Below are 88149 nucleotides of genomic sequence, written 5' to 3' on the forward strand. Positions count from 1 at the left end.
TCATCAGTTCTAACCACTTCCCATTTTTCTCTTCTTATGGGACTGTCCTTAAGAATCTGGTTGCAGGTGGAGAGTGTCTCTGAAATGTAGTCCAATGCCATCTGTAATGCTTCATTTCGCACTCTGCTTACAAACCCTGCAAAGTCCTTTGGATTCTCCGAGAAATCTTTTGATGCTTTCTGAAGATTTGGTACTCCATTCTCAATAAAATGCTGTATACTATTTAACACAAGGGGACTCCTCCATCTAGTTGTATTAGGTTTGCACACCCGAATATCAACTATACCATGAAGGAAATCCCCTTTTTCAATTAATCCTACAAAAACTTTACGCTAGCAATAACGATAACAAATTGATAACCTTTTCATCATTTTACAATCTGCCCGTAGAAAAGTGTCTTCGGATCATCGTTATCTGTGACAATATAGTATTTGAAGGGCTCATCGGCTATAAATTCCTTTGTTTCGATCTTTTCACCGGGAGGCGCCGCCCCAAGCACTGCTATCATGCTCGCTGCAGTAGCTTCAATTCCTTCTTCATCCACTTTGATCTTTGTCTTCTGAATAATGTCGGAAATAAAAACTTCCGAATCGCTTATCATAGCTGAAAAATCTGCCTCTGGTGAAAAAGCAATCCCTGCTCCCCTGCTTTTCATGAATTCAGTCAACTCGCCATTGTCAAAAGATGCCTCTGTTTCAAATTTCGGAAGCTTGACATGGACATTTTCCGATTTGCAATCATCTATCTTGTCGCAAACATCCTCAATGTCTCCCAGCATAACGATAACATCGACATCTCCCTGCATAGGCAGGATTACAAATTTCCCATCAGCATCCTCATAATATCGGAAGTGATCGGTCTGCTCCATAAAATCCTTCTTAACGGTATCTCCGTCTATGCTCTTAAAGTCGCCTTCCTTCGTATTCATTTTTTCAAAATTTTCTACCCAGCTACTCTTCAAATAGATTGTATTTGCAAGGACCATATCTACCTGAGAAAGATCATCACTCATCTTGGGAACCAGGCCTTCAGTTCCTTCATTAACCCAGTCGTTAACAGCATCTGTGATCTTATCGGGTGCAACATCCTCCGCATCAGCATGATACAGCTGCCTGATGTTCTGTTTATATGCTTTGTTTATGCTGCCCTTTGATGCGGTATTATGCCATGCAGAGTTCAGCATTTTGAAGGTTATAAATCCACTTGCCGTATCCGGCGCAAACAATACATTGTTATACCATTCGTTCATCTCCTCCTCTTTTTCAAATCCCATAGCTTTTATTAGACTCGTCTTTGTGTCTGAGTCTGCGCCTGCCACAGCCAGAGCAAGAACCGCTCTGAAGGATGCCGGTGACACCATATAGTTTTTATCGCTGTATCCGGATTTTTCGAGAAAAGAAATGAGTTCTTCGTCAAAGTTAGTGGATATTTCTGTCATATCATCGTCTCCTTCGGGGGTAGTATCTGCAGTTTCAGCGGAATCATTTGTGTCTTCTTCGATATCTGTATTTTCTGATTTTTCGTCCGAAGCTACAGCCCTCCTGCCTCCTATGCTTTTTATAGCTGAAAGGCTGGCTATAAAAAACAGTATGCCGGCCACTATTACCGCCAGTCCCTTTAAAACATTCCTCATATATGTCCTCCTCAAGTAATAATTATTTTTGTCCGAGCGCTCTTAATGCCATAAGCCATGCCATCACATGCACCGCCTGCTGAAACTCTCCGCTTTTTATAAGCTCATCAATTTCTTCCGGTTTAATACTGTAAACGTTCAGGAATTCAGTGTCATCAAGCTGCTGCCCGGAGACCTTTTTGCATCCTTTTGCCATGAAAACATATGCATAGTTATCAGCAATTGTTGCATTTGAAGGAATTGTTATGAGATGTGTCCAATCGTCCGACTCATACCCTGTCTCCTCGGTCAGTTCACGCCTTGCAGCTTCAAGTGCCTCCTCCGCTTTGCTACAATTGATGTTATCAGCATTTTGTGAAAAATCTCTGTACTCTTTTCCGTCACTTCTTTCTATTCCACCAGCCGGGAACTCTGTGGTCACTTGTCTAATCCCCTGCCTGTATTGCCTTACGCAGATCAGATTCCCATCCTCATCAAAGGGTACAATTACCACATAATCTCTTCTGCTGTAGCTGTAGTAGGGCTCAAATTCAGTTCCGTCAGGGAACCTGAAGGCAGACTGTCTGAAATCAATCCACTCATTCTTAATTATGTGCTCGGTCTTAACCTCTTCCCAAATCAAATTTTTGTCGTTTTCTTTGTTGAACGGAAATTTATTCATAGTTGTTCCATCTCCTTTATTACTTTACTAATAATAGTTCAGCCATATTTTTTTGTCCATGAAGAAGCGGTTGGAGATAAATCCAACCGCTAAGACTTTCCCTTAAGTTTTACATAATCCCATGTCATGACTCGGCCAATTGCTTCCCCTTAATCCGCCACAGCGATGAACACGCCTTCATTGCATGCAGGAAGATAAACTGAATTATACATCCTCTTGTGATTGTAATTATCACGGTCGGAGAGATTGAAGAAATCGTAGACCGTAGGATCCTGGTCATCCCAGGTTACATCCACATTGTAGTAGTTATCGCCGAGCTTTATTATGTTCCAGGCATGCATCTGTCCGGCGTAGCCCGCACAGAGATAAGTCGGAACGCCAAGTCTCTGCATCAGATACTGGAACGCTTTGGCATAGCCCGCGCACACTGTATCATTTCCGACAATAGCACTATAAGCGCTCTGATCGAGGGGATTATGCTTATAATTCAGCTTTTCCGCAAGCAAATTATGGATATAAACCTCTTTCGAAAGATCATCCGGGAGCCCGCTTGCACCTGCCACAATCTGATCAGCCGCAGCCAGGAACTGACTGTTCGCTGAAGGAATGTCCTTTATCTTATCGTAGTATCGAAGGCGAAGCTTCACAGCCACTCCCTGATAGTCATATTCCTGATAAAAAGTTGTATCAAGCCAGAAGAGCTCGGGATGATCAAACACAACACTCATGATTATCATCTGCATCGTGTCCATTGTTACCTGCTGAACCGGTCTGAAGGCGGGATTCAAAGCTCTTGTATTCGCATATATCTGCCTGTAAAGAGATTTTCCCTCTTCACTTAGCATATTGTAATAGGGATAAAACTGCGAATCAAAGGTCAGACCCTCTCCCAGATCTCCGTAGTCCACACTGTTTATGGCCTGTCTTGCAAGACCTTCATCATCAAGCTCAATTATCTCAGGATCAAAAGCTGCATAGCCGCTCTTTCCAACGGGAACTCCGGGAGCATAAGCCACAGCTTCCGCATTGTCTGAACCATCCGAAGAGACTGTATCTTCTGCTTTGGTCTTATTATCATCAGACTCAACAACGACATGAATTCCTTTTCCTGTGAGTACGTCAACCATAGCATCGGCAGCGTTTGCAACGTCCTCAACGGTAACGTCGTTGTCTGCAGGATTATCAACCTCGGTTGCTTCAAGCTCCGCAATGGCATCAGAAATACCGGTGACTGCATTTGTAATCATGTCACCTAAACCGGAGGAAGAATTTTCTTCACTTTCAACATCGTGGGAATCAGTTTCTTCAGAATTGCCGTAGATATAGTCCCAGTCCGGGACCTCGACATAATACTTATTAGAAGTGTCCACCTGAACCTCTTCTTCATCCGCAGGCTGCAGGAGGGCACCAACCCATACACCAATATCGGGATTTACCACGCATGCAAGAATAAAAGCAAGGCATGCAAATACCAATCCCATTAATCCGTAAGCAATGTTCTCTAATATCCTCATATCATCACATCCTTGTGAAAAATCGTTAATCCGTTAACCGAAAACGAAAGGGAGCCATAAGCCCCCTTTCACTATTATTATAGTAATTCACGCAAGATATTGATATTAAAAAAACATAAATATTCCTTTAAATATTAAAACAGTGCCGATTTTTTTAATCTGCTTATTTATACCTGAATTTCTTCACCTTAGACCATTTTCCGTACTTTGTTCCGTCATCATTCTCATTAAAAGCACGGACCCTTACATAATAGACCTTCTTCTTGGTGAGACCGGATACCTTCACATAGGTCTTCCCTTTTCCTTCATTTGTGAATTCCTGAATCTCCTCATATTCAATATCTTCATCGCTCTCGTCGTCCTCTTCCGGCATCTCGAAGTTCTTATAAGGAGAAACCTGTATCTCGTATCCCTTACAGTTTTTAGCTATACGATTCCAGGTAATCTTATAGGTCTTCTTAATCTTTGTAGCCTTAACGCCCTTTACCTTGGCAGGAGCTTTTATTTTCAGCTCTTCATCGACATCTTCGTCCTCTTCGGCATTTACCTTATCCGGACCGATAAATGTAGAAACCGGAACAGCCGTAAAGAGCATAGCTGTCGCAAGCATTGCACCAAGAACCTTAAATAGTCTCTTCCTCATAGTGTTACCTCCTCGTAAGAAATAGTAATCTACTATATATTTTGTCATTTGTATTATTGTTCTTCAACATGCAGACACTATTTGTCAATGACTATGGTTCTGGCACAAAACGTGCCTGTGTTTTTTATAAAAATATTATCTTATCTTTTTATATAAATAATAATTAAACTCTGCTCCGTCCCATCCGTAAGTCTCCTTGTCGATAAGGTCATAATGGTCACCAATGGAATCCGGTATATGATCGCGCACAAGGACGTAGTCTATAAGCCCCTCCCTGACATATCTCTCCTGTTCGAGGTAGGGATTATTTTCAGGTTCGTCAACATTAAGAGTCTGAGTCTGAAACCATCTGCAGCTTGGAACAATATCGCACAAAGTGTAAAGTCCGGCATCAAGGCACCCCACATTTAAGAGTGTCGGATTCTCTGATTCAAGAACTTCATCGCGGAATCTGTACATAAAATAGCTGTCCCTATCCACTTTCATGAAAGGAATGTTCATGGAATTATTCGCAATAAAAAGCATTGCAAGTGCTGTGCAAATAGCGGGAATAAATATCTTTCCGGAAAATCCCGCCTTTGAAACAAAATTTCCCACAAATGAAAAGCCAAGTACCGCAAAGATAGCGAGCGGCAGCGAATAATAGGGAAGGTCTCTTCCTCCTCCGAAAAATCCCAAAAACATAAAAGCAAAAAGCACCGGCACATTAAGCCTTGCAAGCATATTTATCTTGTTTTTCGAGTACTTAACTCCAAATACACTCCAGATCATTCCAACTATAAGCGGCACAAAATACTGCCAGTCATCTCTAATCAGCCAGTACAGTGTCTTCGCCATATAGAGAAGGCGCCCCATAACTCCCGGAACTTCGCTCTCCACCTTGGTGTACACAAAAACATTTACATACGCATATCCCCAGTACCACTCATAGAGACCACCCTGAATTCCAAAGTAAATTATCCACGGAACAAACGGCAGAAACATTCCAAATAAAAATACGAAACAGGCTTTTATCCCCTTCAAAAATTCACCATGTGCAAGGAATGAAAAGAACACCAGCATCATCCATGCAAAGAAAAATCCAAGTCCGGTGAACTTAATATTCGCGATGAAGCCCGCAAGAATCCCCCCATAAAACACGCTCTTAAAAGGCATGGTACCCTTGCTGTAATCATTTTTAAAATATGCAAGTGAAAGGTATAAGCCCGCGGCATAGAACGGAAGGCATATCTCCTCAGCCGCTCCGCCCCACCAGAAGCTCCTGGAGCAAACAATAACCGCAAAGGTCAGTACGGCCAGGATTGCAGAAAGAACTTTTCCTTCCAAAGAGTCAGGCTTCTTCCCTGCGTCAAACAGTCTGATTATCCCGTAAAAAGCAATCACGTCCGCAAATCCGAGCACACATTCAAGTACAAATACCCCTATAAAAGTTGTATGTGAAATCAGGTAAGAAAGCCCGTAAAGAAAATACAGATACATCCCCTTCTGATCAAAGACGTCCCTATAGGGCATTTTCCCGTTGAAAATGGCCTTACCCATGGAAAAATAGCTGTTTGCATCGTCCCAGTTATTCAGAGGATACAAAAAAGACGATCTAGTTGCCAGCATAAGACATAAAACTACTGAAACTCCAAGATATATGTATATAAAAAGATTATTCTTCTTTCGCATTTTATCACTGTCTCCCATCTATGCAATTTTAGCATAATTTAAATAATCTTTTCATTTTATATTTATAAATAGCCTATTCTTCTGAATTATAATATAAACGTAATATCATTAACGAGCGCACGTGACTGAGTTATGGAAAAGATGAAGAGAATTCACAAGACCATCCTGATTGCACTTATGGTCTCATATGGATGTTTTGTGGTAAGCACCTTTGCGGGGGCTTCTCTTTTATTGACGCTTTTTTCCCCGATCACAGCCTGTCTTGCCGCTGCTGTAATTTATATCAGCGCGTATATATCTGAAGCCTACAGAAAGCATATGACGCTTCTGGGACTTGGCATACTGTCATGGGTTGCAGGGGATCTTATGACTTTCATTTTCGAGTATGTAAATCCCTCTCCCACTATCGATACCATCAGCTCGATATTTTTCATATTCCCAAATTATTTCTTCGGATTAGCCCTTGTGTTATATCTGTTCAAAAAACTGAACAGGTCATCACTTAACAGGATTGCGTACAGCTCCTTTGCAATTACCATTATAGGTTTTGTTCTCCTTCGTAAATTCCTTGACGTTCTGCTTGGAGGAGTTTATCCAAGTCCAATACAGTACGCACGCGCTCTTATCTATATTTTTCTTAATTTCTTCATCATGATGATTCTGTTTTTCCTGCTCACCATGGTGACGGGACTATCCCTAAAAAAGGGAACCTGCTTGGTCCCTCTGGGGATTTTCCTCTATATTCTCATTGACTTTGATTACACATACAAAGAAGCGATGGGCAGGGATCCTGAGAACGTATATATGAATCTTCTTTATATGCTTTTCATGATCATGATTGCTCACGGCACATATTCACAGGCGGAATTCGGGTATTCCTTCGATATAGTCAATTATCAGCGGGGCAAAAAAAGTACAACTTTTCTCAAGGTACTGGTTTCAACCCTGGTGCTCCTTGACGGTTTCTTCTATTTTATTGGATTTTTGTCGGAAAATGAGTTTTTCTACATTCTCATTGCAGTCATGGGATACTGGATAATGTCTGCGACGCATGATAATTCCATGCTTGATGAGCAGCTTTTAAAGCAGCAGAGAGAACAGAACCAGATTCTGGAAAAGCAGGTCGAAGAAAAAACAAAGGACCTTCAGTTTGCCTATGAAAACCTTCAAAAGCTTTCATCAACCGATATTCTGACCGGAATCTATAACAGACGTTACAATGCGATGTATCTCAGACAGCTCTCCGGGGAATACGCGACGAGCGGTCAGCGCTTTGCGATTTTCGCTATAGATTTAAATCACTTCAAGCCTATCAATGACACCTATGGACATGATATGGGAGACCGCGTACTTGCAGAATTCGGCCAGAGAATGCTAAACCTTCCGAAAAAGCTTATTCCTTTCAGAACCGGCGGAGACGAATTCATGATCGTAATGGAGGATGTTATCGGCAGAAAGGATGTGCTTGAGGCAGCTGAGAAGCTTCAAAAGCTTTTCAATACCCCTGTCACACTTGATACTTACAGTTTCAATCTTTCGGGAAGTATCGGAATAGCTATCTACCCCGAGGACTCCGATGATGTCAATCTCGTCGTCTCCTACGCGGATGCCGCGATGTATTCCGTAAAAAGAAGCACCATAAGGGATGATTACAAATTCTTTGACAAAGCACTGGTAGCCTCTATTGAAAAACACAGACTGCTTGAATCCATAATTAAAAAGGCTGACCCCGAGAAGGATTTCGTCCTTCACTATCAGCCTATAGTTAACATGTCCACAGGTAAGCTGCTTGGCGCTGAGGTATATCCCAGGCTTAAGCAGAATACAGATTTTGAGTATTCAATAGGCGAGCTGATTCCCATTGCGGAAGAATGTGGTCTCATGGACTCTCTCGGAAAATGGATTGTTACCGAAGCCGTAAGCCGTATGAACGCATGGAACAGCAACAGGGATGAGGCTCTCAATATATCTATCAATTTGTCTGCACTTCAGCTGCTGGATACAACCTTTATAAATCATTTGAAAAAAGTCACAAAGGATATGAACTTTCCTGTTGGTAACCTTGGGCTTGATATCAGTACAAGTGTTATGCTGAGCGCCGAAGAAACCTCCAAGGAAGCCCTTCTTGATCTTTACAATTTCGGCTTTCCTCTCTGCCTCAACGACTTTGGCGGCGGAGAACTTCGTCTGTCCAACTTTTTGGACTGCACTTTCAAGGTAATAAAAATATCCCACTCTCTAGTATCGCGAGCCGACAGAGATGATAATTCGCTTTTACTTTTAAAATCCATTCATGCCCTGGCCCGGTCACTGGATATAATCAGCTGTGCAGTAGGCGTTGAGACCAAGGAACAAGCTGACAAGATTCGTGAAATCGGTATCAACTACGCTGAGGGATATTATTACGGTAAGCCCTGCTCAGCTGAGGAATTTGAGAAAAATTATATCTAAAAAAGTCATGTTAGCTTTAATATCTGATAATTGTGTTTATTCTGTTTCCTACAATAAATTAATTTGTTAATATCACATTAAATTTCTCATATCCATTCTAAAGCTTCCCTAAATATAGTTTCTATCGTCTCCTTTTCTCTCAATTCATGTTATTAGAATCTTCTAATTTTTCCGGCTTCTACATAACATTTCGTATAACTACCATCTTTATAGTTTTACGAAAGGAGAATACGCCTATGAAAAATTACAATCAAATAAAAGATGTTCTTTTCAAACGTGGAAACCTTGGAAAAGCTGTGATTATGGCCATGCACACAACCGAGACCTACAAATTCATTAAAGATGAGCTTGATTACCTTCAACACGCGCGCAATCTTTTGCGAGATGAGTTGCTCTCAGCCTATGAATTTCTGGACCGATATGATTTGTTTGAAATATTTCTTGATGATAAGGAGGGATTGATTTAATGGCAATTGAATATTCAATATTCAATGTTGTAGTACTGTTAAGAATAAGATTACTTTAATAAAATCAAGAGTTGGTGCTATTTGTACCAGCTCTTGATTTTATGTTTTTCAAATATTCAATTTTGAATCTTTCGAACATTATAATTGCAGCGGCAATAGTTCCCCTGATTCGCGACTATACCTATAAACCGTTAAACTTAGCATTTCATCTGGATATTCCCGGTTGCACAGATCAAGCGAATGTTTTATCGTTTCAGGCTCCATTGCCGAACATCTATGAACATGGTATTCTGCAGCTGCAGTAAAAGCCACATAATAATCTGATCCACCATATAAATCGGAAATTCTTTTCATAATACCCGGATAAAATAAGCTCACAGAACCATTCGGACCATTATTGCATGTACAAACTAAAGTATCATCATCATCGATCCTGGTTACGGATTCTTCAATATCCATATACCCTGCAGACATTCCAAACTCTATGTCGTTAACTATTGTTCTTATCATGCGGATAGGATATCTTATGCTGGAATTAGATAGAGCTTTGTCAAAAATATCATCTATTCTATCTTCCATCCCCCACTTCTCAACGCAAGAAAAAGGCACCTTCACAGATGTTATTTTATCCTTCGTTTCACTGACAAGGACATACAATACAAGGACAAAATCTCCAACCATTCTGTATACCTTATCTTCAAGAAATACTTTATTTTTTTCATAGTTCAGAGGTCTTATTATCAGCTCATCCTTTACCTTCTCAAAATTTTCCAAATTGTCTATAGGATTTACTGCCTTTTTAGAAAAAGATATATTTGAATCAACAATTTCATATATCCAGTCCCACCCCTTATTTTCAAATTCATCAAACAGATACTTTCCTTCTAATCTGCAAACAAGAGCTTTATCACCTTTAACAGACTTGGTTAGCCTGAAAAAATCTCCAATAATAGTATTATCTTTACAACCATTGTATTTCAAATTTGTATCATGTATAAAGCTAATGTCTGCTTGATTATCAGCACTGTCGCCATCCTCAAACAGCTTAACCTGCCAGCCATCAATCTCATATTTTTCTATAAGCTTTTTCGTGCATTCCTTCAAAAAATCAATATATATCATGCAGTTTCACCTCCAAAATCTTCACCTGTTAAAAAATATAATTCCTTGGTTCGTTGCTTTGCAGGAAGTTTCATAATTCGCTCAGCCTGGTTCATCCTTGCCTTTTCAAACATATTTCTCACGATGCGTCCATTCCCCTTGCGTGAATCATAATTTTCAAGATTTTTAATAAAGTATTTATAGACATCTTCCTTCAGCGAATAATTTTTCTCTCTAGCCATCAATTTCAAAATCTCGAATAACTCATCTCCTGAATAATCCGGAAAATCGATGTGAAACGAAACCCTGCTCCTCAATCCACTGTTAGACTCAATAAATTTTCTCATCTCTTTTTTATATCCTGCAAATATCACTACAACCTCATCTCTGTGGTTTTCCATTTCCTGAACAATTGTATTAATAGCTTCAATTCCAAAACTATCTTTATCTTCAGACGATAACGAATATGCCTCATCAATAAAAAGTACGCTTCCCTTAGCCCTAATAAAATAATCTTTTACCGTTTTTGCTGTCCACCCCACATATTGTCCAACAAGGTCCGCGCGTCCGACTTCAATAAGTTCGCCTTTTGACAAGATCCCTCTTTGTTTTAGAATCCTCGCCATAAGTCTGGCAACAGTAGTTTTTGCTGTTCCAGGGTTACCTGTAAACACCATATGCATTCCAATTTCATTATGATTGTCTTTATCCTTGCTCATAAGCTTCTGAAGCGCATAAAAATCTATAATTCTTTTGCATAAGTGTTTAACATCATTTAACCCGACCAGGGATTGAAGTTCCAACAAAGCATCCTTTTCAACAATTTCGTCTTTAAAGTATTCATCTATCTTATTTCTGTATTGAGGATAATACTCATCCACCACGTATTTAGTCAGATACCACTTTCTGAATGTTGTATTTATTTCATCAAACGTAAATGAATTCCCGTTGGGTAAAATCTGCATGCACTCCATATCGTTAAGTACCAGATTATTCTCTTCTGCAATTTCCCTTAGTCTGGCCACTGCCTTTTTTCTGCTAAGTTCCTTGTTACTGATCTGCACAAAAGGCCATAGCGAACATATCTTGTGGATGCTATCTATAATATTCCTGTCGTTCTCGCTTACATGAAAGATCACTATATAATTACCGGAATAGTGGTTGTATTCGCTATAAACCGATTTAACTAGAGCATTTGCATCTTCAGTTGTTTTACAGTTTAGCTCAACAATAGCAAATCCGCCGTCAAGGTTATTTAAATTCTGAATCTTATAATTATTCCTGCTTAGTGATCCCATAATATCCCCAGACACTTTAATATATCGCCTGCTAGTTATTCTTCCGGCTTTTCTAAGCTCATAGATCAATTCATCATCAATTTCAGCCCTCACATTGTCATCAGCCTCAGCAACAATATAATGCATCGGCTGAGGCACCATAGCATTATATTTTTCTCTTTTCTCACGGATTCTTAATAATTCATCTCGAGGAATATATCTTCTTCTAAAAGTCTTCTTCTCAAAGCAAGCATCCAGAAGATTCTCTTTACATATAAACTGCAAATAATCCACTGAAATTATCTTGTACATCTCAGCTTTATCATCATATAGTTTTTCGAACCACTCTTCCCTGAAAAGGTCATCAAAAACATTTAAAGTTATTTCAGAAACTGTTAATCTGTCTGATGCATCAAAGTCATCACTAATATTTGAAGCAGCCATTATTCTATTTGAAAAATCTACACATTTATCAAAAATAGCCCCACATTCACACCCATTCCCTTCATACATAACCAGAATAGTGACTTTGCTCATAGTAACGTTTGACATCAATATATGAATCCCTAACTCTTTATCTCCCAACCAATATTTGGTATTAATCTGCCTTGCAACACCTAGCAATCTTTTTGTATCAGAATAAAGTGTAAAATTATACTTTAGCTCTCCCTCAAAAAACTGCATAAGCACCCTCCTCGCTTATATATGACATTTTCGCATATTTGAATAAATTTCCATCTGCATACGCCATTGGTATATACCGTTGCCATATATACTAAATCTCCTTTTTGTATATGTCAATGCCATTTTTTGAACATTTTATTTTGAGCACCACTTTGTGGTAATATATCTATAATTGATTATCCATATAAGAGGTGACAAACAATTGAAACAGAAGATTAACACAGATAGATTAAAAGAAATGCGTGAACAAAAAGGGTGGAATAAGTTAATTGCTTCTCAGGAAATGGGGCTCCTTCAAAGCGTATATTCCAGATATGAAAAAGGCACACGCACTCCCACATATCAAGTCATTCGGACTATGGCTCAATACCTCGGAACTTCTGCTGAATATCTTACTGACCAGACCGATGATCCCTCTCCTGTTGAGTATTTAATTACCGGCGATGATCCCAAGCTCTCGTTTATTATTGAAAACTATTCCCGTCTTCCAGAAGAACCCAGAAATAACATTTATAAATACGTTAAAGACATATCTTCAAAGTACAAAAAATAAGAGCCGGCGCATAACGCGCTGGCTCATTTCATCAGACCACATTCATCTCAAGTTATCATCACACGAATTGCCCTGATATTCAGTTAACATTTTTTCAAAATAACCTGGATTGCTTATTGCTTTGGTAATATCCTCACTTCTTCCACATTTTGCAAGCCAAGCATATAATTCATTAACCAATTGTACTCCTTGCCTCCTACCCTCGCTATATGAGATATCTTTCTCATTCTTAATATGGAGTTCTTCATCATATTCAGTAAGCAACATATCTGTAGCCTCCCTTCTATGTTTTTTCAAAAACTCGGCAAGAATGCCTTCTCTGATGCATCTGTCGATTGCAACTTTTATAGACTCTCTACGTGTTTTCTTTTCAGAAAGCTAAGTTTCATTTCCATTTGGTCCGGCTCGTTTGCCATTCCATTGTAAAAGACTATAAACTGAGGAGTAGGAACCATTACCAGATTACTACTGTAAATGTCCTTTCGCCCCTCAAACAGTTTCCTATACAGCGCAGCAAAATACAAAAAACCCCTAAATGGCATATTGGGATTTACTGTGCTTTGGTGTTCGTATAAGTTTAGAACATCCGTAATCAAAAAAGAAATATCATTCTTCATCCCCATATATATGAAATCCTCAATGGTATTTAATTCGATATCATCTGGATTGTCATAGTCTGTTCCATTAACAGCGTTATACAGGTCAAGAAGCTCTTTCTTATCTGAAAACAGCCTTACAAACAGCCTCGACTTATACTCACGATTCACTTTTTCATTGCTCAATTTCTTACCTCCATTATATTTTCTAGTAATTATGGTTGCAAGTAACATATTGTTGGAGACAAAAAATCAAAGAAAAACCTAACACCTAAAGATCAAACAAATAGAAAAATAATCGATTATCTGTAAAAAATAAATGGAAAAAATGGATGATATATCCGGATGTCTCCGCAAATTTGAAACATGCTCGTGTAATATATCACCCTGTCCCCTTTTTGTAAAGTATGAAATCATTAGTATGGCATCCATTGTATATATAGTTCAATAATTGGCACAATCGTAATTTGAGCCGTTTTTTATGAATCTCTAGTATAAATTTTAGAAAAATAGGTAGTGTTAGTATGCATTTTTATAAGCTGCATACGACATACTATTTTAAAGGAGAACTTGAATGAATATTACCGAAGAGATTGGAAACCGTGTTCGATTTTACAGAAAAGAGAAGAACCTTAGCCAGGAGGAGCTTGCTTTGCAAAGCGATCTTCATCCTTCATATATCGGTCAGCTTGAGAGGGGTGTAAAAACTCCCTCCGTCAACACTATTTATAAAATCACAAAAACTCTTGATATTTCAATGTCTGATTTCATGAAGAATATAGAGACAATTGATACAGCAGAGGATTCCTACGCTATGAAATCCTATTTGCTTATCGAGCAGGAAACTGCTCACGATCAGAGAGCGATTTTTGAGATTGTTGAAAAAATATTGTCCATGAGACCAAAGAAACCAAATCAGTAACAAAATAAACTGCGTATGCAGCTGAAAAAACTCCTGCCACTTATGAATATCGGCAGGAGCTTTTTTGTTCCCTCATCCGTCTGCTGCGCAGACACCTGTCTACGCTCCGCTTCGGTCCGCGCTAAGCCGACGTCCCCCGGACGTCGAGCGCCCCCTAGGGGGAAGGCATTGTAATAATTGTCTTCCCCTAGGGGGAGGGCTTTAGTCATTCATTCTGATACTTATCAATAATCTTATTAAGCTCGTGATAAGGATTATCAATGAGTTTTATCTCATCATTAAATTCCAGGAGTTTATCTTCCTCTGAATTCCACTTCGGCCATTCGGGTATGTTTATTGTTTCAGAAGAATCACTTCCCTTATTAGGGTCTCCTGTCTTGGCAAAATTGGTCCAGTAGGTCTGCATAATTTCTGAAAGCTCGTAGTCACTATCATTATACATCCCCGGATGGTAGAACAGGTTTCCATAAGCGTAGGGCATCTCGCCCGCATGGTTATTACTAAGGTAGGGATTTGTCTTAGTGAAGAAATACTGGTATACATCCCTGCCCTGTGCTTCCATGTATCTGCTCCATACATTGTGACTGTAGGAAAACCATGCATCACTGTATATGAAATTAAGGCTGCCCTTCGCATCCCCTTTGGGATCAATGATGAAATACTTATCTCTTTCTACGGCTCCGGGCGGAATAAGCTCTGCTGCCTCTCCTGCGTAGTCTCCAAGTATATCCATCAGAATCTCCTCGTAATTTTCAGAGGTTGCCTTTGTCGAAAGCAAAAATGCGTCCGCCTCTTTTAGATTCGATCCGTTTAAAAGCGCCTGCTCGTGGTTTTCTCCCTTTTCATAAGTAAGGTAGGGCTGCTCCGCTATCGCATATCCGTCCACACACATATCACTGTTCTGAGTCTTTGTCGTAATAAGTTTTTCCGCATCTATTTTCCTGAGTTCTGCAACATTTTTCGCGCCGAACTCCTTCAAGATTTCATCTCCTGTTACCAGAGCCTCGGACATATCTCTGAAGGTGTGGTAGGGCTTCTTAGCTGCTATTCCGCTGCTCTCAGCAATAGCTCTTACAAATAATCCTTTTGTAAGCGGTGATACGCACAGCGCCTGAACTGAAGAAGATCCAGCAGACTCACCTGCAATGGTTATATTATCAGGGTCACCCCCAAAGGCTCCGATATTTTCATGGACCCACTCCAGTGCCTTTATCTGATCAAGGAGTCCGTAATCGCCTGTCGTATGGTTCACGGATTCCGCAGCCAACTCATCATTTGCCATGTAGCCCAATATCCCCAGGCGGTAAGCGAAGTTTACAAGGATAACATCTTTCTTTGCAAAGCTCTCTCCGCGGTATTCAGTGTAGTAGGACTGACCTGTTGTGAGTGAACCGCCATGAATAAAGAAAACTACCGGCAGCGGCTCACCGCTATAATCCGCAGGTCTGAATACATTCAAGTACAGACAGTCCTCACTCATAGCATCCCTGTACTGATCTGTTAATGAAAATCTGTAATCGTTAGTTCCAAGTATCTGCGACAAAGATGAGTAGAGTTCAGAAGATCTCGGCTGCATCGCCATTGGACCGTAGGTGTCACAAATCCTCACCCCTGCCCAGCTATCCGGATCCTGTGGCTCCTTCCACCTTAGATCTCCCACAGGAGGCTTTGCATAAGGGACTCCGGCAAAAATCTCTGCACTGTGATCCTCATTATAAACACCTGAAATATCTCCCTGAGCCACATGAATCACCGCTGTCTGCTCGGGATTTTTGTAGGTAACTGCGGAAATTCTTTTTACAGGGGGTGAAGTAAGTTTATAGTTTACTGCAAAAAGCATAAGAAGTATTACTACTGCTCCTATCGCAGTGCGAACATCCCACTTGCCACTCTTTTTCATGAACATTCTGATGCAGAACAATGCCGCTGCCAGTATTATTCCAACAGCCCAGCCAAGAAGGGTGTTCTTTGAGAGCTCAAGCAGAAGTATATAAAGTATTGTGATTATTACTATTAGTATGCTGTATGCCATATTTCAATTGCCTTTCAATAATATTTAAATGAACCTGGCCAATTATTGCCATATCCCTATTATCCTGATTGTAAATTAGTTCTTTTTACTATTTTGCATTTAGATTGCGCACAATCTATTTCTATACCTTACATGAATTTCCCCTATTTGTCAATTTCATATACTTCTTTTCGCAATTATACTCTTTATATCATTTTGTTACTCTTTTTAGCCTGTTTTCAAGAAATTCTTAAGGATATTCTTCGCAATCAAGACATTTTTATTATTTTGTTACTCCTATTTTCCAAGATAAAGAGTAACAAACTGTTGGATTTAAATATTTTGCGAAATATCCATCCTTAAGAAGGCCATATTCAAAGCAAAAAGGGTAACAAATCATGGAAAACGAAGCATTTTGCGAAAAGGACTTTTTAAATCAAAGATATAATCTTGTATAATAAGATAAAAACTGAAATCCACAGGTACTTAGTAATGAAAAGAAATGTTGATATAAAAGAAATCTCAGACGGAAAAATCTATGACGCCGGTGATATGGCTAAGCTTGATGTCGGTGACTGCAAAGGATGCCATGCCTGCTGCACCGGAATGGGTGATTCCATAACGCTGGATCCTTATGATGCGTATAGATTGGAAAAAGGGCTTGGGAAGTCTTTTGAACAACTGCTTGCAGAAAATCTCGAGCTTCGAGTGGCTGATGGCATAATACTCCCCTGCCTTAAAATGGGAGAAAATGATGCGTGCTCTTTCCTGAATGCGGAAGGACGATGCAGTATACATCCGCACCGTCCCGGAATATGCAGACTTTTCCCACTTGGAAGAATATATGAAAATGAAACTCACAGGTATTTTCTTCAGGTGAATGAATGTAAAAAAGAGCGCCAGTCTAAAATCAAGATAAAAAAATGGATAGATACTCCGGAATTTTCAAAGTATGAAGCCTATATTGATAAGTGGCATTTCTTCATAAAAGGGATTGGCGACAGAGCTCCCGAAATGCCGGAAGAACAGTTAAAGGCTGTTAATATGGGACTTCTTAAAGTTTTCTACCTGACCGATTATGATACAGCTTCGGATTTCTATGAACAATTTGAGAAAAGACTGTCTGCATTAACCTGATAAAAGAGTAATATTTCAAAAAAGCATCTGTCTTTAGCAAAAAGCTAAGAACAGATGCTTTAATTTTACATTCAAACGAACAACTTCACATTTACGTAGCATCGCCCTTTTCTGGTGGTGCCACTCTGCCCCAGGTAAATAAACTTTCCGTGGCCGCTGACTGAAACTCTTGAGCCTGCCTTGAGGTCATAGCCACCACTGTAGGCTGTTCGCCCGTCTATGAAAACCGACTCACTTTCTATCAGCTTCTGCGCCTCGGCTCTTGAGAGATGATATACAAAAGCTACGATAGCGTCTGTTCTCTCCGAAGCCACGCTTCCGCTTATCTCCTCAAAAGCCGGTCTGATCTCACATTCGGAAGGATTGACCATCGTACATTTCACTGAGGTGTGTCTGATTCTGATCAGTTCCTTACAAATAAGCTCGCCGATTTCAGGTGTTGAAAAAACGTAGGCCTCTTTTTCTCCCGTAAGAATATCTCCTATCTGGTCCCTCTCGATACCAAGATTCATCAGTGATCCGAGATAATCCCTATGAGTAAGGTCGTCCGAAAACCTGTTATTTACCGGTGTTATGTGAATGCATTTCAGAACAGAGGGCTCTGCCTTTTCTGCGGCCAGAAAGCTTTCTTCATCGAGATAGTCCGGAAGAAAGCAAACCATCGCCCTCTCGGCATCCTCGAAACCGCCGTATACCACATATTTTGATCCGCAATATTCATGCACATTTGCGGGCACGCCCTCCGAAGCAAATATACGGTAGACGCTGGCCAGCTCGGAAACCGATAAAAAATCGGTGTGAGTAAGAAAACTGTTCTGATATGCTTTTGTCGCGAGATCTTTAAGACGTCCTGCGAGGAAGTCTTTTGATTTTTCTTCCATACGGTTCCCCTCATCCGGCACTTCGTGCCACCTGTCTCCGCTCCGCTCCGGTCCGCGCAGAACCGACATCCCCCGGATGTCGTGCGCCCCAAAGGGGAAGGCTTAATTACATATAAATACTCATCTTCCCAAGGGGGAAGGCTTAATTACATATAAATATTCATCTTCCCAAGGGGGAAGGCATTATTGTTTACATCTGAATAATTCCAAATACGTTTAAGATGGCGCTAATGAGGATAACGATTACAAAAACAGGGCAGAGGAACTTGATCATAAAGGAGAAGGTCTTCTTTCTCTTGAAAGGATGTCCGTCCTGCTCTACTTCCTCCTCGATGCGCTCGATGCCTGCAAACTTTGTGATAAGGATGCAGGTTGCAAATGCAGCTATCGGCATCATTACGGAATTGGTAATGAAGTCGAAGAAATCAAGGAACTGCATTTTTAATATTGTGACACCTGCAAGAGGGCCGTTACCGAGTGATGAAAGGCTTCCGAGAACAAGCATGATAAATGCCATAATTACGGTGCCCTTTTTACGGCTCCATTTAAACTCATCAGAGAAGGTTGAAACCGCACTCTCTGTAAGAGCAATTGCACTTGTTACAGCTGCAAAAAGAACGAGTGCAAAGAACAAGATTCCGATGAGACGACCTACTCCCATGCTCGCAAAAATCTTAGGCATGGTGATAAACATAAGCGAAGGTCCCTTATTAAGGTGTTCCGGATCTCCGCCTGAAAAAGCAAAGACAGCGGGGATGATCATCAGGCTGGCAAGGATTGCGATAGCGGTGTCAAAGAACTCAACCTGTCTTGTGGACTCGTCGATGCTGACTTCCTTTTTAACATAGGATCCGAAAGTGATGAGGATACCCATAGCAATTGAAAGTGAGTAGAACATCTGTCCCATTGCTGTAACCACAGTCATAAGTGAAAACTGCGCAAAATTGGGAATGAACAGATATTTAACACCCTCTATTGCTCCCGGTCTTGTAACAGAATATGCGCAGATAATTACAGCAAGCACAACAAGAATAGGCATCACTATTTTGGATACTCTCTCTATTCCGTTACGAACTCCCATAAAAATTACGCCAAGTACCAGCACCGAGAAAACTATGAACCAGAATTCTGCCGATACTCCGTTGGAAATGAAATTAACAAAAAAATCATCACCTGCGATTTCAGCAGGACTTTTCACAAAGTATTCAAACAGATACTTGCATACCCAGCCACCGATAACCGAATAATAGGGAACGATCAGCATCGGAATGATAGCGTTGATCCAGCCACCGATATCCATCAGCTTGTTATGTCCCAAGGCTTCAAATGCACCAACGGGGCTCTTCTTCGTAGCTCTTCCTATGGCAGTCTCTGCCATGATCATGGTGTAACCAAAGGTCAGCGCCAGAATTACATATACGAGAAGGAAAATACCTCCACCAAATTTTGCACAAAGATATGGGAACCTCCATATATTTCCGAGTCCTACTGATGCGCCCGCAGCGGACAAAACAAAACCAACTTTACCTGAAAATGAACTCCTTTTCTTCAAAACAACCTCCAAAATAACAAAAAATCCCCTCATCCGTCAGCTACGCTGACACCTTCCCCCCAAGGGGAAGGCATATTATTTATACATCCCCCAAGGGGAAGGCTTATTAATTTCCGGATATCGTCACGTTCTCGACGAGAATGCTCGGCATAACCATATTTCCGTCGCAGAGCTGCTCTTTCGAAATCGCACGAATATTTTTAAGCATTTCAAAGAGATTAGCACTTATCATGGTCTCAATGACAGCTCCTTTTATTTCACCGTTTTCTACATAGAAAGCGTTCTTGGCAACACCGGACATTTCTCCATTTGCCCCCGGTGATCCGGCAGAAACAGAGCCCACAATAAGGCCTCTCTTAATGCTCTTCACCATATCTTCATAGGGTGTATCACCGGCATCAACCACCGTATTAAAGGATGAATTCGGTGCGCGTTTTACGCCACACTTGTTTGCAGCATACAAACTAGCCGCAAAGCTTTTGAGAACACCTTTTTCAATAAGGTTATAGTCCTCTGACCTGAAACCATCAGATGTATGAACCTCTGTGGCAAGAATTCTTTCATCCCACGGATTGAAGCGAACTGTTAGAAGCGGCGAAGCAACCTGCTCTCCGAGCTTATCAAGCCATACACTTGTCTTTGTAATAAGAGTATGGTCAACAACCGTATTGCCGATTATAGCACCAAGCATCTGAGATGCGCATCCGGGTGTGAGTATTACATCGCCTTCAAACTTATCGCTGATTTTCATAGGATTAAGTGAATTCTCTGCATCCTGCAGATCCTTCTCTATGCTTCCGAGAGTGATAAGTTTGCTGTCCAGATTATCGAACACTGCATATGAAACAGCAACACCTGTGGTGTTCTCACCATCATTTCCTGCGAACTCGGTAGCAATCATATAGTAACCGAAATCCACATCATCTTTTGTTCCGTTCGTATTTATGAAAATAGATTTCCCTCTGATATACTTTGCAAACATCTCGATAAGCATAATGTTCTTATGCTCTCTGGCAATATCATCGGAAAGCTCCTTTGTTCTCTCCATCAGTTTCTCAATGTCCGGAGTAAGTGCGCCTTTTGTAAACGAAGCAGGTTCAAGTCCAGGAGCAATGTCGAATGCCTCATCGGGGCTTCCGGCTTCAGCTGATGCGATTACTTCATCAATCGCCTTTTCAATGCTCTCCTTATCACACTTGTTGATACTTGTGGATGCCTTCTTATGGTCCTTGATTACCTTGATAGACACATTGTTATCAAACATGGTTCTGAAAAGTGTGAACTTTCCGTCTTTCATTGTGATCTCATTTGTCTCTGTCTCATAGATAGTGAAATCTGCTTTAAGGTCACCTTTAGTCTTTATGTAATCGGCAATTATATCCGACACTTCGTATAAGTTAGCCATTATCTACCTCCGATCGTTATTTTGCACTTAATTGCCGGTCCGCCGGTTGAAACAGGCATAGCCTGCTTTTTGCCGCAGGTTCCGCTCCACCAGATTACGGAGTCGGATACCATATCAACGGTTTTCAGCATATCAAAAGCAACACCGGAAACAGTAGTATCAAGGATAGCTCTTCCAAGCTTTCCGTTTTTAATCTCATAGCCGCAGGTTATTCCGAACATGAACTCACCTGTAAGGTCAGCCTGTCCGTTACCGGTTCCCAAGAGATAATAACCATCATCTACAGACGCAATCATGTCTTCAAGCTTATCTTTTCCGGGAAGAACAGTCGTATTTCTCATGCGGATAAGCGGCTCATCAGAAAAGGTGTAACCCCTTGAATTACCGCAGGGCTCAACTCCATATTTAAGAGCACTCTCACGATCATGCATATAGCCTGTAAGTATTCCGTCCTTAACAAGTACCGCATCCTTTGCAGGTACGCCTTCGTCATCAAGATAAACCGGGAAGGGCGCGTCCACTCCAAAAGCTGTATGAGCGTAGTCAACAATGCTGACAAGCTCTGATGCCACCTGTTTTCCAAAATTCGGTCCGGCTACCGAACCGCCGTCAACAAGGTCTGCCTCAACAGTATGTCCCACAGCTTCATGTGCGATCATTCCTGCAACATCAGGATGAAGAATTACGGTTTTAACTCCGGCCTCGGCATAGACACCGTCAGCCTTTGCTTTAATATTCTTATATAAATCCTCAAGTCCTTCATATATAGGATTAAGATCTGCAAAATGCTCACCTGCATGGCCGCAGCCAAAGAACATTCTGAAAAGTTCAACCGGTTTTCCTTCTCTTGAATTCATGCTGAACTCGACCATTATCCTACATCTGGGATAAGCCACATGTCCGTCCGATGCATCGGAAGTAACGATTATCTTCTCCATCGTATCTTCCGTATAAATTACACTTCTGCTAAGCAGATCCGTGTAGGTCTTCTCGATGTATGCATCGATTTCCTTGCAGATGTCCACCAGTTTTTTCTGCTCATAATCAATTATCATTCTGGGTGATGTTATATGAGAACTGATAACTTCGGGATAAGCTTTCTTCTTTTCGGAATTAAACTTATCAAGATATTTTGCATTTTCAGTTGCAGCCTTAATGGTCTTTGCCGCAGCGTCCTTAGAATACTCCGCAGTAGATGCAAAGCCGTAAGCCCCGTTACAATATACTCTGGCACAGATTCCGCTCTCCTCTGAGCGTTCATTTGCCACAAGATTACCGTTTTGTATAACGATTTTTCTGTACCTGTTTTCCTGTCCTCTCAGAACAGTCTGAACCCCGGTCTCAAAGAGACTTTTTTGTCCCAATAAGATGTCTTCTAGCATATACTCTCCTCCGTTTTTTTGTTTTTCCCCCCAATTTGTGCCGCGCTTTTTACAGATTAAAAAATGCTAAACACAGCATTACTATTTTACTATTATAAAAGTAATCTGCATAGGAAAAAATGAACAAGACTCAAAGACTAATAACACCTTCATAAAAAAGTGCCATGCACAGTGGGTAAAATCCACCATGCATGGCTATTACAAGTAACAACAAATAATAAAATAATCCGGTCTTTGGTCATATCACCATAGTTTTATCTTGTACTGTGCAACGCTCTCTACTGCATCAATTCTGCAGGCACACTTCTTACCTTCTGCTTCTTCAGATAGCTGCGGCCATTCCTGAAGATAAATCTCCTGATCTTCGAAAAGCGGATGAATTACCACTTCGCCTTCAAAGCTCTCCTCCATCTCAGTTTTTCCTTCAGAACCGATAAAGCGCTTTAAGCCTATCTCCCAGTCCTGTCCGGTGTAAAAACTGTCGGCGATCAGCTCTCCCTCGTGGAAAATATCGATGTCACTTTTTGCAAAGAGTTCTCCTCGATCTCCGGCATATTTTATATGAAGATAAACTTCATCAATCTCTTCGTCTATGCTGGTAACATTCAGCTGGTATGCCTTTTCGTCTTCTTTTATCTCAGCCTTTACCGGATTAAGCAGCGAATCCACATATCTGTAATCCGCAAAATCCATGCTGTCCACCATGTAGGTGTCTGACACGTTCTCTGCATCGGCATGAATAAATCCCGAAGGTGTCTCATCGAGATCCGGCCACACTCTGAAAGAAACAGTGTGCTCTTTTCCATCAGACGGAATCTCAGCATAAATCTCATAACCGTTCGGATTGCCGTTTTCAAGCACTCCGCTTCTTCTCTGGTTGCTTCCGATAATCCTGTCGACAACATCGTACTCGCAGATTACCAGGTGCTCAGCGCCCCTCTCGTCGGTTATCTTAACGGTATGCTCAGCTTCGAAGCTACTTAAGGTAACGATTTTGATGCTTCCAAGGTCACCCTCTATCTCAGCTGCAGCCGAGTCTCTTTCATCCGCATAGAAAACGTATGCATTTTCTCTTCCTCTCTCATCATGAAGAATGCAAAGAGGAATCATGTTGGCCTTCTTCAGAACCGCATCAAAGCCAATCGGCATGTTAAAGGGATAGAAGAAATAGTCACCGTTTTTCACATCCCGCTCTTCAAACTCGGCTATCACATTTCCGTTTTCATCATGAGCCTTCAGGGTAATGGCGTCATGAGCTTCGAGCTCATATCTTCTCTGATAGTTGTTCACAAATAAAAATCCGCTCATCAGCTCTTCGCCGTTTATATCCTTTTTCACAGCCCTTACAGCAGTTCTAAGGTCAGATGAGTTATCCGGCTTATCCGGGTTTCCGGGCTGCGGGATATATGGCATGTCGCAAAGTGTCTCTCCAAAATCCGCGGTAAACATGGAAAGTCTTCTGACCCTTCTGTAGGTCTCGGACATCTGCCCGTACTCTTTAATAGGAGCGTTAAAATCATAGGACAAAACCGGAAGATCGTTGGGATATCCTGTCTCCCTGCTCTCCTGAAGAGTAGTAAGTTTTCCCTCAGGATTCGTTCCGCCGTGATACATATAATAACCAAGAAGATTAGCACCACTGCCCATCTTCACCATGCTCATGGCCTCGGTATCAGTTCCGGTCGCTATGCATCTTCTGTGGTGAGTAACCTGAAGTCCGCCTCCGAGCTCAGCTGTAAGATAGGGGAATTTATCCATATCAAAAGTGATCCCGACACCAAGTCCGTGATCCGATCCGATATTGTGGTCATTTCTTTCCTTGGTAAAAATGTAGTTGCCGCTGGGTTCGATTTCAGTGGTTCTCTGATCCCAGGGTGCTTCACAGTAGCCGCCCATAACAGGAAGCATGCCCCCTGTAACAGCGCCGCCCCAACCGGTTGCCGTATAGATTGGGACATCAAATCCAATTTCCACAGCCATGTCGCGAAGGGTTCGCATGTGCTTTTCACCCTCCTCGCCGCCAAAACCACCACAGTGTCCGTACTCGTTTTCAATCTGCACTCCGATGATAGGACCGCCATCCTTCAGGAAAAATCCCTTTGCCTGCTCATAGATGTGCTCATAAAAATTTCTCGCATGCTCAAGATATTCAGGCGCATTGCTTCTAAGTTCGTATCCTTTTTCTTTAGCATCCTCAAGAAGCCAGTCCGGGAAACCACCATTTCTTGCTTCGCCGTGTGCCCAGGGTCCTATTCTAAGGATGCAGTTAAGTCCTACGTTTTTAACAGTGCCAAGGAATTTTCGGAGATTCCTGTCACCGCTAAAGTCGAACTCACCGCGAATTTCCTCGTGATGAATCCATATTGTGTAGAGCGATACGATAGAGACACCGCCGCTCTTCATTTTGCAGAGTTCTTCCTCCCAATATCTGTTCCTGTATCTGGAAAAGTGCATTTCACCCATTACGGGATAGAAACCCTTTCCGTCAAGGGTAAGTGACATGGTATTAAATGATAATTGTGAATCTTTTGATAGCATAATATTCTCCTAGGGTAAGGTAAAGAGAGCACTACTTCGTGCTCTCTTTCATTGTTACTTCGTAGGTCTTGAGTTTCTGGTTCTCGACCTTCTCGCCGTCGATAAGTCGCAGTAGCATTCTTGTTGCAACAGCGCCCAGGTTTCTGTCGTCAAAATTTAGTGACGTAACTGGAACCACAGAGTTTTCAAGCGTTGTACTGTTGTAGAAAGATGCAAGTCTAAGATCCTCGGGTATTTTGATGTTTGCTGTTCTGCAGATCCTTATCACATAAGCCGCAAGCAAATCATCCATACAGATCACACCGTCGACCTTCTCGGCTGCCAGTCGCTTTACTATCTCAGTCATCTTCTGTTCGTTTCCCTGATCAAGGAAAACCAGCGAATCATCGAGCTTTTTCCCTGTCTGTGCAAAGGCTGCTGCAAACCCTTCATATCTCTTCTTTGTGATCACAAGATTTCTTGATCCTCCGAGAAGGGCAAGTTTAGTGTGCCCTTTTCCTATCATAATCGAGGTGAGCTCCTTGCATGCATCAAAGTGATCGTTATCAACCGTGATGATTCTCTCATCCGGTGATTCACCTATTGCAACGAAAGGAACGCCGCTTTTTAGCAGGTATTCTGCAGGCTTGTCATAGATCAGAGTTCTTGTCAGAACAACACCGTCAACCTTGCGATTTTCAATAATTCTCTTAAGGCTGCTCATGTCATCTCCGCTGACCACAGACACGATAATATCATATCCGTGTCCGCTGGTCACTTCACTCATTCCGACAAGACACTTCTGAAAAAACGAAAGATCCACAAGAGAATAATCCCCCGGCCAGACTACAGCAATACTGAAGGTTCGGCTCTCAGCAAGGCTCTTTGCTACGACATTCGGTCTGAAATTATTTTGATCAATGTATTCAAGAATGCGGGTCCTTGTAGTTTCACCTATACGCCCCTTTCCCGAAATAGCCCTGGAAACGGTGGTTTTGGAAACTCCAAGGGCAGCCGCTACATCCTCAAGTGTAGTTTTTTTTGCATTATTCATAGTCATATGTTCTTGCCATTTTTCATAAGAAAGTTCTGCTTAACCTTTAACAGCACCACCGGTTACACCTTCAACATAGTATTTCTGAAGGAACATAAACAGAAGTAATACAGGGATTGCAATAAGTACTCCGCCTGCGCAGAATCTTGTGAAATATCCCTGATAGTCGTTGGTCCAAACCCATCTTGTCATAGCTACCGCAACGTTATAGCTGGTGTCATGACCAAAAGCAACATAGGATGCAAATACGTAATCACACCAGGGTGCCATGAATGCAACCAGCGCGGTGTAGATAATGATTGGCTTTGACATAGGAATAATCATTGTAAAGAATATTCTTGCTCTTGTAGCACCGTCAATTCTTGCAGCCTCATCAAGGGCCTTCGGAATTGTGTCAAAGTAACCTTTACATACGTAGTAACCCATACCTGAGCTGGCAACAGAAACAAGGATAAGTCCGGGTACCGCACCTGCCTGAGTAAGTCCGAACTGCTTCAAAAGGAAGTACAGACAGATCATTGTGAGGAATCCCGGGAACATTCCCAGAATCAGCCAAAAACGCATGAGCAGTGTTCTGCCCTTAAATCTCATTCTTGAGAGCGCATAACTTACACAGAGGATGATTATCGTCTGAAAGATTGTGACACAAACAGCTATGATAAGCGTGTTTGCATACCATTTTACAAAGTTAGTCTCCCCTGAGAACAGGAATCTGTAGTTATCCAGTGAAAAAGTATGAGGCACCAGATAATCAACCATTCCGCCGTACTCGTTCGAATAGGATCTGAAGCTCTGAAGCACAAGTCCCACAAAAGGGAACAGCCAGATAATACTTATTAAAATAAGAACGATATATCCGATAACGTTACTTACGGTTCTTTTTGTTTTATATGATTTCATCACTGGAAGCCCTCCTCATCTCTTACTGACGGAAGCATGTTGTAAACCACAAGGGAAACAACTGCAGTAACAATAAATACTACGATTCCGAGAACAGCTGCCATCTTATAGTTGGTATCCGTAACCGTCATCTTATAGAGCCAGGTTACCAGAAGGTCTGTATTACCTGCTCTCTCAGCAAGATTCATGGACTGCGGTTTTCCCTGAGTAAGAAGGTAGATGACGTTGAAGTTATTGAGGTTACCTGTGTACTGTGTAAGAAGGAAAGGTCCTGTTACAAACAGCATGTAGGGAAGTGTGATACTTCTGAACATCTGCCATCCGTTGGCACCGTCGATCTTCGCACTCTCATACAGATCCTCAGGAATATTCATCAAAAGTCCCGTAGCGATAAGCATCATGTACGGAATACCTATCCAGATATTAACCACAATAATTGTAATTCTGGCGAGCATGGGATCCGTCCAGAACGGGATGTAGGATTGTATAAATCCCCACTTCTTCAGATAACCGTTGATAAGACCATCGTTCGCGAACATTTTCATGACATACAAAAGTGATACAAACTGAGGTACCGCAATTGTCATGACAAGAATTGTTCTCCAGAGCTTTTTAAATTTTATGCCCTTTTTATTAATCAAAATTGCAACAGCAAGGCCAAGGAAGTAATCAATGAACGTTGCAAGAAAAGCCCATATAAGTGTCCAAAGAAGAACCTGTACAAATGTGGGGCCAAGTCCGTTCTTTGAAAATGAAACAAGGTTTTTAAAGTTCTCCAGTCCCACCCAGGTGAAAAGATTGGTAGGCGACTGGTGATTTTTATCATAGTTGGTGAAGGCTACCAGAATCATGAAAACAATAGGCAGCACAGTGAATACAAACACACCCGTTACCGGAAGTGCCAGAAGTGTTTTATCAAAATTCTTATCAAGTAAGGAACGAAGGGCATCGCCGTTGGTGGGAAGTTTTTTCCCTGACTTAAGTGCCAGCTCTTCCTTACGATTTTCCTTAATATTGATGTACCAGATTGTAATCAGAGCGATTATAGCGAAAACACAGAGTATTCCAAACAGCAGAATAAGAAAGCTGTTGTCGCCATAAACCGTCTTTCTCTTAACTTTTTTGGTGGCGATTGTACCAAGAGTTGTTATCTTGGACAGATATTGCCATCCGAATCCAAACATAAACCAGAAGAAAAGCACTTCACACAGAAGAAGCGCAATTCCTATAACGAATTGTCCTCTTAAAATAGGACCAAGTCCGAGAATTATAAATGAGAGCTTTGTCTTTATATCTCCCTGTGCAAATGTTACTCCGATTTCCTTAAAGCCATTCCCGATAGCCTCAAAGAACAAAGACGCTCCGCTCTTTTTCTTATTATTCGCGTCTCCTCCCATACCTTCGGCCTCCTTATCTATAGAACAAACTAGTCTTCCCAAATCCTAAGACAGGCTCGGAAACAATAGTGATTCCGAGCCTGAAGTTAGGATCTTATATCAGTTTTATGAAAAATTACTGAGCATAGCCTTCACATGTTGTTTGGAAGTCCTCAAGAGCCTTCTTGAAGTCATCGTCAGAAGAATCCTTTGTGATCTCACCGGAGATAACTGAATCACCGAGTGATGTAGCAAGTGACCAATACTCGCCGGGATACTGTCCCTGAGGAATTGTGTACTGAAGCTGTTCTGCAAGAGCTGAAAGTGCTTCGTCTGCCTTAACCTCATCAGACTGCTGAGCATTGAGGTTTGAAGGGCCCCAACCTACTGCATTGTATCTTGCAAGCTGAACGTCTTCGCTTGAAAGAAATGCTGCAAGAGCATCACATACTGCAAGCTTGTTGTCGTCCTGCTGAGGCTTAACACCAAGGAGCTTGAAGCCACCGAAACCGCTCATCTGATAGGACTTGCCATCAGCGCCTTCAAATGTAGGAAGCTTAGCGCATGCATAGTTGTCGCCGAAAAGATCCTTAACTGTTCCTGCATCCCATGTACCATCGATGATAGCACCAACGTTTGTAGCCTCACCTGCTGCTGATCCATTCTGGAAGGACTTGGAAGAAGCAAGCTCTGCGATCTCCTTAAGTGCAACAACACCTGCATCGGAAGCGTATGTAGAATTACATTTTGTAAAGTTACCTTCATCATCTGTATCGTATGTAAGCTCAGCACCTGCACCGAAGAAGAATGCTGTCTGATACCATCCGGAGTTGATCTCGCAGTAGAAGTTCTTGCCAGCTGCTTCACAATCAGCAACGATGCCTTCAAGTGTGGAAGGATCACTTACAACGCTCTTATCATAGTAAAGGAAATAACCATTGTCAGATGTAATAGGATATGCATAAAGTGTGCCACCTACTGTAGCTGCTGAAACAGCACCGGCATCGTTCTCAGCCTTTACTGCCTCTGCATTGCTCTCCTCAACCTCTTCAAGAGCACCTGCAGTAACAAGTCTTGCGATCTGATCCTGAGCAAATGCATAAACATCGGCACCTGCCTCAACGTCTGTGATCATGTTACCTGCTGCATCGCCTTCACCTACAGGCTCAACTGTAAATGTGTAGCCTGAGAATTCAGGATGCTCGCTCTGGAAAGTTGCGATCTGCTCATTTGTGAAATCAACTACGTTATCAGCAACCCATACCTTGATCTCGCCTGTGCCGTAGTCTGTGTCGTCTGCTGCTTCCTCGGCTGCATCCGCAACGTCCTCTGCAACGTCCTCTGCAACGTCCTCTGCTGCATCTGCAACATCTCCTGCAGCTTCCTCAACCGCATCTGCTGTTTCAGTGGCTTCATCTGCAACACTCTGTGCTGTGTCTGCTGCTGAATCCGCACCGCTGCCGCCGCATCCTGCAAGCATTGTAGCAGCAACTGCTGTAGACAACATAACTGATACCAATTTCTTTTTCATTTCTTCTCCTCCATTTACCGAAACTATGGTTTTGGTTTCGATTGCGCAACAATATGCGCAATCGGTTGTTCTGAAAGTAATTGTAGTCCTGTATATTGTTGTGGTCAATGGGGATTTTTTAACAAACGTAAAACGTTTTCCTTATACAATTTGCACAATCGATTATTAAGTCGTGGTTTTAGAGTGCGCGCTTTGCGCAACCGCTAAACCAATGATAAATACTTGCTTTATGTCGCCTTTCAGTTTACATATAAAGCTTGTGCAAAAGTGCCATTTTACCCGTAAAATCCTGGCTTTTCGTTCCCTCTGTTTTGCAAAAGCCGCATAAAATAAGGGCGAAAACGCTTTCTAAAAGTGTTTTCGTCCGTATTTTACCTAAACAAATTATCTTTATATCAAATATTTTGATCTTATCTCAAAATCTTATTCTGCATAACTTCGGGATCCTGAGCGTACTGAATCGCCTTGTCTCTTGAAATCTTTCCGGCTCTGCACAGATCAATGATAGCTTCATCCATAGTGACCATGCCAAGCTTTCTGTTTGTCTGCATAATAGTGATGAGCTGGTGGGTTTTTCCTTCTCGAATCATGTTTCTTACCGCGGAATTGACGTGCATGACTTCGAAGGCTGCTACTCTTGCCTCCTCATCAATTGTCGGTATAAGCTGCTGCGAGATAACAGCTTCAAGAACGTTCGCCAGCTGAATTCTGATCTGTTGTTGCTGATGCGGAGGGAATACATCAATTATTCTGTCCACTGTGCTTGCGGCACCGATCGTGTGAAGCGTTGATAAAACAAGATGGCCTGTCTCCGCTGCGGTTATCGCAGTGCTTATGGTCTCAAGATCACGCATCTCTCCTACAAGGATAACATCGGGGTCCTCACGCAGGGCTGCGCGCAGCGCATTCGCATAATTGTCACTGTCCAGTCCAACCTCGCGCTGGTTTACAATGGATTTATCATGGTGATACAGGAACTCTATGGGATCCTCCAGAGTGATGATATGCGCTTCCCTGTTGCTGTTTATCATATCGATTATGGAGGCAAGCGTTGTGGATTTTCCTGATCCCGTGGGACCTGTTACAAGCACAAGGCCTCTCTGTCTCTGATACAGATTAATAACAGATGAGGGGATACCCAAAGTTTCCGCATCCGGAATTGTCGTCTCAACAAGGCGGATTGCCATGGCAATTGAGCCTCTTTGTTTAAAAACGTTTAGCCTGAAACGCCCCAGCCCCATAATTGAAAAGGACATATCGTGCTGTCCGTTTGCCTCCAGCAGCTCCTTTTGCTTTACGCTCATGATGGTATCGGCTATTTCCCTGGTATCGTCCGGCAGCATTTTGTTATAGCCCTCGAGCGCGATGAGCTTGCCGTTCACACGCATCTTGGGAGGAATACCAACCGTAATATGCACATCAGATGCACCATGTTCCTTTGCTGTTTTCAGAATATCATCAATCCTTGACATGACATTTCCTCCTATCTTTATCTTGTAGATGTGAGAAGTAAAAGTCAACGAACATAGAATGAAATAAAGCTAAAATTTAGATGAATTTTTGTAACTTTAGGATTTTCCTCTTGCAAAAAGGTCTCGTTTGTATATAATTGTTTTTGCGCGTAAACGCGCTTATTTTTTCCACACGGAGTTTCTCCGTATTTTCCTGTATTTGATTTCGAAGAGATCCTTTGATGCGCTATTTTTGCGCCCGAAAGGAGTATTTTTAATGTTCAGTACAGTAATTTCAGGTGCGGTAAAAGGTATTATGCCGTATCTGATGCAGGTAGAGGTTGACACCTCTGACGGCATACCAATGTTCAACATGGTGGGTTTTATGAGCAGCGATGTCCGGGAGGCGGCAGAGAGAGTTAAGGTCGCTTTGAAAAACGCAGGCTATCCGCTTCCTCCCATGAGGATTACGGTTAACCTCTCTCCCGCTGATATCAGGAAGTCGGGCATCGCCGTGGATTTGCCGGTGGCAGTGGGTATCCTTTCAGCAGTCGGCGAGATTCAGGCAGATGCACTCGAAGATACAATTGTCATCGGCGAGCTCGGACTAAACGGCGAGGTAAAGGCGGTCAGCGGAATTCTTCCGATGGTGACTCACGCCTATTCCTGCGGTTTTAAAACATGTATCCTGCCTGCGGACAATGCCCGTGAGGGAGCGGTTGTTCAGGGAATGAAGGTAATTGGTGTAAGCTCCCTTTCCGAAGTTGTGGCATATCTCAAAACCGATAAAGAAGAACGAAATTCGCTGATCATGCCAACATTAGTCGATGTCGATGCGCTTTTCAAAAATGCAGAATGCCGTGATGACTATCTAAAGGGCATGGATTTTGCAGAGATCAACGGTCAATCCGCGGTTAAGAGAGCTGTGGAAATTGCGACTGCAGGATATCACCATATTCTTCTGATAGGCCCTCCGGGTTCGGGAAAAAGCATGGTGGCAAAGAGAATTCCTTCCATCATGCCTCCTCTTTCGAGGGACGAAGCGCTGGAAGTATCATCAATTTACAGTGTTGCAGGGATGCTGAAAAAGGGCGAAACTCTTATAACCCGACGCCCCTTCATGAGTCCGCATCACTCGATAACCGAATCAGCCCTTGCCGGAGGTGGATTATATCCTCATCCCGGCGTTATTTCTCTCTCCCACAGAGGTGTAATGTTTCTTGATGAAATGGCAGAATTTAAACGCAATACCTTGAATCTCTTAAGGCAGCCTCTCGAGGACCGCGAGGTTCATATAGCACGAAGCGGTGGCAACTTTTCCTATCCTGCCGATCTGCTTCTGGTTGGTGCGATGAATCCCTGCCCCTGCGGTTATTACCCGGATCTCAACAAATGTAAATGCTCGGAGTCAGAGATACGCAAGTATCTGGGCAGAATATCGGGTCCTATACTGGATCGAATCGACATCAGCATAGAAGCCGCCAAAGTGGATGTCAGCGAGCTAAGTCACGGAACCTCCTGCAACGAAACAAGCGCTGAGATAAGAAAGCGTGTGATGAGAACTGTAGAAATTCAAAGAAAGAGATTTGTAAGCGAAGGCATACGTTTCAATTCTGAGATGAGCCCCAAACAGATTCAAAAATACTGCAAGCTGGGTATCAAGGAGCAACGCCTCATGGAGCAGATTTTCAACACTATGGATCTCTCCGCCCGCGCATATCACAAGGTTCTGCGAGTAGCGCGTACAATTGCGGATCTTGAGTGCTCTGAAAATATCGAGGCCCGGCATCTGACAGAAGCTGCCTGCTACAGAATGATGGATTCAAAATATTTCAGCAAAAGAGTTTCAGAAAGGAGCGTGTCATGATAACAGATAATGCTTACGCATATATGCTCCATAATGTTCCGGGGCTTGGAAATAAGACTCTTATGAAACTCCTTCAGGAATTTGGAAGTTGTAAGAATATCTTTGAAGCCGATGAAAGTCTGCTAAAGAAAATCATGACTGTGAAGCAGTCCAAGGCCTTCGCCTTGAAAAGGAAGCAGTGGGATCTCGAGGCTGAATATGAGCATCTATACAATACCGGAATCGACTTTTATCACTATGGATCAGCAGGCTATCCGATACGGCTTCTTGATATCCCGGATCCGCCCTTTGCCCTATACTGCGCCGGCAAACTTCCTGATGAGAGGAGGCCTTCCGTGTCGATTATAGGTGCGAGAAACAGTTCCGAATACGGAAAATTTGCCGCCAAACTTTTCGGCGAAAAGCTGGCGTCCATGGGAGTCCAGATAATAAGCGGCATGGCTCGTGGCATCGACGGCATATCTCAGCAGGCAGCTGTATATGCCGGAGGAGACTCCTACGGAGTTCTGGGCTGCGGCGTAGATATCTGTTATCCCGAGGAAAACCGGAGTCTCTATGATGAGCTGATATCCTCCGGAGGGGTGATATCGGAATATCTTCCGGGAACGCAGCCAAAGCCGCAGTTTTTCCCGCCAAGAAACAGGATAATAAGCGGATTGTCAGATGTCGTCCTTGTGATAGAGGCAAGAGAAAAAAGCGGCACACTTATCACTGTTGATATGGCCCTTGAACAGGGCCGTGAGGTATTCGCACTCCCCGGAAGGATCTGCGACAGCCTTAGCTATGGATGTAATTCACTGATCAGACAAGGTGCAAATATCGCATCAAGTCCGGAAGATATCGTGGATTATCTGAAAAGAAATCTTGGGAAGAATGTTTGCAAAAAGTCTGCTGCACTTGGCGGTAATTCTTCATCCGATAAAAATGATTTCATAAATGACTCATCCACATTTGGGCTCAATAAAACACAGGAATGCATTTTTAATTCACTGGATTTTTATCCCCAGACCACATCCGTTATTTTTGAAAAACTGTTGTCAAGTGGAATTGAAATATCGGTCGCTCAAGTCATGAACTGCCTGGTGGAATTATGCATTATGGGTATCGTATCCCAGACCGGGACCGGGTTTTATAGGCGGGGTTAATCTCTGCCTACCTCCTCCCTTACCACTTCAGTTCTTACATCATGAGGATAGTGAATGATTTTTGAATCAAGACATATAAAATTTCCCCCTCTCCAGCAAAATTATAGCTGAAAAGGGGGACGTAAAATCTACACATTATGCCATAAGCATACGGAACATTTCGATTACCTGCTCCTTGGTTGCCTCACGAGGATTGCCGGGATAGCAAGCATCGTTAAGAGCATCTGTTGCAAGTGTATCGAGATCTTCTTCCTTGATCTTATCAAGAGTCTTCGGAATACCAACATCCTCAGAAAGCTTCTTAACTGCGGCAATTGCAGCATCTCTGTACTCTTCCTGGCTCATGTTATCTACGCCCTCAACACCCATTGCTCTTGCAACCTCGCGAAGTCTCTCGCCGGTGTGCTCGCGGTTGAACTCCATGGAGATAGGAAGGAACATAGCGCAGGCAACACCATGAGGAGTATCATAGTGAGCTGAAAGTGTATGAGCCATAGCGTGGTCAATTCCAAGGCCTACGTTGGAGAAGCCCATTCCTGCGATGTACTGACCAAGTGCCATTCCCTCACGGCCTTCCTTGGTATTTTCAACAGCGCCGCGAAGATTCTTGGAGATAAGTCTGATAGCCTCGAGATGGAACATGTCTGTCATCTCCCAGGCTGCTCTTGTTGTATAACCTTCGATTGCATGTGTAAGCGCATCCATACCTGTTGCTGCTGTAAGTCCCTTGGGCATCGAGCTCATCATCTCGGGATCAACGATAGCAACGATGGGCATATCGTGTGTATCAACACATACGAACTTTCTCTCTTTTTCAACATCCGTGATAACGTAGTTGATAGTTACCTCTGCAGCTGTTCCTGCTGTTGTGGGAATTGCAATGATCGGAACGCAAGGGTTCTTTGTGGGCGCAACACCTTCAAGTGAACGAACATCAGCAAACTCAGGGTTTGTGATGATTATACCGATGGCCTTGGAGGTATCCATTGAAGATCCGCCACCAACAGCAACAATGCAGTCAGCACCTGACTTTTTGAAGGCTTCAACGCCGTTCTTTACGTTCTCAATTGTGGGATTGGGTTTGATATCGGAATATATCTCGTAAGGAATCTTAGCTCCGTCGAGAAGATCTGTAACCTTTGATGTTACCCCGAACTTGATAAGATCGGGATCAGAAGCCACGAATGCTTTTTTGAATCCGTTGTTGTTAATCTCGTTAACTACTTCTGCGATGGCACCTGCTCCATGATAGGATGTGCCGTTTAATGAAATTCTGTTTGCCATTATAAATGCCTCCCATAAAAAATTATTATTTTGCCTGCGTTACACAGACATTACCTACCACTTAAAACCTTAGCATTTATGGGATACAAATATAAGTTACACTTTTGATATTTTGTTCCATGATATTCCAAGCTCGGAAAAGAGTTTTGCAATCGGAGCCGGCATGGCGTCTATCATCAGATCAGCAAGTTCTGACTCTGATTCCTTCATGCCTTTAAGCACCCACTGAACTGTCATATAAATTGAGGCCTGACAGTACATTTCCAGAAGCTTTCGTGTTTTCTTATCCGGAAGCTTCCCTGTCTTTTCCCTTATGAGTCTGCAGTAAAACTCATAAATCATGATAAAGTCATGTTCCTTGAGGTTGTTTTGCTCATCAAAGCGAAAGGCTGCAGAAAAGAATACTCTCTCAGCCTTTATGTACTTGAATTTCTTTATAAGTCCCTCTTTCAGATTTTCCTTACTGCCCATTTCTTTAAAGGACTGCTCAAGGAGTCTGTCGAAGTACCAGTTTATGAGGTCGTACTTATCTATAAAATTGCGGTAGAACGTCTGCCTTGAAACACCACAGATATCCACAATTTGTTTTACCGTAATATTCTCAACAGAGGTTGTTTTCATGCACTCCTTAATTGCCTCTGCAAGCCTGTATTTACTGTCGTTGTTCATGATAATTTGCGCTCCTTATATTTTTCTTATTTCCTATCAGCAATCTTTCTAAACTCTTTGTTCCTCACAATAAAATACACACTTAAAGTTACTGTCCCTGTTATAACCCAGGAAATCGGATATACGCGGAAAAGTGCCTCAAAAGTATGATGGCTCGGAATATAGGTAAATACATAAATCAGCCTGAAGACGCAGGTTCCAAAAATAGATATAACCGCAGGCGCCAGAGAATGGTTCATTCCTCTTAGTGCGCCACCGCTGATTTCATAAGATCCTATAAGGAAATGCAGTACGAACGCTGTCATTATTCTTTTCATGGCAAACTCTGTTACCGCCTGATCGGTTGTAAATAGCTGAATCGCCTGATATCTGAAGGTCACCAGCAAAAATACTACCGTAGCAGACACCCCGATTCCACACAGCATGCAAATCCTGAATACTTTTTTGCAGCGATCGAAATTGCAGGCGCCGTAGTTCTGACTGGTGAAAGTTACTGCAGACTGTGCAAAAGCACTCATTGCACAATACGAAATGAAATCAAAATTGGTTGCGGCAGTTGAACCTGCAATCGCATCTGCTCCAAAGCTGTTTACAGCAGACTGAATCACAACATTGGAAAGAGAAAAAACTGCGCCTTGAAGCCCCGCCGGAAGGCCTATCTTCATCATACGGATGAGGTACTTCTTTTTGATGGAAAGCTTTTTAAACTCCAATCTGAACGGTTCTTCCTCCGTCATCAGAAAGCTCAGAACAAGCCCCGCACTGAACATATTTGAAAGCACCGTCGCCAAAGCAACTCCGATTACATGCAGATGGAACACCACAACAAAAAGAAGATTCAAAAGAATGTTTATTACTCCTGCAATCATCATGGCATACAGAGGGCGCTTCGAATCTCCCTTACTCCTAAGGATCGCCGAGCCATAGTTGTATATCATTACTGCAGGCATTCCAAGGAAATAAATGCGAAGATAAACGATTGCGAGAGACATAACATTCTGCGGCGCACCCATAAGTATCAGAATCGGTTTTGATATAAAAAAGCCAATAAAAACGAGTGCAATACCCGCGATGAGAGAAACCGCAATTACCGTGTGCACAGTCTCCTTTATCTGGTCATTTCTTCCTCTTCCGATTTCCATGGCGATAAGAGCATTTGCACCAACGGACAAGCCGATAAAAAAGCTGATAAGAAGTCCGATTACCGATGAGTTGCTTCCTACCGCTGCCATTGCCTCCGAAGAAGCGAATCTTCCGACCACAGCAAGGTCAGCAGCATTAAAAAGCTGCTGTAATATACTGGAAATAGCAAGCGGAAGTGCAAAGATAACAATTTTATCCAGCAAACTCCCGCTTAGCATGTCATATTGTTTTTTAGTTTTATCAGATAATCTATTATTCATATATATTATTATCGCAGAATCTTATTCGGTCTGCAAAAGCAAAATCCGAACTGCGATATTTAATCAATCTCGATAATCACCACTTCCGGATGATTGAAAAACCTTGGAAGCGGTATTCTCTCCCTTGAAAGGCCTCTGCTTACAATCATTTTGGTTTTATCAGATAAAGTATGAAGCCCATCGACATATTTAGGGAAAAGGCCCTGATCCGGCGCTTCTACTCCGTACTTTGTAAAGGGAATTCTCCACTGTCCGCCGTGAGCATGTCCTGCTACAACAAGGTCAAAATTATAATCCTTATACACATCTACCTTTTCAGGTCTGTGTGACAAAAGAATCTTGTAATTATCCGATATGGTCATGGCGCTTTCAAGCTGCTTTCTCCACTCATCCATGGACATATAGGTGGGATCATCAACTCCGCAGATGTCTATTGTATTCCCACGAACTTCAAGTTCAGTGTTGCCACCTTCAAGCACTATCACTCCGACAGTTTTAAGATATTCCTTCATCTCCTGTACTCTGCCGCTCCAAAACTCGTGGTTCCCGGCAACATAATAGCAGGGATATTCGGTAGCAAGTTTTTCAATAATCATTTTCGAATTGGAATCATCAAATCTATCATCGAAAATATCTCCTGATAAAAGTACTGCATCCACCTCTTCCTTATCGATCATATTTTTAAGTTTTTCCTGGTCTTTTCCGTAATAACAAGAATGGAGGTCCGTGATAAGTGCAAAACGCATGTGACCGGTAATTTTGCCGCCACTTTCAAGCTTAAAATGCTCTGTTACAGGGATTTCAAACCATGCGGTAAGCGCAAGGATAATAAATAAAAGAATGATTATTATCCATAAAAGCTTTTTGTTACTTCGTGTTTCTTTTTTCATCTAACTATATTTTCCTTGTCTTATATATTTTTGTCTTTTGTCTTCCCCCCATCAAAATATGCTTCATTGCATAAGCTCATAGCAAAAACTTCGCCATGCAGTAATTGCTGATATCAAGTCCCTTATCGGTGAGTCGAATACTATCCCCTTCACGAATCATGAGTCCGTCAGATACAAGCTCATTTATTACATCGCCGTAAACTTCGTCAATCTCACGGTCAAATCTTTTTTTGAATTCCTCCACTGAAACACCGCATATCATGCGAAGTCCAAGGAACATGAACTCCTCCATCCTGGCTGTGGTATCAAGTTTTTCTATATCCTCACGAATGCTTTCCGGTCTGAAATCATCACTCACACTTTCATCTGAGGTCAGGCACTTCAGGTATTTTTGAAAATCCACGGTATTGTGAAAACGCTCGCCTCTCATGAGCGACGCTGCTCCAAGGCCGAATCCGATGTAGTCACCCCCCTGCCAGTAGCGCTTATTGTGAAGGCACTCAAATCCTTCCGTCGCGTAGTTTGATATCTCATATCTGTGGTAACCGTTTTCAGCGAGAATCGCCTTAGTTAGCCGATACATTACGCGCTCTGTTTCTTCATCGGGAAGCGGAAGATACACATTTTCGCTTGCAACATTAGTCGCATCACCACTTTTTTCAAGCTGCTCCGCCTCGTCTCCATATATCTGATAGAAAGGGGTCCCCTCCTCGATTATGAGACTATACGCAGAGATATGTTCAGGCTTTGGATCAAGTTTGCAGACAAACTCCAGATTACTTTTCCAGTCCTCGAGGCTCTGCCCCGGAAGGGCACTCATCATATCCACATTTATATTATCAAAACCTGCTGCCCGGGCATTTTTATAGCATTCCTCAAACTGTGACAGATTATGGATTCTTCCAAGACGCCGCAGTTCTTCGTCCTTTGCGGACTGCAGTCCTATGCTCAGTCTGTTTATTCCTGATTCATGGTAGAGATTAATGGCATTAAAATCAGCGGTTCCGGGATTACATTCGATAGTTATTTCAGCATCCGCAGAGAGGTTGTACTTCTCCTTCAATATGTCCATTATTTCCGCGATAAACTGCGGTTCCACGGAAGTAGGCGTTCCGCCACCGAAGAAAACAGATACAACTTCATAATCTCCGCATTCATCCGCCGCTGATTGCATTTCCTTTTTCAGGGCATCAAAATAAAGTGCCTGCTGCTGTCTCCCCTCCGGAAAGGAGAGAAAGTCGCAGTACAGACACTTCTGGATACAAAAAGGTATGTGGATGTAGATACCAAGTGAAGTCATCAATTTCCCTCATCCAGTTTTAATACGCTGAGGAAGGCCTGCTGAGGTATCTCTACGCTGCCGATCTGGCGCATCTTCTTTTTACCTTCCTTTTGTTTCTCAAGAAGCTTCCTCTTACGGCTGATATCACCACCGTAGCACTTCGCAAGCACGTCCTTACGCATAGCCTTGACGGTCTCTCTGGCGATAACCTTTCCGCCGATTGCCGCCTGAATCGGAATCTCAAAGAGGTGTCTCGGGATCTCGCCCTTTAACTTCTCACACATCTTACGGCCGCGATCGTACGCTCCGTCCTTGTGTACGATGAATGAAAGTGCATCAACCTGCTCATGATTTATCAAAATATCAAGCTTAACAAGTGTAGACTGCTCGTAGCCTTTTATCTCATAATCAAAGGATGCATAGCCTCTTGAACGTGATTTTAAAGCATCGAAGAAGTCATAAATAATCTCATTAAGCGGAAGCTCGTACTTAAGAACCGCTCTGGTAGCCTCGATGTATTCGGTACTGATGTATCTGCCTCGTCTCTCCTGACAAAGCTGCATGATGGATCCGACATAGTCCGTAGTAACCATGATCTCACCGTTTACAATGGGCTCCTCCATAAATTCAATCTCCGCAGGATCAGGGAGATTTGCAGGGTTTGTCAAATCAAACACTGTGCCGTCGGTCTTGTGCACCTTATAAACAACGCCCGGTGCTGTGGTTACAAGGTCGAGATTGTACTCTCTCTCAAGTCTCTCCTGAATTACCTCAAGATGTAACAGTCCAAGGAAACCTGCACGGAATCCAAAGCCCAGAGCCTGTGAAGTCTCAGGTTCATAGAAAAGCGAAGCATCGTTAAGCTGCAGCTTTTCAAGCGCATCTCGAAGCTCAGGATATCTTGCTGTATCAGCCGGGTAAAGTCCGCAGTAAACCATGGGCATTACCTTTTTATAACCAGGGAGTACTTCCTCGCAAGGATTTAACGCATCCGTAACTGTATCACCGACACGCGCATCCTGGATATTCTTAATTGAAGCGGTAAAGTATCCTACGCTTCCTGCTGACAATTCATCGCAGGGGATAAACTGTCCCGGACCGAAATAACCTACTTCAACAACTTCCCATGAAGCTCCTGAAGCCATGCACTTAGCGGTCATTCCTTTTTTCAGGACACCGTCCCTTACTCTTACAAAAACGATAACTCCGCGGTATGAATCATATACCGAATCAAAAATGAGCGCCTTAAGAGGCTTATTCGCATCACCTGTAGGTGCGGGAATTCTGTGCACAACAGCCTCAAGCACATCCTCGATTCCCGTTCCAAGTTTTGCGGAAACAAGAGGTGCATCATGGGCCTCAATACCGATGACATCCTCGATTTCTTCCTTTACTTCGTCCGGTCTGGCACTGGGAAGATCTATTTTATTTATCACAGGAAAGACATCCAGGTCATGGTCAAGGGCCAGATAAACGTTTGCAAGAGTCTGCGCCTCTACGCCCTGAGTTGCATCAACAACAAGGATTGCGCCGTCGCAGGCCGCAAGGCTTCTTGAAACCTCATATCCGAAATCCACGTGACCGGGAGTATCAATCATATTGAAAACATACTCCTCGCCGTCCTTAGCCTTATATACCATTCGCACAGCCTGAGATTTGATGGTTATACCTCTCTCTCGCTCGATGTCCATGTTATCCAGCACCTGGTTCTGCATCTCTCTGCTGGTGAGAACACCTGTGGTCTCAATCATACGATCCGCAAGTGTTGACTTACCGTGATCAATATGAGCCACTATGCAAAAATTCCTGATTTTACTCTGATCAAATTCTGACATTTAAAAATCCATTCCTTACTAATTTGTTTCAATGATGCCTATACATCCTGAAACATGATACCATAACATGCAGCTCACTTCAAAGTCCTTCGAGAGCTGCCGATTAGCCTTGCTTTGAGCTTCTTTTCATCCAGATTTTTCCCGATGAAAACGCACTGGCAGTTATCATCCGGAGAGTCTGTTACAGCATACATTCTATCCGCCAGGTCAAATCGCAGTATTTCACTGCCTACCCAAAGCGTACCCTTAGCCCTGCTCACAAGTCCGAACTCACCTCTAAGGCAGTCCTCCAGGAGCTGAACGAGCTGTGTGGGATTATGTACTCCTGCCTTCTGTATGCTTACTTGTGAGAATACTTCCGAACTGCCGCTTTCAGTTTCATCTGAGACTGTCATCGCTTTAGTACCGTCACCATTGTCATGCGTTAATCCCACAGCCCCATCGCCTGTCAGTTCTGTCTGAAAAAGGCTGTCCCACCATTTATCATCCATCTTTGAGTAATGCTCACTGATAATTTCTGCCTTGGGATTTATTTGCCTGATTTCTTCCGTAACCTTCTTTATTTCATCCGGATCCGCATTTTCGCATTTTGAAAAGACAACTCTGCCCGCATTTGCAATCTGATCTGTATAAAGCTCCGGCCACTCCTTCATATTCTGCCTGAAGGAAAGAGGTGAAATCACCACCGTCGGCTGAAGCAGGAATATCACTTTGTTCAGAACCGGCTTCAGGTTCTCAATAATGCTGCTAAGCTTTCCTACACCTGTAGGCTCTATTATCAAGTACTCGGGATCAAGGGATGAAAAGATCGCAAGCACCGAATTGACGAAGCTGTCCTTCATGGTGCAGCACACGCATCCCTCCATAAACTCCAATACCTTTATATCTGATTCTTTTGATGATGCATTCTGAAGTTCAAGTGAATCAAGGTTATTTGCACCGTATTCATTTTCCATTATGACAGGACGCTTGTCCGTCCTTTTAATCAGTTCCTTTATAAACGTGGTTTTACCTGCTCCGAGAAAGCCGGATATAAGTAAAATCTGCATATCTTTAATGCTCCTAACAAATTTAAGTCTACTTAAAAACAGGGCGGTCAGATGACCGCCCCGGAAAATCCTTTATTATGGCTGATTATCAAGAATTACAACAGGTTTAATAAGTTCAGCGGGCTTATCCTTCATAAGCTGTAATGCCTCCGGAATATGCTCCCAGCCGTGGAATACATGTGTTGAAAGCTTGCTTACATCAAGTTTTCCTGAAGAAACAAGAGCTCCGAGTTTTTCCATACGGAGTCTTCCACCGGGCATAAGTCCTCCTGCAAGCTGCTTGTGTCCCATACCTACGCCCCACTCTACTCTGGGGATTGTGATATAGTCGCCGCTTCCAAGATAGTTGACATTACCGATCTTTCCGCCGGGCTTGAGTGACTTAACAGCTGATTCAAAGGTCTGAACACCGCCGCCTGCTACAACGACTCTGTCAACACCCTGTCCGTCTGTCATTGCAAGAACCTGATCCTCGATTGTGCCGTTCTTGTAGCTGATGAATTCATCAGCGCCATAAGCCTTAGCAACTTCAACGCACTTCGGACGTGTTCCTACTGCGATGATTCTTGATGCGCCGCGCATGTGTGCACCGGCAACACTCATAAGACCAACCGGTCCGATACCGATAACAAGAACAGTATCACCAAACTGGATATCTGCCAGCTCAACGCCGTGGAATCCTGTGGGAACCATGTCTGAAAGCATGCAGGCATCCTCAAGTGACATACCTTCAGGCATGTGTGCAAGGTTACCGTCAGCATCATTTACATGGAAGAATTCGGAATCAAGACCATCCTTGAAATTAGAGAACTTCCATCCTGCCAGCATTCCGCCGGAGTGCATGGAATAGCCTGCCTGTGCTTCAAGTGAATTCCAGTCAGGTGTGATAGCAGGTACCAGAACCTTGTCACCGGGTTTGAAATCCTTAACCATACTACCAACTTCAACGACCTCAGCGCATCCCTCGTGGCCGAGAATCATGTTGTGGCGATCACCTACCGCGCCTTCCCAGACTGTGTGAACGTCTGAAGTACAGATAGCGATAGCGAGCGGACGACAGATAGCATCCATGGGTCCGCAAGCAGGGCGTTCCTTCTCGATCCAGCCCACTTCGCCGATTTTGAGCATTGCAAAACCTTTCATTATACCTTCTCCTCCTTTATGAGTTTTTTGTTTCCCCCGAAACAGTTAGTGACTTAATTATTATAACAAATCTATCGTTTCTTCGAAACCTTTTCCGCAATTAAATCAATCACTCCGGAATCAAGCGTCATCACATTTGATGTAAAAATCATTTTCACAAGGAGTACAAGGAACACAAAGACAAGTATAGGAATAACGCAGGCCGTAACGATCATAACCGCCAGAGACTCCAAAAGGCCGCTTAAAAATTTCGTCACCCTGTCCACCGTATCACTTGTAAGTGTCGTGAGCTCATCCAAAATTCCGCCCTCGGAATCCGACTCAATATCAAGCTCATTATACTCTTCAACTGTCTCATTAACCCTTGAAACCTGTGTCTGATACACCATGTCGGAGAGTTTTACACTGGCGGGAACAATCATATAAATTATGAGCCCGATGAGGGCTATTTTGCCTGCAACAGCTATCCAGCTCTTTTTTCCGAATATAACTACTCCGCATAAAACGAGGCAGGCTAGTGGGATAAATACTGAAAACGCGATATATCCCGAGATGCTTATAAGAAATTTTTCCAGATAGAGGGCACTAAGAATAAGCAGAAAATACTTTGCAAGTTCCGAAAGCTGTTCCGCTATCGGTGTGCACATATCCCCGGGAAGCAGAGAAAGAGTCGCCGCTGTTGCCGCTGCACCGCCGGAAAGAGTAAGAACCGTGTTTATCTTCTCCTCTGTCTGCTCCATCGTATGCGTATGATTTTCAGGTTTCACCGCCCAGGGTGCAACCTTTGTAAAAGAGATAACTGCCACAAGTATAAGAACAACAATCCATGTAAATTTCTTTAATGTCATAGCCGCGCTCCTTATTCAAATACAATTTCGTAGTCCGATGCAGAAGGGAAATTCTTTATAAAATTCATCACCAAATTCTTTGCCTGCTCATCGGATCTTTCCAGAATTCCGCTGTCAAGCGCCTTCTGTTTCGCTGTGTTTTCAAACTCAGCAAGAGAAATATTATAATCCTCAAGCTTAAGAGGATTCCAAAGGGAGTCCTTCTCCGAGTATATCTTGAAGGTATCCTTATCGACATTCACCGTCTGTATCTCAGACTCCGGCATATGGACCGTGAGCTTCTTTTCTTTTTCATCCTTGGTGATCTCGATTTTCTCAAAATCAATCCCCGCCATGACCGCACCGTCATAACTGTACATGAACTCAGAGGATGTAGGCAGCACGCTCAGAATTTTCTTTTCCTTGGTGTACTTCTCAACCTGCGTAAAATAGTACTCCTGCGTCAGCAGTATCCCCATATTTGAAAGTCCGTCCTGTATCGTCTCAGTGCTTATTGACACCAGGACTTTATCCTTTTGAGGCTTCATCTGCGCTATCGGTGTTTCCCCCTGGTTCTCATCCGGGGCGGACTTTTTATCCCTGATATATCCGCACACCAGTATGATCATCACAATAACCGATAATCCGATAACAACAAGATAAATGTTTTTCTTTGTCTGCTCTGAAAAGTTCATCCTTTGCCCTCCTCTTTTCCTGAATGTGTGGTATCGCTCATTATCATTGTAAAACGGTTTTTTGCAAAAATATATTGCCGATTTCGCAATTTCCGATAGGTTTATTCCTCTATCTTTTTCTATAATATGTATTAACAATTATAAGGAGGATGACAAATGAACTTTATATACGAAATGCCCTCAAAAATGCTTTCTGAACAACCTAACAAAGGACGCATAGAAGTTCTGGAATATGATTCGCAGACCTATGATGACGAGGCGCGCATTCTGCACAAAAAAGCGCTTGTATATCTGCCCTGCGGATATGATGAATCAAAGAAGTACAACATTCTCTACTTGCTGCACGGCGGCGCCTGCAATCATAATTACTGGTTCAAGGATTTTCCTGAGACGGTTACGATTCTGGATAACATGTTTGCAGAGAAAATATGTGATCCCTGCATCATAGTAACTCCTACCTTCTACCATGATGAAGAGGACCAGCACACGCATGATGAATCCAGATGTGAGAACTTCAGATATGAGATCAGAAATGATCTGATTCCTGCTGTCGAGGTTAAGTATTCCTGTTTTTCGGATAAAAATGTTTCGGAAGAAAACTTGATAAAAACCAGAGACCACCGAGCTTTTGCTGGTCTTTCCCTCGGTTCCATGACCACCTATCGCGCTGCTTTTTATAACAACTTCGATCTGTTTGCATGGTATGGCCCCTTCTCCGGATGCTGCGGACCATTCGGCGATCACGCGGTTGAGGTAGAGAGAATCTGCAAGACTCTGGCTGACGGAAAGGCAAACGGCTTCGATCTCAAATACATGCTTTGCTGCAACGGCGATAAGGACATCGCCTTCGAAGAGCACAAGGATATCATGGAAAAGGCTGTCGCCAAGTCAGACCTTCTCATTCAGGGACAGAACTATGATTTCTACATCATCCCAGGCGGAGTTCATGACATCAAGGCATGGCAGCTTCACCTGTACCACGCACTTCAGGTATTCTTTAAATAAAATAATTAAGCGCTTCCGAGAGTATTTTTTTATACTTCCCTGAAGCGCTTATTTTTTAACTTGTAAGTTCTTTTAGCAGACAAAGTCGCTGCTTATTATTATCAAAATCCCAGGTGTGGCAGGAGCCTCCCATGCAGAACTTGCGGCTGTCGCAGTTTTTACAGTTTTCATCATTCTCTGCCTTGTCATAGCGGAAGACCTTGAACTCATTATTCCACATATCGGCAAAACTGCGATCATGGATATTTCCCTGAATGGTCTTAGGCGTTCTGTCTATATCAAGACAGGCCATCACATCGCCCTTGGATGTGATGCTGGCAACAGTTATTCCTGCCATGCAGGTAAAATACCAATCTCTCACTTCCCCTTCGTATTTGAGGCCAAGATAATGAAAACAGCCATAGGTAACAGGCATATTCATAAGCCTTTTATTCCTGATAAATTCCATCAGGTTCTTATGATCCTCAGAAGTAAGTAACAGCTCCGGATGATCAATAGCTCTTCCTATAGGCTCTATGCCCATGATTCTCCAGCTGTCTATGTCCAGGCCGCACATAATCTCATACAGGTCATCAAGCTCTCTCATGGTCTCATGATTAACCACAGTTGTCACCTGAATCGCTTTCACGAAATCCGCATCGATAAGATTCTGAATCCCCACCATCGCAAGATCATAGGCCCCATCTTTTCCACGAAGCCTGTCATGAGTAGCTTTTATTCCATCAATACTTATTGATACACTGGCCATCCCGCATCTTTTCAGCATAGCGGCTACTTCCGGCGTTATGAGGGTTCCGTTTGTGGTCATTCCCCAGGTAAAGCCAAGGGAATGTGCATAACTGAGGATCTCTTCAAAATGCGGATACAGTAAAGGTTCTCCGCCCGTAATATTTATCTGCGGAAGCTTACCTTCAAAGTCCACTTTTACCTGATCCAGAATTTCCTTCCAGTCATCTGCAGTCATCTCATCCGCACTGACATCACCGCATCTTGATCCGCAGTGAAGGCAATACTCATTACACCGAAGCGTCAATTCAAAAAACAGCTGTGTGAGAAGAGGCTTCTCAATCAGCTGTTTTCTGACTCCCGCCTGGAGCCGCAAATGCTCGGTTTTGATATCAGCATCACTCATTTTCAGCCTCTTCTGATTCCTCTACCGTGCTATCTGTTTCATTATTTCCGGACTCTTCGGATGTATTATAGCTATCCTGAGCCGGTTCCACCATTGTTGACGGGCCATAGCCACATGCCGCAGTCGAAAGGAAAAGTGCTGCCATTCCGACTGTTGTGGCTATTACCACCTTTTTATTTAAAGGTTTCATATTTTTTAATTCCAACTTTGAGCATATATGAAGCTACTGTATCTGCCATTATTATATGAGATGTAGTTCATACCGGAATTATATCTCTGACCGTTTACATCCTTGAAGGACTGAACAAATACATAGTACTTCTTATTTGACTTAAACTTCTTTTTCTTAAACTTCTTGATTACTGCTCTGCCGGTGCTTGCCTTACAGGTCTTAACCTTTGTAAACTTGCCGCCCTTCTTGGTTGCAATATAAATGTAGTATCCTGATACATCATCAACCTTTTCCCAGTCAACGATAAGCTTTCCGCCTGATACATGTACATCAAGGCCAAGCTGAGTCTGTCCTCTCCTCGGCTTAGCGCCCGGCTGAGTCATAAGGTAAGTCCAGGGTGACCATTCAGAATAAACTCTCTGCTCCTGTCTATTATTTATATCAGAATAAGCTCTTATCTGTACCTTATAAATCTTGTTGTTCTTTACAGGCTCACTGAAAGTTCCACCTGTACAAGTTCCCTGGTCGATAACATTGCCTCTTGAATCTGTGAAGAGATACTCATATCCATCTGCACAAGCCTGCTTATCCCACTCAATCCAACATGTAAGAGCTGCTCTATACCACTCTTTCTGTCTGGGTATTACAACTCCGGGCTGAGTTTTGCAATGTTTTGTTGAAGCGTACATGCTATTCTTATATCCGGGAGTTCCTATAGCAAAACAAACTGTGCTGTGAGGCGCAAGATTGCTGATAGTATATGAAGTCTGTCCCTTCGGAACTGCTATCTGTCTGCTTTCAGCCATAGCCTTGGCCTGTTTTCCGGCATTACCGCTATCAGGATCAGTACTATAACCAATATAGTCCACACCCGGTCCTGTATGAGTCCATGATATTGTAACAGAAGTCTCTGTCTGGGCTGTTTGCATTATATTACTAACATAGCCATAACTAGCAGCCTTGGTGGAATCCCCACCCATGGTGAATACAATTGCAAATGCTGCCATTGCAACAAGCATCTGCGAGAATTTGAAGAACTTTTCTTTCATTCCCCTTTTCCTCCCTAAAATATAAAACAAAAATTGATAGTATCGTTGATAACGTTCCCTCTGAAAGTTACCAGTTTCTTATCATAACAGTTTTTCATTATTAATTTCAAGTATTTCTTTTATCCCCGAAAAAATTGTTCATCCCTTTTTAAATTTGAACTTAGCCTTCTTGGCTCCTGCCTTCTTGAGCTTTTTCACAATCTTGTTATAAGTCTTCTTATCCTTACAGATTACTGTGATCTTCGCTCCGTTCTTAATTCCCTTAAAGCTGCCTCCTCCGACAGACTTAAGGTTATTTGCTTTAATAGTAATATTCTTAAGGTTCTTGCAGCCGTTAAACGCATTTGAACCTATCTTTACAATATTAGAACCGATAGTAACACTCTTTAGCTTTTTACAGTTCTTATAGGCGCTGCTCTTAATCTCAGTTACCTTGTAAGTCTGGCCGCCGTAGGAAACCTCGCTGCCGATATTTACGGAAGTAACATTTTTATCATTTGCCGCAGCAACAGAAGCAGTGCCGGATTCAGAAAGCTGATACTCATTTCCGCCGTTCTCTACCATTCCGCCTTCAGGCAGCTGTGCGTTTTGATCATTATTATCAATCGCAACAATCGTATCCTGTACAGGTTCTTCAGGTGTTCTATCCTGGCTTTCGTTATTCTGAGCCTGTCCGCCATTTTCGTTTGCATCAGGTTCATCTGCCTGCCGGTTCTGTTCCTGTTGCTGATTCTGGTTCTGCCCCTGCTGCTTCGATACATCCCATGACCAGTGTGCATAGAGCGTATGATCCTGAGTTTCCCCAACAACATAGTCTTCAGTAACTTCATATCCTCCGTCTGGCGCTGTAAACCATCCATCAAAATTGCACCCTTCTCTGCACGCATTTGTAGGAAGTGGACCGTAAGCCTCACCCTCAGTAACATGAATAGGAGAAGCGGATCCTGTTCCGCCGTTATAGTCGAAGGACACGGTCATGTTATATATCTTATAGAAGAATGTAAATTTTGTTGTAGCAATCGGTTCAGGATTAGTTCCTTCATATACCTTAAGATAAAATTGTCCTTTATCCGCATTGGAATATTTGTTAAAAAACTCAATAACCACGGAATCCTGTCTTTGAGATAAAGGTTTTATTTCACAATAGTTCCCACTATCACTCGCATAATTTCCCCATTCAAACCTATAATCAGTCAGATCCTGAACTACGCTTCCGTTTTTCAACAGTGTAGCTTCAACCGTATTTTTCTCAAAGATGCGAATACTTTTATTTGGAATAGTACTGAGGCTGTACTCGGCATTTTCATCCTGTGGTTCCTGGATAGTAGCCCAGCGAGCATATATCTTGTGCGACTTATCTGTTAATACCAGTGTATCCGCAGTGATAGGCTCTCCCTGGTCCTCAATGTACCAGCCCTCAAATGTATAGCCCTCATTCGTAACTATAGGAAGCTCCCCGTAAGGTTTTCCATATATTACTCTTATGATAGTTGTCTTCCCTGAGCCATCATTTTTTACAAAAGTAGCGTTCAAACCAAGTTCATACCAGTGAGCATAAAGTGTTATATCTCCCTTAACCTTATCGGAGATATTTATCTGATTTCCGCCCTCACGCGCATCATACCATCCCTCAAGCTTCAAATATCCGTTGGTAGCTTCAGGGAAAGCTCCATATGCCTCACCATAATACCTGGTTCTGCTTACTTCTTCAGCCTGTCCGCCATTTGCATCGAAGGTTACGGTATAAGTATTAACTTTCCAATGTGCATAAAGTGTATGATCTGATGAATCACTAACTATTGTATCTGCTGTGATACGGCTTCCACCTTGTCCGGAAGTATACCAGCCTTCAAAGGTATATCCTGTTCTTGAAAGGACTGATAATTCTCCGTATTTTTCACCATACGTTACTGCTTTTCTTGTTATTTTTCCGCTTCCATCATTACTGTCGAAGCTGGCTGTTAACTCAATTTTGCTCCAATGTGCATAAAGTGTTATGTCGCCCTTAACAGCGTATGTATCCAAAACATTTTTTCCACCTTCAGGTGCATCATACCATCCGTCAAAACTATAGTATGCACGTGTAGGAACAGGCAATGTGCCATACTGCGCATCATAGTTCCTGATTCTGCTAGTCTCTCCTACCTGTCCACCATTTGCATCGAAGGTTATGGTACAGGCATTAGCATTCCAATGAGCATAGAGTGTATGCGTATTGGGATTGGATATAACAGTATCCACAGTTACCTTAACTCCGCCGTCTTTTTCTGTATACCAGCCATCAAGAGTATAGCCTGTTCTTGTTATCTGCGGCATGGTTCCGTATGCTTCACCATATCTTACGATTTTCTGAGTATTATTATTGGTGCCATCATTATTTTTATATATTACGTTTACGTTCACTCCGGTCCAATGCGCATAAACAGTCGTATCCGCATCAAATGTTTCGGCAGTACCAATCTGCCTTCCACCGGTTTTTTCGGTATACCATCCGTCGAAAATATAATTAGTCCTTGTAGGAGTAGGTAATGTGCCTATATTTATTCCGGCACTTACCACTCTTGTATTGGTCTCCAGTTGTCCCCCGTTGGGATCAAAAGTTACAGTAACCTTTTGGGCATCCTGGGCATCAGCAGCATTGTAATCTGTTTCAGACCATGTCCTTTCAGTGACAGAATAGGTGCTTATAGTATCCGTATCGCAGGTATAATAAACATTTACTTTATTGGGCTTAAGCCATGTTGTAGAGCTTACCTTCTTTCCGCCCGCCAGGAACAGTTTATAAGGATACCCGACACTGTTTGAATCACAGTTGGTGACATCAACAAGATAGATTTTTCCATCATCCATACGCACATGATTCCACATGTGGCCTTCAGATCCCTTACCATCACTCATTGTTCCCGTTATGATGTAGCATTCAATCAAACTGTTTTCAAATGTACTGCCATCACAAAGATACTTGAAGGCCTTCGCATACCCTTCACATACAACATTTGTAGTGGGATCTTCATCAAAAACATATATCATTTGCCAGGGATTTCCATAAGGAGTGCTGTCATCTTTTGCAGCTTGCTTGTTATAAGTATTCAGTTCACAAATAGCATCGTTATATGCCTTAAGCTTTTCGTAGTCATTCTTCGCTGCATTGGCTCTTATGATAGCATTAGCATTAGCTGCAGCAGTCTTTACTGCCTTACACTTATTAGTATCTACATCAAATGTGTCCTTTTCCCCAGATACACTATAATTAGCAGATACAGTAAAAGAAAATTTATAATTCTGAACCTCATCCAACTCTAACCAAGTTGTGGTACCATCTCCGTAAATTTTACAGGAAAACCCCGTAGAATGAGATGTACTGTTTCCGAACCAGTACATCTCATAAGGTGAATCAAAGCGAAGCGCTTTCGTTATTTTTGAAGGCTCATACCCCAAATACCCTGTCAAAGTCTTAGTCACTTCTGCTGAAAGATATCCATCGCTATCTCTAAAACTCGAAAGGCCAAAGTCCGCCGGAGTATATTTGTCTTTCCAGTTATCTCCAAAATAATCTTTTAGAGAAATTGACACTGTCATTTTAGAAGAAGCAAGTTCACCATTTGCTATTTTTTCTATTGACTTCTTTAATTCATCGTAAATATATACATTCACTCCGCTAAGCGTTGATCTTCTCTTACTGTTTCTGGTTTTTACTGAAGACTTCGAATAAGCCTGCTTATGCATGAAGCCTTCAAGAAGTTCTTCAGATTCGCCCGCATTATCAGTTATGAAAACTTCTTCAGGTTCTGTCTGCATAAAATTAACAGCCTCTGATGCATGTACACCCATGCCAGAAGCTGTTAATATAGTACTTCCAATCATCAAACCTGCCACCGCAGTCAAAGCATTGGAAAATCTCTTGTTCATTTCTTAAATACCCTCCGGAAACATATACAAAAATTTTATTTTAATCATCCCTTTTTATAGATGAAAACAGCCTTATTTGCTCCAGCCTGTTTGAATTTCTTTACAAGCTTTTCAAACATCTTCCTGTTCTTACAAATAATCGTGATCCTGGCTCCATCCTTTATGCCCGCAAAACTGCCGGACTCGATTGTACTTAGGCTGTTGCCCCTTACTGTAATCTTATCGAGATTCTTGCAGCCCCTAAAGGCGCCCTTGCCAATTTTGGTAATATTTCTACCCAGGCTGAGAGTCTTTAATTTCTTGCATTTTTTATAGGAATTCGCCTTGATTTCAACGATTTTATAGGTTTTGCCGTTGTAGGTGATGCTATCGCCAATTTTCACCTTTTTGACCTTCTTGTTGCTCTGCTTTGTAACAGCAACACTGTCAGAAGAGACTACCAGATAGTTCTTGTCACTACTGCTGATATTATCTCCGATAGCAGTCTCCTGCTCGTTATTTTCGGCATTATCTCCATCGCCGTCAAAAATCCCGGTATAGTCGATATTATCGTCTTTTGCAGCATTATCATCAGCGCTTACTGTAAACAGACAGGAAGCCTCATATTCTCCATCGTAAGTCGAAACCGTGACATATGCGCTGCCTGTGCCTACAATCCTGTATCGGCCGTTTTCATCCACCGTGACAACCTGTTCATTTTTACTTGAAAAGACAAGCGTCTTATTCGTTGCATTTGCAGGAGTTATCGTCGCTGTAAGGACTCCTTCTGTGCCGATATCAGCTCCTGTAGCTTTCACAGTCTGAGGATCAATAGATATACCTGTAACTTCAACATACTGAACGTCACCACCGGAAGCAAGAAGTGTTTTAATATTCTCCCAGCTATACTGTGTTGACGTCGCTTTTGGAGAATTTGTTGAAAAACCATCCCTGTATCTGGTAATTGTTACCTGCGTAGAACCATTAGTATATGAATAATTAGATATCTGAGCCGTTGTCAGATGATAAAAACGATGCCTTTCCTCATACTCTGTTTCCGCAGACACTCCGCTGATCGTATCATCATCATCCCAGGTGACATCAACCTCGTACCACTGGCCTGACTGCTTGACGATATTCCAGGCATGGCCGCCGCCATCAGCCATTCCGCCTATAACCATAGAATGGATTCCCACCCCTTCCAGCAAATATTCATAAGCCATGGAGTATCCATCGCAAACTGATAGGCCTCTAAAAAGCGCACCATAAGCAGTGTGCCCTAACTGAGCAGGATTATTTGCACAATCAGGATTATTTACACAATCAAAATCATATGTAGTGATTGACATGAGCTTATCGTGAATTGCAAGCTCTTTTCCCAAAACTCCGCTCGCACTTGTTATGCTCTGATCAGAGAGGAACTCGGTTCTCTTAGCTTTCATTGAACTTGTAGTCTGATCAAACCAGGCCTGATCATAAACAGAATTGGAAGAAACCAGAAAAAGATATGTGTTATATTTTATTTCATTCCCATAATTAACCGGCTCATAGGCTATCTGAATATCAGACATTGTAAGCTGCAGCAAATCCGGATGATCATATCTGACTGCTTCGTATGCATCCTGTAAATCCTGGTCGTAGACTGAAAATACAGCAGTCTCATATTTTGCAAGCGGTGCAAGCTCGGTGTAGCTTACATTGTCTACATCTGTTCCATGAGCAAAGACATGACTGCTTGCTGCCATAAAGGCTCTGTAGATAATCCTGGCCTTATCACTCAGGTAATTATAATGTGTGCCCGTTGCGACCCCGTTATTGTAATTGGTACTGCCAAGGACATTCGACTTCGTCCCTGTTACAGTTCGTTCTGCCAACTCTACACTTTCCGGCATGCGAAGCTTTACAAGGTCATTGGTCTTCCTCAAATATTGATTTTTAGGCGCAGCATTAACATCTATATTTGTGAACGGTATTCCACTCAGGATGGACACCGCAACAAATACAGACAACATAAGCGAATATATTCTTTTCATTTGCTTTTCGCCCATTAACTTCTAAAAACCTTAACCCTTTTTGAATTTAAACTTTGCCGTCTTTGCTCCGGCTTTCTTAAGCTTCTTAACCACCTTATCGTAGGTCTTTTTATCCTTACATACAACGGTAATCTTCGCGCCGTTTTTTATGCCCTTAAAGCTGCCACCACCGACAGTTTTAAGATTGTTTGCCTTGATTGTTATCTTACCGAGGTTCTTACAGCCGCTAAAAGCGCCCGAGCCTATCTTCTCGATATTGGAGCCAAGTGTAAGGCTCTTAAGCTTTTTGCAATTCTTGTAGGCTTTACTTTGAACAACGGTAACCTTGTAGCTTTCACCGTTGTAGTTGACAGTATCGCCTATTTTAACTGATGTGACATCCTTATTCTCAGCCACCATCACAGTTGCATTACCGGTCTCATCTACGTGATATTCCTTACCCGCAACCTCAATATTACCGTCTGCAGGTAACACTGCCTCATTGGCTGTTGTCTGTGCTGAATCATTTACATCATTCTTAGAAATTGCAGTACCGGTCTCGGTCTCGGAGACTTCCGCCTTCTGCTGTTCTGCTTCATTATTCACAGACTGTTCGGCTTCAGGATTCACAATCTGCTCAGACTGTTCTGGTTCAGGATTCACGAGTTCCTCAGGCTGTTCAGGTTCAGGATCGGAATCTGCCGGCTGCGTGGGTTCAGGATCGGGATCTGCCGGTTGTTCTGGCTCCGGATCGGGATCTGCCGGCTGCGTGGGTTCAGGATCGGGATCTGCCGGCTGCTCAGGTTCCGGATCAGGATCTGCATGTTGTTCTGGCTCCGGATCTTCCGGCGGTATAATTGTCCAATGCGCATAGAGAGTCATGTCTCCGGTCACTATTGCCGTAGCTGTAACTTCGTTTCCGCCTTCAGCAGCATCAAACCATCCGTCAAAGGTATATCCCTCAAATGCAGCCTCCGGGAGTTCTCCTATAGCATCACCATAAGCCACTTCTCTTTGAGCATCGGCATATACAACACTTCCACCGTTCGCATTAAAAGTAATCGTGTATTTTATAGCATTCCAATGTGCATAGAGAGTATGGTCTTCTTTTGCAGTAACTACAGTCCAGTAGTTTACTTTATCTCCGCCTTCTTTAGCTGTATACCAACCGGCAAACTCATATCCTTCTCTGGTAACTTCCATCGGAAGACTGTATCTTCTTCCGCATATCTGCCAGATATTATCCTCAACATCACCGGTTCCTCCGGCCAGATCATAGGTCACCTTAATATTTACATAAGGTACATTTATTTCGCATGCTGTTTCGCAGGATCCATCTTCTGATTTAGCTGTTATAATCGCTTTTCCGGGGCCTGTAACAGTATATACTATACCCTCAGCTCCTTTATCCTCTACTGTTGCAACATATTTGTTACTGCTTTCCCAGATGATATTCTTATTTGTAGCATTAGCAGGAGCAACTGTGTAAGTTATGATTCCGGTATCTCCGTATTCACATTCAAGCAAAGTATCAGATAAAGTAATATTTCCTACGAAAATATTGTCGTTTTCATCTGTGACATATACGGATGCACTGCTTTTTACTGTACCGTTAGCTGTCATAGCCGTAACAGTAGCACTTCCCGGACCTTTAAGAATGTAATAGCCATAATCGTCTACCAGAATTACATCCGTGTTAGAACTTTCCCATAAAACACTTCTATTATTAGCATTTTCAGGACTATAGGTCAGTGTAAAGCGCCCACTGTCTCCGGTTTTTCCCGTTAGCTGCTGCGGGGCCAATGTAAGACCCGTAACAGAAACCAGCGCCGCTTCTGAGTTTTTGAAAATAAGCTCTTTTACATATGTATAATTATATGTAGTTCCGTAAGCTATAGGGAATTTTGCCGAAGCATCTGTCCTTGTCCTTGCAGCCGAGCCATCGCTTATCTGCTCTGTCGACAAGTTGTAATACTTGTGCAGAATTCCTTCATCGGTTGAATTAACATCATCCCATGTGACATCAACCTCATACCATTCATATCCAAGCTGAACAACATTCCAGGCATGACTCTGGCTTGATACAATCACAGAGTTTATGCCGATGCCTTCAAGAAGATATGAAAATGCCATAGCATATCCGTCACATACGGCTTTTCCGTCTTTTACAATGCCATAAACACTGTGTCCCATATTATACACAGTGTTTTCCGCAAGACAATCATAGTCGTAGGTTGTTATATTAAGAAGCAAGTCATGAATAGCAAGCTCCTTTGCATATTTGCCCGTTGCATTTGTTATGGAAGAATCATTAAGAAACCTTGTGCGTCCCTGCTGAATCTCCGCTGTAATCTCGTCGAATTTGGCCTGGTCATATCCTTCGTTCGCAATAAGACACAAATAAGTGTTATACACCTTTACATCAGAAGAAGTATATGAGGTATAGCCTGACCACATCTTAACTACGCATGCGTTAAACTGCACCATATCAGGGTGATCGTATCTAACAGCCTCGTATGCAGCCTGATACTGGTCAGCTGTGAATGTAAACTCCTCAGTATCACCATACGCGACTCCAATCATATGGGAATCTGTTATAAGAAAGCTTGCTGTATCATGGGGATATACATTAAGAGCCGCCTTGTATAATGCCCTGTACATCTTCTTCGAAGTATCATCGAGATATCTGTAGTGGATACCCGTATCAGCATCTGTGTTCAGATTAGCTGCATTACGAACACGAAGCATTAATCCATCATAGATAACCGGCTCAAGTTTATTAATCTCAGGTAATGGCGGATTAACATAATCATTTGATATATAGTTGAAATTCTCTGCCTGAACGTTTAAATTACTATTAAAAGTCAGCGCAAAGAAAAATATAAATAGTCCTATGATCAGCTTTAATTTGTACTTCATAATATAAATATGACCTCATAAAAAACAAATTAAGTGACTGTCAGCCCCAACAAATAACATTTTACTCAATCATACTTTTAACATAATTTGCAATTATAATCTAGTTTATGATTTATTTCAAGTGCAATTATACTTTTTTTATTTTATATTAATGAAACTACTTATCTATGCATATATCCGGCTTCGACATTGTTCTGAACAAAATTACCCTTGACATTATAGCTGTAAATAGCTAAAATATCATGGTGTATGTGGCATTGACTGTCCGTGTCCGGTTTCATAGCCATATTACCTAATGATAACGTATCAAATTTTCAATTTAGTAACAATATGGAGGAAATTATGGCTAATATCAAATCTGCCAAGAAGAGAATTCTTACAAATCAGAAGAAAGCTGCTAGAAATCAGGCTGTAAAGTCTGGCGTTAAGACAGCAATCAAGAAGGTTAGAACAGCAATCGAGGCTGGTAACAAGGAAGAGGCTGCTAAGGCACTTCTTGCTGCTACATCAGCAATCGACAAGGCTGAGTCAAAGGGCGTATTCAAGAAGAACACAGCTTCAAGAAAAGTTTCACGTCTTGCTCAGGCTGTTAACAAGATTCAGTAAGATTTATTTATATGAATAATAAAAATACCTCAGATATCTTCTCACCGATATCTGAGGTATTTTTTTACCCTCATCCGGCACTTCGTGCCACCTTGTCTACGCTCCGCTTCGGTCCGCGCTGGGCCGACGTCCCCCGGACGTCGAGCGCCCCTTAAAGGGGGAAGGCTTTTTATTTTTCTATATTCAGAGTAATATCTTATACTTCCGGATTCGAAAAATCGATTACAGGGTGCTTGGGCTCTGAGACGTGCTCAAGTTCAACTACGTTAAGAAGAGGTCCCACTCCCTGATATTCGGGAACGAGAGCTTTTCTTACCTCTGCTGTAATTTTGATCCATTCCTTCTCTTTTAAGTCAGATGCCTTATCATATTCGCATTTAAATCCCAAAAACTGCATATCCTCCGCACAGCAGGTCATTGCCATTCTTCCGGGAACAAATGCATTGTCTGCCATATCAAAGGGCTTAGCGACCATTGCTGTAAAGCTAACCTTTTTTCCGTCATAGCGATCCACATGCTCAAGAGCGTCAAGGTAGAACATTCCATATCCGAAGTTATTAAGCTCGATGGGATCCTGGTTGAGATCAAAAGGAAGATCCTCATCAAGAGTTACATCCACCTCACCATTCATATCTTCAAAAATAATGTCCGCTTTCTGGTTTATAGCCTTAACGTTTCTCTTATATGTAGCAAGATCCTCTATTCCGTCACATCTGTTGAAAAGGATAAGCTCTGAATTTCTAAGCTGCTCTGACAGAAGTGATTTCATATTGGTAAAATACAGTTCAAAGCTTGAAGCATCTATTATAGTAATCTGCTGTTCAAGTCTCCATGCCTTGGGGAGTCTGAAGTTCTTGAAATTCCACATACCGTTGTACTCGATAAGAATTCTCTCGGGATCGTATTTTGCCTCGAGAGCCATAAGTGTTGCGGGTGTGAAATCCTCTTCATCCTCGATAGTTTCCAAAATAGTGTTTGTAGCAGTCAGAAGCTTTTCTTCATACTCATTCTCGCCCTCTTCGCAGACGATAAGGAGTGTCTCCCCCTTTGTCTTAAAGTAAGGCTGAGCAAGAGTATACTTGAAAAAGTCCGTTTTTCCGCTGTCAAGAAATCCATTTATTACATAAACCGGTTTCATTTTCTTTTCTTTATTCCTTCCAAACATATAAAACAATACTCCATGTACAATTGCCCCACCTTTCGGTGGGGCCTGTTATAGTCATAAAATTTTAAAGCTTTTTCCTGAATAATTTCTCGAGGTTGTCCTGGTTGAGTTCTGCACCGATTACGCAGAATTTTCCTGTTACGTCTGCTGCACCGTCTCTTACTACAGGCTCACCCGGAACATAGTCAAACTCAATCCATCCGCCATTCTCATCGGGAACCATGCCCTTCGCACGAAGAACTACTCCAAAGGTCTCCTCTTCCTCAAGTCTTCCGAGCATAGCCTCTATCTCTGCCTTGTTGTACTTGGCAGGTGTCTCCATACCCCAGCTTGTGAATATGTCGTCAGCATCGTGATGATGATCATGGTCGTGCTCATCGTGATCGTGATGATGATGCTCGTGTTCGTGGTCGTGCTCATCATGATCGTGGTGATGATGCTCGTGATCGTGATCATGCTCATGGTCGTGCTCATCTTCATGGTCATGATCGTGCTTGTGCGCTCTGTATACAGTTACGCCTTCCTCATCTGTAAACTTCTCGGAACCGTGATCATGATGATGGTGATGCTCATCTGCCTTCTTCGCAAGAACTTCCTTCAAAAGCTCTGCCTCAAGATCATGGTTTCCTTCAAAAGTATCAAGAACCTCTTTTCCTGAGAGCTCCGCAAGAGGAGTTGTAATGATTGTAGCCTTGGGATTGTGCTCTCTGATAAGTTCAACAGCCTTCTCTATCTTTGCTGCATCAGCCTTATCTGTTCTGGTAAGGAGAATTGTTCCTGCATTTTCAATCTGGTTAGTGAAAAACTCACCGAAATTCTTGATGTAAATCTTAGCCTTACTTACATCAACAACCGTAACGGCGCTGTTCATAGTAAGGTTCTCGCTCTCATCTGCTACGTTCTGAATAGCTCTCATAACATCGGAAAGCTTTCCTACTCCTGAAGGCTCAATGAGAATTCTCTCAGGTGCATAGGTATCCATTACTTCCTTAAGAGATGTTCCGAAATCACCGACAAGTGAGCAGCAGATGCAGCCTGAATTCATCTCCCTGATATCGATTCCGGATTCCTTCAAAAATCCGCCATCAATACCGATCTCACCGAATTCATTTTCTATAAGTACAGTTTTGGTTCCTGCAAGAGCTTCCTTTAAAAGCTTCTTAATAAGCGTTGTCTTTCCAGCTCCAAGGAAACCGGATATAATATCAATTTTTGTCATATTTATCACACTCCGTTCCTAATACTAAATGTCTCAACGCATATTTTATTACCAGAGGCTTTACTAGTCAAGAAACCCTGTTAGCCTTGGCTATTACCGTCACTTACAGCAGCAGGAATCTGCGCCGGGGCGTTTTCCTCGGGGACAGTTGCATCATCGTTCGCATCGGGGTTCTCTGATTCCTCGGAGTTATTGTTCTCTTCATCAGCACTTTCCTCATCTGTCACTTCTCCTTCATCCTGAGCTTCGGCGCCATAACTATCCATATTGAATATTTCTTCTGAAATCTCAATTCCACCATAATTGGAAACCATAGAAGTATTAAGTGTATTAACTTCATAATTCTGATAAACTTTCGGATAAACGATTACTGCCTTGGTTATATCTCCATGCTTGTAACCGCACGCCGGAAGCCAATACTCGGCTGTCTGCTCGGTTTTCCCGCAAATTACATTTGTATTTGTTATCTCCTTAAAAAAATTACTGTTTTGTCGCGCCTCGTTTCTGTCCGTAGTCTGATGTTTATGATCTTCCGGAATTCTATCTACAACCATTTCGCACACATCACATTTGTATTTCGTATTACTTTCATTGATGTTCATATTACCTACATTGTATTTCTTATTACTTCCGGTCTTTTCAGTCTCCTCACTAATCTGAGTAAAGTGAGGATGATATATATACGTTCTCGTAGTCTCGTAACATGAGCTTATATGTTTGTGATATACCGGTGAAGTAAAGCAACCTCCCTTGGAAGCTGATTTATCACTGACTACATTTCCGTTTACATCCTTATGATAATGATGCTCATAAGTTACATTTCCTGAACTAATTACATGTGAGGGAATAAGCTTGACTGCTTCAATCAACTCAGCCATTGTTGCATCCTTACCGGCTTCATAGCCGCAAAGGTCGGACAGTATGGATGCCAGTTTATTACGATTACTGTCCGCACATTGAAAAACCTGCTGTACCATTCCGGCAACTTCTTCAATCTTGGTGTTAGCCTTATCTATTTTGGAGTTTGTATCCGAAAGTGAATTTCTGACTTCGTCAATATCACTTCGTGCAGAACCAATCTGTCCCTGAACATCACCGATCTGAGCATTCACTGTTCCAATATCGCCCTTTACATCTCCGATACCTGTTCCCAATGCATCAATGCGGTTGTCTGTACTAATCTGTGCCTGACGAACCTCATTTACTCCGCTTCCAATGTTATTAACATTTTCAGCCACTTTGTTTACTCCATCTCCAACGCTATTAACATTTTCTGAAACCTTGTTGACATTCTCAGAGACTTTGTTAACATCACTTCCAACATTATTAATATGTTCGGAAACCTTGCTGACTTTATCTCCAACCTTCTTCACGCCCTCAGTTGTTTTGCTCACGCTCTTTTCAACATTATCAAGCATATTGATATAGGTAGTCTGAGTGCTCTTAAGATCATTCTCAAGCCTTGTGAGATTCTCTCTTGATTCTACCTTCTCAAGGGTCTTCTCGATGGTTTCAAGATTATTGATAACCGTTTTCTGTGAATCGGAATTTTCCTTCTTGCTCTCTTTAAGTTCTGCCAAAAGTCCTGACACATCACCGCCCGACTTATCACAGCTCTTTTTTATATCACTGAGTGCATTCGTAATCTGGGCAAAGCTCTCCTTATCCTTGTCAGAATCTTTATTTCCGCCCTTTTCCATGCTCTCCTGGAGTTTCTTAATCTGATTATTGGTAGTGGTAATTTCTGAATGTATAGACTCGAGTGCTTTATCAAGTCCGTTTATCTTCTCTACAACCTTTGTGCTGTTTGTGTTTGTATTAGTATTTGTGCTGTTGTTCTTCTCTTTTTCCAGAGTTTTCTCTTTTTCCAGAGTTTTCTCCGTAAGCTCCTTCTGCTCATTCTGAACAGTCTGAACTTCTTTCACCAGCTCTGAGCTTTCTGTAACAACCTTATCAAGTCTCTCAAGATAATTCTCAATCTCCTTAAGCTGATCGTTCGCTTTTTTCTGTACTCCGAGTGAGTCCTTTTTAACCTCCTGCTGAGCTGCATCGGCACTTATCGCCGGAGTTGTCACATAGACGAATCCTCCACACATTATAGTCGCAAGCACTACAGCTGATCCAAGGACAAGCGTATCATGCCTCTTAAGCTTCTTTAAAAGCTCTTTCATCGAGTTACTTTGTTTAATTGGTCTCATAAAACTAAAAACCGCCTTTCATAAAAACTTCTTGGAAAAAAATAAATGGAAAATCGTCACGGAGAAACTCCGGAACATTTGTCGACTGAATGCCGACAAGTTGAGACTATACCACAGCAAAAATTTTGTGGCAAGAGATTTTTTTGAAATTAAGAAAGGCTTAAGATTTTGTTAGAGGTAACTAAAAAGGGGAGGCTCTGTTGCAGTCTAGTGTTCACTCATGGAAAGCAGCGGCTTTATGTCTGTCAGTCTGACGCCAACAGTTTCACCTGTATCGGAGCCGCCGACAAGAATACCGACATAATGTCCGTTTATGTCAAATATACCGCCGCCGGACATTCCACTGTGGGCAGCAAGTTTTGTATAGATCATCTTATAGCCGTAGTCGACAACAAGAATATCGGGATTGATGACAGGACCGTAAATATACTTGCCGGCGATACCGGTGTCGTTACCATAGTAGTTGTAGGTCTGGACTTCCTTGGCATTTACGAGATGATTGGATTCAATCGCAATTACGGTCTCATCTTTTTGCTTATCAAAACCTGACATGACAGAGTAATCCAAAGTAACCCTTCTGAGATTCATTAAATCATAGGGCTCTAATGCTGCCGTTTCAACACTGATAATTGCAGCATCATAATAATCATCGATTGTATCAAGGTTCGCATCTGCCACTTTGCCATTAAAGAAAATGACATAATTACTTTCTGAATTATCCCACTTCTGCACCACGTGCGCTGCTGTTAGAATCCTTATTTTTTCTGAATTTATGGATATGATATTTCCGGTTCCGTACTGCTTGCCAACCTGTATCTGAACAGTTGAAGGTCGTACATTTAGCGCAGTTTTTATAACTGCATCTTCTGTATTTGTTTCTGGAAAATTGTAGGGAACTGCAAATGCATCAATAGAAAGCATGTCCTGTGCAATTTCGGAAGGCATAGGACCCTGGGCAGATGTATGTAATGAATCCACGCCAACAGTGATAAGCATGGCAAGTAATACTGTTAATATCTTTTTCAGATGCATGATTACTTTTCTCTCCGGTTTCGGACATTTTTATATCCAAAAACCCTGCTATAGATTCGATAAAATGACACATACCATATTGCCGATATCAATCCTATAGCAGGGCTTTCGTCCTTTTATGTATGAGCAGGCCTGTAAGCCGGGTTATGTCGAGAATGATCATCTATCTAGGACTGCCGTTACCGACAGCCTCAAGCGACCCACCTGAAAACGGACCGGGCCGGCCCATAGTTTTCTTTTTGGTCTTGCTTCGGATAGGGTTTACATGGCTACAGATGTTACCATCTGCACGGTGGTCTCTTACACCGCCTTTTCACCCTTACTCATAAAGAGCGGTTGTTTTCTGTTGCACTTTCCCGGGAGTCACCTCCGCCGGACGTTATCCGGTATCCTGCCCTACGAAGCCCGGACTTTCCTCACCCGCGCCCTTACGGGACTAGCGGCCGCGATCATTTGTCCTGCTCATACATAAGAATTGTAGCAATGAATTAAATTATGTCAAGCATATTTGAAAATGAGTACAAAAATAGACGTACAATTATGCACGCCTATTTTACTCGTATTTCCAATAATATCCAATATATCCTCACACCTTAAAGCAGCTGCCACCGACAAACTCCCTGGTGAGTGAGTTCTTGGGAAGTGTCTGCGAGTCGACTGCAACAAAGTAGTCGAGGAATTTGAGGAGGCGCTTTGCCTCGAAGTACTCGGGCTCATCCTTTTTGATAGCAAATAGGAGGGGCTCTGCGTACTGCTTCAAAACCGCAAGTTCGTATATCTGGGCGGAGTTGAACATCTCATCCGCACCTTCCTGGAACGGGAAGATGTTCTGGTGTTCGCCGCGTCTTACGGAATCCCACATTGCAATTGTGTGCTTTGCGGTGGCGCCGCGCGTTCTGGCATCACGTACTATACGTCTGATTAGACGCCCGTCAGTTGTGGGGATTCTGTTATGCCCGTCAATACTAAGTGTTGTCAGCGCACTGATATAAATCTTGAATTTGGACTCTGCCGGAAGGGCATAGCTCATCTTCTCATTAAGACCGTGAATACCCTCGATAACAAGTACATCGCCGGGCTTAAGCTGTATAAAGTCTCCGTTCATCTCACGCTTACCGGTGACAAAGTTAAAGGTCGGCATCTCAACTCTTTTGCCCTCAAGAAGAGCCACCATATCCTTGTTGAACTGCTCGACATCAAGTGCCTCGAGACATTCAAAGTTGTAGCTTCCATCCTCGTTAAGAGGAGTATCCTCTCTGTTCACAAAGTAATTATCAAGACTGATCGGATGCGGACGAAGACCGTAGGTACGCATCTGAATTGAAAGTCTGTTGGCAAAGGAGGTTTTTCCCGAGGAGCTTGGCCCTGCGATCATCACAAATTTTACATCCTTGCGCTCATAGATTTTCTGGGCAATTTCTCCGATACGCCTCTCCTGAAGGGCTTCCTGCACAAGCATAATGTCATTGAACTCGCCTCTGCAGATGGCATCATTGAGGTCTCCGACAGTTTCAATTCCCATCATCTCGCCCCACTTTGTGGAACGGACCATTTCATTGAACAGCTTTTCCCTGGGCTCACTCTCCGTGATCTGATCAGGCTTTTTTCTGGAAGGAAGATGCAAAATAAGTCCGTCGTGATATTTTTCAACCTTGAACCACTTTACATAAGAGGTGTTCGGAAGCATATATCCATAGAAATAGTCGCTGAATTCATCGAGCTTATAGACATTGACCTCGGAGCTTCTTCTGTAGCGAAGAAGTCTAACCTTGTCGTCCATGCCCTCTTTTCTGAAAATCTCGATGGCATCGTCAAGGGGATACCCCTTCTTGGTTATCGGAAGGGCATCGTCCACCATGTCCTGCATTCGCTTCTGGACATTTTCAGCGAACACTTCAGTTACCTTGAAGTCACTTTTTATACTGCAGTAAAAACCGTTGCCAATTTTGTATTCAACCTTAGTGAAGGCATGATGTTTTCCTGAGACATCGCGAACAGCTTTGATGAGCATCATGATAGCAGTACGGGTGTAGGTGTTGTTGCCAATCTCATCCGCAGTAGTAATAAAGGTCAGGTCTTCATCCCTGTCCACTTTTTTCATGAGCTCACGGATTCTGGATCCGTAAACCACTGCTACAATCTGATTGTCATACTTGTGCTGGAATTCTCCGGCTATCTCTTCAAAGGTTGTGCCCTTTGCGTATTCGCGTTCTTCGCCTTCTATATTGAGTCTTGGCATATTGATACCCCCTCATCCGTCAGCTTTGCTGACACCTTCCCCCAAGGGGAAGGCAAAAAATGATATCTTCGCTAATACCTCCCTTAGGGGAAGGCGTTAATACAAATTAAGTACGATTGAAATATCGTTTATTTTACTTATAATATCATGTATTCTTTCGCTATGCTCATTTTCAGATAATTTTAATAAAATGCTTTCCAGGACGCTCTTCTCGTGGGTCAGGTACTCGTAGAGAGTTTTATCCCTGTTAAGGAAAAGAGTGGGGCCGAAGCGGTCGCAGATTCTGATGGCGTCTTCAGCGGAAGATATTTCTTCCACTACCTTCTCATAAGCTTCATTATTATCATCGTCGCTTACTCTTACAAGCATGGCGGTGTAGTATTTTCCATCCTCGAAAATCTCAGCCTCATCCTCTATGAAAAAACACTGCTGCCTCAGATACTCTCTGAAAACTCTGAGGTCCGACTGGGGTTGAAGGATCATTTTCTTTATCCCTTTTTCACGGGGAGAGCCCTCTTCGAGGATTCTCTTCATCAGTAGTCCGCCCATGCCGGCGCAGATAATCGTATCAGCCTCGCCTGGCTTCAGCTTTTCCATGCCATTTGAGAGCCTTGTTTCTATCTTGTCTCCAAGACCGTATTCGGCGATGTGCTGTCCTGCCCTCTCCAGCGGTCCTTCGTTTATGTCCATAGCTATCACATGATCACAGACGCCGGAATTAATAAGATAAATCGGAACGAATCCATGATCCGTCCCGATATCGCACACGCAGGCAGAGCCTTTTACAAGCTCTGCTACTGCGCTAAGTCTCTTAGATAAAATCACATTTTTCATAGTGTTAATCCAGATAATCCTTAAGTTTTCTGCTGCGGCTGGGATGACGAAGTTTACGGAGCGCTTTCGCCTCGATCTGTCTGATACGCTCACGTGTTACGTTGAATTCCTTGCCGACTTCTTCAAGAGTTCTTGCTCTTCCGTCATCAAGACCGAAACGGAGGCGAAGTACCTTCTGCTCACGCTCTGTAAGGGTTCCGAGAACTTCAACGAGCTGCTCCTTGAGGAGTGTGAAGGCTGCTGCATCAGCGGGTACCGGAACATTGTCATCCTGAATGAAATCACCAAGATGTGAATCTTCCTCCTCACCGATAGGAGTCTCAAGTGATACGGGCTCCTGTGAAATCTTTAAGATCTCACGCACACGCTCTACCGGAATGCCCATCTCCTTGGCAATCTCCTCGGGAGTGGGTTCGCGGCCGAGTTCCTGAAGTAACTGTCTGCTGATACGGATAAGCTTGTTGATAGTCTCAACCATATGTACAGGGATACGGATAGTTCTGGCCTGATCGGCGATCGCACGTGTGATGGCCTGACGGATCCACCATGTAGCGTATGTGGAGAACTTGAATCCCTTACGGAAATCGAACTTCTCAACTGCCTTTATAAGACCGAGGTTACCCTCCTGAATAAGGTCAAGGAAAAGCATTCCTCTTCCGACATATCTCTTTGCAATACTTACAACAAGTCTGAGGTTAGCTTCTGCAAGGCGCTTCTTTGCCTCATTTCCCATGAAGGAAATACTCTTAAGTTCCTTCTCATCCTTGTCCTTAACTCGCTCGTAAGCTTCCTGTTCTTCCTCTTTGACATCTACCTTATCGGCGCCGCCGGCTTCCATGATACGCTCTGCCATCATACCGTCTTCCATCTGCTGCGCAAGATTGATCTCCTGGTCAGCTGTAAGAAGCGGAACCTTACCGATTTCCTTAAGGTACATACGAACAGGATCCTCGATGCTGATTCCGTCCGGAACCGACAGGTCGATATTTTCCATATCAACCTCTTCCTCATCACCGAGTACCACACCGTCATCATCGGGAATATCAACATCCACATCATCTTCCATTCTGATAATGTCGATTCCTGCAGCCTCAAGCTGCTCAAGAACTCTGTCGAGGTTGTCCTCATCCAGATTAAGTTCTCTTAAGAAATCACTAATCTCGTTGTAGTCGAGAGTGTTCTGCTTCTTTTTGCCAAGAGCGAGAAGTTCTCTGATTTTCTGTAAAAACTTCTCTCTGGTCTCATCATCGAGACCCTCACTACTCTGTTCGCCCTTAGCGCTTGTATCTTCCTTTTCTTTAGCTGCCTTCTTTGAAGAACTAGCTTTCTCAGCTTTCTTTGTTGTCTCTTTTTTAGCTGTTTCCTTCTTCTCTACAGGCTTCTCAGCAGCCTTCTTTGCAGGCTCCTTTTTAGCAGTCTCCTTCTTTACTGTCTCTTTCTTCTCTGCTGTTTTTTTCTCAACAGGCTTTTTTTCAGCCGCCTTCTTTGCAGGCTCTTTCTTTGCAGTTTCCTTCTTAGCGGTTTCTTTCTTTGCTGTCTCTTCCTTAGCTGCCTTCTTTGCCGTTTCCTTCTTTTCTGCTGTCTTTGCGACAGTCTTCTTTGCTTTATCCTTGTCAGCTGCCTTGCCGGTCACTTTCTTATCTGCCACTACGTTACCCATCCTTTCAACTTTTGTCTCATGCCTTCAAAACGATCTTCGTTCTCGACAATTCCTCCAGCATACGTTTGCCTTCGAGAGTGTAATTCCACCTCTCCGGAGCATCTGCCTCCATATCCGACAGCGTTTTTTCATAGCCGGATTTTTTTATGTCATAGAGAATGTCATGCATAGCCTTTTCACGTTCATCTTTTGTATCCACCTTAACAAGGTTAGTGTTGAAAAGCTCTGCGACCTCTCTTTGCTCCTCTTCATCGGTAAAATGGTTCATGACCTTCGCCGGATCAAAACTTCCGTCATCCAGTCCCTTCCACATTTCATCCGCGATGCTGCGGTACATATCATCTGCAAAATCTTTTGGACCTATCCATTTCTTTACTGCCGAAAAAACTTCAGGCTCATCTGCAAGCCATGTTATAAGTAGTCTTTGCGGTTTTCTCGATGGATCCTCCTTTGGAGTGTTGTACTGCTTAGGCGTCTTCGGTCTGTCTGAAGACTTCACAATACCGCCCTCGGCGGCAAGTCCCGCCACCAGTTTATGCAAATCATCAGCACTTATCATATAGCGCTGTGCTACCGCCTCAAGGTAATTCTCACGCTCCACTGCCTCGGTAAACTCACAGAGTTTTTTTCCTATATATCTGTGAAACTCTGTCTTCTCGGCCGGATCGCTCATATCAAACTCTTTTTCTTTTACTGCTATTTCAAAGAAAAACGGATTTTCAGCCTTTTTGATTCTCTCCTCAAAGGCTTCCCTTCCTTCATTTTTTATGAATTCATCGGGATCTTTGTAGGGCTTTAAGTTGAGTACTTTTCCCTTTAATCCCGCGCCCTTTAATATCTCTATCCCTCGAAGTGCGGCACTCGTTCCCGCTCCGTCACTGTCGTAGGACAATATAACCAGATCCGTGTAACGCTTTAAAAGACTTGCCTGCTGGGATGTGAACGCCGTTCCAAGTGAAGCAACCGCCATATTAAATCCGGCCTGATGCATCGCTATGACATCCATGTATCCCTCGCAGATTATGATGTAACCTGCCCTGGCATTTTTTGCATAATTAAGTCCGAAAAGGTTTCGGCTCTTATCGAAAATCATGGTCTCCGGAGAGTTCAGGTACTTGGGTTTGCCATCTCCCATCACTCGTCCGCCGAAGCCTATGACCTTTGAGTTTGCATCTAAAATCGGAAACATCACACGGTTCCAGAACTTATCGTGCGTTCCGTACTTTTCATCGTGTGAGGCGAGCCCCGCGTCAATTATCTGGGAGTCGCTGTAGCCCTTGCTCTTTAAATACTTCACGAGGTCGTCGCTCGTGACATTGGAATACCCAAGCCCGAACTTTTTGATGGTCTCGTCGGAAAGAGCTCTATCCTTAAAGTATTTAAGGCCTTTCTCACCGGCCGGAGATTTCAGCTGATATACGTAGTATTTGGCAGCTTCCTTGTTTATCTCCAGGAGAGTCTGGCGTTTGTCACGCATCCTCTTCGCTTCCGGGGATTCATCCTCCTCAGGAAGCTTAACACCGGCTCTCTCTGCCAGCGTCTTCATGGCTTCTCCGAATGTTAAGTTGTCGTATTTCATCAAAAATGAAAAGACGTTTCCACCCACTCTGCAGCCGAAGCAGTAAAACATCTGCTTGCCCGGCGATACGCTGAAGGATGGCGACTTTTCATTATGAAAAGGACACAGTCCCACGTAGTTGGCACCTGCTCGTTTAAGGCTTACATACTGACCTATAACGTCGACGATGTCGTTGCGGGATCTGACCTCTTCTATGATCTCGTCAGAATATCTCATGTTGTTGTCCCGTAAATATATTTCCCCTCATCCGGCGCTTCGCGCCACCTGTCTCCGCTCCGCTTCGGTCCGCGCTGAACCGACGTCCCCCGGACGTCGAGCGCCCCCAAGGGGAAGGCATAGAGGTCAAAGAACGTTCCAGCTCTTGGGTACGAAGTACTCCTGGAACCTTGCAATCGCAAAACGGTCTGTCATTGAGCTTATGTAGTCACAGACAAGCTTTTCTTTTGGCTGTGAATCCATGAGTCTTTTCAGGTAATCCGGCAGAAGATCTTCATGATCCATGTAGTACTGGTAAAGTATCTTCACAAGATTCTCGGCCTTCCCCTCCTGGTTCTTGGCCTTCGGATTGGTATAAACGCTCTTAAACATGAAAGCTCGAAGCGCCATAAGGGCTTCATGAACTTCCTCCGACATGAGGATGTCGTTGTGATTGGTGCTGGCCTCCACAATGTCATGGATAAAGGTGTCTAGCCACTCGCGGTTACTGTGTCCGATTACTTTTGAAATATTCTCAGGCACATCGGATTCCTTAAGAATGCCTCCGCGGATAGCGTCATCCATGTCATGGTGAATGTAAGCAATCTTATCAGAAAGACGCACCACTCTTCCCTCGAGAGTTACGGGAGTCGTGTCCATCTCATGATTGATAATTCCATCCCTTACTTCAAAAGTAAGGTTGAGTCCCTGTCCGTCCTTCTCCAAAAGTTCCACTGTTCGAAGGCTCTGCTCGTTATGTTTAAAACCATAGGGACATATCTCATTGAGTGCCCGCTCTCCGGCATGGCCGAAGGGTGTGTGTCCAAGGTCGTGTCCAAAGGCAATCGCCTCTGCCAGGTCCTCATTGAGCTTAAGCGCTCTCGCTATAGTTCTGGCATTCTGGGCAACCTCAAGCGTATGGGTCATCCTGGTTCTGTAATGATCGCCGTCCGGCGTCAGGAAAACCTGCGTCTTATCCTTTAGTCGCCTGAAAGATTTGGAATATAGGATTCTGTCCCTGTCCCTCTGGAAGCAAGGTCTGATATCACAGGGTTCCTCCTCCGTGTTCCTCCCCCTGGAATTCATGCTAAGGGTAGCATACGGACTTAGGTTCAGTCTTTCTCTGTTTTCTAAGCTTTCACGTATTTTCATACACACTCCAGTCTGGTACCAAGCCTGAAATCTTGGATTTTCCCGGAAAAACTCCTCACTTTAGTAATATTCTGCGGGAATTTTGTATTTCCTTTTAAATTTATGAAAAAAATTGATTTACCACTCATTCGACTCGTATTGTTCGTTTATCCAGGCGATGGCAGCGTCGAAGCCTTCCTCTGTAATCTCGAACTTTTCAGAGATCTTCTTTTCGTCCTCAGTGTCGTGATAGCTGTAGGGCTCAGGCCAGACCGTGGCCATGAGACGGGATTCCGGATTTCTTTGCTCCACAGGTGTGAAAACCACGTTTTCAAGCGGTTCTCTGGCAAGACGGTAACGCATTCCTTTGTAGCTTCCAAAGAATGCTTCGCCGTATTCATAGTGCTTTAGATTAAAAAATACTTTCTTTTCAATAGCCATAAGTGCTCCAATGATTTCACCTGGCTCGAATACTCTCGCCAGGTGATCTTTTCTTTTAATATGTAAATTTTCCTGTGTCTTTGTGGTTAACCACATAGTAGGCAGCATTTTCCTCGGGCTTTAAGTAAATCTGAAGCTCCTTGATGTCAGATGCCTTGTGGCCTAAAGATATGTACTGCTCGCGAATCTTATCAGCAATATCCTGAGTTCTTACTTCGTAGTCCTGATACTGGATAAAGAACTCAGTCTTGGTGCTCTTCTTGGCAGCTGTCTCAGTGATATCCTTAGTTGCTGCCTTGACCGCATCCGCAGCCTTCTCACTCTGCTCCTTAATAGCCTTTGTTGCGGGAGCAGTTCTCTTCTTTACTTCTTTTATAACAGGATCTGCTTTCTCCATAACATCCTTGATCACAGGATCAGCCTTTTCCTTTACATCCTTGATCACGGGAGCGCTCTTTTCTTTAACCTCGTCAAGCATCGGCTCAGCCTTCTCCCTTGCCTTCTCGATGTAGGGCTCTACCTTTTCAACATAGGGCTTTGCAGCCTCCTGTACATCCTTAGCAATATCCTTGAGTTTATCTGTAGTCTTCTTTGTTGCCATTTTTCATACCCTCCTAAGTTAGTTTATAGATTATCTGAATTTGTTCATAAAATTGGCTAAAGGTCCGATCGCATCCTGAAGATCCTTAATACCCTGATTCAGGCCGTCGAAATCAATGTTTGCCATTTTATCAAGAGACTCTGTCAGCTTATCACCGTTATCATTCAAAATCGAATTCATGTTATCACCGGTGGACTTAAGTGACTCGGCCATCTTATCAATATTATCTATTGTGGCTTCTGCCTTGCCAATAGTCTCGTAAACAGAAGTCGCTGCCGTCTCAACCTTATCCAGAGTGCTTACGACTCTGGGAACAATTGCAAAAATCGAAATACCCACTGCAACCAGTATCACCAGAACGCAAACAGTTCTGATTTTCTGAAGTTTAAGGCTCTTATTGGAATTGTCCAGTAATTTCTGCATCACTTCATCATTACCCATATTTAATTGCCCCCTATCTCTACTTAGCGCAATTAGCGCTGATTTACATAAAAGTATATGCTTTTACGGCAGATTTTTCAATGAAAACACGTCAAAAACCATGAAAGTACATCATTTTAGTTTGTGCTTTTTTTCGTAATATTTTATGCAAATTTAAGAATATAAAAAGAGTCTTTTTATAGGAATATGATACGTTTATTAATGATAAATAGGATTGCCATATCATCAAAATAATTAAGCGCAATTTTTTATCAAATAACAGTTATTTCCTTTTTACTAAGGAGGACATTATGAGTGACAAGCCCACAAAAATCCGCAAAACCGGAAAGATAAGGAACAAGCTTCTGCTATACATCGTTCCTATCGTAGTAATCATGATCATCATTCTTATCGCCATCGCTTCCACCATGTCCAAAAAGCGTATGACCGAGCTTGCAACGTCCAACCTGAATTCCTCAATTTCGAATCAGGCTGATAACATCGTTGCATGGCTAAATAAGAATCTGGAGTATTTCTCAACGGCAAAGCAGTCCATAGAAGCTGCAAACCCTGATGAAGCACAGCTCCAGACTATTTTGGACGGTTTCTATGGCTATAACAGTGATTCCCCCGAGGGACTCCGCATAGGAACTGCCGATGGCGCATATTATAAGGCCACCGAATCTACTCTGGAGGAAGCGAATCCCACTGAATCCACCTGGTATAAACAGGGTCTTTCAAGAGTTAATCTTCAGTACGGAACTTCCTATACAAACTCCCAGGGCAAGGATGTTATAAGTGCATCCGGTATCTTAAACATGGGCGACGAATCTATCAAGGTTATAGCAGCTGATGTTACCCTTGATAAAATCACCATTATCGTAAATTCAGGTGTCAAGATGGATAAGGCCAGTTCTTTCCTCGTAGACACAAATGATAATACGATTCTTGCTCACAGAGACACTGCTCTTGTATCCACTAAGATTGCGGAGGACAATGGTGATGTTCTTCTTGCCAACGTGGCAAAGGCAATTAACGCTGAAAACTATACAACGAAACAAATCGGCGACTATGTAGTTGCTTTCAAAACAATAACCGGAACTGATTGGGTACTTGTATCATATATCGAACAGGACGTAATAATGGCCAGCATCAAAGAGCTTGTTAATTACCTTGTAATTGCAGGTCTCATAGCAACCATTCTCATCACCATCATGATTCTCTATGTTGTCAGCAGAGTTATTGCTCCTCTTGCAGGCATCACCAAGAGTATCAACGCTATGAGTGAAGGTGACTTCACGATTGATGTCAAAGCAGAGAGTAATGATGAAATCGGTGCCATGGGCGGAAAGATTGCAGAATTCGTTGAGAGCATGAGACATATGCTGTCAAGTATCAGCGAAGAGTCCGAAAAGCTTAAGGCAGAGTCCGAGGCTTCAGATTCCGTTTCAAGAAGCATGTTCGATGCATCCCAGTCACAGGCTGAGGCAATGCAGCAGCTGAACGACACCGTTGATCAGCTTGCTTTAGCTGTCGGCGATATTGCAAACAATGCTACCACTCTTGCAGCTGTTGTTGCCGACACCCGTGACAATTCTGTCAAGGCTGATGAGAGCATGAAGGAAACCGTAAAGATTTCCCAGAAGGGCCGCGAGGATATGGAAAAATTATCCCATGCCATGGATGGTATCCAGACCGCAAATACCAAACTTGTTGATTCCATCAACGAAGTCGGAAAGGCTTCCGAAGAAATTACAAATATTGTCAGCATGATCGGTGAAATTGCTGAAGAGACAAACCTGTTGTCACTCAATGCATCTATCGAGGCAGCAAGAGCAGGTGAAGCCGGAAAAGGCTTTGCTGTTGTAGCTACTCAAATCGGAAAGCTTGCTCAGACAAGTTCAGAGAGTGCAACCAATATCTCCAACCTGATTGAGGAAGTTCACAGACTTATCGATGAGGCTGTAGGCCAGGCTAATGCAAGTGCCGACAGCATTGAAGAAAACAGTGAGCTTATCCATGTAGCTGTAGAAACCTTCGATCAGATTTATGAGAACATACAAGCATCAAATGACTGCATAGAAGAAATGATCAGAGATGTTGAAAAGGTTGATGATGTAGCAACGAACGTAGCTGCCATTGCCGAAGAACAGGCAGCCAGCGCTGATGAGATACTGGCAACCTCAGAGAACATGGTTGTGGAAGCAAAGAACATTTCCAAGCACAGTGAAGATGTGGCAAACAACTCCCACGAGCTGGCAGGCACATCCGACACTCTTACTTCCCATGTTCAGAAGTTCAAGATTTAAGAGGAGGTCTTATCGTGAAGAAGAATTTTTATACTAAAATATTAAGTATTGCTGTAGTTCTTGTTCTTACGGCATCCACCCTGACAGGATGCGGAAAAGCTTCCTCCGGTGGCGGATCCGATGGATCCGGTGTGAAGGTGTTTTTCTCCACACTGACTCTTGATGATTTCAAAGAGCTTGTCCAGAACTCAGTAATTGAAGCAGGTGCAAAAAATGGCGTAACTGTAGATGTAGGAACCCCGTGCGCCACCGTGGATGAGCAGGTTCAGCAGTTCAGAGATGCTGCAGCAAAGGGCTACGATGCCATTATCTGCAATCCTGTAGATGCCGATACTGCACTTCAGCTTGAGGTTATAGCAGGTGATATTCCAATTCTGTTCACCAACACACAGCCTGCTGATGATTATCTCAAGCCCGACAAATACATGTATGTGGGTAGTTATGAGATTGATGCAGGAACCATGCAGGCCGAATATGTATGGAACACTCTCGGAAAACCGAAGAGCCTTAATGTAGTTCTTTTCCAGGGACAGCCCGGACACCCCGCTGCTATCAAGAGAACTCATGCGGTTAAAAAGTATTTCATTGATAATGGCGTAGACGTAAACTATGTATTCAACGATACAGCTTACTGGGACACTCAGAAGGCAGCCGATGGTTTCAAGACTTTCCTTAAAACTCAGCAACCCTATGACTGTGTAATCTGCAATAACGATTCAATGGCTCTTGGTGTTGTTCAAGCAATGAACGATCTGGGTATTGATACCTCTGCTATTCCTGTTGTAGGTATTGATGCAACAACAGACGGTTGCGCTTCCATTATGAACGGAGGCATGCAGTTCACAGTTCTCCAGTCTGCATCCGGCCAAGGCGCAGCTTGCATCGAAGCAGCTATCGCTCTTGCAAAAAAAGGAACCACAAAGGATGTCGAGTATGTAACCGACGACCTCACCTTTGTATGGGTTCCCTTCACACCGGTAGACAAATCTAACGCAGGATCGATTAAGTAATCTTTTTATAAAATAATACGCCCCGACAATATATATTCATTCCAGCCCTCGTTGCACTTCGTGCATAATCGGTCTGGTCTGAACATATATTGCCGGGGCTTATGTTTTATATCGTAAGCTTGCCCTTCTTGAAATGTTTGCGGCAGAGGGCGATGTAGCTTTCGTTGCCGCCCATGAAGACCTGCTCGCCGTCACGTACGATCTTGCCATCGCATATTCTGGCATTGCAGGTTGCCTTCCTTCCGCACCAGCAGACGGTCTTGACCTCTTCTATCTTGTCTGCGATCTCCATAAGGCGTGCAGAACCCGGGAAAAATTTCTCCTGGAAGTCAGTACGAAGTCCGTAGCAGATTACGGGAACCTTATCAAAGTCAACGATGTCCGAGAGCATATCGACCTGCTCTGCAGTAAGGAACTGGGCCTCATCGACTATGATTGCATCGTATTTTTCAATCATCTTATGCTTTCTGTGGTATTCATCCAAAAAATCCTCCACAAGCATACACTCTGCCTGAAGGCCGATTCTTGATCTTATGATTGTAGCTCCGTCTCTGTTCTCAAGACCGGGCTTTAATATGATCGAGTTTTTACCTCTCTCATGATAATTGTAATTGACCATTAGCGCGTTGGCTGTCTTGGATGATCCCATCGCGCCGTATCTGAAATATAGCTGTGCCATTAACGTATCTCCTCCTGATTTTTCGGCGTGCCGCATCCCTATCTTACCATATTTTTCATCCTTTTTTTATAAAAAATACAGACCTCGGACATGTCACGTACACATGATTAAGCTAGATTATATGTAGGAAATTTCTTGCGAAAAGGAGGTCTCTTACTATGAAAATATTGAAATCTTTCATGGCAGCGATGATTATTTTTTTACTTTCAGCAAACACCGCCCTGGCAGCTGCAGCCACCGATAGCGATATGATTGACGCAACCTCTCCCGATGCCGATATTCAGGTAATGGAAACCTATGAGCACTCTTCTGAGTGGGGTTATAAGTACCTTATCGCCGTATGCCAAAACAATACAGATGAGGATCTTGAGGTATCCTGGGATACCGTTAGTTATGATGCAAACAATAATATTCTGGAAACCGGCTCATCCTACAGTTCTTACGTAGTTGGCCGTCAATGGTTTGTACTCTATGCTCTTTTCCTTGATTCTGATGATGCGGAAACTTACGATTACAAGATCAATATCGACAGTGCACAGTACATTGTTCCTGCACAAAAAGATGTAACCCTTGAGGCAGAAATGTCCAGCAACGGCAAGCTGATCATCCAGGCAACAAACAATAGCGACAAGGATATCAGTACCATCCAGGCAGCTACTTTGTTCTTCGATGAAGATCACAATATCGTAGGTTTCGAGGATTCCTATGTTGTAAACAGTAACTACAACGTAAAGGCCGGCGAAACGGTAGTAAACGATCTCACTCCTCCCGATGGCGCCGACACCTACGAAATCTACTACACAGCTTATCGGTATTGATACCCTAAACTCTATTGAATAATACGCCCCCGGGATATATGTGTTCGAAACCAGCCGATTATGCGCGTAGCGCAACGAGGCTGGGAGCGAATACACATATCTAGGGGGCGTATTTTTTACATGGTTTCGTCCTGGTGGTGGAGGTCCTTCATTTCGTACATTTTTTTGTCGCTCTCGGCGAGACAGTCTTCCACGCGGGTGGTATGCTGCATCTTGGTTATGTACCAGCCCTGAGAAATACTCAGTTTGAAGGGGAAGGCTCCGGCTGCATTTTTTCTCTGCATACTGCTCTCAATCTTGGCTGCCACCTCCTCGGGTGAGGCCTTTGAAGCAGGGAATACCATGAGAAACTCATCGCCGCCGGTTCGCGCGCAGATGCCGCTCTTGGGGCATTTCTTTTTTATGATCTTAGAGGCAGTTACTATAGCCATATCTCCTGCCTCGTGTCCAAGATTGTCGTTAATCTTCTTAAGGCCGTCGAGGTCGAGCGTCATGAATGCGATTTCTTCCTTAGATGCAATCCATTCCTTTGTATTCTTTGAAACCCACATCTCAAAACCGCGGCGGTTACTCATACCGGTCATGAAATCAGTAAGACTCTTCTGTTTTGTCTGCTCCAGAAGGTGTTTTAGCTCAGCTGAAATGAAATGCTTATTCAGGGCGAGCGATATTTTCAGAACCCAGTCAAAATAATACTGATCAACCGTATCCTTCATGGAATCGAACTCCGATGCCATAAAGCCTATGCAATTATGGCTGTCGTGCAGCAGCGAAAAATATATGGTTTTGGGCTTATTCTTTTCATATACATCCACCATGAGCAGATTGTCTGTCCTGAAGGATTTGTTCTGTATCTCGAGCCTTTGTCCTTTGTTGTACGCAAAGATAGGGTGCACAACATCCATAACATCCTCGGAAAAGGTTCTGCCACCGTTTTCGTTCTCCTCGCCGGACAGGCATATATAAAGAGATTTATGCTTTGCCACGAGATCAACGTTCCTCTGAATAGTATCAAGAAGTTCCTCCATTGTATTGCATCCGTCGAGGTCTATTTGGAACATTGTCTGGTTATGCGGTTGTCCAAGCAGATGACTCATTCTCTCATAATACTGATTCAGCTGCTGCTGATAAGAAACCATTACCTCTTCACCGTAGCAGCCGCAGCTCTCTCTGTACATAATCTTCGCTGGAACAGCTATAACATTCTTTATATACTGGTGATTGATGAGCTTGTCAGTCACTTCCATGGTGCGCTCAGCCATGCCTTCGAGGTCTACGCTAACAGTGGTAAGTGTAGGATGGTATTCCACAGCTTCAGCTATATCGTCGACACCGGTTATCTTCAAATCCTCGGGAACCCGCACTCCATGCTCAATAGCCGCATTACTAAGAGCTCTCGCCATATGGTCGTTAGCGCAGACTATTGCATCCGGTATATGATCGGGATCCTGGAAGAAATATCTGAAAGCTTCCTCGCCTTTAAATCTCCACATATCGCCGTGGAAAACAAAGTTATCATAGACGGGAAGCCCCTTGGCTTTCATTGTTTCAAGATACCTTTTAAGTCTCTCATTACTGTCGTAATGGTCCTCATAGCCCGCCATAAAAGCTATATTTTTACAGTGATGATAATCCGCAAGGTGATTAATTATATTAATAATTGCGTCATTTGCATTACTTAAGATGCATAGAAAATCCTTGTACTTTTCCCTGAAGCTGATAACAGGGCAGGTTGCTCTCGCCCTTATCTCATCCTCAAGTACCTGTCTGATAGACTGCCTGTCGAAAGTATCATATGCAACAATTATGGCGTCCAGGTGCTCTATTGGCGCGAACTTCATCATCTTTTCATTCATCTTGTTAAAATCGCTCTCGTCGTCAATGACCTCGAACGTCATGAAGAAAAGAAGGTTGTAGTCCATCTTCTTGGCGGCGCTTGATAGCGCATGGCAGAATTTCCTCTGAAATCTAACCTCGGAACAGTTAAAAAACACTCCTATATTTTTTCTTCCGCTTTTTGTAATTTCCGTATCCATAGTGCACCTCTGGGAGCTTAATCCCCTCATCCGTCAGCTTCGCTGACACCTTCCCCCAGGGGGAAGGCTATTAAAGTTTCATCTTCCCCAGGGGGAAGGCTATTAAAGTTTCATCTTCCCCAATGGGAAGGCTTTATTCCTTCATGAGTATCATATATAACAAAATCGGTGATGTGAAAATCATCGGCAGCGCATATCTTGAATAAACCATAGGACTTACTATCAAAAAGAGCATGTTCACCACAAAAGGAACGATGAATAAAATACTCTTTTTCCTATCAGTAGATCGCTGTCTGTATACGCAGTATGCCGGAATCCAGAGCACGTAAAGCGCGTGCTGGAATAAAATGCAAAGTCCCGGGAATGATCTGATCCACTCGTAAATCTCCGTCATGGAGGTATAGACTCCCTCCGGATTCACATGGCGAATCTGCGCGAAAATGCCTTCATCTGTAGGTATGTGGTCGAATATCCCGATATCGTACCCGGAAGCAAAATACATTCCGCAGATGGGGAGCGTGGCTCTGAAATAGGCACCGGGATGCTTTAACCCCTGCCTGAGCCATAGCTTGTAATAATCGGAAAGTTCCTTCTTCGTCACATGCAGATTGTAGGTCGCCTTGATGTTATCCGTTGTTTCGAAAGTATAGTTGTTTACAAGAGTGTCGTAGTCCACCACCTTCGAGATAATCTCTATATCTTCCTCCGTTACTTCTTCCCCATAATCCCTCACGTATCTGGCGGTCTGCTGGAAAAGCGTTCCGAGAATCTCCTGCTTTCCTCCCGGAAAAATGTTGAAGATGGGATATATCAATTTAGGCAGTATTATCAGCATCAAAAGTGCTGAGGTAACAGCTGCGATAATAGCAGTTTTCCGTTCCTCCCTCGCCCTGATAGCAAGAAAAATCCCGGTCAGAATAACAAAATATACACCTGTATTCTGAGTCAGAACCACCAGGATCGACAGAACTATCCACAGTATCCTCTCCTTTTTTGAAAAGACGTGCCCGTTTATCGCTATCTGCAGAAACATAAACACATACAATACGATGAGTATCGAGTGAAGTGAATTCTTAAGCATGTTGCAGACGTAATACGGAATAGCCGGAAACAGTGCAATAAATGTAGTAATAACCCGCCTTGCCACGGGACTCTTTTTATCACCTCCGGTCCATGCCTTCTCTATCACATAGGAGAAAACAAGCGCTGCCATCATCATCTGTAAGAGTATGTACAAAGTAAGACCCACAGCAGGTTTTCCCATAAGGATACCGATTTTAATAAAACTTCCGAAAATCAGCGTCACAAACACGGGATGATGCGCATTGAAAAGTACCGTCACCTCTTCCTGCCCAGGTGCATAGCCAAACGGAACCGCAGATACACCGTCTAGAAAATCCTTAATCTGGTTGACCGTGTCATAGTTCACAAGACCGGGAGCATAGATGATAAGGTAGGGAAGCCAGCACACGAAGAAAAGGATTGCTGCACCGAGCCATCTTTTCACGGAAAATGCTGTCTCATCTCCTGCCGCACTTCTCCCGCTCTCCAAACGTATGTAATCCATCAGTGAAAAGAAAACAAATGATGCAATGAACGAGACAAGAAAGTACGCTATCCATTTAAAATGTTCTATCGTGTTCCAGCCAAAGCATGCGTGGGAGAGCGTGGCCTGTATGCACACCGCATTAATAAAAGCAATCACGGCCGAGTATATTGTCTTTCGGATAAGCCTGTTATCTGCGTGTATACTTATCCTTTTGTTAAACTCCATGTAGGTTCCCCTCTCACCTCTAAATTGCGTATTTCATATACTGAATTGCCACCTTTTTGCCGCACTTTGTTAAAAGTCTCGTGCCCTCTTCAAGGTATTCAGTCTCCAGAACTTCAGACCGCTTCGTAAGCTCGTGTAGAGCCGCGCCGTCTGAATACGGGATCAAAAATTCGCACTCCGCTTTCTCTCCCTCAAGAGTGCGCTCAATCAGTGTCACAAGTTCGTCGATTCCGATGCCATCCTCAGCAGCCATATAAATCCTGTCATCGCGGACATGCGGAATAGTCATGGAAGCGTGCTCAGAATTGCCAATCACAAGATCCGCCTTGTTAAAGACGTAAATTATCGGCACCTTACCCGCACCAATCTCCCTGAGAGTGCGCTCGGTAACTTCCATATGATTCATGTAATCCGGATCCGAAAAATCTATGACCTCCAGCAAAAGATCTGCATAGACAGCCTCTGCCAGGGTTGATCTGAACGCCTTTACAAGAGTTGTCGGCAGTTCATCGATAAATCCAACAGTATCCGAAAGGAGAAAAGGTCTGTGTCCCGGAATGTCTATCCTTCTGACGGTGGTATCAAGCGTCGCAAATAGCATATCCTTTTGCATGACCTTTTTATCGGACACCTCTTCCACATGGCTCGAATCGAGCATAGCATTCATGAGCGTGGACTTGCCGGCGTTGGTGTAGCCCACCAGCGATATTCTGGCCAGGTCCGCGGATAGTCGCTTCGAACGCTGCGTGTTCCTCTCGCGCTCCACATTCTCAAGCTCTCGCCTAAGCTCGGCACATCTGTGCTCAATCCTTCTTCTGTCAAGCTCAAGCTTCTTCTCTCCGGCACCCTTATTGGAAAGTCTGCCGCTACCTCCGCCCTGACGGCTGAGCTCGGTTCTCATTCCGGCAAGCCTCGGAAGCATAAACTGAAGCTGTGCATATTCAACCTGCATTCTGGATTCTCTGGTCCTGGCTCTCTTTGCAAAAATCTGCAAAATCAGGCCTGTTCTGTCTATAACTTCAGTATCGAGAATCCTCTCAAGGTTCCTTATCTGAATCGGTGAAAGCGTATCTCCGAAGATTACAATGTCCGCATCCTGCATGCCTATGAGGTTCTTAAGTTCCTCCACCTTACCGCTTCCGATGAACGTACTGCCCTCGGGATGAGGAAGTGTCTGTGTCACCGTAAAAACGGGCACAAGATCACAGGCCTCTGTCAAAGCCTTAAGTTCCTTCATTGATCTTTCGAATTTCGCTTCGTCTCTATTGTCGTAATTAAGTCCCACAAGGATTGCCCTGGGGACATCGTAGTTCAATTCTTCTTCTAAATTTACCACTCGTTTTATCCTATTTTGTCAGCTGTTTTCAGCAATACCAATCGCTTAAATTCCAAGTTTCATATATCATATCATTATACCACCAACCCCTATATTTTAAGCGATTTTTCATTACTTTTTGCCTTTAACTCTCTTTATTTTCACATTGTCGCTTATTCCCGACTTTTCGATAAGTTTAAGGTTTTTCTGATAGACTTTCTTGCTCATAAAGAACCTCCATAAAAAAATACTTCTCCTTATATATTATACAAACCCGGACACCATTTTCGTAAATCTTTTTGAAAAATATTGGACAAAAAATGATGCTGACGAATTGACATCAGCACCATTTTTTCTTTCTCATTTGTAATTATGAAAATTGATTAGTTAACAGTTACTGCAACCTTCTTTGCAAGGCCATTCTGAGCATATACATAAACTGTACAGGTTCCGGGATTTACTCCTGTCACCTTGCCGCTCTTGTCGACTGTTGCAACACTTATGTCGCTTGATGCATAGCGAAGCTTCGCTGCATGTCCTTCGGACAGCGCCTTTTTCTTTCCGCTTTCCATCTTTATTGAAGCCTTGATATCTGCCGAAGCATCCTTATTAACAGTGATGCTCTTTGTGGAAAGTTTTATGTCCTTGGGGTTCTTATACTTCTTGCTGTTCTTTCCGGCAAAGTGAGCCGATACTGATCTTCCGAGTTCATTGCCACTGCTGTCATAGGCGATTACATAAAGCTTGAAATTCTTGGAGAAGTTTATCTTCTTCCCACCGATTTTCTTTATGGTTGCTTTATTCGTTTTAACTGTAGCACTGGCCTTCTTCGGCATATCTTTTCCGCAGTATGTTGCATAAACCGCATACTTCGTAGCGCTTTCGACTTTATCCCATGAAACTGTAATCTTGCCATTTTTCTGAGATATCTTAACTCCCGGATAGAAACCTGTGATTACTTCATCATAATATGCAAGAGCATATGTCGAGAACTCGCTGGAACTAAACGGAATAGTTGTATCTTTTGTCTTTGCAAGCACCTCTGACTTATTGGCATGTATCCTGATGATGAGAAAAGTTCTGTTTACGTTTTTAGGTGCATGATATTTTTCAGGCACTTTAAGTTTGAATGTCAGTTTCTTACCTCCGGTACTTGAGACATTTCTACTGGAATTACCAACCGTGAGCAAAAGTGATAAGTCAAAATATGTTCCTATCTGTGCATTTTTATTCTCTGACTTGGCGGCATTTTCCGAAAGTGCCTTGTCCTCCTGTCCTACTGAACTGTCAATGTTTGTCATCTCCAAAGTAAGTGATACGTTATCACCGGCCTCGACCTTTGCCTTCTCTTCGTCAGTCATAACACTTTGAGCAAGTTCAGAATCAAGCCCTTCTACATTTGCTTCAGGAACATCGTCCTTTTTCTCTACTTTTGTTTCAATAGTACTATCGTTATTCGTTTCTTCTTTCGTTTCTTCTTTCGTTTCTTCTTTCGCTTCTTTAAAGGTATAAGTGAACGTCTTCGCTTCGGTGATGGTCGTTTCTGCCGGGTTTGTATCCCATGCCCCGTTCGTATAACCGGAAGCGGCCTTCATGCCGGTAGGTACGCTGGCTGGCTTTGATCCGCTCTGCACCGTCTCTGTCTTGTCCGTCGTGCTGTCATCCGACCAGGTGCCGTTTATCACTTTATATGTAACAGTATATGTAACACCGGATAAAGTAAATATACCCTTATAAGTATTATCAAAGGTTATCGTATTATTAGTTGAATCATAACTACATTTACCCGAATCTTTCCATTCACTCGCATAAGGTGTTATAAACTCACCATTTCTAGAACCATTAAAAGCGTTTGTATTAAATGTTGTAATACTATCCGGTCTGGCATTCATAATAACACTAACACTACCCATAGTTATTGATGAAAACGCCCAGTTTCCTATACTTGTAACAGTACTTGGTATTTCTATTGTTAAATTATTACGAAAAGCACCAGCTTGCTTCCAGTTTGCAAATGCATAGTCTCCGATTGAAGTTATACCTTCTGAAATAACGATTCTGCTGATATTAGAAAACGGTTCATTGATTGTGGGAATAGAAGCAGAACTATGATCATCAATTACTACTGTACTTTTACCCACCGTTGTAGAACCATTACCGGTTAGTGTTAACACTCCGGTTGCGGTATCATAAGAATAATCAATGCCACTACTCCATACACCGGTTGCAGTTTCAGCCTTAACCTTTATTGAAGTTCTCGGCACAATACCCGTCAGAGTACCAATTATCATAATAACCGCTAAAGAAAAACTCAGAACTCCCTTTCTTAATCTTCTTTTTTCCTTCATTTTATAAGCCTCCTTGTGATTTATTCTTTATATGACAAAAAACCGCCGAATCTGACAGGGTATAGTAACCCCATCAAATCCGACGGTTATCCATCTCGAATGTAGTATTCAGTTTCAAGCGCCTCGAAAGGCGCAAAAAGGGCGCAGTTAGCCTGTGCTCTGCTCTGCTCTGCTCTGCTCTGCTCTGCTCTGCTCTGCTCTAAGGAGCGTATTTCTATTCCGCATGGCTGTCAAGCTCATAATAAACTAACCTATACGCCTAAAAATATTTATATAACACACAAGCTAATTATACCCTATTTAACAATACAAAAATCAGCATAAATACTGATATTTCCATAAACTTTTCATAAAAAATGATGCTGACAATTTGTTCCTCAGGCAATCACTCCCCAAACTCATCAATCGAAGCAGCAATCTCGTCCAGGCTTATCTTTAGTTTCCCATCGTAAATTGCAACCGGTGCTTCACCTTTAAGCGGAAGAACCTGCGGGACAAAATCCTCATCCATAAAGTTGTAAATTATGAGACATCTCTTGTGAGGATCAACTATCCAGTATTCCCTTACTCCGGCATTTTGATACTTTGCAAGCTTTATAGTCAAATCTTTTTTTCTTGTGGATTTAGACAATATTTCAACAAGAAAATCCGGTGCACCATATATTCCAAAGCCCTTGATTTTGCTTCTGTCACAGATTACGAGAACGTCCGGCTGAACCATAGTCTTATTGTCGCAGTCAAGTTGAACATCCACAGGCGCGTAAAAAGCCTTACATTTCCCTTTGTTTTTCTTAATATAATCCGCTATAGCAGAATGAATTACATAGGAAATATCCTGATGTACAATCCTTGGTGAAGACATGTCATAAAAAACACCATCTATCAGCTCAACTCGCTGCTCGTCAGGAAGTGCATAGTAATCATCAAGGGTATATTCACCCTGCTTCTTATTAGGATCACCATATTTATTGCTCTTGGTAGCTGCACCGTATACGGGCTCAGGTTCCATAAATTTACCGCTTGTTGCATCGTGGTATTCATAGGCTTTCCCTCTATAAACCGATTCATCGCTTGATAGCACCTTCTCTATAGCATCGAGCGTAGCCTTCCGTGGATTCCTGGTTTTTCCGGTAAAAATCTTTTGCAAAGTAATAGAAGGAACTCCCGTATACTCAGAAAGCTGGCTGTAGCTGTAGCCTCTGTTTTCCTTGATTTGTATCATCTGCTTAATTGTCATGGCAGTGCCTCCGTAAGAATTAATGGCATGAATGCTTATAGCATTATTGTAATATATAATTATATATATCTCATATATTTTTATATCTTTTTTAATACTTTTGTATATTTGCTTTCCATAAAAAATGATGCCGAGTGTTATCAGCACCATTTTTCAATCTCAAATACTATAATCTTTTGACTTCAGAATCGTATAATGCCCGTCAAACACTTCCTTGCAGATCCTGATTTCCAGTTCCTGCCTGTGCCTGAAATGATCAAGTAAAGCCTCAGTACCTGACAGCCCATTTTCTTTTGCATAGGGCGAATTGTCGAAATACCAGGTCATCAACGGGAACCACATCTCATTGCCCTTGTCATCGGACCTTTCTTTTCTTATAAAATCAATATTTGATGCTATGTCGTCAGTCTGAAGATACATTATCTGATATTCCTTTCCGGCAAGAGCTTCTTTCACTTCCCTGTAAAAATCAATAATCTCCTGATCGCTCTTTTTCCGAAACAGTATCATATCCTCAACAATGTTTTGGAAAATAGAACACTCAAAGATATTTTTATCACTATCCCAATTTTGAAGCCTTCTCAGAACAATCTCTTTAAAGCTTTCGAAATCCACCCTTCCATTATATATTTCATACTTCTCCAGATCTTTATGAAAGCCCGGAATGTCTGTAAGAATCTTCGTATAGCAGATGATCATGTGGTCATCTTCCGCAAAGCTCTTCTCTTCTATTTCACTGCGGATGTCATTGTACTTTTCAAGAATAGCGATGTAAGTCTCCTTGTCCACATAGGCACACCATGCAAGCTCCACAGGCGAATAATCCCCTTCACATACAGCCGTATAATCCGGATATTTTTCGGAAAGCCTCCTAACAAGCGTACTCTTTCCACTCCCCTGTAATCCTTCAACAAAATAGTTCATGTATAACCTCCTCCCTCATAAATCATCTATCTTTTTTATTATAATTCATTTCAATGATATGCTCATAGCTTTCCTCTTTGAAGATAATTACAGCAGCCCCGACAAGCCCATTATATTGATTCATGTCTAATTTCATCTTTACTACCTTGATATCAAACAAATATGCGAAATCAAGGTAATTCCCCCAGAAATAAAAAGCCAGCAGATAAACGTAAATCATTCGAAGTGCGGAAAAAGGGGCTTCGCTCAGATGATTAATCATCTAAAGTGGCAGCCCCTTTGCTTATGAATGGTGGTAATCCTTAATATAAAAATTATTTAATGGTTACGCTTACCTTCTTGGCAAGTCCGTTCTGGGCATATACGTATACCGTGCAGGTTCCAGGATTTACTCCTGTCACCTTGCCGCTCTTGTCGACTGTTGCAACACTTATGTCGCTTGATGCATAGCGAAGCTTTGCTGCATGTCCTTCGGACAGTGCCTTTTTCTTTCCGCTTTCCATCTTTACTGTAGCCTTGATGTTAGCGGTTCCCCCAGCACTTATGGAGATAGTCTTTGTTGAAAGTTTGATATCCTTAGGATTCTTATACTTCTTGCTGTCCTTTCCTGCAAAGTGTGCAGATACGGATTTTCCAAGTTCATTGCCGCTGCTGTCATAGGCGATTACATAAAGCTTGAAATTCTTGGAGAAGTTTATCTTCTTCCCACCGATTTTCTTTATGGTTGCTTTATTCGTTTTAAC

General features: G+C 42.8%; 70 protein-coding genes and 1 other RNA gene. 12 read left to right on the plus strand and 59 right to left on the minus strand.

The genetic code is table 11. The annotated features are described in order from the left end of the window. The 6 genes from BMW61_RS10130 to BMW61_RS10155 form a co-directional block, all read right to left on the minus strand. On the minus strand, window positions 1-230 hold a 230-nt coding region (locus BMW61_RS10130; protein ID WP_442857294.1), incomplete at its 3' end, for a hypothetical protein. Window positions 231-367: 137 nt separating this feature from the next. Continuing rightward, a complete protein-coding gene (locus BMW61_RS10135) occupies window positions 368-1633 on the minus strand; it encodes a serpin family protein (RefSeq protein WP_091821525.1) in 1266 nt (421 codons plus the stop codon). Between the two features lie 22 nt (window positions 1634-1655). Continuing rightward, on the minus strand, window positions 1656-2294 hold the full coding sequence (locus BMW61_RS10140; RefSeq protein WP_091821528.1) for an NUDIX hydrolase: 639 nt from the start codon (window positions 2292-2294) through the stop codon (window positions 1656-1658). 149 nt (window positions 2295-2443) lie between these two features. Then, window positions 2444-3808: a transglutaminase domain-containing protein gene (locus BMW61_RS10145; protein ID WP_091821531.1), complete on the minus strand. Its 1365-nt coding sequence runs from the start codon at window positions 3806-3808 to the stop codon at window positions 2444-2446. Window positions 3809-3971: 163 nt separating this feature from the next. After that, a complete protein-coding gene (locus BMW61_RS10150; protein WP_026497899.1) occupies window positions 3972-4451 on the minus strand; it encodes a fibronectin type III domain-containing protein in 480 nt (159 codons plus the stop codon). 135 nt (window positions 4452-4586) lie between these two features. Continuing rightward, the gene (locus BMW61_RS10155; protein ID WP_091821534.1) at window positions 4587-6122 is read right to left on the minus strand and encodes a hypothetical protein; all 1536 of its coding nucleotides are present in this window, start codon (window positions 6120-6122) and stop codon (window positions 4587-4589) included. A 132-nt stretch (window positions 6123-6254) separates the two neighbouring features. On the opposite strand from BMW61_RS10155, the gene BMW61_RS10160 reads away from it, so the two are divergent. Beyond that, window positions 6255-8573: a putative bifunctional diguanylate cyclase/phosphodiesterase gene (locus tag BMW61_RS10160; protein ID WP_091821537.1), complete on the plus strand. Its 2319-nt coding sequence runs from the start codon at window positions 6255-6257 to the stop codon at window positions 8571-8573. Window positions 8574-8809: 236 nt separating this feature from the next. Next, on the plus strand, window positions 8810-9040 hold the full coding sequence (locus BMW61_RS10165; RefSeq protein WP_091821540.1) for a hypothetical protein: 231 nt from the start codon (window positions 8810-8812) through the stop codon (window positions 9038-9040). A 138-nt stretch (window positions 9041-9178) separates the two neighbouring features. Here BMW61_RS10165 and BMW61_RS10170 read toward each other — a convergent pair whose 3' ends face one another. Beyond that, window positions 9179-10162 (minus strand): DUF5688 family protein, encoded by a 984-nt coding sequence (locus BMW61_RS10170; RefSeq protein ID WP_091821543.1) that lies wholly within the window; start codon window positions 10160-10162, stop codon window positions 9179-9181. After that, window positions 10159-12102: an AAA family ATPase gene (locus BMW61_RS10175; protein ID WP_091821546.1), complete on the minus strand. Its 1944-nt coding sequence runs from the start codon at window positions 12100-12102 to the stop codon at window positions 10159-10161. The genes BMW61_RS10170 and BMW61_RS10175 overlap by 4 nt, the downstream gene beginning before the upstream one ends. Window positions 12103-12304: 202 nt before the next feature. On the opposite strand from BMW61_RS10175, the gene BMW61_RS10180 reads away from it, so the two are divergent. Further along, a complete protein-coding gene (locus BMW61_RS10180) occupies window positions 12305-12655 on the plus strand; it encodes a helix-turn-helix domain-containing protein (RefSeq protein WP_091821549.1) in 351 nt (116 codons plus the stop codon). 42 nt (window positions 12656-12697) lie between these two features. Here the strand turns inward: BMW61_RS10180 and BMW61_RS22445 are convergent, their stop codons facing one another. After that, window positions 12698-12922: a hypothetical protein gene (locus tag BMW61_RS22445; RefSeq protein ID WP_242876697.1), complete on the minus strand. Its 225-nt coding sequence runs from the start codon at window positions 12920-12922 to the stop codon at window positions 12698-12700. A 77-nt stretch (window positions 12923-12999) separates the two neighbouring features. Then, a complete protein-coding gene (locus BMW61_RS22450) occupies window positions 13000-13437 on the minus strand; it encodes a hypothetical protein (RefSeq protein WP_242876698.1) in 438 nt (145 codons plus the stop codon). Between the two features lie 388 nt (window positions 13438-13825). Here BMW61_RS22450 and BMW61_RS10190 point away from each other — a divergent pair, with 388 nt between their 5' ends. After that, window positions 13826-14173, plus strand: a complete 348-nt coding sequence (locus BMW61_RS10190; RefSeq protein WP_022760733.1) for a helix-turn-helix domain-containing protein — start codon at window positions 13826-13828, stop codon at window positions 14171-14173. Between the two features lie 205 nt (window positions 14174-14378). Here BMW61_RS10190 and BMW61_RS10195 read toward each other — a convergent pair whose 3' ends face one another. Continuing rightward, window positions 14379-16205, minus strand: a complete 1827-nt coding sequence (locus tag BMW61_RS10195) for a carboxylesterase/lipase family protein (RefSeq protein WP_091821552.1) — start codon at window positions 16203-16205, stop codon at window positions 14379-14381. Window positions 16206-16676: 471 nt separating this feature from the next. Here BMW61_RS10195 and BMW61_RS10200 point away from each other — a divergent pair, with 471 nt between their 5' ends. Further along, window positions 16677-17321, plus strand: a complete 645-nt coding sequence (locus BMW61_RS10200) for a YkgJ family cysteine cluster protein (RefSeq protein ID WP_091821555.1) — start codon at window positions 16677-16679, stop codon at window positions 17319-17321. A 71-nt stretch (window positions 17322-17392) separates the two neighbouring features. On the opposite strand, the gene BMW61_RS10205 is transcribed toward BMW61_RS10200, so the two are convergent. From BMW61_RS10205 to BMW61_RS10250, 10 genes are all read right to left on the minus strand, one after another. Further along, window positions 17393-18202 carry a YlmH/Sll1252 family protein gene (locus BMW61_RS10205; protein WP_091821558.1) on the minus strand — a complete coding sequence of 270 codons (810 nt, stop codon included), beginning with the start codon at window positions 18200-18202 and terminating at the stop codon, window positions 17393-17395. A gap of 190 nt (window positions 18203-18392) precedes the next feature. Further along, entirely contained in the window at window positions 18393-19787 is a 1395-nt protein-coding gene (locus BMW61_RS10210; RefSeq protein ID WP_091821561.1) for a sodium-dependent transporter, read from the minus strand. A 73-nt stretch (window positions 19788-19860) separates the two neighbouring features. Beyond that, window positions 19861-21159 carry a TldD/PmbA family protein gene (locus BMW61_RS10215; RefSeq protein WP_091821563.1) on the minus strand — a complete coding sequence of 433 codons (1299 nt, stop codon included), beginning with the start codon at window positions 21157-21159 and terminating at the stop codon, window positions 19861-19863. Next, the gene (locus BMW61_RS10220; protein WP_091821566.1) at window positions 21159-22541 is read right to left on the minus strand and encodes a TldD/PmbA family protein; all 1383 of its coding nucleotides are present in this window, start codon (window positions 22539-22541) and stop codon (window positions 21159-21161) included. The genes BMW61_RS10215 and BMW61_RS10220 overlap by 1 nt, the downstream gene beginning before the upstream one ends. A gap of 243 nt (window positions 22542-22784) precedes the next feature. Next, window positions 22785-25079, minus strand: coding sequence for a beta-galactosidase (locus tag BMW61_RS10225; RefSeq protein ID WP_091821569.1), 2295 nt, complete (start codon window positions 25077-25079; stop codon window positions 22785-22787). A 31-nt stretch (window positions 25080-25110) separates the two neighbouring features. Next, a complete protein-coding gene (locus tag BMW61_RS10230; protein WP_242876700.1) occupies window positions 25111-26112 on the minus strand; it encodes a LacI family DNA-binding transcriptional regulator in 1002 nt (333 codons plus the stop codon). Window positions 26113-26151: 39 nt separating this feature from the next. Then, window positions 26152-27012 carry a sugar ABC transporter permease gene (locus BMW61_RS10235; protein ID WP_022760742.1) on the minus strand — a complete coding sequence of 287 codons (861 nt, stop codon included), beginning with the start codon at window positions 27010-27012 and terminating at the stop codon, window positions 26152-26154. Then, window positions 27012-28409: a carbohydrate ABC transporter permease gene (locus tag BMW61_RS10240; RefSeq protein WP_022760743.1), complete on the minus strand. Its 1398-nt coding sequence runs from the start codon at window positions 28407-28409 to the stop codon at window positions 27012-27014. The genes BMW61_RS10235 and BMW61_RS10240 overlap by 1 nt, the downstream gene beginning before the upstream one ends. 115 nt (window positions 28410-28524) lie before the next feature. After that, window positions 28525-29919, minus strand: a complete 1395-nt coding sequence (locus BMW61_RS10245; RefSeq protein ID WP_091821574.1) for an extracellular solute-binding protein — start codon at window positions 29917-29919, stop codon at window positions 28525-28527. 410 nt (window positions 29920-30329) lie between these two features. Continuing rightward, window positions 30330-31391 (minus strand): type IV pilus twitching motility protein PilT, encoded by a 1062-nt coding sequence (locus BMW61_RS10250; RefSeq protein WP_022760745.1) that lies wholly within the window; start codon window positions 31389-31391, stop codon window positions 30330-30332. 256 nt (window positions 31392-31647) lie between these two features. Here BMW61_RS10250 and BMW61_RS10255 point away from each other — a divergent pair, with 256 nt between their 5' ends. Together BMW61_RS10255 and dprA are read left to right on the plus strand one after the other, a co-directional pair. Next, complete coding sequence (locus tag BMW61_RS10255; RefSeq protein ID WP_091821577.1) at window positions 31648-33237, plus strand: YifB family Mg chelatase-like AAA ATPase; 1590 nt, start codon at window positions 31648-31650, stop codon at window positions 33235-33237. After that, window positions 33234-34382, plus strand: coding sequence for a DNA-processing protein DprA (gene dprA / locus BMW61_RS10260; RefSeq protein WP_091821580.1), 1149 nt, complete (start codon window positions 33234-33236; stop codon window positions 34380-34382). The genes BMW61_RS10255 and dprA overlap by 4 nt, the downstream gene beginning before the upstream one ends. Before the next feature lie 135 nt (window positions 34383-34517). Here the strand turns inward: dprA and fucO are convergent, their stop codons facing one another. From fucO to BMW61_RS10310, 10 genes are all read right to left on the minus strand, one after another. Continuing rightward, complete coding sequence (gene fucO / locus BMW61_RS10265; protein ID WP_022760748.1) at window positions 34518-35666, minus strand: lactaldehyde reductase; 1149 nt, start codon at window positions 35664-35666, stop codon at window positions 34518-34520. 96 nt (window positions 35667-35762) lie between these two features. Beyond that, window positions 35763-36335 (minus strand): TetR/AcrR family transcriptional regulator C-terminal domain-containing protein, encoded by a 573-nt coding sequence (locus tag BMW61_RS10270; RefSeq protein WP_026497919.1) that lies wholly within the window; start codon window positions 36333-36335, stop codon window positions 35763-35765. Between the two features lie 26 nt (window positions 36336-36361). Further along, complete coding sequence (locus BMW61_RS10275) at window positions 36362-37738, minus strand: MATE family efflux transporter (RefSeq protein ID WP_022760750.1); 1377 nt, start codon at window positions 37736-37738, stop codon at window positions 36362-36364. 59 nt (window positions 37739-37797) lie between these two features. Next, window positions 37798-38628: a metallophosphoesterase gene (locus tag BMW61_RS10280; RefSeq protein WP_091821583.1), complete on the minus strand. Its 831-nt coding sequence runs from the start codon at window positions 38626-38628 to the stop codon at window positions 37798-37800. A 76-nt stretch (window positions 38629-38704) separates the two neighbouring features. Beyond that, entirely contained in the window at window positions 38705-39928 is a 1224-nt protein-coding gene (gene hemW, locus BMW61_RS10285; RefSeq protein WP_091821586.1) for a radical SAM family heme chaperone HemW, read from the minus strand. After that, window positions 39928-41745, minus strand: a complete 1818-nt coding sequence (gene lepA / locus BMW61_RS10290) for a translation elongation factor 4 (RefSeq protein ID WP_091821589.1) — start codon at window positions 41743-41745, stop codon at window positions 39928-39930. The genes hemW and lepA overlap by 1 nt, the downstream gene beginning before the upstream one ends. A gap of 74 nt (window positions 41746-41819) precedes the next feature. Beyond that, window positions 41820-42794: a CobW family GTP-binding protein gene (locus tag BMW61_RS10295; protein WP_091821592.1), complete on the minus strand. Its 975-nt coding sequence runs from the start codon at window positions 42792-42794 to the stop codon at window positions 41820-41822. A 75-nt stretch (window positions 42795-42869) separates the two neighbouring features. Further along, on the minus strand, window positions 42870-43937 hold the full coding sequence (locus BMW61_RS10300) for an NAD(P)-dependent alcohol dehydrogenase (RefSeq protein ID WP_022760755.1): 1068 nt from the start codon (window positions 43935-43937) through the stop codon (window positions 42870-42872). 71 nt (window positions 43938-44008) lie between these two features. Next, window positions 44009-44785 (minus strand): hypothetical protein, encoded by a 777-nt coding sequence (locus BMW61_RS10305; protein WP_091821594.1) that lies wholly within the window; start codon window positions 44783-44785, stop codon window positions 44009-44011. Between the two features lie 11 nt (window positions 44786-44796). Continuing rightward, window positions 44797-45459: a DUF4230 domain-containing protein gene (locus BMW61_RS10310; RefSeq protein WP_091821597.1), complete on the minus strand. Its 663-nt coding sequence runs from the start codon at window positions 45457-45459 to the stop codon at window positions 44797-44799. A 156-nt stretch (window positions 45460-45615) separates the two neighbouring features. Here BMW61_RS10310 and BMW61_RS10315 point away from each other — a divergent pair, with 156 nt between their 5' ends. After that, on the plus strand, window positions 45616-46464 hold the full coding sequence (locus BMW61_RS10315) for an alpha/beta hydrolase (RefSeq protein WP_091821600.1): 849 nt from the start codon (window positions 45616-45618) through the stop codon (window positions 46462-46464). Window positions 46465-46519: 55 nt separating this feature from the next. On the opposite strand, the gene BMW61_RS10320 is transcribed toward BMW61_RS10315, so the two are convergent. The 6 genes from BMW61_RS10320 to BMW61_RS10345 all read right to left on the minus strand — a co-directional run bounded on the left by BMW61_RS10320 (window position 46520) and on the right by BMW61_RS10345 (window position 57636). Continuing rightward, window positions 46520-47596 (minus strand): radical SAM/SPASM domain-containing protein, encoded by a 1077-nt coding sequence (locus BMW61_RS10320; protein ID WP_091821603.1) that lies wholly within the window; start codon window positions 47594-47596, stop codon window positions 46520-46522. Beyond that, window positions 47589-47786 carry a hypothetical protein gene (locus BMW61_RS10325; RefSeq protein WP_091821607.1) on the minus strand — a complete coding sequence of 66 codons (198 nt, stop codon included), beginning with the start codon at window positions 47784-47786 and terminating at the stop codon, window positions 47589-47591. Before BMW61_RS10325 ends, BMW61_RS10320 begins: the two co-directional genes overlap by 8 nt. 5 nt (window positions 47787-47791) lie before the next feature. Continuing rightward, window positions 47792-48817 carry a fibronectin type III domain-containing protein gene (locus BMW61_RS10330; protein ID WP_091821610.1) on the minus strand — a complete coding sequence of 342 codons (1026 nt, stop codon included), beginning with the start codon at window positions 48815-48817 and terminating at the stop codon, window positions 47792-47794. Window positions 48818-48955: 138 nt separating this feature from the next. Then, the gene (locus BMW61_RS10335; RefSeq protein ID WP_091821613.1) at window positions 48956-52726 is read right to left on the minus strand and encodes an InlB B-repeat-containing protein; all 3771 of its coding nucleotides are present in this window, start codon (window positions 52724-52726) and stop codon (window positions 48956-48958) included. A gap of 44 nt (window positions 52727-52770) precedes the next feature. Beyond that, a complete protein-coding gene (locus BMW61_RS10340; protein ID WP_175475159.1) occupies window positions 52771-54738 on the minus strand; it encodes a leucine-rich repeat protein in 1968 nt (655 codons plus the stop codon). A gap of 30 nt (window positions 54739-54768) precedes the next feature. Next, the gene (locus BMW61_RS10345; RefSeq protein ID WP_091821619.1) at window positions 54769-57636 is read right to left on the minus strand and encodes an InlB B-repeat-containing protein; all 2868 of its coding nucleotides are present in this window, start codon (window positions 57634-57636) and stop codon (window positions 54769-54771) included. Window positions 57637-57978: 342 nt separating this feature from the next. Between BMW61_RS10345 and rpsT the strand changes: the two genes are divergently transcribed. Further along, window positions 57979-58242 carry a 30S ribosomal protein S20 gene (gene rpsT / locus BMW61_RS10350; RefSeq protein WP_022760763.1) on the plus strand — a complete coding sequence of 88 codons (264 nt, stop codon included), beginning with the start codon at window positions 57979-57981 and terminating at the stop codon, window positions 58240-58242. Window positions 58243-58438: 196 nt separating this feature from the next. On the opposite strand, the gene BMW61_RS10355 is transcribed toward rpsT, so the two are convergent. The 13 genes from BMW61_RS10355 to BMW61_RS10415 all read right to left on the minus strand — a co-directional run bounded on the left by BMW61_RS10355 (window position 58439) and on the right by BMW61_RS10415 (window position 72977). Beyond that, window positions 58439-59407 carry a TIGR03943 family putative permease subunit gene (locus BMW61_RS10355; RefSeq protein ID WP_022760764.1) on the minus strand — a complete coding sequence of 323 codons (969 nt, stop codon included), beginning with the start codon at window positions 59405-59407 and terminating at the stop codon, window positions 58439-58441. A 64-nt stretch (window positions 59408-59471) separates the two neighbouring features. Continuing rightward, window positions 59472-60626, minus strand: a complete 1155-nt coding sequence (locus BMW61_RS10360) for a CobW family GTP-binding protein (protein ID WP_091821622.1) — start codon at window positions 60624-60626, stop codon at window positions 59472-59474. A gap of 80 nt (window positions 60627-60706) precedes the next feature. Next, the gene (locus BMW61_RS10365; RefSeq protein WP_175475160.1) at window positions 60707-62824 is read right to left on the minus strand and encodes a hypothetical protein; all 2118 of its coding nucleotides are present in this window, start codon (window positions 62822-62824) and stop codon (window positions 60707-60709) included. Between the two features lie 207 nt (window positions 62825-63031). Next, window positions 63032-63856, minus strand: a complete 825-nt coding sequence (locus BMW61_RS10370) for a S1 family peptidase (protein WP_091821628.1) — start codon at window positions 63854-63856, stop codon at window positions 63032-63034. 119 nt (window positions 63857-63975) lie between these two features. Beyond that, an RNA gene (gene rnpB, locus BMW61_RS10375) (RNase P RNA component class A) lies at window positions 63976-64321 on the minus strand. 121 nt (window positions 64322-64442) lie between these two features. Next, complete coding sequence (locus BMW61_RS10380; protein WP_091821631.1) at window positions 64443-66095, minus strand: nucleoside kinase; 1653 nt, start codon at window positions 66093-66095, stop codon at window positions 64443-64445. Window positions 66096-66191: 96 nt separating this feature from the next. After that, the gene (locus BMW61_RS10385; protein WP_091821633.1) at window positions 66192-66929 is read right to left on the minus strand and encodes a class I SAM-dependent methyltransferase; all 738 of its coding nucleotides are present in this window, start codon (window positions 66927-66929) and stop codon (window positions 66192-66194) included. 4 nt (window positions 66930-66933) lie between these two features. Continuing rightward, window positions 66934-68145 carry an RNA polymerase sigma factor RpoD gene (gene rpoD / locus BMW61_RS10390; protein WP_026499192.1) on the minus strand — a complete coding sequence of 404 codons (1212 nt, stop codon included), beginning with the start codon at window positions 68143-68145 and terminating at the stop codon, window positions 66934-66936. A gap of 460 nt (window positions 68146-68605) precedes the next feature. Further along, entirely contained in the window at window positions 68606-70384 is a 1779-nt protein-coding gene (gene dnaG / locus BMW61_RS10395) for a DNA primase (RefSeq protein WP_091821636.1), read from the minus strand. Between the two features lie 126 nt (window positions 70385-70510). Beyond that, window positions 70511-71515, minus strand: coding sequence for a deoxyguanosinetriphosphate triphosphohydrolase (locus BMW61_RS10400; protein ID WP_091821639.1), 1005 nt, complete (start codon window positions 71513-71515; stop codon window positions 70511-70513). Between the two features lie 117 nt (window positions 71516-71632). Continuing rightward, window positions 71633-71935: a hypothetical protein gene (locus BMW61_RS10405; RefSeq protein ID WP_026499190.1), complete on the minus strand. Its 303-nt coding sequence runs from the start codon at window positions 71933-71935 to the stop codon at window positions 71633-71635. Window positions 71936-71990: 55 nt separating this feature from the next. Continuing rightward, on the minus strand, window positions 71991-72536 hold the full coding sequence (locus BMW61_RS10410; protein ID WP_022760774.1) for a DUF6465 family protein: 546 nt from the start codon (window positions 72534-72536) through the stop codon (window positions 71991-71993). 30 nt (window positions 72537-72566) lie between these two features. Beyond that, the gene (locus BMW61_RS10415) at window positions 72567-72977 is read right to left on the minus strand and encodes a hypothetical protein (protein ID WP_022760775.1); all 411 of its coding nucleotides are present in this window, start codon (window positions 72975-72977) and stop codon (window positions 72567-72569) included. Window positions 72978-73267: 290 nt separating this feature from the next. Between BMW61_RS10415 and BMW61_RS10420 the strand changes: the two genes are divergently transcribed. Both BMW61_RS10420 and BMW61_RS10425 read left to right on the plus strand, forming a co-directional pair. Then, window positions 73268-75265 (plus strand): methyl-accepting chemotaxis protein, encoded by a 1998-nt coding sequence (locus BMW61_RS10420; protein WP_091821642.1) that lies wholly within the window; start codon window positions 73268-73270, stop codon window positions 75263-75265. A 14-nt stretch (window positions 75266-75279) separates the two neighbouring features. Further along, window positions 75280-76275: a substrate-binding domain-containing protein gene (locus BMW61_RS10425; RefSeq protein WP_175475161.1), complete on the plus strand. Its 996-nt coding sequence runs from the start codon at window positions 75280-75282 to the stop codon at window positions 76273-76275. 106 nt (window positions 76276-76381) lie between these two features. Here BMW61_RS10425 and BMW61_RS10430 read toward each other — a convergent pair whose 3' ends face one another. Further along, window positions 76382-76954 (minus strand): thymidine kinase, encoded by a 573-nt coding sequence (locus BMW61_RS10430; RefSeq protein WP_091821648.1) that lies wholly within the window; start codon window positions 76952-76954, stop codon window positions 76382-76384. 158 nt (window positions 76955-77112) lie between these two features. On the opposite strand from BMW61_RS10430, the gene BMW61_RS10435 reads away from it, so the two are divergent. Continuing rightward, window positions 77113-77772, plus strand: a complete 660-nt coding sequence (locus tag BMW61_RS10435) for a hypothetical protein (protein WP_091821651.1) — start codon at window positions 77113-77115, stop codon at window positions 77770-77772. A 116-nt stretch (window positions 77773-77888) separates the two neighbouring features. Here BMW61_RS10435 and BMW61_RS10440 read toward each other — a convergent pair whose 3' ends face one another. The 8 genes from BMW61_RS10440 to BMW61_RS10475 form a co-directional block, all read right to left on the minus strand. Then, window positions 77889-79808, minus strand: a complete 1920-nt coding sequence (locus BMW61_RS10440; protein WP_175475162.1) for a substrate-binding and GGDEF domain-containing protein — start codon at window positions 79806-79808, stop codon at window positions 77889-77891. Between the two features lie 133 nt (window positions 79809-79941). After that, window positions 79942-81582, minus strand: a complete 1641-nt coding sequence (locus BMW61_RS10445; RefSeq protein WP_091821657.1) for a DUF6020 family protein — start codon at window positions 81580-81582, stop codon at window positions 79942-79944. Window positions 81583-81601: 19 nt separating this feature from the next. Next, on the minus strand, window positions 81602-82918 hold the full coding sequence (hflX, locus tag BMW61_RS10450) for a GTPase HflX (RefSeq protein ID WP_022760782.1): 1317 nt from the start codon (window positions 82916-82918) through the stop codon (window positions 81602-81604). Between the two features lie 362 nt (window positions 82919-83280). After that, window positions 83281-85245 carry a leucine-rich repeat protein gene (locus tag BMW61_RS10455; RefSeq protein WP_091821660.1) on the minus strand — a complete coding sequence of 655 codons (1965 nt, stop codon included), beginning with the start codon at window positions 85243-85245 and terminating at the stop codon, window positions 83281-83283. A gap of 385 nt (window positions 85246-85630) precedes the next feature. Continuing rightward, window positions 85631-86482: a Uma2 family endonuclease gene (locus BMW61_RS10460; protein WP_022760783.1), complete on the minus strand. Its 852-nt coding sequence runs from the start codon at window positions 86480-86482 to the stop codon at window positions 85631-85633. Between the two features lie 159 nt (window positions 86483-86641). Then, window positions 86642-87406 carry a P-loop NTPase family protein gene (locus BMW61_RS10465; RefSeq protein ID WP_091821663.1) on the minus strand — a complete coding sequence of 255 codons (765 nt, stop codon included), beginning with the start codon at window positions 87404-87406 and terminating at the stop codon, window positions 86642-86644. Between the two features lie 22 nt (window positions 87407-87428). Continuing rightward, window positions 87429-87668: a hypothetical protein gene (locus tag BMW61_RS10470; RefSeq protein ID WP_091821666.1), complete on the minus strand. Its 240-nt coding sequence runs from the start codon at window positions 87666-87668 to the stop codon at window positions 87429-87431. 52 nt (window positions 87669-87720) lie between these two features. Then, the coding region (locus BMW61_RS10475) for an Ig-like domain-containing protein (RefSeq protein WP_175475163.1) at window positions 87721-88149 on the minus strand (429 nt) is incomplete at its 5' end.

The organism is Butyrivibrio sp. ob235 (genome assembly GCF_900109475.1).
In the GTDB taxonomy this organism is placed as follows: Bacteria; Bacillota; Clostridia; order Lachnospirales; family Lachnospiraceae; genus Butyrivibrio.

Bases quoted from the DNA above. Each gene is read 5' to 3' on its own strand.
- BMW61_RS10225 (WP_091821569.1), bottom strand. From the start codon at position 25,079: ATGCTATCAAAAGATTCACAATTATCATTTAATACCATGTCACTTACC.
- BMW61_RS10235 (WP_022760742.1), bottom strand. From the start codon at position 27,012: ATGAAATCATATAAAACAAAAAGAACCGTAAGTAACGTTATCGGATAT.
- BMW61_RS10155 (WP_091821534.1), bottom strand. From the start codon at position 6,122: ATGCGAAAGAAGAATAATCTTTTTATATACATATATCTTGGAGTTTCA.
- BMW61_RS10440 (WP_175475162.1), bottom strand. From the start codon at position 79,808: ATGGATACGGAAATTACAAAAAGCGGAAGAAAAAATATAGGAGTGTTT.
- BMW61_RS10210 (WP_091821561.1), bottom strand. From the start codon at position 19,787: ATGAGGGGATTTTTTGTTATTTTGGAGGTTGTTTTGAAGAAAAGGAGT.
- BMW61_RS10320 (WP_091821603.1), bottom strand. From the start codon at position 47,596: ATGAGTGATGCTGATATCAAAACCGAGCATTTGCGGCTCCAGGCGGGA.
- BMW61_RS10330 (WP_091821610.1), bottom strand. From the start codon at position 48,817: ATGAAAGAAAAGTTCTTCAAATTCTCGCAGATGCTTGTTGCAATGGCA.
- BMW61_RS10315 (WP_091821600.1), top strand. From the start codon at position 45,616: ATGAACTTTATATACGAAATGCCCTCAAAAATGCTTTCTGAACAACCT.
- BMW61_RS10160 (WP_091821537.1), top strand. From the start codon at position 6,255: ATGGAAAAGATGAAGAGAATTCACAAGACCATCCTGATTGCACTTATG.
- BMW61_RS10360 (WP_091821622.1), bottom strand. From the start codon at position 60,626: ATGACAAAAATTGATATTATATCCGGTTTCCTTGGAGCTGGAAAGACA.
- BMW61_RS10300 (WP_022760755.1), bottom strand. From the start codon at position 43,937: ATGAAAGGTTTTGCAATGCTCAAAATCGGCGAAGTGGGCTGGATCGAG.
- BMW61_RS10310 (WP_091821597.1), bottom strand. From the start codon at position 45,459: ATGAACTTTTCAGAGCAGACAAAGAAAAACATTTATCTTGTTGTTATC.
- BMW61_RS10165 (WP_091821540.1), top strand. From the start codon at position 8,810: ATGAAAAATTACAATCAAATAAAAGATGTTCTTTTCAAACGTGGAAAC.
- BMW61_RS10405 (WP_026499190.1), bottom strand. From the start codon at position 71,935: ATGGCTATTGAAAAGAAAGTATTTTTTAATCTAAAGCACTATGAATAC.
- BMW61_RS10435 (WP_091821651.1), top strand. From the start codon at position 77,113: ATGAAAATATTGAAATCTTTCATGGCAGCGATGATTATTTTTTTACTT.
- BMW61_RS10445 (WP_091821657.1), bottom strand. From the start codon at position 81,582: ATGGAGTTTAACAAAAGGATAAGTATACACGCAGATAACAGGCTTATC.
- BMW61_RS10455 (WP_091821660.1), bottom strand. From the start codon at position 85,245: ATGAAGGAAAAAAGAAGATTAAGAAAGGGAGTTCTGAGTTTTTCTTTA.
- BMW61_RS10305 (WP_091821594.1), bottom strand. From the start codon at position 44,785: ATGACATTAAAGAAATTTACATGGATTGTTGTTCTTATACTTGTGGCA.
- BMW61_RS22445 (WP_242876697.1), bottom strand. From the start codon at position 12,922: ATGTTGCTTACTGAATATGATGAAGAACTCCATATTAAGAATGAGAAA.
- BMW61_RS10325 (WP_091821607.1), bottom strand. From the start codon at position 47,786: ATGAAACCTTTAAATAAAAAGGTGGTAATAGCCACAACAGTCGGAATG.
- hemW (WP_091821586.1), bottom strand. From the start codon at position 39,928: ATGACTTCACTTGGTATCTACATCCACATACCTTTTTGTATCCAGAAG.
- BMW61_RS10190 (WP_022760733.1), top strand. From the start codon at position 13,826: ATGAATATTACCGAAGAGATTGGAAACCGTGTTCGATTTTACAGAAAA.
- BMW61_RS10195 (WP_091821552.1), bottom strand. From the start codon at position 16,205: ATGGCATACAGCATACTAATAGTAATAATCACAATACTTTATATACTT.
- BMW61_RS10335 (WP_091821613.1), bottom strand. From the start codon at position 52,726: ATGAACAAGAGATTTTCCAATGCTTTGACTGCGGTGGCAGGTTTGATG.
- BMW61_RS10415 (WP_022760775.1), bottom strand. From the start codon at position 72,977: ATGGGTAATGATGAAGTGATGCAGAAATTACTGGACAATTCCAATAAG.
- BMW61_RS10400 (WP_091821639.1), bottom strand. From the start codon at position 71,515: ATGAAAATACGTGAAAGCTTAGAAAACAGAGAAAGACTGAACCTAAGT.
- BMW61_RS10420 (WP_091821642.1), top strand. From the start codon at position 73,268: ATGAGTGACAAGCCCACAAAAATCCGCAAAACCGGAAAGATAAGGAAC.
- BMW61_RS10295 (WP_091821592.1), bottom strand. From the start codon at position 42,794: ATGCAGATTTTACTTATATCCGGCTTTCTCGGAGCAGGTAAAACCACG.
- BMW61_RS10200 (WP_091821555.1), top strand. From the start codon at position 16,677: ATGAAAAGAAATGTTGATATAAAAGAAATCTCAGACGGAAAAATCTAT.
- BMW61_RS10230 (WP_242876700.1), bottom strand. From the start codon at position 26,112: ATGAATAATGCAAAAAAAACTACACTTGAGGATGTAGCGGCTGCCCTT.
- BMW61_RS10355 (WP_022760764.1), bottom strand. From the start codon at position 59,407: ATGTTTGGAAGGAATAAAGAAAAGAAAATGAAACCGGTTTATGTAATA.
- BMW61_RS10150 (WP_026497899.1), bottom strand. From the start codon at position 4,451: ATGAGGAAGAGACTATTTAAGGTTCTTGGTGCAATGCTTGCGACAGCT.
- BMW61_RS10370 (WP_091821628.1), bottom strand. From the start codon at position 63,856: ATGCATCTGAAAAAGATATTAACAGTATTACTTGCCATGCTTATCACT.
- BMW61_RS10170 (WP_091821543.1), bottom strand. From the start codon at position 10,162: ATGATATATATTGATTTTTTGAAGGAATGCACGAAAAAGCTTATAGAA.
- BMW61_RS10340 (WP_175475159.1), bottom strand. From the start codon at position 54,738: ATGAAAAGAATATATTCGCTTATGTTGTCTGTATTTGTTGCGGTGTCC.
- BMW61_RS10215 (WP_091821563.1), bottom strand. From the start codon at position 21,159: ATGGCTAACTTATACGAAGTGTCGGATATAATTGCCGATTACATAAAG.
- dnaG (WP_091821636.1), bottom strand. From the start codon at position 70,384: ATGAGATATTCTGACGAGATCATAGAAGAGGTCAGATCCCGCAACGAC.
- BMW61_RS10245 (WP_091821574.1), bottom strand. From the start codon at position 29,919: ATGAAAAAGAAATTGGTATCAGTTATGTTGTCTACAGCAGTTGCTGCT.
- BMW61_RS10175 (WP_091821546.1), bottom strand. From the start codon at position 12,102: ATGCAGTTTTTTGAGGGAGAGCTAAAGTATAATTTTACACTTTATTCT.
- BMW61_RS10250 (WP_022760745.1), bottom strand. From the start codon at position 31,391: ATGTCAAGGATTGATGATATTCTGAAAACAGCAAAGGAACATGGTGCA.
- BMW61_RS10365 (WP_175475160.1), bottom strand. From the start codon at position 62,824: ATGAGACCAATTAAACAAAGTAACTCGATGAAAGAGCTTTTAAAGAAG.
- BMW61_RS10220 (WP_091821566.1), bottom strand. From the start codon at position 22,541: ATGCTAGAAGACATCTTATTGGGACAAAAAAGTCTCTTTGAGACCGGG.
- lepA (WP_091821589.1), bottom strand. From the start codon at position 41,745: ATGTCAGAATTTGATCAGAGTAAAATCAGGAATTTTTGCATAGTGGCT.
- BMW61_RS10380 (WP_091821631.1), bottom strand. From the start codon at position 66,095: ATGCCAAGACTCAATATAGAAGGCGAAGAACGCGAATACGCAAAGGGC.
- dprA (WP_091821580.1), top strand. From the start codon at position 33,234: ATGATAACAGATAATGCTTACGCATATATGCTCCATAATGTTCCGGGG.
- BMW61_RS10205 (WP_091821558.1), bottom strand. From the start codon at position 18,202: ATGGAAGAAAAATCAAAAGACTTCCTCGCAGGACGTCTTAAAGATCTC.
- rpsT (WP_022760763.1), top strand. From the start codon at position 57,979: ATGGCTAATATCAAATCTGCCAAGAAGAGAATTCTTACAAATCAGAAG.
- BMW61_RS10255 (WP_091821577.1), top strand. From the start codon at position 31,648: ATGTTCAGTACAGTAATTTCAGGTGCGGTAAAAGGTATTATGCCGTAT.
- BMW61_RS10140 (WP_091821528.1), bottom strand. From the start codon at position 2,294: ATGAATAAATTTCCGTTCAACAAAGAAAACGACAAAAATTTGATTTGG.
- BMW61_RS10385 (WP_091821633.1), bottom strand. From the start codon at position 66,929: ATGAAAAATGTGATTTTATCTAAGAGACTTAGCGCAGTAGCAGAGCTT.
- BMW61_RS10345 (WP_091821619.1), bottom strand. From the start codon at position 57,636: ATGAAGTACAAATTAAAGCTGATCATAGGACTATTTATATTTTTCTTT.
- BMW61_RS10460 (WP_022760783.1), bottom strand. From the start codon at position 86,482: ATGACAATTAAGCAGATGATACAAATCAAGGAAAACAGAGGCTACAGC.
- BMW61_RS10430 (WP_091821648.1), bottom strand. From the start codon at position 76,954: ATGGCACAGCTATATTTCAGATACGGCGCGATGGGATCATCCAAGACA.
- BMW61_RS10145 (WP_091821531.1), bottom strand. From the start codon at position 3,808: ATGAGGATATTAGAGAACATTGCTTACGGATTAATGGGATTGGTATTT.
- BMW61_RS10270 (WP_026497919.1), bottom strand. From the start codon at position 36,335: ATGAACAACGACAGTAAATACAGGCTTGCAGAGGCAATTAAGGAGTGC.
- BMW61_RS10410 (WP_022760774.1), bottom strand. From the start codon at position 72,536: ATGGCAACAAAGAAGACTACAGATAAACTCAAGGATATTGCTAAGGAT.
- fucO (WP_022760748.1), bottom strand. From the start codon at position 35,666: ATGGCAAACAGAATTTCATTAAACGGCACATCCTATCATGGAGCAGGT.
- BMW61_RS10470 (WP_091821666.1), bottom strand. From the start codon at position 87,668: ATGATTAATCATCTGAGCGAAGCCCCTTTTTCCGCACTTCGAATGATT.
- BMW61_RS10135 (WP_091821525.1), bottom strand. From the start codon at position 1,633: ATGAGGAATGTTTTAAAGGGACTGGCGGTAATAGTGGCCGGCATACTG.
- BMW61_RS10465 (WP_091821663.1), bottom strand. From the start codon at position 87,406: ATGAACTATTTTGTTGAAGGATTACAGGGGAGTGGAAAGAGTACGCTT.
- BMW61_RS10240 (WP_022760743.1), bottom strand. From the start codon at position 28,409: ATGGGAGGAGACGCGAATAATAAGAAAAAGAGCGGAGCGTCTTTGTTC.
- BMW61_RS10280 (WP_091821583.1), bottom strand. From the start codon at position 38,628: ATGAAAAAAGAAACACGAAGTAACAAAAAGCTTTTATGGATAATAATC.
- BMW61_RS10275 (WP_022760750.1), bottom strand. From the start codon at position 37,738: ATGAATAATAGATTATCTGATAAAACTAAAAAACAATATGACATGCTA.